The sequence below is a fragment of the Vibrio sp. 03-59-1 genome (genome assembly GCF_013114135.1).
Lineage (GTDB): Bacteria > Pseudomonadota > Gammaproteobacteria > Enterobacterales > Vibrionaceae > Vibrio > Vibrio cortegadensis.
In genome coordinates this window covers 1-115,343 of sequence record NZ_VTYA01000002.1, presented here as the reverse complement: position 1 = coordinate 115,343, position 115,343 = coordinate 1, and the positions used below count along the sequence as shown (strand labels likewise).

General features: G+C 42.2%; 91 protein-coding genes, 1 tRNA gene, 1 rRNA gene and 1 pseudogene. 45 read left to right on the top strand and 49 right to left on the bottom strand.

Features of this window, described 5'->3' with window-relative positions:
* Nucleotides 1–56: 56 nt before the first annotated feature.
* The 4 genes from F0249_RS02355 to F0249_RS02340 all read left to right on the top strand — a co-directional run bounded on the left by F0249_RS02355 (nucleotide 57) and on the right by F0249_RS02340 (nucleotide 5,512).
* Nucleotides 57–1,055: a membrane dipeptidase gene (locus F0249_RS02355; protein ID WP_171755735.1), complete on the top strand. Its 999-nt coding sequence runs from the start codon at nucleotides 57–59 to the stop codon at nucleotides 1,053–1,055.
* A 136-nt stretch (nucleotides 1,056–1,191) separates the two neighbouring features.
* A complete protein-coding gene (locus F0249_RS02350) occupies nucleotides 1,192–2,826 on the top strand; it encodes a BCCT family transporter (protein WP_113800071.1) in 1,635 nt (544 codons plus the stop codon).
* Between the two features lie 170 nt (nucleotides 2,827–2,996).
* The gene (locus F0249_RS02345; RefSeq protein WP_216599502.1) at nucleotides 2,997–4,784 is read left to right on the top strand and encodes a hypothetical protein; all 1,788 of its coding nucleotides are present in this window, start codon (nucleotides 2,997–2,999) and stop codon (nucleotides 4,782–4,784) included.
* Nucleotides 4,781–5,512, top strand: a complete 732-nt coding sequence (locus F0249_RS02340; RefSeq protein ID WP_171755733.1) for a DUF3726 domain-containing protein — start codon at nucleotides 4,781–4,783, stop codon at nucleotides 5,510–5,512. Before F0249_RS02345 ends, F0249_RS02340 begins: the two co-directional genes overlap by 4 nt.
* Before the next feature lie 178 nt (nucleotides 5,513–5,690).
* On the opposite strand, the gene F0249_RS20335 is transcribed toward F0249_RS02340, so the two are convergent.
* On the bottom strand, nucleotides 5,691–5,816 hold the full coding sequence (locus F0249_RS20335; RefSeq protein ID WP_301337535.1) for a hypothetical protein: 126 nt from the start codon (nucleotides 5,814–5,816) through the stop codon (nucleotides 5,691–5,693).
* A gap of 196 nt (nucleotides 5,817–6,012) precedes the next feature.
* Between F0249_RS20335 and F0249_RS02335 the strand changes: the two genes are divergently transcribed.
* Together F0249_RS02335 and F0249_RS02330 are read left to right on the top strand one after the other, a co-directional pair.
* Nucleotides 6,013–6,948 (top strand): DMT family transporter, encoded by a 936-nt coding sequence (locus F0249_RS02335; protein ID WP_113800065.1) that lies wholly within the window; start codon nucleotides 6,013–6,015, stop codon nucleotides 6,946–6,948.
* A gap of 12 nt (nucleotides 6,949–6,960) precedes the next feature.
* On the top strand, nucleotides 6,961–8,421 hold the full coding sequence (locus F0249_RS02330) for a sodium:solute symporter family protein (RefSeq protein WP_171755732.1): 1,461 nt from the start codon (nucleotides 6,961–6,963) through the stop codon (nucleotides 8,419–8,421).
* Nucleotides 8,422–8,558: 137 nt separating this feature from the next.
* Here F0249_RS02330 and F0249_RS02325 read toward each other — a convergent pair whose 3' ends face one another.
* Nucleotides 8,559–9,458, bottom strand: a complete 900-nt coding sequence (locus tag F0249_RS02325) for a helix-turn-helix transcriptional regulator (RefSeq protein WP_171755731.1) — start codon at nucleotides 9,456–9,458, stop codon at nucleotides 8,559–8,561.
* 375 nt (nucleotides 9,459–9,833) lie between these two features.
* On the opposite strand from F0249_RS02325, the gene F0249_RS02320 reads away from it, so the two are divergent.
* Nucleotides 9,834–11,066, top strand: a complete 1,233-nt coding sequence (locus tag F0249_RS02320; protein ID WP_113800059.1) for a serine/threonine protein kinase — start codon at nucleotides 9,834–9,836, stop codon at nucleotides 11,064–11,066.
* Nucleotides 11,067–11,177: 111 nt separating this feature from the next.
* Here the strand turns inward: F0249_RS02320 and F0249_RS02315 are convergent, their stop codons facing one another.
* Nucleotides 11,178–13,271: a methyl-accepting chemotaxis protein gene (locus F0249_RS02315; protein WP_171755730.1), complete on the bottom strand. Its 2,094-nt coding sequence runs from the start codon at nucleotides 13,269–13,271 to the stop codon at nucleotides 11,178–11,180.
* Between the two features lie 606 nt (nucleotides 13,272–13,877).
* Between F0249_RS02315 and F0249_RS02310 the strand changes: the two genes are divergently transcribed.
* The 3 genes from F0249_RS02310 to F0249_RS02300 all read left to right on the top strand — a co-directional run bounded on the left by F0249_RS02310 (nucleotide 13,878) and on the right by F0249_RS02300 (nucleotide 17,998).
* Nucleotides 13,878–15,764 (top strand): methyl-accepting chemotaxis protein, encoded by a 1,887-nt coding sequence (locus F0249_RS02310; RefSeq protein ID WP_113800055.1) that lies wholly within the window; start codon nucleotides 13,878–13,880, stop codon nucleotides 15,762–15,764.
* Nucleotides 15,765–15,977: 213 nt separating this feature from the next.
* Nucleotides 15,978–16,478 carry a hypothetical protein gene (locus F0249_RS02305; RefSeq protein ID WP_017051358.1) on the top strand — a complete coding sequence of 167 codons (501 nt, stop codon included), beginning with the start codon at nucleotides 15,978–15,980 and terminating at the stop codon, nucleotides 16,476–16,478.
* Nucleotides 16,479–16,492: 14 nt separating this feature from the next.
* On the top strand, nucleotides 16,493–17,998 hold the full coding sequence (locus F0249_RS02300) for a GGDEF domain-containing protein (protein WP_171755729.1): 1,506 nt from the start codon (nucleotides 16,493–16,495) through the stop codon (nucleotides 17,996–17,998).
* A gap of 9 nt (nucleotides 17,999–18,007) precedes the next feature.
* Here F0249_RS02300 and F0249_RS02295 read toward each other — a convergent pair whose 3' ends face one another.
* Complete coding sequence (locus F0249_RS02295; protein ID WP_216599510.1) at nucleotides 18,008–19,573, bottom strand: DHA2 family efflux MFS transporter permease subunit; 1,566 nt, start codon at nucleotides 19,571–19,573, stop codon at nucleotides 18,008–18,010.
* Nucleotides 19,574–19,585: 12 nt separating this feature from the next.
* A complete protein-coding gene (locus tag F0249_RS02290) occupies nucleotides 19,586–20,752 on the bottom strand; it encodes an HlyD family secretion protein (protein ID WP_171755728.1) in 1,167 nt (388 codons plus the stop codon).
* 171 nt (nucleotides 20,753–20,923) lie between these two features.
* Between F0249_RS02290 and F0249_RS02285 the strand changes: the two genes are divergently transcribed.
* From F0249_RS02285 to F0249_RS02270, 4 genes are all read left to right on the top strand, one after another.
* Nucleotides 20,924–21,829 (top strand): LysR family transcriptional regulator, encoded by a 906-nt coding sequence (locus F0249_RS02285; protein ID WP_017051362.1) that lies wholly within the window; start codon nucleotides 20,924–20,926, stop codon nucleotides 21,827–21,829.
* A 116-nt stretch (nucleotides 21,830–21,945) separates the two neighbouring features.
* Nucleotides 21,946–23,481 carry a nitric oxide reductase transcriptional regulator NorR gene (gene norR, locus F0249_RS02280; protein ID WP_113800045.1) on the top strand — a complete coding sequence of 512 codons (1,536 nt, stop codon included), beginning with the start codon at nucleotides 21,946–21,948 and terminating at the stop codon, nucleotides 23,479–23,481.
* 195 nt (nucleotides 23,482–23,676) lie between these two features.
* Entirely contained in the window at nucleotides 23,677–25,341 is a 1,665-nt protein-coding gene (gene hcp / locus F0249_RS02275; RefSeq protein ID WP_017051364.1) for a hydroxylamine reductase, read from the top strand.
* Between the two features lie 207 nt (nucleotides 25,342–25,548).
* Nucleotides 25,549–26,634, top strand: coding sequence for a hybrid-cluster NAD(P)-dependent oxidoreductase (locus F0249_RS02270; protein ID WP_113800040.1), 1,086 nt, complete (start codon nucleotides 25,549–25,551; stop codon nucleotides 26,632–26,634).
* 282 nt (nucleotides 26,635–26,916) lie between these two features.
* Here the strand turns inward: F0249_RS02270 and F0249_RS02265 are convergent, their stop codons facing one another.
* Nucleotides 26,917–27,885: a LysR family transcriptional regulator gene (locus F0249_RS02265; protein WP_113800038.1), complete on the bottom strand. Its 969-nt coding sequence runs from the start codon at nucleotides 27,883–27,885 to the stop codon at nucleotides 26,917–26,919.
* A gap of 171 nt (nucleotides 27,886–28,056) precedes the next feature.
* Between F0249_RS02265 and F0249_RS02260 the strand changes: the two genes are divergently transcribed.
* The 7 genes from F0249_RS02260 to F0249_RS02230 all read left to right on the top strand — a co-directional run bounded on the left by F0249_RS02260 (nucleotide 28,057) and on the right by F0249_RS02230 (nucleotide 34,129).
* On the top strand, nucleotides 28,057–29,007 hold the full coding sequence (locus F0249_RS02260; protein ID WP_171755727.1) for a universal stress protein: 951 nt from the start codon (nucleotides 28,057–28,059) through the stop codon (nucleotides 29,005–29,007).
* A gap of 14 nt (nucleotides 29,008–29,021) precedes the next feature.
* The gene (locus F0249_RS02255) at nucleotides 29,022–29,465 is read left to right on the top strand and encodes a phosphate-starvation-inducible PsiE family protein (protein ID WP_017051369.1); all 444 of its coding nucleotides are present in this window, start codon (nucleotides 29,022–29,024) and stop codon (nucleotides 29,463–29,465) included.
* A gap of 181 nt (nucleotides 29,466–29,646) precedes the next feature.
* Nucleotides 29,647–29,787: a hypothetical protein gene (locus F0249_RS02250; protein WP_157939757.1), complete on the top strand. Its 141-nt coding sequence runs from the start codon at nucleotides 29,647–29,649 to the stop codon at nucleotides 29,785–29,787.
* 477 nt (nucleotides 29,788–30,264) lie between these two features.
* Complete coding sequence (locus F0249_RS02245; protein ID WP_157939756.1) at nucleotides 30,265–30,858, top strand: hypothetical protein; 594 nt, start codon at nucleotides 30,265–30,267, stop codon at nucleotides 30,856–30,858.
* Nucleotides 30,858–31,919, top strand: a complete 1,062-nt coding sequence (locus F0249_RS02240; protein WP_171755726.1) for a hypothetical protein — start codon at nucleotides 30,858–30,860, stop codon at nucleotides 31,917–31,919. Before F0249_RS02245 ends, F0249_RS02240 begins: the two co-directional genes overlap by 1 nt.
* Nucleotides 31,916–32,284: a hypothetical protein gene (locus tag F0249_RS02235; protein WP_171755725.1), complete on the top strand. Its 369-nt coding sequence runs from the start codon at nucleotides 31,916–31,918 to the stop codon at nucleotides 32,282–32,284. The genes F0249_RS02240 and F0249_RS02235 overlap by 4 nt, the downstream gene beginning before the upstream one ends.
* Before the next feature lie 60 nt (nucleotides 32,285–32,344).
* The gene (locus F0249_RS02230) at nucleotides 32,345–34,129 is read left to right on the top strand and encodes a DUF4209 domain-containing protein (protein ID WP_171755724.1); all 1,785 of its coding nucleotides are present in this window, start codon (nucleotides 32,345–32,347) and stop codon (nucleotides 34,127–34,129) included.
* 523 nt (nucleotides 34,130–34,652) lie between these two features.
* Here the strand turns inward: F0249_RS02230 and F0249_RS02225 are convergent.
* The 3 genes from F0249_RS02225 to F0249_RS02215 all read right to left on the bottom strand — a co-directional run bounded on the left by F0249_RS02225 (nucleotide 34,653) and on the right by F0249_RS02215 (nucleotide 35,966).
* Nucleotides 34,653–35,018, bottom strand: coding sequence for a hypothetical protein (locus F0249_RS02225; RefSeq protein ID WP_171755723.1), 366 nt, complete (start codon nucleotides 35,016–35,018; stop codon nucleotides 34,653–34,655).
* A 176-nt stretch (nucleotides 35,019–35,194) separates the two neighbouring features.
* Entirely contained in the window at nucleotides 35,195–35,695 is a 501-nt protein-coding gene (locus F0249_RS02220; RefSeq protein WP_171755722.1) for an RDD family protein, read from the bottom strand.
* Between the two features lie 16 nt (nucleotides 35,696–35,711).
* Complete coding sequence (locus F0249_RS02215; protein WP_171755721.1) at nucleotides 35,712–35,966, bottom strand: hypothetical protein; 255 nt, start codon at nucleotides 35,964–35,966, stop codon at nucleotides 35,712–35,714.
* A gap of 215 nt (nucleotides 35,967–36,181) precedes the next feature.
* On the opposite strand from F0249_RS02215, the gene F0249_RS02210 reads away from it, so the two are divergent.
* The 3 genes from F0249_RS02210 (at nucleotide 36,182) to F0249_RS02200 (ending at nucleotide 39,918) form a co-directional block, all read left to right on the top strand.
* Nucleotides 36,182–37,369 (top strand): alpha/beta hydrolase, encoded by a 1,188-nt coding sequence (locus F0249_RS02210; RefSeq protein WP_171755720.1) that lies wholly within the window; start codon nucleotides 36,182–36,184, stop codon nucleotides 37,367–37,369.
* A gap of 212 nt (nucleotides 37,370–37,581) precedes the next feature.
* Nucleotides 37,582–38,931, top strand: coding sequence for an MFS transporter (locus F0249_RS02205; protein ID WP_171755719.1), 1,350 nt, complete (start codon nucleotides 37,582–37,584; stop codon nucleotides 38,929–38,931).
* Nucleotides 38,932–39,129: 198 nt separating this feature from the next.
* A complete protein-coding gene (locus F0249_RS02200) occupies nucleotides 39,130–39,918 on the top strand; it encodes a phytanoyl-CoA dioxygenase family protein (RefSeq protein WP_171755718.1) in 789 nt (262 codons plus the stop codon).
* A 125-nt stretch (nucleotides 39,919–40,043) separates the two neighbouring features.
* Here F0249_RS02200 and F0249_RS02195 read toward each other — a convergent pair whose 3' ends face one another.
* On the bottom strand, nucleotides 40,044–40,940 hold the full coding sequence (locus tag F0249_RS02195) for a LysR family transcriptional regulator (protein WP_136994808.1): 897 nt from the start codon (nucleotides 40,938–40,940) through the stop codon (nucleotides 40,044–40,046).
* A gap of 103 nt (nucleotides 40,941–41,043) precedes the next feature.
* Here F0249_RS02195 and F0249_RS02190 point away from each other — a divergent pair, with 103 nt between their 5' ends.
* The 3 genes from F0249_RS02190 (at nucleotide 41,044) to pepE (ending at nucleotide 44,593) form a co-directional block, all read left to right on the top strand.
* Nucleotides 41,044–41,412, top strand: coding sequence for a DoxX family protein (locus tag F0249_RS02190; RefSeq protein WP_171755717.1), 369 nt, complete (start codon nucleotides 41,044–41,046; stop codon nucleotides 41,410–41,412).
* Between the two features lie 235 nt (nucleotides 41,413–41,647).
* Nucleotides 41,648–43,447, top strand: coding sequence for a hypothetical protein (locus tag F0249_RS02185; protein WP_171755716.1), 1,800 nt, complete (start codon nucleotides 41,648–41,650; stop codon nucleotides 43,445–43,447).
* Nucleotides 43,448–43,861: 414 nt separating this feature from the next.
* Entirely contained in the window at nucleotides 43,862–44,593 is a 732-nt protein-coding gene (gene pepE, locus F0249_RS02180; protein WP_017054760.1) for a dipeptidase PepE, read from the top strand.
* 71 nt (nucleotides 44,594–44,664) lie between these two features.
* Here the strand turns inward: pepE and F0249_RS02175 are convergent, their stop codons facing one another.
* From F0249_RS02175 to F0249_RS02165, 3 genes are all read right to left on the bottom strand, one after another.
* Nucleotides 44,665–45,588, bottom strand: coding sequence for a LysR family transcriptional regulator (locus F0249_RS02175; RefSeq protein WP_171755715.1), 924 nt, complete (start codon nucleotides 45,586–45,588; stop codon nucleotides 44,665–44,667).
* Nucleotides 45,589–45,797: 209 nt separating this feature from the next.
* A complete protein-coding gene (locus F0249_RS02170; RefSeq protein WP_171755714.1) occupies nucleotides 45,798–47,720 on the bottom strand; it encodes a GGDEF domain-containing protein in 1,923 nt (640 codons plus the stop codon).
* Between the two features lie 129 nt (nucleotides 47,721–47,849).
* On the bottom strand, nucleotides 47,850–48,410 hold the full coding sequence (locus F0249_RS02165) for a DUF2301 domain-containing membrane protein (protein WP_171755713.1): 561 nt from the start codon (nucleotides 48,408–48,410) through the stop codon (nucleotides 47,850–47,852).
* A 454-nt stretch (nucleotides 48,411–48,864) separates the two neighbouring features.
* Between F0249_RS02165 and pdhA the strand changes: the two genes are divergently transcribed.
* From pdhA to F0249_RS02150, 3 genes are read left to right on the top strand one after another with little or no spacing between them, the layout of a single operon-like run.
* A complete protein-coding gene (pdhA, locus tag F0249_RS02160; protein WP_171755902.1) occupies nucleotides 48,865–49,974 on the top strand; it encodes a pyruvate dehydrogenase (acetyl-transferring) E1 component subunit alpha in 1,110 nt (369 codons plus the stop codon).
* On the top strand, nucleotides 49,967–50,950 hold the full coding sequence (locus F0249_RS02155; RefSeq protein WP_136994822.1) for an alpha-ketoacid dehydrogenase subunit beta: 984 nt from the start codon (nucleotides 49,967–49,969) through the stop codon (nucleotides 50,948–50,950). Before pdhA ends, F0249_RS02155 begins: the two co-directional genes overlap by 8 nt.
* Nucleotides 50,947–52,191 carry a dihydrolipoamide acetyltransferase family protein gene (locus tag F0249_RS02150; RefSeq protein ID WP_171755712.1) on the top strand — a complete coding sequence of 415 codons (1,245 nt, stop codon included), beginning with the start codon at nucleotides 50,947–50,949 and terminating at the stop codon, nucleotides 52,189–52,191. Before F0249_RS02155 ends, F0249_RS02150 begins: the two co-directional genes overlap by 4 nt.
* Nucleotides 52,192–52,338: 147 nt before the next feature.
* Here the strand turns inward: F0249_RS02150 and F0249_RS02145 are convergent, their stop codons facing one another.
* Nucleotides 52,339–53,325 (bottom strand): electron transfer flavoprotein subunit alpha/FixB family protein, encoded by a 987-nt coding sequence (locus F0249_RS02145; protein WP_171755711.1) that lies wholly within the window; start codon nucleotides 53,323–53,325, stop codon nucleotides 52,339–52,341.
* A 50-nt stretch (nucleotides 53,326–53,375) separates the two neighbouring features.
* Complete coding sequence (locus F0249_RS02140) at nucleotides 53,376–54,155, bottom strand: electron transfer flavoprotein subunit beta/FixA family protein (protein WP_171755710.1); 780 nt, start codon at nucleotides 54,153–54,155, stop codon at nucleotides 53,376–53,378.
* Nucleotides 54,156–54,293: 138 nt separating this feature from the next.
* Between F0249_RS02140 and F0249_RS02135 the strand changes: the two genes are divergently transcribed.
* The 7 genes from F0249_RS02135 to F0249_RS20330 all read left to right on the top strand — a co-directional run bounded on the left by F0249_RS02135 (nucleotide 54,294) and on the right by F0249_RS20330 (nucleotide 61,842).
* Nucleotides 54,294–55,961: an electron transfer flavoprotein-ubiquinone oxidoreductase gene (locus tag F0249_RS02135; RefSeq protein WP_171755901.1), complete on the top strand. Its 1,668-nt coding sequence runs from the start codon at nucleotides 54,294–54,296 to the stop codon at nucleotides 55,959–55,961.
* Between the two features lie 262 nt (nucleotides 55,962–56,223).
* A complete protein-coding gene (locus F0249_RS02130; protein WP_171755900.1) occupies nucleotides 56,224–57,009 on the top strand; it encodes a class I SAM-dependent methyltransferase in 786 nt (261 codons plus the stop codon).
* Nucleotides 57,010–57,715: 706 nt separating this feature from the next.
* Entirely contained in the window at nucleotides 57,716–58,438 is a 723-nt protein-coding gene (locus F0249_RS02125) for a response regulator (RefSeq protein WP_171755709.1), read from the top strand.
* Nucleotides 58,438–59,880 (top strand): two-component system sensor histidine kinase CreC, encoded by a 1,443-nt coding sequence (creC, locus tag F0249_RS02120; protein ID WP_171755899.1) that lies wholly within the window; start codon nucleotides 58,438–58,440, stop codon nucleotides 59,878–59,880. The genes F0249_RS02125 and creC overlap by 1 nt, the downstream gene beginning before the upstream one ends.
* Nucleotides 59,881–59,955: 75 nt before the next feature.
* The gene (gene creD / locus F0249_RS02115) at nucleotides 59,956–61,296 is read left to right on the top strand and encodes a cell envelope integrity protein CreD (protein WP_171755708.1); all 1,341 of its coding nucleotides are present in this window, start codon (nucleotides 59,956–59,958) and stop codon (nucleotides 61,294–61,296) included.
* Nucleotides 61,283–61,711, top strand: coding sequence for a DUF2809 domain-containing protein (locus tag F0249_RS02110; protein WP_171755707.1), 429 nt, complete (start codon nucleotides 61,283–61,285; stop codon nucleotides 61,709–61,711). Before creD ends, F0249_RS02110 begins: the two co-directional genes overlap by 14 nt.
* Nucleotides 61,708–61,842 (top strand): hypothetical protein, encoded by a 135-nt coding sequence (locus F0249_RS20330; protein WP_301337534.1) that lies wholly within the window; start codon nucleotides 61,708–61,710, stop codon nucleotides 61,840–61,842. The genes F0249_RS02110 and F0249_RS20330 overlap by 4 nt, the downstream gene beginning before the upstream one ends.
* 121 nt (nucleotides 61,843–61,963) lie before the next feature.
* Here F0249_RS20330 and F0249_RS02105 read toward each other — a convergent pair whose 3' ends face one another.
* Entirely contained in the window at nucleotides 61,964–62,629 is a 666-nt protein-coding gene (locus tag F0249_RS02105; protein WP_017054776.1) for a Crp/Fnr family transcriptional regulator, read from the bottom strand.
* 120 nt (nucleotides 62,630–62,749) lie between these two features.
* On the opposite strand from F0249_RS02105, the gene deoD reads away from it, so the two are divergent.
* Both deoD and F0249_RS02095 read left to right on the top strand, forming a co-directional pair.
* On the top strand, nucleotides 62,750–63,457 hold the full coding sequence (gene deoD, locus F0249_RS02100) for a purine-nucleoside phosphorylase (RefSeq protein ID WP_017054777.1): 708 nt from the start codon (nucleotides 62,750–62,752) through the stop codon (nucleotides 63,455–63,457).
* The gene (locus tag F0249_RS02095) at nucleotides 63,457–63,693 is read left to right on the top strand and encodes a YgjV family protein (RefSeq protein WP_171755706.1); all 237 of its coding nucleotides are present in this window, start codon (nucleotides 63,457–63,459) and stop codon (nucleotides 63,691–63,693) included. The genes deoD and F0249_RS02095 overlap by 1 nt, the downstream gene beginning before the upstream one ends.
* Nucleotides 63,694–63,924: 231 nt before the next feature.
* Here the strand turns inward: F0249_RS02095 and F0249_RS02090 are convergent, their stop codons facing one another.
* From F0249_RS02090 to F0249_RS02070, 5 genes are read right to left on the bottom strand one after another with little or no spacing between them, the layout of a single operon-like run.
* Nucleotides 63,925–64,497, bottom strand: a complete 573-nt coding sequence (locus tag F0249_RS02090) for a DUF1566 domain-containing protein (protein ID WP_171755705.1) — start codon at nucleotides 64,495–64,497, stop codon at nucleotides 63,925–63,927.
* A 1-nt stretch (nucleotide 64,498) separates the two neighbouring features.
* A complete protein-coding gene (locus tag F0249_RS02085) occupies nucleotides 64,499–65,932 on the bottom strand; it encodes a DUF1566 domain-containing protein (protein WP_171755704.1) in 1,434 nt (477 codons plus the stop codon).
* Nucleotides 65,933–65,965: 33 nt separating this feature from the next.
* Nucleotides 65,966–68,218, bottom strand: coding sequence for a proprotein convertase P-domain-containing protein (locus tag F0249_RS02080; RefSeq protein WP_171755703.1), 2,253 nt, complete (start codon nucleotides 68,216–68,218; stop codon nucleotides 65,966–65,968).
* Nucleotides 68,219–68,227: 9 nt separating this feature from the next.
* Nucleotides 68,228–70,369 (bottom strand): TonB-dependent hemoglobin/transferrin/lactoferrin family receptor, encoded by a 2,142-nt coding sequence (locus tag F0249_RS02075; RefSeq protein WP_171755702.1) that lies wholly within the window; start codon nucleotides 70,367–70,369, stop codon nucleotides 68,228–68,230.
* Complete coding sequence (locus F0249_RS02070) at nucleotides 70,370–72,382, bottom strand: prolyl oligopeptidase family serine peptidase (protein WP_171755701.1); 2,013 nt, start codon at nucleotides 72,380–72,382, stop codon at nucleotides 70,370–70,372.
* 306 nt (nucleotides 72,383–72,688) lie between these two features.
* On the opposite strand from F0249_RS02070, the pseudogene F0249_RS02065 reads away from it, so the two are divergent.
* Nucleotides 72,689–73,303: pseudogene (locus F0249_RS02065) on the top strand (hypothetical protein); the annotation flags it as partial.
* Here the strand turns inward: F0249_RS02065 and F0249_RS02060 are convergent.
* Nucleotides 73,296–74,174: a LysR family transcriptional regulator gene (locus F0249_RS02060; RefSeq protein WP_171755700.1), complete on the bottom strand. Its 879-nt coding sequence runs from the start codon at nucleotides 74,172–74,174 to the stop codon at nucleotides 73,296–73,298. The pseudogene F0249_RS02065 and the gene F0249_RS02060 overlap by 8 nt on opposite strands.
* Nucleotides 74,175–74,285: 111 nt before the next feature.
* Here F0249_RS02060 and F0249_RS02055 point away from each other — a divergent pair, with 111 nt between their 5' ends.
* Nucleotides 74,286–74,957 carry a type 1 glutamine amidotransferase domain-containing protein gene (locus tag F0249_RS02055; protein ID WP_171755699.1) on the top strand — a complete coding sequence of 224 codons (672 nt, stop codon included), beginning with the start codon at nucleotides 74,286–74,288 and terminating at the stop codon, nucleotides 74,955–74,957.
* Between the two features lie 96 nt (nucleotides 74,958–75,053).
* Here F0249_RS02055 and yghU read toward each other — a convergent pair whose 3' ends face one another.
* Nucleotides 75,054–75,911, bottom strand: a complete 858-nt coding sequence (yghU, locus tag F0249_RS02050) for a glutathione-dependent disulfide-bond oxidoreductase (RefSeq protein WP_171755698.1) — start codon at nucleotides 75,909–75,911, stop codon at nucleotides 75,054–75,056.
* A gap of 288 nt (nucleotides 75,912–76,199) precedes the next feature.
* Here yghU and F0249_RS02045 point away from each other — a divergent pair, with 288 nt between their 5' ends.
* Nucleotides 76,200–76,997, top strand: coding sequence for a Cof-type HAD-IIB family hydrolase (locus tag F0249_RS02045; RefSeq protein ID WP_171755697.1), 798 nt, complete (start codon nucleotides 76,200–76,202; stop codon nucleotides 76,995–76,997).
* 91 nt (nucleotides 76,998–77,088) lie between these two features.
* On the opposite strand, the gene F0249_RS02040 is transcribed toward F0249_RS02045, so the two are convergent.
* Both F0249_RS02040 and F0249_RS02035 read right to left on the bottom strand, forming a co-directional pair.
* Nucleotides 77,089–79,662, bottom strand: coding sequence for a glycoside hydrolase family 3 protein (locus tag F0249_RS02040; protein ID WP_171755696.1), 2,574 nt, complete (start codon nucleotides 79,660–79,662; stop codon nucleotides 77,089–77,091).
* A gap of 387 nt (nucleotides 79,663–80,049) precedes the next feature.
* Complete coding sequence (locus tag F0249_RS02035; protein ID WP_113797109.1) at nucleotides 80,050–81,345, bottom strand: carbohydrate porin; 1,296 nt, start codon at nucleotides 81,343–81,345, stop codon at nucleotides 80,050–80,052.
* A gap of 796 nt (nucleotides 81,346–82,141) precedes the next feature.
* Here F0249_RS02035 and F0249_RS02030 point away from each other — a divergent pair.
* Nucleotides 82,142–83,044 carry a MalM family protein gene (locus tag F0249_RS02030; RefSeq protein WP_171755695.1) on the top strand — a complete coding sequence of 301 codons (903 nt, stop codon included), beginning with the start codon at nucleotides 82,142–82,144 and terminating at the stop codon, nucleotides 83,042–83,044.
* Nucleotides 83,045–83,138: 94 nt separating this feature from the next.
* Here the strand turns inward: F0249_RS02030 and F0249_RS02025 are convergent, their stop codons facing one another.
* The 4 genes from F0249_RS02025 to F0249_RS20325 form a co-directional block, all read right to left on the bottom strand.
* Nucleotides 83,139–84,743, bottom strand: coding sequence for a glycoside hydrolase family 16 protein (locus tag F0249_RS02025; RefSeq protein WP_171755694.1), 1,605 nt, complete (start codon nucleotides 84,741–84,743; stop codon nucleotides 83,139–83,141).
* Nucleotides 84,744–85,035: 292 nt separating this feature from the next.
* Nucleotides 85,036–86,061: a family 16 glycosylhydrolase gene (locus F0249_RS02020; RefSeq protein WP_253825269.1), complete on the bottom strand. Its 1,026-nt coding sequence runs from the start codon at nucleotides 86,059–86,061 to the stop codon at nucleotides 85,036–85,038.
* Between the two features lie 82 nt (nucleotides 86,062–86,143).
* On the bottom strand, nucleotides 86,144–87,994 hold the full coding sequence (locus F0249_RS02015; protein ID WP_171755692.1) for a hypothetical protein: 1,851 nt from the start codon (nucleotides 87,992–87,994) through the stop codon (nucleotides 86,144–86,146).
* A gap of 115 nt (nucleotides 87,995–88,109) precedes the next feature.
* Nucleotides 88,110–88,238 carry a hypothetical protein gene (locus F0249_RS20325; protein ID WP_301337533.1) on the bottom strand — a complete coding sequence of 43 codons (129 nt, stop codon included), beginning with the start codon at nucleotides 88,236–88,238 and terminating at the stop codon, nucleotides 88,110–88,112.
* A gap of 412 nt (nucleotides 88,239–88,650) precedes the next feature.
* Here F0249_RS20325 and F0249_RS02010 point away from each other — a divergent pair, with 412 nt between their 5' ends.
* Nucleotides 88,651–89,646, top strand: coding sequence for a LacI family DNA-binding transcriptional regulator (locus F0249_RS02010; RefSeq protein WP_113797119.1), 996 nt, complete (start codon nucleotides 88,651–88,653; stop codon nucleotides 89,644–89,646).
* A 155-nt stretch (nucleotides 89,647–89,801) separates the two neighbouring features.
* On the opposite strand, the gene F0249_RS02005 is transcribed toward F0249_RS02010, so the two are convergent.
* From F0249_RS02005 to F0249_RS01980, 6 genes are all read right to left on the bottom strand, one after another.
* On the bottom strand, nucleotides 89,802–93,251 hold the full coding sequence (locus tag F0249_RS02005) for a hypothetical protein (protein ID WP_171755691.1): 3,450 nt from the start codon (nucleotides 93,249–93,251) through the stop codon (nucleotides 89,802–89,804).
* Between the two features lie 143 nt (nucleotides 93,252–93,394).
* Entirely contained in the window at nucleotides 93,395–94,393 is a 999-nt protein-coding gene (locus tag F0249_RS02000) for an ABC transporter ATP-binding protein (RefSeq protein ID WP_171755690.1), read from the bottom strand.
* Between the two features lie 10 nt (nucleotides 94,394–94,403).
* Nucleotides 94,404–95,357 (bottom strand): ABC transporter ATP-binding protein, encoded by a 954-nt coding sequence (locus F0249_RS01995; RefSeq protein WP_171755689.1) that lies wholly within the window; start codon nucleotides 95,355–95,357, stop codon nucleotides 94,404–94,406.
* Complete coding sequence (locus F0249_RS01990) at nucleotides 95,354–96,346, bottom strand: ABC transporter permease (RefSeq protein WP_171755688.1); 993 nt, start codon at nucleotides 96,344–96,346, stop codon at nucleotides 95,354–95,356. Before F0249_RS01990 ends, F0249_RS01995 begins: the two co-directional genes overlap by 4 nt.
* An 8-nt stretch (nucleotides 96,347–96,354) precedes the next feature.
* The gene (locus tag F0249_RS01985; RefSeq protein WP_017052031.1) at nucleotides 96,355–97,329 is read right to left on the bottom strand and encodes an ABC transporter permease; all 975 of its coding nucleotides are present in this window, start codon (nucleotides 97,327–97,329) and stop codon (nucleotides 96,355–96,357) included.
* 57 nt (nucleotides 97,330–97,386) lie between these two features.
* A complete protein-coding gene (locus tag F0249_RS01980) occupies nucleotides 97,387–99,021 on the bottom strand; it encodes an ABC transporter substrate-binding protein (protein WP_171755687.1) in 1,635 nt (544 codons plus the stop codon).
* Between the two features lie 430 nt (nucleotides 99,022–99,451).
* Here F0249_RS01980 and F0249_RS01975 point away from each other — a divergent pair, with 430 nt between their 5' ends.
* The gene (locus tag F0249_RS01975) at nucleotides 99,452–100,225 is read left to right on the top strand and encodes an ABC transporter substrate-binding protein (RefSeq protein ID WP_171755686.1); all 774 of its coding nucleotides are present in this window, start codon (nucleotides 99,452–99,454) and stop codon (nucleotides 100,223–100,225) included.
* Between the two features lie 81 nt (nucleotides 100,226–100,306).
* On the opposite strand, the gene F0249_RS01970 is transcribed toward F0249_RS01975, so the two are convergent.
* The 14 genes from F0249_RS01970 to rrf all read right to left on the bottom strand — a co-directional run.
* Nucleotides 100,307–101,497, bottom strand: a complete 1,191-nt coding sequence (locus tag F0249_RS01970; RefSeq protein ID WP_171755685.1) for an RICIN domain-containing protein — start codon at nucleotides 101,495–101,497, stop codon at nucleotides 100,307–100,309.
* Between the two features lie 400 nt (nucleotides 101,498–101,897).
* Nucleotides 101,898–102,296 (bottom strand): DUF1090 domain-containing protein, encoded by a 399-nt coding sequence (locus F0249_RS01965; RefSeq protein ID WP_171755684.1) that lies wholly within the window; start codon nucleotides 102,294–102,296, stop codon nucleotides 101,898–101,900.
* A 124-nt stretch (nucleotides 102,297–102,420) separates the two neighbouring features.
* Nucleotides 102,421–103,230, bottom strand: a complete 810-nt coding sequence (locus F0249_RS01960; RefSeq protein ID WP_171755683.1) for a helix-turn-helix transcriptional regulator — start codon at nucleotides 103,228–103,230, stop codon at nucleotides 102,421–102,423.
* Between the two features lie 2,547 nt (nucleotides 103,231–105,777).
* On the bottom strand, nucleotides 105,778–107,058 hold the full coding sequence (locus F0249_RS01955) for an HNH endonuclease (protein WP_171755682.1): 1,281 nt from the start codon (nucleotides 107,056–107,058) through the stop codon (nucleotides 105,778–105,780).
* Nucleotides 107,059–107,114: 56 nt separating this feature from the next.
* Nucleotides 107,115–108,068, bottom strand: coding sequence for a DNA cytosine methyltransferase (locus F0249_RS01950; protein WP_216599501.1), 954 nt, complete (start codon nucleotides 108,066–108,068; stop codon nucleotides 107,115–107,117).
* The gene (locus F0249_RS01945) at nucleotides 108,065–109,003 is read right to left on the bottom strand and encodes a DNA cytosine methyltransferase (RefSeq protein WP_171755681.1); all 939 of its coding nucleotides are present in this window, start codon (nucleotides 109,001–109,003) and stop codon (nucleotides 108,065–108,067) included. Before F0249_RS01945 ends, F0249_RS01950 begins: the two co-directional genes overlap by 4 nt.
* Nucleotides 109,000–109,164 (bottom strand): ribbon-helix-helix domain-containing protein, encoded by a 165-nt coding sequence (locus tag F0249_RS01940; RefSeq protein WP_123294997.1) that lies wholly within the window; start codon nucleotides 109,162–109,164, stop codon nucleotides 109,000–109,002. Before F0249_RS01940 ends, F0249_RS01945 begins: the two co-directional genes overlap by 4 nt.
* A gap of 199 nt (nucleotides 109,165–109,363) precedes the next feature.
* Entirely contained in the window at nucleotides 109,364–110,212 is an 849-nt protein-coding gene (locus tag F0249_RS01935; RefSeq protein WP_171755680.1) for a DNA-binding protein, read from the bottom strand.
* Between the two features lie 68 nt (nucleotides 110,213–110,280).
* Entirely contained in the window at nucleotides 110,281–111,786 is a 1,506-nt protein-coding gene (locus F0249_RS01930) for a hypothetical protein (protein WP_171755679.1), read from the bottom strand.
* Nucleotides 111,783–112,013: a hypothetical protein gene (locus F0249_RS01925; RefSeq protein WP_171755678.1), complete on the bottom strand. Its 231-nt coding sequence runs from the start codon at nucleotides 112,011–112,013 to the stop codon at nucleotides 111,783–111,785. Before F0249_RS01925 ends, F0249_RS01930 begins: the two co-directional genes overlap by 4 nt.
* A complete protein-coding gene (locus F0249_RS01920; protein WP_171755677.1) occupies nucleotides 112,010–113,164 on the bottom strand; it encodes a site-specific integrase in 1,155 nt (384 codons plus the stop codon). Before F0249_RS01920 ends, F0249_RS01925 begins: the two co-directional genes overlap by 4 nt.
* A 469-nt stretch (nucleotides 113,165–113,633) precedes the next feature.
* The gene (locus F0249_RS01915) at nucleotides 113,634–114,923 is read right to left on the bottom strand and encodes a tyrosine-type recombinase/integrase (RefSeq protein ID WP_171755676.1); all 1,290 of its coding nucleotides are present in this window, start codon (nucleotides 114,921–114,923) and stop codon (nucleotides 113,634–113,636) included.
* 88 nt (nucleotides 114,924–115,011) lie between these two features.
* Nucleotides 115,012–115,102 (bottom strand) — tRNA-Ser (locus F0249_RS01910).
* A 138-nt stretch (nucleotides 115,103–115,240) separates the two neighbouring features.
* Nucleotides 115,241–115,343: ribosomal RNA gene (gene rrf, locus F0249_RS01905) — 5S ribosomal RNA — on the bottom strand; the annotation flags it as partial.

Sequence of the window (115,343 nt, the reverse complement as noted above, 5' to 3'; positions counted from 1 at the left end):
ATCTCGGTATACCACCATCACCCAACGCAATTAAGACTGTTTATTGAGGAGTGGTTATGTACCAGCAACGGATTGTTATAGACGGATTACAGTACTGCAATTGGAATCGCGAGTACTTCCAAACCCTAAAAGCCAGTGGCATTACTGCGGTTCATGCCACCATGGTGTATCACGAAAATACCCGTGAAACACTCACCCGCTTCGCTGAGTGGAACTTAATGTTCGAGCAAAATTCCGATCTCATCCTGCCTATCCATTCAATGGCTGATGTAGAAACAGCAAAACAGCAAGGTAAAGTTGGCGTTTTTCTTGGTGCGCAAAACTGCTCTCCTATTGAAGACGAAATTGGCCTCATCGAAGTGATGCGTAAGCAAGGGTTGTTAATCATGCAGCTCACTTACAACAACCAAAGTTTATTAGCGACGGGTTGCTACGAACAGAATGACACTGGCATTACTCGCTTTGGGAAACAGGCTATACAAGAGATGAACCGAGTTGGGATGATTGTTGATATGTCTCACAGTGCTCAACGTTCAACTCTTGAGGCGATTGATCTCTCATCTCGCCCAATTTGTATCAGCCACGCCAACCCTACTTTTGCTCATGAAGCACTGCGTAACAAATCAAACGACGTAATTAAAGCACTGACAGCACGTGGCGGCCTTATTGGCTTCAGTTTATACCCATTCCATTTACCAAATGGCAGCCAGTGTACTTTAGAAGATTTTTGCCAAATGGTCGCGACAACCGCCGACATGGTTGGTGTTGAACATTTGGGTATCGGTAGCGACTTATGCCTGAACCAACCACAAGCAGTACTTGAGTGGATGCGCAATGGGCGTTGGTCGAAAACAATGGATTATGGAGAAGGTTCAGCAAGTAATTCAGGCTGGCCAGACTCACTACCTTGGTTCTGCGGTAGCGCAGGAATGGAGAATATTTATAACGGATTAATACGTCACGGATTCAGTGAAACCGAGGCGGGACAAGTACTGGGTGAGAATTGGTTTAACTTCCTCAAGCATGGGCTAGAGCCTATGTCACAAGGGAAATAGCCTATTTCGTCATAGCCGTAACCCAAACATGGAACAGCCTGTCTCACACAAAAATAATAGGACAGGTGTTAAGTAAACACACATCTTGTCGCCCTCAACTATAGGGTGGTGACAAAGAAACCTCTGGAGTCAGAGTATGTCTGATTTAACCAATAGCGTGAAAACTTCGAACTTAGAAGCGGCGACTCTTAATGCTTCGCTATCTGCAGGGAAAAAGAGCCAGTCAAATGCATCAGCTACATCAAGTATGGGTAATGAATCCACATCAGATAAGTTAGGCCTGAATAACCCAGCCTTTTGGTACAGCGGCGGTTTCATTGCCCTATTCGTTGCCATCGCTTTATTTGATGGGGAGTTACTATCAAGTCTGGTGAATTCCGGCTTTGCGTGGTCAGTGAAAGTCTTTGGCCCATATTGGCAAATATTGCTACTTCTAACCTTTTTAATTGGCATTGGCTTGGCAGCAGGACGAACGGGCAAGGTTGTTCTGGGCGGTATCGCGAAACCAGAAATGGACGCATTCCGCTGGATGGCAATCATCTTCTGTACCCTGCTTGCTGGCGGTGGCGTATTTTGGGCAGCCGCAGAGCCTATTGCGCATTACGTCAGTCCTCCTCCACTTTATGGCGCGCAAGAAGATGCACAACAAGGTGCCGTTAACGCGCTGTCGCAATCCTTCATGCACTGGGGATTTCTCGCTTGGGCAATTGTAGGCAGCTTAACGTCGATTGTGGTCATGCACCTACATTATGACAAAGGCTTACCGCTGAAACCTCGCATTTTACTTTATCCCGTTCTCGGTGAGCGAGCTCTAAAAGGTCAAACAGGCGCATTGATCGATGCATGTTGTATCGTCGCGGTAGCCGCAGGAACCATTGGTCCAATTGGGTTCTTAGGTTTGCAAGTGAGCTACGCATTAAACGCACTGTTTGATATTCCTGACGGATTCACAACTCAGCTGATCATCATTCTTTTCGCCATCGTTTTATACACTTTATCAGCACTGAGTGGTTTGAACCGAGGCATGCAAATGCTAAGTCGCTACAACGTGATCCTTGCGATGGCTCTGATGATCTACATTCTGATTTTTGGCCCGACGAACTTTATCTTTAACGGCTATATCCAGGGCGTTGGCAGTATGGTGGATAATTTCATTCCGATGGCGACTTACCGTGGAAACGAAGGTTGGTTGAGCTGGTGGACAGTCTTCTTCTGGGGTTGGTTCCTAGGTTATGGCCCGATGATGGCGATCTTCATTGCCCGTATTTCCCGTGGTCGCAGTATTCGCCAGTTGGTGACGACCATTAGCATCATTGCTCCACTTGTGACCTGCTTCTGGTTCACGATTGTGGGTGGCTCTGGCTTAGCATTTGAAATTGCTGAACCGGGGAGTGTGAGTAAAGCATTTGAAGGGTTTAACTTACCGGGCGCACTACTGGCGGTGACTCAGCAGCTCCCATTCCCAATGCTTATTTCCATTCTGTTTTTGATTTTGACCACCATTTTCATTGTGACAACAGGTGACTCAATGACCTACACCATCAGTGTTGTGATCAGTGGTGAAACAGAGCCCAACGCAATCATCCGAACCTTTTGGGGCGTAATGATGGGGGTAACTGCACTGATATTGATCTCCTTAGGATCTGGCGGAATATCGGCACTGCAATCCTTCATTGTTATCACCGCGGTACCAGTCTCATTGATCTTATTGCCCTCACTTTGGAATGCGCCGCAAATCGCTATCAAAATGGCAAAAGAGCAAGGCTTATAACTAAGAAGAAGCGAAGGTTGGGATGAAATACCGAAGGCGGGTTCACTCGCCTTCGCACTCAACTTCACAGCAATAGAAAACACGCTGAATAGTGAACAAATTAGTACCTCTAATCTTGTGACTAACACTCGTATAAATTGACATCTAATAACTAAAAAGTGGTGAGCAACATGGATGCACATCGTTCTACCTACACTGAAGCACAACTGCGAAATGCAGACATCGTTATGGCACCTGAAAGGCTAGGCGCTATGCACCAAACTCGAATCAGTTTTGTCAGAACTATGATTCGTAAAATGGCGAAACAGCAATGGCAAGTCACCAAACACCAATGGCAACTCTGCCCGCGAGGTTTTGGTCATGTAGTATACAAACTGGAGACCCCAAACCATGTCTATCACTTGGTTGTTTTCTGCGATGAAATTGCCGATGAAGAACGTAATGACCGAGTCATAGCAGAGAAATGGGATGTGACTTTTGCACTAGTCTATGGCGAAGTGGATGTCACTTTATTAGAGCAACTAAGAGCCAATGTTCCACTGCAAGAGGCGGGACGAAATCCTAATAATGTCCTTGTGTTAGCACGAGCAAACAAAAGTGTTCGAGTATTTGAACACATTGTCAGCCACCTAGCGAAAGGTGAACAGCCCACCTCACAAGAGTTGGCTGAAGTCGGTTACATTTTACGCACCACTGCAGTTTACGGTAATGGTAAGTTTGGTATTGCTGATTTCAAGATCTTAGAAAATAACCCTGATTTTAATCAATCGTTCAGCGCCCAAATGTGTGCGGTCTATATTCTGCGTGAATTCAGTCTAGATTGGGTTCATTACCTTGCGAAACAGCAAGGCGGCGAGCAAGCCGTTAACTTACATAGAGGCTTGCAGCGCTATCTTGGGGTCGGAAATGCCACGGGCTTAGGCATGGCTCCCTACTTGATTAACCACCCAAGCATTGTCGATCAGTGGATGACTACGCGAGAAACAGCACTCGCGTCGGTACTTGAAAGCAAAACGGATTCTAACAAATCGAGTGAGCTTCAAGCATTGATCCAAAAAGGGATCCTTCACCTTAAACAGGTCATCACCATCAACGAAACGCAGCAGAAATTAAATGCAACCGCCGTTGATGATTTAACGCATTTCAATGCTTCAGTCGACGCTTTAATTGCTCAATACCAAACGTGGAGCGAACTCGTTAACCACTCACAACAAATGAGCTTAGAAGCTCAAGAAGTACTCATTTCATGCTTGATGGAGATCTACCCTGATCTCGTCGATGACTATCAAGATCTAATGAACTGCAATGAAACCTTATCTTTGCCGAATGGAAAGAAAATACAGGATCTGTTGGCGGTATTAGAAAAGAACTATCGCTGGGCAATTACCACTGACTTTACCCAGCCAGAAAATAACTATTGGTTTTGGTATCGCTCTCAAGATAAAGAAGAGCCGAGGCTTGGAATTCGTGGACAAGAACCAGGTGAGGAGCGAGAACTACCATTAGATATTGGTCGTCAGGCTTACCGTCTTTATCATGCATTACTGCAACACGCACCTGAATTGTCTTTAGCAGAGTTTCTTGTTCGACAACCTCAATTTCGAGCGATCTCACGCAGGGTGTGGACTATGGGCCATAAAGCGATGGGTGATATTCAGATGAACGTCCTGCATCAGTCGTCCCTACCAATGCATTTGCTACGCTGTAAATTAGCGGTCTTCGGAGCGACGAAGTTTGATCCAAGATCAGACCGATGGGTACGAGTCACCTTTTTCCAAGGTGCGCCATTACTGGATGAAATTCACGATCAAACTCAACAAGACAACTGGATATTTCCGCTACTCCCAAGTGAGCCTCTCGTGAATGAGTCTCTAATAGAGGAAAAGATAGCGACTGACGATTTATCCAGCCCTAGCGCACAGTCTGCTGATCAACAGCATGGAGGAAAAAGCTTATGATCGTCTCTCACAATGAACTCGTCGCGGCGGTCAATAAAGCATTCCTAGGTATGCGTCGCACATGCGGCGAAGCGGACGTTATCGCCAACATGGTTGCTGATTTACAAATGGTCGGGTTACACGGCGTTCGCCATTTCAACAACGCTAGCGATTACATGAAGATGGAGAAAGACTGTCCGGTGGATATTCAAACCATCCCGGAAAGTATCATTAAGGTTGATCTGCATAACTGTAGCCTAGCTTGCCACTTACCCGTGATTATTGATTACGCGATTGAGCAAATGGTTGGCTCTAAAAAGATGACCATAGAGCTAACAAACTGCCATAACCGCTGGTTAGCTTATAGTGAATTAGTCAAACTGGCCGCAAAAGGCATTGCTTGTACTGCAAAATGGAACAATGGCACTAGCCCGAAACACACTCTGTATATTCTTAATCGAGGTTGTGTAACGCCCGAGTTATTTTTGTCCGACGTTATTGAAGGTTCTGAAGAGCAGTTCCACGATATGACGATCGAGCTTTCCATTCAGGATTTCGATGTGGCTTATCTTTCAAAGGATTACAGTATCCACATTGACTCCAATGAACTGGCTCAAACTCAAGAGAATGCATGGCAAACGGGTATTTTCGTTGATGACAGCGAGTGGAACACCTTAAAACAGACGGCCACAGCCATTCTTGTCGAAAATAGTGACCAATCAGTAAAAGGAGCCGGGGAAGTTATCTGAAGCAGAGTAATCTAAAACGGATCTATCGGGTCGATAAGCCAGTTTGCACTATGCAGGCTGGCTTTTTTAGTCAATGTTAACTCAATCATAATCTACAAAATCACACCTAAATGGGAAAAAGCTTAAAAAACGATCTATTTTCCCTACCGCATATTTCTCTGTATTCTAATTAACTGGCTCATATTGACTTACTCATTTCACGTTTTAGATCTAGTGAGCAGTAATCAGTAGGTAGACGGCAGGTTTTGGCTAGTTCTTCCATCATGACTCCATCAATATAATTATCAATTGCTACATACCACATTACATCAATCCATATGTTGCGATTTTCCCTTTATAAAAGGAATGAACATGCTAACAGGTTACTGGTCAATCGATGCTTTTATCGTTGCAAACATCGTTCTTTGTTTGGTGGTTGTCGTTGTATTTTTTTATTATCAAGCGACTGGACGTGGAACCCTTTGTGACCAACCTAACAGTAAACACAAAAGGAGTCAGTCATGAACACCAAAACGCTAGGCTATTCCACGATGATAATATCTGCAGCTTTAATGGGCTGTGTGGGATTGTTTGCTCGAAACATTAACACCAGCGGTGATGTCATCGCGTTTACTCGTATGACAGTCGGTGCAATTTGTATTTTCGGCTTAATGATGTATCAGGGTAAAACTGCCCTCATGAAAGCCACAAAAATCACGCCAACTGTCATTGCCAGCGGTGCTTGCTTAGGCTTATGTCTTGCCGCTTACGTCTCGTCAACTCAGTATACGACCTTGGCAAATGCAGTATTTCTTATTTATACCGGCCCCGTATTTTCAACCATCTTAGCCGCGATTTTTTTAAAAGAAAAAATATCTAAACTCACCGCAGCCTTATTAACCGCAGTATTCATAGGCTGCTTATTCATCATAGGCATTATTAATTACACGCCTGCTGATGGGCTTACTATGTCGTTGTCATTCTCTAAAGAGAACTTTATCGGAGACATGCTTGGTTTAGCTTCAGGTGTTGGTTATGGTCTTTACCTGTTCTTCAGCCGCTACCGTACCGATGTTGGCTCAGATTCACGCTCGTTCTTTAACTTCCTGTTCGGTGCCGTAGCCATTGGGGCCTGTTTTGTCGTCAAACCACCATCGCTTGCAGATATGGATACCAGTTCATGGATTTGGTTAATCTCTATGGGATTCTTCATCGGATTCGGCGCTCTAAGCTTGCTTACTATTGCAGCTAAACATTTAAAAGCCGCTGAGTTAGCGTGTGTGTCATACCTTGAAACGGTTGTAGGCGCAGGGATTGGGATTGCCATGTTTGGTGAATCGCTCACTATGTTACAAACCCTTGGTGGCATCTTGGTCATTGGTGGTGGTATGGGTGAGATTGTCATCAGTATGACCAAAAAGCACGCTGCAATTAAAAAAGAACAACCCGCGCAATAACCGGAGGCTATTATGAACACTTCATGGAACTGGATTCTCCTCTTGGTGACAGTGTTCATCATGATAGGGCTCGCGCTGTACAGCAACAAAATCATGAAAGCTCATGACGGTGAAGGCGGTTTTTTATTAGCCGCCAATTGCCTTGGCCCTTTTATTGGAGCCGCCACAATTGTCGCAACAGGATTTTCTGGTTGGGGATTTATGGGCTCCCCAGGTGTTGCCTACAAATACGGTTCAATCGAACTTCTTGGAAACTTCTTCTTTGCTCCGGGGATAATATTTGCGGTTTTGTTTTGTGCTCGATTTCTACATCAAAAAGCACAAGCAATTGGAAGCTTTACCATCCCAGAATATATAGCTCGTAGCCATGAAGGCCCTGAGATAATCAAACGTTGGACTCAAGCTTTTGCTGCAATCATCACTATCATTTTATTACTCGTATTTTTGGTCGGACAAATAAAGGCCCTCGGATTATTGGCAGGTCAGTGGCTAGGCATTGATAATAATACTGCGGCACTATTAATGATCGGCATTATCATTATTTATACCTCTATAGGAGGGTTAGCCGCGGTTGCTTTTACCGATGCGTTTATGGTGATGGGGATGTGTGTTTCCGCTCTGATTATTGTCGTCACTATTTTTTCAGATATGTCACCTAGTGAACTCATTTCTAATTTGAATGCTATTGATCCACAACTGCTATCTCCTGAGGATTCTGGCCCGTACGGTTCAACGATGTTGCATGTATTCCTTGTGCTTCCGTATGCGTTTATCTACACCACAACATTACCTTATATGTCGGTAAGATTTATGGCATTAGCGAAAACCACTAAGCTACATCATGTCGCAATTTATATGCTGCCCATTTCTTGTTTACTGAGTTTAGTTCCTTTGGCAGGCTTATATACCCGCATCAAAATACCAAATCTTGCCACCCCCGATGAAGCGATGCCCACTTTCCTTACCCATTTCATGACACCATCTATTTCAGCTGTGGTAACGCTGTTTATTTTGTTCGCGATGAAATCGACAGCCAATTCTGTTTTGCACGCCATTGCAGGTGCGGTATCACACGATTTACGTCAATCGATATGGCCTAGTTGTAAACTATCTGAATCTTCTCTGTTGGTATTAAATCGTGGGGCGGTATGGTTGTTAGGAATAACCGGATTCATTGTGATGCTATTTGCTCCCCCTTTCATGTTATCAATGCTAGCGATTCTTGGCTCAGGAACCTTAATGGCGGCACTAGTGGCTCCAACATTACTTGCTCACTTTATCCCCGCAAATATCTACGCTGCACTCTCTTCTATGATCATTGGTTTTGGCTCAGGTTGCCTTCTGTTTCTAAAATTTGACTTAGGTTGGGTCGAAGCCCCTATCTACTCATCGCTACTTGCCTGTGGTACGTATTGGGTTGTGGCCAAATTTTTCGATATGAAATCAACATCTATGGAAATATCACATCACTAAATATTATTTCCATAAATTATGCTCGCCATCAATTATTCTCTTCATACGTTATTTTTTCTCTATACATTAATTTCTCCATATATGAGAAAAAAGGACTGCTCGTAGCAGTCCTTTTCTTAATATATTAAAACAGTTCATCATCTCGTTAATTGACTTTGAATTTGCCCCTCAAGTGCACGGCTGCTAGATATATCCTTTCTCATATCTATGTGGTTAAGACGATATTCTCGTGGCGTTTTTCTTAATAATTGTTTGAATTTAGCATTAAAATTAGATAAGGAAGAAAATCCAACTTCAGACCCAATATGAGCAATCGTCCAATCGGTTAATACCAAGTATCTAGCCGCCTGTTTTACACGCTGTTCAATCACATACTGACGGAATGTAACGCCAAGGTTCGCATGGAAAAATCGAGAAAACGTACTATCAGCCATATATAGCTGCTCAGCAACTTTGGTCACCGATAACGATTCAGAAAGGTGTTCAGAAATGTACTCTAACACGACGTGCACACGATCTTCAGTGCGTTTAATGTTATTGACTTCAAACCGATAGTCAGCAAGGTAACGAGTCGGCTTTAACTTAGATAGTTCTTCAAGTAACCCAAGTAAATTTAAAACCTGACCAAACTCCAGCGTGTTCTCCATTTTATCCAAAATTTGAGTTATCTCATGGATTTCCTCGCCTTCAAACAAGGTTCCATAACTCGATTTTTCAAGCATCTGCTTGATCATATCAAATTGAATACTATCAACAAATGTCTGGCCTAGGGCAGTTAATCGAAAATGTAAAACGTCACAATCAGTCGGGTCTTTGTGCTTTTCTAACGAGAGTCGAAACGGATTAAAAGGTGCGAGTAACACTAACTGACCGACATGCAATTGGTAGTGAGTATTCGCCAAATGTAAGGTGCACCCGGATGTTTTCGGGCGTATCAATATATAATCGACACCAAAAATAAGATGCTCAGTTTCTTTCAACTTCTGTAGATCAAACATCAAAAATTTAGGCGTATTAGCAATAACACGTTGACACATAATCTACCTCCAATGTCTGGCTTAACTATATACATCAGCTACAAAACACCAACATCATGACTCTATAAATGTGATGTCACACACTTGCACCAAAGCCAATCGTGATGTTCATCATGCATGGGGCTAACATTTAAAGTTCTCCAGCATAAAACCGCCACTCCTCAGCATTAAATGACTATTATCAGCCATCATTTAGCGCGATATTAATGTCATTGAAAAGCAGTAATTAACTTTGCTAATCATAATAAACCACACATATTAATTTGAATATTTACACTACCAGAAATTATTAATAGCTTTATATTAAACATAAAGTAAACACTAATAATAAAGGGACTTACTACTAAGTACTTTATATTCTATTGGAGATTTATAATGAGTGTTTCTAATGACCTATATCCAAATGCATCTTTACCACTAGAAAGAAAAGATTCTGGTGCTCCGATTGTTAGACCCGGACTGCACGTTGAATCCTATAATGATTTTGACCCACTTCGCCACGTTATTGTCGGCATTGCTGATAACCAACATATTCCAGAAGCTTGCCCTGCTAGTAATGAAAAAATACCCGCAGACTCACCTATGCGTGGCAGTAAAGCAGGTCGACGGACTCAAGAATCTATCGATCGTGCCAATGAGTGCTTAAATGGGTTTGCTAAGATCTTAGAAGACCGCAATATCATTGTCGATCGCCCAGGAGCAGTAGATTGGAATGAGCGCATCACTACTCCTGATTTTAGTATCAGCTCTGGTTTCGGTGTAATGCCACCGCGTGATTGCTTACTGACCATGGGTAAAAGCATGCTGATGGCACCAATGAGCTTCCGTAGCCGCTACTTCGAATATTTGGCTTATGTCGATTTAATGCGTGAATATTTCGAATCAGACACAAGTTGTATGATTGAGCAAGCACCACGCCCACGCTTGTCTGATGATAGCTTCCGCATGGATTATGTTGCCGCTTACGAATACATGTCTGATGCTGAAACAATGGAGCGTTCGCTGCGTAAAGAGTACAGCACAAAAGAGACCGACATTCTATTCGATGCTGCCGATGTCATGCGTTTAGGGAAAGATATTTTTGTCCAACATGGTTTAACCACAAACCTTGCTGGCATCCGCTGGATCAAGCGTAAATATGAGCCTCAAGGATACCGAGTCCACACTCTAAGCTTTGAAGATAATCACCCGATTCATATTGATGCAACTTTCTGTCCATTGCGTCCGGGGTTAATGCTACTCAACCCGAATCGTCCGTTGTTTGCTGGGCAACGCGAGATCTTTGAGAAGAATGATTGGGAAATCGTTGAAGCGGTTAAACCTGCTTGGGATAACCCACCACCACTTTGCTACTCAAGTACTTGGTTATCAATGAACACCTTGATTCTAGATCATAAAACGGTGTGTGTTGAAGCGTCTGAAACAGGCCAAATGGAGCAATTCGACCAACTTGGGTTTGAGGTGGTTCCTGTTGATTTACGTGATGCCTATGCATTTGGTGGGGGCTTACACTGTGCGACTGCCGATGTATGGCGCGAAGGTACATGTGAAGATTATTTCCCTAACCAATTCGCAGGTGCTCACAACATCGAGCATTGGGAATATTAAACTGCATGGCTGATTTCAGTTAAATCGAAATCCGCCGCCGCTTTTTATGATAAAAAAACCGCATCAATTTCGATGCGGTTTTTTTTGTAACGATGAATTCAATATTCAGATTTAAATCTTAAATTTATTGAGCTCATCATGAAGATCCGTTGCCTTCTCGGTTAACTCACCACTAATTGATACTGATGAGGACATGCTATCCATCACATCGACCGCAGTATCGTTAATAACGACAACATTACGGTTAATCTCTTCTGCTACTAAGCTTTGCTCTTCCGCTGCTGAAGCAATTTGATTATTCATATCATTAATCACATCAATCGCTTGGTTAATTTCAGCCAAAGCTTGTTGTGCCGCTTGTGTCTCTTCTTTTGTATCGACCGCTTGTTGTTGGCTTTGCTGCATCAGCACTACGATTGACTGTGTTTCTTGCTCTAACCTCGCCAACATCGAACGAATTTCTTCTGTCGAAGACTGCGTGCGAGTCGCAAGATTACGCACTTCATCTGCCACAACCGCAAATCCACGTCCCGCTTCACCTGCTCGTGCCGCTTCAATTGCTGCATTCAAGGCTAATAAGTTAGTCTGCTCTGCAATGCCACCAATTTCAGTCAAAATACCTTGAATAGCCGCGCTTGATTCCGCCAAGCTTTGCGTTTGGTGCTGTGCATTATTAACCTGAAGCGCTAAGTCGTCTACCGCTGATGCTGCGTTGTCCATTCGACCCATGCCATTCAAACTGTTACTTTGAACCTGACTTGCTGCTGCCGCTGCTTGAACAGCAGAACTTGCGACTTCTTGTGCTGTTGCACTCATTTCATTAATAGCCGTCGCTAAAGAGTTCACTTCATTAACTTGGATATTCAGTTGATCTTTTGAAGTAGCTGCGCGTTCTTGACCTGCAGTTGCACTTCTGTCCACTTGCTCCGCGGTATCCATCACGGTTCTTAACATACCTTGCATTCGTTCTAGGAAAGTATTGAACCAGAAAGCCAGTTGCGCGGTTTCATCTTTACCTTTCACTTCAATACGGTAAGTTAAATCGCCATCACCTTGAGCCACATCTTTAAAACGCTCGACAAGATTGATCAAGATTTTACCTAGTGTGTTAGCAATCACACCCATCACGGTAATACCAACAATAGCTGCAATTAAACCCGCAATAACTCCTTGCTCAATCGCACCTGAATTCTGTTCACTGCTCCAATTCTCAAAAGTCGCAACACTTTGCGTCAGTTTGTTGGTCGGCACTGACACCATAACAATCCATGCAGCCCCAGAAGTATCTACTGAAGTAATCGCGTACTCTTGATCGCTAATGGTCAACATGCCAATGTCATTTTGAGTCGCAAGAGACTGGATTTTTGACCAGCGAGAATAGAGTTCGCTTGGCACTTTTTTACCGACGTTCACACTATCTCGGCTATTTGCGAGCATTGCCCCTTTCCAAGATGAGATGATAATGCTGCCTTCGCCATCAAATAGGTTTTCAGCCAGTGCTTCACTTTGACCTTGCAGCTCGATCAGCGAGAGATCAAATCCGAGTGAACCAATGATTTTATTGTCCAATTTTAAAGGTTGGCTAATGGTCGTGATCAACTCTTTTTTGCCACGAACCGGGTACATGTATGGTTCCATCACAAAAGTATTGCCCGTTTCATAAGGCATTAAGTGCCAATCATCGGTACGCTCGCCATTGCTATTCAGCGCGGTGTTGGAGAAGCTTTCCATTGCAACAGCATCAAAACTATTGTTTGAATTGGGAGAAAAGAATGGCGCTAAGTAACCTTTACTATTCATTGCATCGCTTGCGTCTACTTCGGTTTCTAGCGGCCACGTTTTCTCTTCCCACACCATGTAGCCTGCAAAAACTGCTTTATCTTGCGCTTCTAGTGCTGCGGTAAACTGTTTAACGATGGTATCAGCGCCCAATTGAGACTCTGCACTCAATTCAATAATTGAACGAACTTGAGATAGGTTAGCAAGTACAGGGAAAAGTTGGTTGGAAATGATTTTGCCTTGCTCTGATGCCGTTGCCTGCAAATTTGCGATAGTTGCTTCTGTTAGTTGAGTCTTAACCTTTTCAGTTATCTCTTGGTTTACTTTGGTGAATGCATTGGTTGTCATTCCCATCGCAATCAGCAATGTAAATGCCATCGCTAATCCCGCGCTTAGCGCAATACGTGTACGAATACTTTTAAACATGCCGATTGCTTACCCTCTTTTATTGAAACATAACATTGTATTAATGATGTAAAGCCTAAAAATCAGCAGTATATAGAAGATAGATGAACACAATATCTAGAAATATGAATAGAAGATTAACAAGATAGCATTCGTTATGAACAACGGATTCAACTAAGCGAATTCCATCAAAACCCGACACAAAACAGAACCAAATCAAACAATCAAAACAAGACAGTTAACCCTCTGAAACAAAACACTAAAAATTCAATTTACATTTACCCATTGATAGTAATCTTACCTACTAAATGTCATTCATAGCGGTACCATCTCTTCTGTTTTGTCTATCGACCTAACTAAAAAGTATTATGCTATCTGTCAATTACTTGAGTTCTATCAATTTTAAAAACCTGCAAACCACTTCAAAAATAACTGCCGTGTACCTCTTCAGCATTTGAGCTAATTCCTTTATAAATCGCACTTAATTACAGAAACTTAATTCGCATCTATTTAAATGTCGATTATAAGATCTTCATCATTATTTATTTTGAGCTGTGAAATTATAATAATTCAGATTCATGAGCCATAGCATGCTGCTAACTAATACAATTAAAAATAAGAATTATTATGTTTAAAAAACTATCTCTAAAAAACAAGCTAGCCATATCCGCAAGCGCCGCCATCATTTTAGGGGGCGTGTTGGTAGAAGCGTTATCATTTAATGCATCACTAGATCGACTAGATATCGAAGTTGAACAGCGACTAGAAAGTACAACCGCTTCGTACAATCAGTATGTTGCTGACTGGCTGGTGTCAAAAGAGCGAGCACTCAAGTCACTCACTTCAGAAGCAGACAAAGCCGCGATTGTGGTGCATTTAAAGCAAGTTCGAGATTCTGCTAAGTTTGATAATGTTTTCTTAGCTTACCCTGATGGCTCACAAGCAAACGCCAATGCGGTCGTATTACCACCTGGTAATGATGACCCACGTAAATGGGGCTGGTACACCAATGCCGTCGCAAACCCTTCAAAAGTGTTCATGGATAACCCAACGGTTGCCGCTGCGACAGGGGCTAATGTTGTTTCTCTTGGTAAAGCGCTTAATTTACACGGTCAACAAGTAGTACTTGGTGCAGATGTAGAGATCACCGATATCCTAAATAGCATGGAAAAGGTCATTCTTCCGGGTGAAGGCTACATGTTCATTGCCAATGATAAAGGCAATATTTTCACTCATCCCAATACTAAATTGCTAAACAAGCCCGTTTCTGAGCTAGGACTTAATTTCCCAACACTTCAACAAGCCGCAAACAGCAATTCAGATATGCAGGTTGAATTGAATGGCGAGCAGTATGTTATCTACGCAAAAAGTATCGAAGGCACGAGCTTGATGACCGTGAGTGTCATTAATTACAACTCTCTCGTTGCTCCACTATTTGATGCGGTATACGGTCAAATTTTGGTGACGGGTATTGTCGTGATCATCTGTACACTACTATTCAACTTGTTATGTAACATTCTATTCCGCCCACTGAACTATGTATCGGAAGCGCTCGCACAGATCGCAAATGGTAGTGGTGATTTGACTCAGCGCATCCATGTTGAAAACGAAGATGAAGTTGGCGAACTGGCACACAATTTCAATACTTTCGTCGCGAGTTTACAAAACCTGATTGGTCACATTCGTCAGCAATCTCACCAATTAACCGATCAGTCAGACCAAAGTGCTAAGCGTGCGAATAGCTCAGTGAATGAGCTTAACCTCCAGCAACAAGAGATCACTATGGTTGCAACCGCCGTTACCGAAATGGCATCTGCTACTCGTGAAATTGCCTCTCATGCTGAACAAACCGCTCAAGCTGCACAAAACTCATCAACGAGTACTAACGAAGGCCACACATTAGTGCTTCACACTAAAGGCTCAATCAATAACCTCGCTAATGAAGTCAGCGAAGCTAGTTCTGTGATCAGCGAGTTACAGCAACATGCACAAGAGATCAATACGGTTCTTTCAACGATTCAAGGCATTGCAGAGCAAACCAACTTACTTGCACTTAATGCTGCGATTGAAGCCGCTCGCGCTGGCGAACAAGGCCGTGGTTTTGCCGTTGTTGCTGATGAAGTTAGAGTGCTTTCTCAACGAACTCACACTTCAACGGAAGAGATCAAATCAACCATCGACACTCTTCAACACACCACAAATCGCGCAGTTTCGTTAATGGAAAGCAGCTCGACTTTAGCAACAAGCTCGGTTGAAGATGCCGATCGTGCGACCCTTGCTCTAGAGGAGATCAGCTCTGCGGTAACATTAATCAGTGACATGGCAACTCAGATCGCTACGGCGGCAGAAGAGCAGACTCATGTAACGGGAGAAATCACGCAGAATGTGACGTCGATTAAAGATGTGACCGATCAGCTTGTTATTGGCTCTGAGGACAGTTTATCGCAGTCAAATGAACTCAAACAACAAGCCATTGAATTGAGTGAAAAAGTAGCAACCTTTAAGCTCTCTTAACGGACGCTTTCATATACATTTATAATGGCGCTCAATGCGCCATTTTTTATGCCGTCATAACACTTTAATGCCCTCGTTCATGCCATATCATGCGTGAGCTCTAGTTGTGGCCGATAAACGTAAGTAAAAAGTGAATTTTTCCTCAAAATTCCCAGCTATTGTCTAGACTTAACTTTATAGCACCCGTTTAGATTGAAAAGCTAAGAGAGCATTATGGCGAGATTTTATCTAATTTTAGCGTTACTCATGTCTGGACATTCCAACGCTACCTCTATCGCTTCATTTCCCGATGATATTGATAGTATGATCTTAGTAAAACAGAGTGTGCTCCCTGGCAACGATGTCGTTCTGCCTCCAAACACTGCCCTTTTCGTTCAAGAAACCGTAAAAATGTATAACTGGATTAATAACGGTCAGGGCACCAAGCTCAATATTTTTGTTCCCAAGGAGAGAGTTAAAGCTTACAAGAATCATGGTCCATACCCTGATGGGATCACTGCGGTTGCCATATATGAAGATCAGGACATTGTCTTTGTCACTGAACATCTCGCTGGAGAGGCGATGTATGGGACCTATGATAGAAATGGCAATGACATCAGTTCGCAACATCCATCTTTTGCGACGGAGGTTTGCTACGCTTGCCACCTTGGTCATCAAGACATCTGTATCAATGGCACCTGTGCTGTTCCAATTATCGAAATATTCGATAAATAGCTCTGAGATACACTATGAAAATTGCCATATTTCACTCTATCCGCACCAAAATATTTGCTTCTCATCTGTTGTTGATACTAGTGATCATCGCGAGTTTGACCTATCAGCACCACAAGAATGAGATCAACAATACCGTTAGTATGACAACTGCATTTCATCAAGAGGCAGCCATTCCTCTGATTTCTGACATCAGTACCGCTATTTCCGGCGGCAACTATTCCAACCTACTATTGCCTAAGTTCAAAACACAATTAATGAATACGCCAGATCTGTTGTACCTCAAAATTGTTGGCCGTTCAGATAATAGGAGCATCCCTATCGAGGTACAATTCGATCGCGAAGTATGCCAAGTATGGCGTTCTCATTTTCCGCTGAATTTCCAACAAAACACTAAAGACAGAATTGAGAGGATTCAAGCACGCTTAGCCACTAATGACGGGGATAACGTTAAACTCAACTATCTGCTCAATAGAGCTAAAGAAGCGCTCAATACGTTCGAACTCTCCAACCAACTCGAAGCAAAATACCACTTCGATTTTGATAACAATAACGAGTTCAACACGTCCTATTTTGATAGAGAAAAGAACATTCTATTTCTCTCTCTACCCACAACAAATAGCGCTGGTGGACGAGTTGACATGGTCTACGATATAAGTTCGATTAAGAAAGTGGAGCATGTCATATTATTCGATGCTCTGTCCGAGTTATTCGTCGCTTTAGCCATTGCATTACCCGCTCTTGGTTTGCTCTCCTTTCACATCTCCGCACCATTGAAATCACTCTCAAAATGTATGAAGCGTGATATTAAAGATATCGATACAACAAAAATCCCAGAACAGAACCGACATGATGAAATAGGTGAACTCTCTACCGAATTCACGCACCTGATTAAGAAAATGGCCATTCACACCAAAGAGCTTGAATATCTGACTCGTAATGACCCATTAACAGGATTATTGAATCGACGTTCATTCAATTCACTACTGGCTGAGATTCAAGTTAAAAATCGATCAAAGTACGTCGCCATTATGTATGTCGATATCGATCACTTTAAAAAGTACAACGACACTTATGGGCACAACCTAGGCGATATTGCACTACAAAAAGTGGCCCAAGTATTAAGTGACAATACGGTCGATGAGAACGAAAAGGCATTTAGAGTCGGAGGCGAAGAGTTTGTGGTGACGCTCAATATTAGCAATCTTGAGCAAGCGATTACTCGAAGCGAAAAGATCCGCAAAATGGTGCACGAATTAGAGATTGAACATAAAACGAGCCCAACAGAAAAGGTCATCACCATTTCTGCTGGGGTTTGCATCTATACAAAACAAGATTTGCTCAACACAACAATAGAAGATGTGGTTGATTACGTTGACCATGTTCAATATCAAGCAAAACACAACGGTCGAAACCAGATCATCATTTGTGATAAATACATATCAAACCAAACTAGCCGTTCTAACTTCGCTCAATTAGAAAACAATTATCACGACGATGGATTGCCTCCAACACACCCATAATTTTTTGATTTAATTCTCTTTCCTGACAAGTAACATCACCGCGGCGAGGGACAAGAATGCCGTCATCACCACAAAAATATCGTTGTACGCCATGATCCGACCATTTTGATACATGGTCGACATCAGCATTGAGTTTGCTTGCAAGTTCGCCGTCACAGGGTCACTTCCTGAACCAATGAAAAATTGAGCTTGTTGTTGTAAGTAATACCATGCATCAGAACTAACACTCGGCAGGCTACTCTGAACGTGTGCTAAATGTTCTCTAGCCTTGTTATCAAGTAACGTTGCGATGATCGCAATACCAAACGCACCACCCAAATTACGCATGATATTGGTTAGCGTCGAAGCGTCCGGTACGCTAGGTTTTGGTACTCCTTGCATCGCCACCATTGACAAAGACACCATCATAAATGGGCTACCAACCGCTCTAATGAGCATTGATACGACCAATTGATCATGCCCAAAATCAGCCGTCATGTGGGTATTCATCCAACAGCTCAACGCAAACATGCCAAAACCGAACGCCGCTAAATATTTGGGTTTTATGAACTTCAACACTTTAGGCACAAAAGGGAAAATCATTAACTGAGGAAACCCCATCCACATCAGAACCTCGCCGATTTCAAGCGCGTTGTAATGCTGGATTTCCGTCAAATACAGTGGGATCACATAAATCGATCCCATCAATCCCATCCCCAAAATCAAATAGGTAAAGCATGCCATTGCAAAACGTTGATTCCCCAACAAACGCAGGTTCACTAATGGATCTTTTCGATACAATTCATTAATGATGAAATAGGTAATACAGACCACCGCAATAACTGAAAGCGCAGTGATGAAGGTTGAACTGAACCACTCTTCTCGGCTTCCCTCTTCTAGAACGACTTCGAGACAGCCAAGCCCTACTCCCATCAATAAAATACCAGCCCAATCAGCATTGCGAAGAAATTCGATATTAATTTTTTCATCATCTAGACCGAATCTCACCATCGCAATAACCGCAATAGCAGGAATCAAGTTGATATAGAAGATGAAGTGCCATGAGAAGTTTTCAGTTAGCCACCCACCAAGCGTCGGCCCAATGGAAGGCGCAAACGTCGCGGTAATACCGAACAAGGTCATACCAAGCGCACGTTTATGCAGTGGTAGTAATTGCACCACCAGCGAAAACGCGAGCGGTATTAATGCTCCACCACTGAACCCTTGTATAGCTCGAAATGCGATCATTGAGGGCATATTCCAAGCAAAGGAACAAAGCAATGAAGACAAACCAAAGATCACGGTTGTACCCGTAAGGTAGCGGCGTTTGCCTAAGGTTTTAGACAACCAACCACTAAGCGGAATCGCCACCATTTCGGCAACTAAATAAGAAGTCGCAATCCACGAACTTTCATCGAGTGTTGCAGACAGTGCGCCTTGAATATCTTTGAGCGATGAGTTGGTGATCTGGATATCCAAAATCGCCATGAATGAACCTAGCATACCGCCCATCAGTGCAATCCAGCTACGTAAAGAAACTTCAGAAGTTGTTTCCTTCGGCTTTACTGATTCGGCTTGTGTATTTGAAGCAACCATTTCAGCCATGATTTAGCCTCTTGGCTCTAATGCAATATCACTACTTTCTGCCGCCAACTCACTCTCATTTTCGTTGCGGATATCATGCGTATCGACCGTAACGACGGCTGATAAACCAGGAATGATTTGCTGCGCTGCCAGTGTTTGATCATCAAAGTGGATTTTCACAGGGACACGTTGAACGATTTTTGTAAAATTACCCGTCGCATTCTCAGGAGGTAGCAGTGCAAATTGAGCCCCAGTGGCAGGAGAAAAGCTTTCTAATGTGCCTGTTATCTCGCGATTTGGAAACGCATCTAGCTCGATATTCACTTTTTGTCCCGGCTGCATTTTAGCCAGCTGAGTCTCTTTGAAGTTCGCTTCCACCCAAACATCCGACGTTGGCACTAAACTTATTAGCGGCATACCGGGCTGAATGAATAACCCTTCCCTTACGCTACGTCTACCCACAATGCCATCGACTGGCGCTACGATTTTGGTATAGCTTAAATTCAGCTCCGCTTGATCCAATTCCGTTTGAGCTTCTGCCACTGATGCTTGTGCTTGCACAATTTGGCTATCAATGACATTCAGTTTTTCTTGTTCAGCAATATAGTGTGACTGCGCTTCTTCTAATTGTGCTTTGGAGACCTTCAAATGAGCGAAAGCATTATCCACTTCATCCTGCGATGAATACTGTTTCTTGAGCAAGCTTTGACTACGTTGAAGCAGTTGCTGTGAGCGTTCTAAATCTGCTTGAGCTGAATCAACTTCACTTTTAGTTTGAATAATGACTCGTTGCTGCAATCGATGCTGCGCTTGAGAATATTCAACCGATGCAAGTTGGACTTGTAAGTTGGCTATAGACTGAGATTTTTTAACCTGAAACTCACGATCATCAATCTTTGCCAGTAGCGTTCCCGATGTCACGAACTGATTGTCATCGACCAAAGTTTCGACGACGTAGCCTGAAACCTTGGCACTGATATTAGTGATATTGGCTTTTACGTAAGCATTATCTGTCGATTGGAAATATTGCCCATATCCGAACCAATAACCTGATGCAAGTAAACCTAAAGATACGAATATCATCGTCGCAATGATAGCCGCTTTAGGCTTCTTTCTAGGGGTAAGTTCAAGTGATGGTGCGGTTTGTAACGGTTGAGATGTTGCCTGATTAGTGGGATGTTCTGTGGCCAATGTTGTGTACCTTGTATTATAGAGCGATGAAATGTTGACTCAATAATGAAGCGGCTGATAGTGATGAGCAGCCATTTCTATGAGAAGCCCTATTTTATACAAAAAACATTATTTGATTAGATAGGATAAAAAGGAAATACTGTCCTAATAATCTTACTAATAGAGTGTGTTATGGACTTAAATGCCGTCGCTATTTTTGCGAAAGTCGTTGAATCTGGAAGTTTTACCCTTGCGTCAGAGAGCCTAAAACTCACCAAATCTACCGTAAGCCGCAAGGTTTTAGAGCTAGAGAATCAACTGGGGGTGAAATTATTAGTCCGTACCACTCGCCATTTAGCGACAACCGCAGAGGGGCAAACCTTTTACCAGTCTTGCTCTGAGATGTTGTCGATCATGGAAAGTGCAGAGCAAGAGATCTGCGAAAGCCAATCCACAATCCGTGGGCATATCAACATCGCCATGCCCATTGAACTCGGCCACCAAATGCTGATGCCTTATATAGACGCTTTCTTGTTACGCTACCCAGAAGTGACCATTAATCTTGATCTGACCAATCGCCATATTGATTTAATCGCAGATGGTGTAGACCTGCATTGTCAGATAGGTGAACCCAAGCTCTCCAATAATGTGGCTCGGCTTTTTTACTCTTCAAATCAACAACTGGTGGCTAGCCCGAATTACTTAAAACAACACCCTAAGATCCATCACCCACACGATTTACGCACCAACCACAAGCGGGTGAAACTATCACGCCCTCAGTTAGAATCATTGTGGATGTTTAGCAATGGTGAGCAGCAAATTACAGTAGAACTCCCTCATCAACTCAGTGTGAACACCATTACGTCATCGCTCACCGCAACCATTGATGGGCTCGGTGTGTCGGTTCTACCTGAATACCTCTGCCGACCGCATATTCAAAGTGGAAAATTGACGCGACTGCTTCCAGAGTGGTCTATCCCGACGGTTGGGATCAGCTTTGTCTATCCAGAAAGAAAACTCATGCCTAAGCGATTAAGAGTGCTGCTCGATTTCTTACTCAGTGAGTTATCACAGCGAGATATTCATCCTAAAGATTGATCCCGCAGTGGGCGTGTTTAGGTAAAAAGTACATCAAGCAAGCTAGATCAAATCAAAACGTTTGATGTGTTTTTTACAACAAACTGATATTGTGTGCGTTCAATACGGAGCGCACCATGAAACTTTCTACTGAAAACGTCTTACTTCAAATCGCTTTAGACCTAAGCTCAAATCTGGCGAGCGATAAACATTACCAACGCTTAATTGACTCACTTCATCAAGTATTTCCTTGCGATGCCAGTGCTCTTTTCGTTTTAGACCAAGAAGATTTTCTTAAGCCTGTGGCCGTAAAGGGGCTCTCTCAAACCGTGCTTGGTCGACGCTTCTTCCCCAAAGCGCACCCACGTTTAGCGGCGATTATTGACAGCCAACATCCAGTCCGATTTGCTGCCAATAGCGACCTACCCGATCCTTTCGACGGCTTGCTCCTCAATGAATCGACTCACATTGATGTGCATGACTGTTTAGGGTGCAGTTTATACGTCGAAAACAAGCTTGTCGGTGTGCTCACTCTCGATGCTTTGGAAGTGGGCGCGTTCGATAAAATTGACAATATTACCATTGAAACTTTCGCGGCTTTGGCTGCGGCAACGCTCAGAAATCGAGCTCAATTTGATGCGCTAAAAGCCAAGAATAAACAACAAAAATCAATCACGACAGCCTTGATTCAGCAAGCTCGTAGCATACAAGGTGAAATGGTTGGGATCAGCCCACAAATCCAAAAATTACGAAGCAATATTTCGATGGTCGCCCACTCCGATTACGCGGTGTTAATCAGTGGCGAAACAGGGGTGGGTAAAGAGCTCGTAGCCCATGCAGTCCATGAGCAGTCACAGCGAAATGACAAACCCATGATCTACGTAAACTGTGCAGCGCTACCCGAAACATTGGCTGAAAGCGAGCTATTTGGTCATGTAAAAGGCGCGTATACCGGGGCCAATTCACAGCGAGCGGGTAAGTTTGAGCTTGCTGATGGCGGCACGATTTTTCTTGATGAAATTGGAGAACTACCACTACTGATTCAAGCCAAATTACTGCGAGTGATCCAACAAGGTGAAGTACAGCGCGTAGGTAGCGATAAAAATGTTCTCGTCGACGTTCGTTTGATTGCTGCAACGAACAGAAATCTTGAATATGAAGTCGATCAAGGTAACTTCAGAGCCGACCTTTTCCATCGTCTGAATGTATTTCCTATTCATATCCCACCACTGCGTGAGCGCGACGGAGATATTCCCGTATTAGCGGGGCATTTACTGGATAAGGTTCGCAGTCAATTTAATGTTCCAAACCTACACATTCATCCTAAAACACTCATGCATTTAGAACAGGTTGCTTGGCCCGGAAATGTACGAGAGTTAGAGCATACTTTAATGCGAGCGGCGCTAAGAACCATTCAGCACAACGAACACATCATTACTTTGCAGCACTTTGTTGATGAACTAGAAATCAAGCCGAGTGTAGAAATGACATCAAACATATTCCCTGCCAAGAGCCAGCCAATGCGGGAATTAGTCGAATCGTACCAAAAACAATTGATTGAGCACGCTTTAGCCGAATCGAACGGGGTCTGGGCAAAAGCAGCAGAGTTCCTGCAAATGGATCGTGGAAATTTATATCGAATGGGTAAAAAGCTCGATATAACAAAAACATAGGAACAATTTAAATTGATGTGTTTTTTACAACAGCTGCGATGTAAAAAACACATCAACCCTCTTAAAATAAAAACACAAAACCCTTCAAAAACAACAGGTTAACTTCTGGCATAGTCTATGCAATAACGCTCGGTAATTATATTCGATTTCAGCAACGAACTGAGATCGCAACACTACTCAATGGAGCGACAATACATGTTCTGTATTCAATGTGAACAAACAATCCAAACGCCTGCTGTAAAAGGCTGTTCTTTCACACAAGGTATGTGTGGCAAAACTTCTGAAGTTTCTGACTTACAAGACGTACTCGTTTACTCTTTACAAGGTGTTTCATTTTGGGCTGAACAAGGTCGCAAATTTGACATCATCGTAGATGAAATTGATCAGTGGGCACCAAAAGCTTTCTTCGCAACATTGACTAACGTTAACTTCGACCCTGCTCGTATCGTTGAATTCGTACAACAAGCTAACCAATACAAGCAGCAACTAGAGCAAGCAGTTCGCGCAGCAGCAACACTTTCAAACGTAGAGCTTCCAGAGCTTTCGGCGGCAGCGAAATTCGAACTACCTACAGACGCAGAGCAGTTCCTTGCAATTGCACCTCAAGCAGCGGTTAACCGTGGCCATGATTCACAACACGAAGACGTTATCGGCCTTCGCTTACTTTGTCTTTACGGTCTAAAAGGTGCTGCTGCTTACCTAGAGCATGCACGCGTTCTTGGTCAAACTGACGAGAAAGTATTCGCTGAATACCACGAAATCATGGCTTGGCTAGGTACTGATCCAACAGACCTAGGTGAGCTACTAGATTGCTCAATGAAAATTGGCCTAGTGAACTACCGCATCATGGAAATGCTTGATACTGGCGAAACGGCGACATTCGGTCACCCAGAACCTACTCAAGTGAACGTAAAAACTATTGCGGGTAAATGTATCCTTGTTTCTGGTCACGATCTTCACGATCTTGAGAAGATTCTTCAGCAAACTGAAGGCAAAGGCATCAACGTTTACACTAACGGTGAAATGCTTCCAGCTCACTCTTACCCTGAGCTGAAAAAATACCCACACCTAGTAGGTAACTACGGTAGTGCATGGCAGAACCAACAGAAAGAATTCGCGAACTTCCCTGGTGCTGTTGTGATGACTTCTAACTGTCTGTTGAACCCAAATGTAGGTCAATACTCAGATCGTCTATTCACTCGTAGCATCGTAGGCTGGCCTGGTGTTGCTCACATTGAAGGTGATGATTTCAGCCAAGTAATCGACTGTGCACTTGCACAAGAAGGTTTCAAACAGAACGAAATCGAACAGATGATCACTATCGGTTTTGGTCGTAATGCTCTTATGGCAGCGGCTCCAGCAGTGGTTGAACAAGTTAAAGAAGGCAACATTAGCCACTTCTTCCTTGTTGGTGGTTGTGACGGTGACAAATCTGAGCGTAGCTACTACACAGACTTCACAGCTCAAGCGCCTGAAGACAGCGTGATCCTAACGCTTGCATGTGGTAAATATCGCTTCAACAAGAACCAATTCGGTGACATCAACGGTATCCCACGTCTATTAGATGTAGGCCAATGTAACGATGCTTACTCTGCAATTCAACTTGCGCTTGCTCTAGGTAAAGAGTTCGATTGCGACATCAACGATCTACCACTAACACTGGTTCTATCTTGGTTCGAGCAAAAAGCGATTGTTATCCTACTGACTCTATTCGCTCTTGGCGTTAAAGGCATCTACACTGGTCCAACTGCACCAGCATTCTTGACTGATAATCTACTTGCTATCATCCAAGACAAGTTCGACATGCGCAGCATTGGTAACGTTGAAGACGACCTTAAGACTATCTTAAAAGCGTCATAAGTCTCCGCTATCGCTAAGCAGTTAAGCAATTGAGCAGTTAAGCTTGATTAAAGCGCTAAACAGCGAATGACGTAGACCAAGTTCGATGCCTGATTACTTTTATATATGACTTTCATATTAAAGTGGCAGGCATCGAATTTTTCATAATGAAAGACACAAGATACACCTTCCATAATTTCTCATTTCTCGATTAAAAAAGTGACAATAATGATGACATTCGAATGGCCAAATACCACACCTGTAACTATGGTGTGTCTCAAAAAATGGTTTGAAACCGACGATACTGTTAGCCTACAAATCGCTCCAAAAAACAACGATGCTAGCTTTGATTTCAAACCCGGACAATTCATTTCCCTTGGGCTTCCAATCGAGAAAAGTAACCCTAGTAAAATTGATTACCGCGCATATTCAATCAGCTCAATCCCAGGGCAAGTGTACCTTCAACTGACCATTAAACGCGTTGAAAATGGTGCCGTATCTAACTACATCGTAGATTCTCTCAAAGAAGGCGACGAAGTTCAGGTTCTTAAACCTGCGGGCATATTTAACACTGTCGATCACGCGCCAAAGCGTAATACTGAACGCCAAAAAGTGGTATTGATCAGTGCAGGTTGTGGTATTACACCAGTGATGTCGATGGCTAAAACATGGTTATCAGATGAGCAGGCTTCAACTGTCGATATCGATTTTGTGCATATGGCGAAAAGCCCGCTGCAAACTATCTACTTTAGTGAGCTTGAACAGATGGATGGAGAGCACGCTAACTTCAACCTCAAGCTATTACTTAAAGACAATCAAACGACTCGTCACCCACAAGGTCGTCTTGATGCACAATGGTTGCAACAACTATGTAGCGATATTTTAGAGCGCACGGTTTACCTATGTGGTCCCGTAAGCTTTATGCAGGATATGGAAAACAACTTGAAAGAGATGGGCTTTGATATGGCACATTTCCATCAAGAGAGTTTTACGCCAACAGCAGAAGAATCAAACCAAGAGGAAGCGGTTGTTGAACAGCAGGCTTCTGGTGCGGTTAGTATTCATGTTCCAGATTTCGGTGCAAGCCTTGAAGCAGAGCACGGCGCTCCACTGATCGATGCATTAGAAGGTGCAGGTTTGCCAATCATAGCAGCATGTCGCAGCGGTATTTGTGGCTCTTGCAAATGTAAAGTAAACAAAGGCGAAGTACGCTCTACCAGCCAAGAGACTTTGACTCCGGAAGAGATTGAGCAAGGTTACGTATTAGCTTGTTCGAGCCAAGTACATTCCGATGTGGAAGTTAGCCTTAACTAAACACATATAGTATTTCAGTCATCTAGGTTGTCGGTATGCATGCCGACAACCTGAATATGTTCCAAGCCCCTCAATAAATCCCCCACCACCGTATCAAGCTGTCAATTGAATGCATACTGATTGGTGAGCACACCGCCGATGGCTTGTCTATTAATTCATTTTTGGACCATTCCGTTTTACCGCAATGGCTAATTTAGAAAAATATTAATTATTAATGTGCCTGTAGAATTATGCTCAATCAAGCTGCGGTTAAATAAATGGTACTCATTACGCATCTTTTGTTTAAGTTGAAATGTTATGCAATCTAAAAAATTGAGACATTTCTTTTTTGATCAAACTGTCTTTCAGTATTTTTTTATAGTCAATAAGATGCGCCATGAATGCTTGGCTGAGTGGACTTTGTTGCTTGGTACTCGGAAAGACAAGATTCCAGTGCGTTTCAATAGGGAACGTGTCGACTGACAATATAGCGATGTTATCTGGATTCTCTTGGGTTAAGGCATATTCAGAGAGGATAGAAAGCCCCATACCAGCCATAACACAATGTTTAATTGCTTCATTGCTCTCCATTACAAATTTGGGTTTTATATTTAAATCGTGCCGCTCAAGGTGCTTTTCTATTGCTTGGCGAGTGCCTGAGCCTTGTTCTCGTAAGATCCAAGAAAAACCTGCCAGTGACCGTAAAGTAACGCGTTCTTTAAGAGCAAGAGGATGACTTTTGTTCGCAATGGCATATAAATTATTGGGAAAAAGAGGGACAACATCGCCTTTCATATCACTATCAATATGACTGAATAAGTACAAGTCATCTCGACCATTTATATACCTTTCTTTTATGCTGTCTCGATTGTCTACTTTCAAAACGATGTCCACCATAGGATGTTTATCTAAGAAGCTTCCTATTAAATGTGGAACAAAATACTCACAAGATGTCACGGCTGCTACTTTTAACGTTCCCGATTTTAATTGTGTCAAATTGGCAATTTCAATCTCTAAATCGTCGACGTTTTGCACGATTTGCATGCAGTACCGAGCGGTAATATGGCCCGCTTCGGTGAACACCAGTTTTTTTCCTTGCAAGTAGTAAAGCTCGACAGAAAGAAGCTCCGAAAACTGCTTAAGCTGTATTGAAACCGTTGGTTGAGTCAGGTTTAAAACTTTAGCAGCCTTCGAAACTGAACCTTCTTCATAGACGGTAAGAAATACTCGAAAACTCCGAAAATTAGACAACCGATTTCTCAATAATTGCATATATCGTCCTCTGTGTTCTATGCCTAATTTCTAAGAGCTTAGCCAGTTAATCTGAATTTAAGTATAGATAAATATCTATGATCATCATTGTTATTATTAATTATTATTAATACATACGGTGACGTATTGTTTTTGTAAAGCACAACGAATCACAGTTAAATTGGAGGCAACATGTTATTTAAACAATTACTAGTCCCAGTAGCACCTGAACAAAAGATAACGTCATCTCTCAACAATATACTTAATATCGCAGATGAATGTGAATCAAAAATTACGTTATTAATGGTTATCGAGGATATGGATGAGCTAAAAGAAATTAGTCAATATTCTGTAAAAACGTTAGATATTCTCGATAAAGTCACCAAAATATACTATTCACAATTAAGAACACTTGTAAGTGAATTAAAAGGTAAATATAAAAATATCGATTTTAATGTTCAAGTAAGAATCGGTATCCCGTTCATAGAGATAATTCAGTGTGCCAGATCTGAAGGTTCTGATTTTATAGTGATTGATAGCCATCGAAAAAGTAAGTCTCATGCCTGTCAAAGAGGGAGCACAACACTTCATCTAATGCGTAAATCTGAGATTCCTATTTGGTCTACCACTCGCGAATTGCATTCGTCCAAAAAAATCTTAGCGGCAATAGACCTTGATGAACAAGTAAGTGCTGATCTGTGTAAGAGAATACTCAATTCTGCATACGATTTATGCAAAGCAACAAATTCTGAGTTAGTTCTGTGCCACATATGGGAGCTAGAGTCTGAAGGCTTCTTGCGAAAATGGAGTGGCTATAACGATACTGATATCGCGATTCTTAAAGAGAAAATGAAGATTGAACGTGCGAGAAAAATGAGAACTCTCATAGATAACCTTGTAGATAATAACAATTCCGTTAATGTTCATATCGAGCTAATACAAGGCCATGCCAAAGAGCTACTCCCAACATTTATTGAACAAAACTCAATTGATGTCACTTTCCTAGGATCCATGTCGCGAACCGGTATTGCCGGATATTTAATGGGGAACAAGGCTGAATATTGGCTAAATAAATTAAATGCAACCGTTGTTACCTTAAAACCAAGTGAGTTTATTTCTCCCATTGTGTCCACGACGCGGTAAATGGAGTTAACGATATGAAAATTGACAATAATGATAGATTCTCAAGTAGCCTACAAGTCGTTATTCACTGGTCGGTAAGAGTACTATCTATTCTTATGGTATTTGTAATTATTATGGGTGTCGTTGATGTGTCATGGATTCTATATAAGAAGCTGACATCGCCGCCATTCTTTATTTTGACCATATCAGACATGCTAGCCACTTTTGGTGCATTTATGGCAGTACTAATCGCGATAGAAATTTTCATCAATATCACCGTTTACCTTAGAGATAATGTCATTCATGTCAAAATAGTAATGGCTACAGCTTTAATGGCTATCGCTCGAAAGGTGATTATTATTGACATTGAATCAACGAGTGCAAATTATCTTTTTGCAATCGCATCCGTCGTGTTAGCTATGAGCGTAGGCTATTGGATGATACATAAACTACCTCGAAAAAGTCATATAGAGGATTAATTTTAAATTCAATAAGCCACTTTTTTCGGTGGCTTTGTAATACGCCGGTATTGCGCGTTCTGCTGCGCAAACTCGGAATCGCTCAGTGATCACAAATTTCAGACCGTTCGGTCTAGCACAAGTTTGGACAAAAACGTGTCAGCGACTCTGCTAATTTAACGAACCACGAATTAGTTGACGTATGGCAGACCTTAGTTGTGTAATGCCTAAGACTTCTGGTTCTGAAGATGCTGAAGGGGGCTTAGAAAACTCAGGCCTTACCACTGTTTTTACCTCTCTCCATACCAACAACGTTCAAAATGAAAGCTCAGTGCCACAGTAATAGACTTCTATCACAAATCAGATACCATTACTTGTTAAAACAAGAAGATAAGATCATGTAAACAATGGTAAGTACAGAATGCCATCATATAATTTAGTATGCTTATTGATGTACAATCACACGCAGAGGTAAGTTGCGTTGCAAAACAAGAAAATTTTAATGGTAACAAGTAGCTATGACAAAACTTGTTCATATCTTATAAAGAAATTCAGTCAACTCACATTTTTCCGTTTAGATCTAGATCGGTTCTCTGACTATCACATAACCTTTTCAGCTAATGGGTTCAAAATAAAGGACTCTAACCACTACATTGACTCTGGATCATGTGCATCTATTTACTTTCGAAAGCCTTCAATGGAAAAACTCGATGGCATATTCGAGAGTCACTATCACTCCTATATTCATAAGGAGACATACGTTTTTGTAGAGGGTATTGTTGAAAGCTTTAGTGGTACTGTGCTTACAAGGCCTTCAGTTATGCGCCGAGCTAATAATAAAGTGCTTCAAGCATCTCTAGCAGCTCAAACAGGCTTCCATTTGCCAGACTTTGCGATCACAAACGATGTCAGTTTGCTAAAGCATTTTTCTGATTGCACAGGCATCATCAAACCTGTTGCCATCGGTGAAATAACAAGCCGCTCTAGTAAGGAGTTTGTACAAACAAACCTGATAGACCCAACTTTCGAAACTAACAACTTTGAGTTCTCACCAGTCTACCTGCAAAATTTTATCGAGAAAGACTTCGAAGTTCGGGTCACCGTTGTGGATGGACAGTTTTTCCCTGTAAAAATTCATTCTGAGAACAATATTGACTGGAGAAAGCCTCATAATAAAGTGTCTTATGAAGCTTGTTCGATCCCATCAACGATTAGAAGTAACTGTCTTACTTTCATGAAGCTTTGCAACATGAAGTTTGGCTGTTTTGATTTTATTGTGAAGGGTGACGTCTGGTACTTCTTGGAGATGAACGCTAATGGACAGTGGGCATGGTTAGAGTTTGAGACTGGGTTAAACATCTCTGGAGCAATTGTTGGCTACTTGACGAAAAATAGAGCACAGGAGGAACAGTAATGGAACATCGCAACAACTCTATTTGGTATAAACTCGGGTTACTTGTTTGCTGGATATTTAACCTTTCCCCTTTTTTCCATATTTCACGAGATAAAGGGTTTGGCTCTATTACTCAGCTTGCGGAACTGCGCTTCTCTATATTAACGTTGCCTTGGGGTGATAAACATATATACCTTTTATCGTATAACAAAGAAAAGGGCTTTGAGCTATTTTCAGTTCTGAAACTTTCTGACTTACAGCCATCACGTAACCAGGAGGAACTAGAAGAATGCAAAAACAAATTCCTCGAATTAGACGATGATGCTGATGGGTTAAAGAGCCAATTGAGAATAGAGTTTTTAAAACATAAACATGCTGATTGTCAAAACAGCATGAATACCCTTAACAACAAGGTGAATAGCTATGTGGCAATTGCTTTGGTTTATGCTGGTTTATGTACATTTTTATTTAAGTCGATACATAATTTACCAGTTTCAACAACAAGTATTGTGATTTGGATAACTTTTACTCTTTCCGTTATCTTCCTTGTTAATGTTCTAGTTCTATTACGTCGTTACTTACAGGTAAAAGCCTCCATAAAAAGCATGTTTATGTCTTTCAAGGAGTCTCCTGATTGGCAGAAGTTAGCAGAAGGTATCTATATTGACTGGTTAAAATCACGAGAAGAGCAAGTAGCAGCTGCAACGCTGGTATTAAATATTGAAAAGTACTTTATTAGAAGCATTATTTTAAGCACATTGCTGTTGATTATCACCACTTTACAACCTTACAACTGGCTGGCAAAAGAACCACTACACGGTAGCAATAAATCAACAACTGAATTTATATTACTTAATGGTGAGGGAAACTTTTCCCCTCAAGAGCTATTAAGGTTATCAAAAGCCATTTCACCCGATAAAAAAGTAATCTTCATTTATTCATCATCAAACACTGTAGGTAAAACGACGACAGACTTTGCTATTACAGCACTTAAACTTACAGGACAAAACTCGACTATAGAGTTGAGTGACAGTTTTTTTGATACTAAGATGCTCATTGCAAGTATGGAGGAGCAAAAATGAAACCTTATATCATGAACTATAGTCAGAAAGTAGAGCTGTCCTCACCTTCTGTCGCTTGTACGAATACAGATACAACGACTCAAACGTTCACAATCGAAAACCAAGATGAAGATGCTATTAGGTTGGACTGGACGGTGCAAACGAATACCACTGAGCCAACAGATAATGATTGTATTTATTTTTTAGATGAAACGACTATAACGAAAACATTGGAAGCAACCGATCAAGATCAATTGCACTTCGACACTACATATGAGACACGAGTCCTCGGAACAAGTGATAATGACGAGATGTACCTCGATACTACACTTATGACTGAGTCGCTTGAGGGACTCGATCCAGATGAGATTCTATTGACTCACTAACCCAGCTTTCTCCAAAGTTGCATCTCAATAAAATACAACAAAAATCATATAGAGAAGCCTATGTCATTACATGAAACGGTTGTAACTCTAGAGGAGTTGCAGAGACTAGATCTAGCAGTGATCTTGTCTGAAGTTGAAGAACACTCATACCACTACATCGAATCTGCTTTAGCAGCGCAAGAAGAAAGTGTCCCAGCTCGTTTGTTAGCCGCTGCATGTTCAATGCACTTTACTCCAAGAGATGCCAAGGTACCTTTCAAGCCCAAATTTATCTTTGAAGATCGTAGAGGCTTAATAGCTAGTGACTTCAGCGAAGAGTCACTTACGGCACTTAAAGACTTCTGCCCAGAAGTTGAAAACCATGAATTACGAGCACGATTAGCCGATATTGCATGGATTACGAAGTCTGGGACTATCGAGCATGCTTATATGGCGATAGAAGCGTACTTAGAGTCAGCTAAGCAACTTGCTGATGAATCTGATTCGTGGGTTATGCCATGTGAACGTATTGAGCGTGCACTGCGCCTGAGCTGCATGTTCAGACGGGATAATCAACGTCCTGATTTATTCGAAAACGTATCTCAGCTCCTTCTTGAACAGTACGAAGCACATAAAGAATCTGAGAGGTGCTTTTACGCAAAACGCTTGTTAACTCTTTGCCTTGAGTTTTGTATCAAAGAGAATGATTGGATTTACGAACAAGCTCTAGAGCTAGCGAGGTTGCAGTTTGAACGAGGTGATTACGACTCATCCATTAATGCAAACGAAATAGCTTTAGATGCAGCAATGTCTATGCGAGACAAAGAGAAGCAGATTGCTACTTGGCAGGCTATTTCTGAATGTCATGTCAAAGCTGCTGAACAATATCAACAAGGTATGATTGCCGCTGGACGCCTGCTCAAAGCAATTGATGCTTTGGCTAAAGTACCAGGGACTAAAGAACAAAGACTGGCTCTATATGAAGAAATGAGAGAGCAGCAAATAGAATCTTTGCACGACCTTGGTCTTATCGTTACTGACGGGCAAGATATTAGTCAGCTTGTTAATACTGCTATTGCTAACGTGCAGAGTGTTGATTTGTCCGATGCTCTTTTCCGCTTGGGTACTATCACAAGACCATCGAACATGGAACAGTTAAGAGAGCATGCAGTTGAGCAGATGCAAACTAGTATCTCATGGATGTTCGGCACGACTCATCTAGATCATGAAGGTATGACAACTGCTGTAATTCCTGCTGACCTTGGTATTGAAGATGACGAGAATGGTCTGCGGTGCTGGAGCATTATGATGCGCAATATTGGTATTGAGCACCAGTTGGGTGTGCAAGGCCAGATTATGCCAGCTCTGAATGAAGTCACTACCAAATACGTTGTTACAGAAGAAGCTATTGAGCAAATCTGTTCAAATCATCCATTCATCCCAGATTGTCATGAAGAATATTTTGTGAAAGGTCTATTGGCTGGTTTCAATCGAGACTTCATGACCGCTTGTCATTTGCTAGTGCCGCAAATTGAGAACTCTCTACGCTATCTTGCTCGCCAGAAAGGAGAGGAGCCTTCTACGTTACATGGTGACGGGTCTCAAGAACGTAATGGTATTAAAGCTCTACTTGGACACCAAGCGATCATTGATACTTTGGGGTCTGATTTAACCACCAACTTACAAGTACTCCTACTTGATAAAGTTTATGGTGACTTGAGAAATCAGCTATCTCACGGGTATGTGCCAGCATCAACTTACAGGGGAACAGCCCCTAAGTTTCTTTGGTGGTTGGTGTTACACATAGTGATGATTCCATATGCTAGACAATGGAAAGAGCACTACAAACATCAAGTGCAGGAATAAATGATTCAGCGGGAGCCAAATAGCTCCCGTTTTTAGTTTAAGAAACGAAATACCATCCCAGCGTAATCTCGCGTTAAGGCGTATTCTCGAAGTGCATCGGTATCTTTGTTGGTAATGGTGCTGAAGCTCAAGATCTTGCTTATCGTGCCAGTACCAGATGAATTGAGGGTTAAACGTACTTAACGTAGCCTCAGTTCTCGCTACACACCCCCCCCCCTTCGGATAACTTTTCGTAGGGAAAATTAGCATTAACAAAATATGAATGACCTTTTACTCTAAGTTAAAAAGGGGCATAAATTTGTTAGCCCTAAGATTAGGGAAGTAAGTTAGTTTACAACCGAAAATAAAGACTGAGCAGCCTCACACAGGACCGAGCGCCTTACTGATTGTTTACTATTCCACATACACTTTCAGTCAAGAACGCCACGTCCTCTTCTGGTGTCGGTTTATACACCCACAACCTGAATATTTTACTAAACCTGCAATATCTATTTGGACAAGCATTTTATCTCATCAAAACAGATCAGAAGGCTGACTTCAGATAGACACCAACCTCTCTTAGTTGAGCTTTTAGATCCAAGATCTGAATATGAGCCAGTACAATATTAACTAAATTAAATATAGCTACCGAAAACATCATTCCAGCAACATAACCTGACCATATTTGTTGCTCTGGGTGGTACATGGTATTAAATGACATCACAAAAAATATAAGGCTAGATAAACCCAACATATATTCATTGCAGTTGTAACGGTATGAATTAGTTGCGTAGTCATACTTGATCGTCACCTTCCCACCAGCTCGACCCAGCTTTAGGTTGATAGCACTTCCAACTATTTCATAATCAATATCATTCTTAGCAATGACGTCTTCCACTCTCTCAAGCATAATTTTATTCCTTTAATATCCCGTCAAGGGTCTGCTTTTGTTTACCCAAATGATCTGACCGTAAACTTCTAATACACCATTAGCCTTTCACACCAATACCATCGCTTTAAGCTTTGCCGCAATCACTAAATTTGCTCACAACCAATAGCTGTTTACGATTGATACAGAAAGACTTACTACACTTTTACGATCACAGATTTCGCTATAAAATCATGAATAGCGCGTTGTTTTGCGTTGGAAAGCATCGATAGTATTTCTATAACTCCCCATGTGAGTGTTACAAGACCAACGAAGTGTCGTAATGGTTGAGTTCCTAGGCTCTCTGGGCTTTGCCCGTTAAAGGTTATTTGAGTATAAAAATAAAAAGAGAATGGCAACATTATGAGAGGTGCAATGTCTCTCATCAGTGATTGTCGAAAAGTTAATATTCTATCCTCTGAGAGATCGAGAACTTTTATTTTCAAAATCCACTTCCCAACCGTTTGTCCAAATAGAGCATGCAGTATGACGTAATAAGCGACCCCAAGAGTCGAATAAAATATCCCCCAAAATAGAACCCCAAATGGATTAGCGCCTGACGAGAGAATGTAATCACCAATCCATTCAAACAGTAGAAGTACAAGCCCATCGATAAAAAATGCAAATGTTCTTCGCCAAAAATTCGAATATCTGTCCATGATCTCAGCTTAACTTTTACTTTCGATTATTGAAGCTACTCTCAAGAGCTTCTGCTTTGGTTTTCTGCGAGTCTTGATACGCCTCAAATGCATCGCCGTTATTGCGGCCACTAAAATGAAGAAAGCCGTGGACTAACATCGTAAAAAAGGCAATCACAATGACAAAAATAGGGGCTAAACCTAATTGGTTAACATTGAGCGAAAGTAGCCCAAGAACAAAAATGACAGCGGAAACAATCGCAATGGATTTGCTACGTGATGAGGACCTCATAAGTAACCTGATGTATAAAAAATTAAGCTACCAAGGGTACTTACCATCACTTACGCATTCTATGAAATGGACCACAAAAAATAAAAGCAAGCGCAACATATAGATCTCACTTATATCTTGCTGCACTTACATTGACGTGGCTCGACATTTTTTCGACATCGATGGAAATACTCTATTTGTACTGAATTTATCTGTTTTCATGAGAAGAGTATTGTATGAATAAAAAAATGATATCCCTAAGTGTATTACTTGGCCTAACCTCATTTGGTGCAACAGCAAACAACATCGACGCACATGAAAAATTCCGTGGTGAACAATCACTAGAGGCAGATCAGTCTAAGTGGTTCCGCGAGCTAAGAATGGATAATTGGAACACAATCGTACCTGAACAAGAAATTCGGAGCATTCTCGATAAAATCGATTCTGGTGAAGCACTGCGCGATTTTAAAAACACCAACGAAGCTGGTCACTGGACTTATGAGTTCACTCAAGCAGCGGACGTTTTTGCAAAATCAGCAAACGACTATGACTCATACCGCAAAGCATCAATGATGTATTTGATTGCATCATACCCAAACCATCTAACTGACCACGAGCACAACGCAATTGAACGCTCTCTAGACATGTACCTTAAAGCAGAGTCATTGAGTAAAACTATTGATATCGAGCGTGTAGAAATGCCACTTGCTGACGGTGGTACTATCACAGGTCTTTTACATGTTCCAAAGGGTGCGAAAAAACCTGGCGTCATTCTTTACACTGGTGGCGTGGATAAAATCCTAACAGAACATCGCGAATCAATTGACGGCTTGCTAAAACAAGGCTTTGCTGTTCTAACTTTTGATATTCCTGGTGGCGGTTTAAATAACAACATCATTATTGAACTTGGTAAAGAAGATCAAGCTCACCAAGCCGCTCTAGCCTATGTGAAATCAAACTCAAAGCTAGACAGCAGTAATGTTGGTGCTCTAAGTTCATCTGGTGGCGGTGTTCCACTACTGACATTTGTTCTTAATACACCTGAGCTAAAAGCAGGCGTGGCACGTTGTGCAGTGGTAACGGACGTTCTTACTGATACACAAGTATTCCACCATGCTCCATTAATGTCATCGATGTCTTACGGTTACCGAGTTGGAGTTAAAGATGTCAGCAATCTTGACTCTTATGGCGAATGGACGATTCCGCTAGCTCTTAAGACGAAAGGCTTCAAAACCAATGAAACAGATGTTCCTGTATTGGCAATCAACACCAAAGATGACATGGTCAACCCGCCAGAAGAAATGAAATATACTGCGGGGCTTTCAACAAAAGGCGAAGTGGCATACTACGGTAACTCTGGACACTGCCCTGATGGCCCAGAAGCAGAGCAAGCTATCATTAGCTTCTTTGACAAATACATGTAATTAATTCACACGTATAACGCTAGCTAGCAAAAGCCCAAAGACTTAACTCTTTGGGCTTCTTTCTATGTCACATAAATAACAGGAAAACATCGATATATAAGCCAAGTTAATGTCGAACGGGTTTATGAGAGGTGATTTGTGAGGGTAAACCTTTACCTTCAAGGCTAAAAGGGTATATACCTAACATTATATTATTAAAAAATGGACATTTCATGACGGTCAAAGAAGTCCTTCAAATCGGCAATGTCCGCTACTTCCTCATGTTTCGATGCAGCTACTTTGCGCGTTTTTACTATCCTGTATTCACCTTACTCTATTTAGATTACGGGCTAACCCTATCTCAATTTGCGATGCTTAATGTAGTTTGGGCTGCCACCATCGTACTTGCTGAGGTGCCATCAGGGGCATTTGCCGATACTTTAGGGCGCAAAAAGCTCGTGGTTCTATCTTCGATTGTCATGTTTATCGAAATCGCGATGATTGCCTTTGTGCCGACTGGAAACCCCAACTTGGTATTCATTGTATTTTTAGTCAACCGAGTATTAAGTGGCTTAGCAATGGCGCTGGCAAGCGGTGCCGATGAAGCGCTAGCTTACGACACATTAAAAGAGCAAGGTAAAGAGGAGGCGTGGCCGCAAGTCTTACAGATCCAAATTCGCATCGCTTCGACTGTCGGTATTTTTGTTACCTTATTAGGGGCAGCAATGTATGACGTGAACTTTATGGCGACCGTCTACTCGTTTCTTGGATTAAACGAGCCAGAAAAGACTCAAGACATCATGCGTATACCTGTTTACGCCACCCTCTTTGTTGCAATGCTCGCCTTTTATGCTGCGATCAATATGAAAGAAGACAACAAAACACTGCCAATACATCACAGCAAATTAGCGACCACCATCGCCAGCCTTAAATTAACGCTAAATACGGGGAAATGGGTACTTTCCACACCGTATGTGCTGTTCATATTGCTCTACTACAGTTTATTCGAACACACATCGCGGATGTTTTTAACCATGAACAGCCAATACTATCGCGCCATTGATATACCCATTATCTATTTCGGTCTTATTGGAGCGGGGATCAGTGTGCTACAAATAGTACTAGCAGGACAAAGCCGTAAGTTAGCTGAGCGGATGGACCCAAAAACGTTTATCTTTGTCATGGGTTTAGCAACGATGGTAACCTATTATTGCATAAGTTTAGGGTGGTCGATTTACGGGGTAATACCTGCATTAGTGCTAATTTTTATCATCATGACAATGAACATTTTTATTAGTTACCATCTTAATAAAAAGACCGAGTCAAACAACAGAGCAACCGTTCTAAGCTTCAAAGGGTTAATGTTTAATCTTGGATACGGTTCTATAGGTATTTTGTACGCCTACTACTACAAATTGCTGTCTCAGAACTACACCGAACAAGAGATGGAACAAAACCTTGATTTCTTAGCTTCACTGTCTTCGTTCTTCTACTACTTCACCTTTTTGTTTGTTTCGATCAGCACTCTGTTCTATTTCAAAAACAAGAAAGAACCGATATTTCAAGAATCTAGCGATAACTAATCCGAATTTAAGGCGAGCATCTTTGACACTGAAAGATATAAACCGGAAAACGCATAGAACTAATAAACACATATTCTTATTACTCCACTACATCTATTAATTATCCCATTAGTGACTTGGTTGAACGACGGCAGTCTGGCATTATGCGCCCAAGAAATCTGTGGTTATTACACGGTACAAAATGAACGAAGGTAGTCAGTGGTAGAAAACAGCCAACAATTAAGTCACCGTTACGATGAACACGGTTACTTTGTTATCAGAAATTATTTCGATGAAGCTCAAATTGCATCACTTAGAGATGTTGTACTGAAATTTCATGAAGCATGGAAAGCAGACAACGAAGAGTTCTATCAAGAAGAAGCATTTAACTCCTCTTTAATTACGGGTAGCGAATACTTACCCACCGACGATAGAACCGTATTGTTTGACTTCATCAGCTCAAAAAAAGTGATGGACATAGTCGATGCGGTGCTACCAAACAACCCTGCTTTTATGAACACTCAACTGTTCTTCAACCCTATGAACCCACAACAAAAAGACTTCTGGCATCGTGACTGTCAGTACGACTACGACATTGATGACCAAATGAACGTCATCATGGAAACCCAAGTATTGCACCTTCGTGTGCCCTTATTTGATGAACTCGGTATGGAGCTTATCCCTGGTACGCACAAACGCTGGGACAACGAAGAAGAGTTCAATGTTCGCCAAGAAGTGAATGGTAAAGTGAGCAGCGACAGCATCTCTAGCGGTAAGCCGATACCGTTAGCCGCAGGAGACTTGCTGGTATTTTCAGCGGATATGATCCACCGAGGTCGATACGGGTTAGATCGATTGGCATTGGATATTTTAATCTTTGATTCGGCGGCAGACTATGTCGACTACGTTGATGATGATTGCTTACCAACTCCAGCAATCCTGAGCAATATTGCCGATCCAAGACTGTTTATGAACACCTTACACCTGAAGTCGACAAGCACGACCTGATGCTGACGGCAAACATGGGTAGCTCCATCATATTTCTCTGAATTTTTGATCGAATAAACTCAACCAAATATGAATGATCTCAAAAATGGAATACCCTTACGTTTTTCGATTCACTTGGTGCTGTTCTATCTTTTTTCATTTCGAAAGAAGTAATCGGATAGAAAATCTATAAAGGAACGAATACTTTGTGGTTGGTGATCTACATCTTTATAAAGTAGATACATAGGCAATTTAAAAGGCTGATACTGATCCAATATTATTTTTAGCTCATTTGATTTTAGTTCCTTTTCTATCATCCACTTAGGCATTCCTGTCACACCCTGGCCAAGTTTTGCCATCTTCACTAACATTTCGGGATTGTCACTTCTAATTCGCTCATGCACTTTTATTCTTAGCTCTTCTTTTCCATCATAAAATCGCCACAAGTTTGATGGGTTAGATAGGGCATAGGTAAGGCACTTATGCTGCTCCAAATCCCTTGCTTTCATAATTGGCGGATGGCTCGCTAAATAATCGACTGACGCAAAATAGACAAGCTCATTGTCCATCAGCCACTTGGCTTTTAACCCCGAATCTTTGAGATAACTAGCTCGAATTGCAATATCAATCTCATCTTCAACCAAATTAACTAACTTATCTGATACCGACACATCAACGGTTAAATTAGGGTTCAAATTCATAAACTCGTTGAGTGGTGAAGAAAGCAAACGCACGCTAAATGCACTAGGTACTGATAGTTTCAATTTACCCGATACAATAGTTTGTTCTTGCCTTAACTGAGATTCAAATGTACTCAACTCTTCAGTCAGCTTTATCGCTAACTTCAAATATTGTTTCCCACCGTTTGTAAGGCTGATTGCACGAGAATGACGGTGGAATAATGTGATACCAATCTCTTTCTCTAACCAAGCTATCTTCTTGCTCACAGCGCTTTGAGTGATATTTAGTTCATTTGCAGCAGCTGTAAATGTTCCATGAAAAGCAACGCGGGTAAAAACAGTTAAGCATTGAATTTTATCCATATGCATTCCTATTTAGAATCATAATAAGTCAAATAGTAGTCTACTTATGATGATTCAGGAATGCTTAAATAGCTATATCAAATTAATAAGGAGATAAACTTATATGTCGATTATTCAAGGGTTGCTGATTACATTTTTTTTGATTGCAAGTTCCATTAAAGTATTTGGATGGATCAAGCCCGTATTTGAACCTCAATTAGCCTTCTTTCATAAGTATGGCCTTAACCGAGCTTTAATGGTTGCCGTTGGGGTAATTGAAGCTATCGGTGCAATAGGAATGCTCGTAGGAATGATTACGGAAGAGTCGTTGCTAAGTGCTCTAGGTGCAGGGTTAATTGCGTTAACTTCTGTGGGAGCAACGTACTTCCATTTCAAATTTGATACTTGGAAAGAAGCCATTCCTTCAATGTTAACACTACTACTTTCTCTGCTGCTGCTTTCGTCGTTACTAGAAATGCTGATTAGCAGTTAGTGAAAAAAATTAATTAATTCTTGCTCTCTCAATTTAAGATTTTAATTCACCAATCGCTCCATTCTCGACTCATTACATTAGCACTTCCTTAAAAATCAACGAATTGATTATTTTTCATACCAGAATCACACATTCTTTCATTTTATAAAGTCAACAATATAAAACAGAGTAATATCCTCGTGACAATCAATCCAATAGGTTGATTTATATCTACTTTTAAACAAAAGGATATAACATGAGCAACATTTCTAGTTCCTTCCTCGGCTTAAGTTTATTGATGGCTTCCAGTTCAATATGCTATGCATCGAACCTTGATCAAACCGATCCAATTGCAGATTTAATTCAGTCATCGACACCATACTTTCAACCACAATGTCATTTATACGGCGTTGAAAAAAGTGTTCCCACTGGCTGTAATTACTACCTCTTAAACTTGAGTGACATTGTCAAGGAAGAGAGAAAAACATTCACGTCTGAGTTATTAGGGCTTGGTGTTGATAGCCAGTACGTATTGGTGACTAAACCAAGTGAGATTGAAAAAAGGGGTATATATCTTCTTGATGATCTTGATCCTGAATATCTCGCATCTAACTTAATGACTGAACTCAATAAGCGAAGCCGTAGTAAGAGGTCTGCATCCCAAGATAGTGGCAATGTGATGGAATTTATTGTTCACCGTCGCTTCAATGTTGAAAGAAAAGGCAAAGGGAATGTCACGTTAAAATACAAAGTTCGCTACTACAGCAAGTCCCCATTTTATGCTCGTTCTGGCGACAAAGATAAGTATGTAGAAATCGTATTGGCGGAAGGCTCTGGTGTTGATATGGGGATGGCAGATAGCTGGTCTGATATTTACCGTCGCTGGAATCATAATAGTAATACAAACTATGTCTACAACGAATATCTTGATGCTATTGATGTCAATATTAAGATTAATGACCCTACCAAGCTGTCATCAGGTCAGATTTATCTCAACGATCTCTACCCACGAATGCAAGATCAAGTGGAGTCAAAAATCGAGAAAGAAACAAGTACTAGCATTAAAGTTGGTTTAGGGTTCTCTCCTAAAATACCAATCAAAGATATTGAATATAAGTTTACGGATAAATACAGCATCACCAATAAAAAGCAGTTTGGCCTAGTGACTAAAACCAATAAAGACGGCTACAACATTAAATATGTAAATAATAAATATGGGTCGTCATTGGATCCTGAACATGGTTTCTGCAATTTAGGAACCGCAGATGGCTGGTGCTGGGACTACGATGAACGTCGAGGTAACCCTTGGAATTTTGATAAGCTAAGAGAAAATAACTCTTTGGCTATTAGCGGATTACGTCCTGATTTTGTAGCAAAAGTGGCAGCGAAAGAAGACACAAATGGCTCATCTGACATTGTTGTCAAAACCACTGTAGATAGCCTCGCTCTATTTGGTCATAACCGTTGGATTATTGGTCGTCGTTACGCATCGGGTAGCCAATTATGGAATAGTAATACCGGAAGTGACTCTGACTGGGGTACTGGTCGTGACTTTGAAAAGCTGACTTATTCAGATCAATTTTCTGTGACCGTTGATTGGAATAGTCCGTGGTTCTTAGGGGCTGACGCCGTAACCATTAAATCCACTTACTTAAGCCAAGAGAACGCGCAATGTTTGACGGTGGTAACCAATAAGTCGTTACAGTTTAAAGATTGTATCGATGGCTCTAAATCTCAATCCTTTATTTATGATCAAGAGAAAAGATACCGTAGCGTCGCCAATATCGACCAATGCTTAGAAACGGCAGATGGCCAATTAACGCTGAGTTCCGATTGTCAAGATGACTTTGCTCGAAATACTCAGATCTGGTACTGGCAAGAGCCTAACGGGTTTGCTAATGATGTTCTGTACACAGTGAATAATAACAGGACGATCAATTCAATCGATGCTTCAACAGAAGTACCTAGCGTTATTACGCTCGACGACACAGAGAATATGCCAGAAAGCGTACTTTACACCAGTCGTTTCACGGATTTTAGTTCTATTAAGCCATAATATTTTTTAGATTATTAAACCAAATAAAACCGCTCACTTATTATATGCGTGAGCGGTTTATAGTAGTTATCTAGGTAGCGTCTTAGGTTTAACAGTATTGCTTTCTAACATCAAATCGCCACACACATCGGTGTATTTGAAATAGGGTCACGGAACACTCGAGCTTTGTTCCTAAAGCGTCTCCCAATGCTAATCCCAGTAATGTCAGAAATAGGAAAAGTTGTTCAAATATCCTCACTGGCGCACATCATTTCTGCTCAATTTATGAATACTACCCCTATCAGCAAACTAGATAAAAAGTGCAAATTTCGCTCATTGTTTGTAAAAAAACCAATGACCGATTTGCTTATAGTTTGATACCGAGATTCTGGCAAAATTGCCGATAATTAACAGAAATGAACAGGAGCTTAACCAATGAACATGATGCTATTTAGCAACGGTAAAATTCCGGGCGACCAACAGATTTTACAATACGGCCTTGAATGGATTCGCGCTGCCGTCGAGCGCACGCAAGCTAAAAAGTTACTTTTCATTCCATACGCAATGATTCGCGGAAACTACGATGATCGTGTAACGGCACTACAAGACATTTTAGGCCCAATGGGATGCGAAGTGACTGGGATCCATCAAGCGGATGATCCTGTGAAAGCGATAGAAGAAGCCGATGGTATCGTCGTCAGTGGCGGCAATACTTGGGTACTAAACAAAATGCTTCATGACTTGGGGTTAGTTCGTCCAATTCGTCAAGCCGTTCTTAACCACAACAAGCTCTACATTGGCTGGAGTGCTGGTACTAACATTGCAACCCCTACCATTCGCACAACGAACGACATGCCAATCGTCAGCGCTGCCATTCTGCCTTCGTTAAACCTTGTTCCTTTCCAGATCAACCCGCATTACATTGAAGCGAATATTTCTGGTCACATGGGCGAAACTCGTGATGAACGTATTGAAGAGTTTTTAGCGATTAACCAGCATGAAATTGTGGTGGGTATTCCTGAAGGCACAATGCTACAAGTGATTGGCGATAAGCTGACATACCACAGCGCAACCGATGCGCCACTAAAACTGTTCAAGCATCAGCAAGAAGCAGAGTACTACCATGAACATGATGAATTTGAATTCTTAATGTCCCATGGTTGCTAACCTGCCTCTCTAGCATAAACATATACGTATTGGCATAGCGAAACACGCTATGCCTTTTTATATGGTGGTGCCTATTTACTCGCTTCTTCTTTCTCGCTTTCACGCTGTAAACTTTGCTTAAAAACCTCTTTAATCATCACGTATCGTTCAGGCAGTTGACGATTACGTTTTTGTACCAAATACAGAGTCTCCAATACGGTTTCAGGCGGGGTATGCACATGCAGGAAGTGTCTTTCTGCAAACATTTCAACCGCACTCTGTGGCAGTACAGTAAATCCAATCCCTTGAGAAATGGGCAGTAATATTTGGCCAATTTGGTTGATATAACTCACTACAGGAAAGCTATCACTATTAAGCGCAGCCAATTTCTTATCACCACAAAGATCAAAATAGAGGGATAAATAGTGCTCTGCATCAGGATGTTTCACTAGACCTAATTGAACCAAAAGCTCTGGGGTAATGGGCAAATCTTGATATTGACGAGGTAGGATTAAGCATAATGGCTCACTCGCGAATTTTTTAGATTGAAATAGGCTCGGAGTGGGAATATGCGTGACAACACCTAAATCAATACTGCCACTTTGAATGTCATCCAAGATCTTATGGTTGGGTGCCGCTTCGATATGTGCCGTCAACTCAGGGTACTGTTTTTGTAACGATATCAGCTGTGGGTACATCAATAGCGCCAAAGCACCAGAACAGGCCAAACGACACTCTCCTGATTGAGGGTCATCAAAGCTCAGACTTTCAAGAAGTTCCAGCTCGCGCAGAGACTGAGTCAGTGCGTAGTCATACACCTGTTGCCCTTGCTCGGTCAGCTCAAAACTCTTCCCTTCTCGCTTTAAAAGTTCATGTCCACATGCCAGCTCTAACTTTTTGATATGTTGGCTTACTCCGGGCTGAGTCATATACAATTTTTCAGCTGTCTGAGTAAAATGCCCCACTTCAACCAGAACCTTAAACGTTTCCAACCATTGTGGATTTAATGCTGCCATGCTTTTCTCTCCCAACCGTGATCTTTCGAACATTCAATATCAAGAGGATAATAACAAGGAATTATCATTAGGTGAAAGGTTGATAGTTTTAAATTATAAATAAGGATTTATGAATAGACATTATTCATATTAAAAAAGAGAAGAGATCAATTTTACATTAAAAATCCAAACGTGAAGATGACCCCTTTCTAATAACAACACCGATGGGTTTAGCGTAAATAACTCTTTTCAAATGAATCAGCAGTAACAGGCTTGCCGTAAAGGTAGCCTTGTCCATAATCGCACTCTTCAAATTTAATGAAATCATCTTGGGCTTGTGTTTCTACCCCTTCGGCGATGACGTGCATATCCAACTTTTTACCAATGGCGATGATCGCTTTAGAAAGCTCTCTATCTTGCTCATTTTTTTCTATATTAGTGATAAAGCAACGGTCAATTTTAAGGGTATTAAAAGAGTATTTTTGTAAGTAACTTAAGGATGAATACCCCGTCCCAAAATCATCCAAAGACACTCTAACACCCAGTTGCTGTAGCTTCTTGATCGTACGCTGCGCAATATGCTCATCTTGCAATAAAATGCCTTCAGTAATCTCAAGCTCCAACGCCGATGCGGGTAATTGGTACAAAGTTAAAAGATCGGCAATATGTTCAGCAAAGCTCGAGTATCTAAATTGAACCGGAGAGATATTAATCGCGATTCGAAAGTCGCCCGGTTGTAGGACATACCATTTTGCAGCTTGGGAAATCGCAGTATGTAAGACAAAGTTACCGATCTCATTGATCTGTCCATTGTGCTCGGCAAGGCTGATAAATTGATCCGGCGGTACATTTCCTAAAATTGGGCTATTCCAACGCAATAGGGCTTCCGCACCGATCACTTTGTTATCCTTGAGGCAGAAGAGAGGTTGGTAGTTAAGGCTCAACTCTCGATTCTTAAGTGCATCGACTAAATTAGATTCAAGGTGATATCGCTGCTCAATATTTAACTGAGTTTGCTTCGTAAAGAATGTGTATTGAGAACCATCAACCTTACTGATATCCATCGCCGCTCCCGCTTTCTGTATCAATTCAGCTGCGTTATCAGAATCTGACGGTGACTGCGCTATCCCCATACAGCAAGGAATCGTGATGGTAAATTCGTCGATCGTAAACGGGTGATTACTGCTAGTTATGATTTGATTAATCAACTGCATTTCATCTGTTGTATCACTCTTAGGTTGCGCGATAACAAATTCCGCTCCCGCGACTCTGGCAAATAGAGTATCGCTGCTTAGAAAGCGCTGTACACGTTGGCTAAAAAGCTGCAGTAATTTATCGCCAATCACATAACCGTAACTATTATTAATCGACTTAAAATTTCGTAATCCAAAATAGATAATGGTTGTATGTGGTGATATTGAAGCATTTAACTGTTGGGTCAATGAACTCATAAAGCTTAAGCGATTAGGTAAGCCAGTGAGAGCATCGTAGCTTTTATAGTAGTCTACGGAATCTTCAATGACTCTACGGCTCTCAATTTCTTGAATCAACTTTTCACTCAATTTTGCCAGTTCTGAGGTTCTCTGTTGAACATTATTTTCAAGGATTTGATTCAGATATTGCAACTCGGAATGTTGATATAAGCTCGCCAAGTTAGCGTTAATTCCATTTTGAAACCGTTCCAATAACTGTCGGTAAAGTGGGCTGTATTCTCGTTCTTGACTATCTAACATACAAATAGTGCCAAATGGTGTCTTATCTGGCCAAGTTAACGGCAACCCACAGTAAGCGATCATTCCTAGCTTGATGTCAGGGTTATGATCCCAATCCTTATCCTTAAGTGCGTTAGGTATATTCAATTCACTCTGATTCTGAATCACCGTTTCACAGTAAAGGCCATTACCTAGCACCTCCCTATCATGTCGGTGGTAAGGGTTACCTTGAGTTCGGCTCGCTGTAAATACTGAAATATCAGTCGCTGTGACTCTCATAATCAGCACCGCAGGACTATCGACAATCTCCGCTAAGAGATCGAGTGTTTGCTGCCAACCATTAAACATCTCATCAGGTACATCTATCTGAGAGGTATTAATATTCAGGTGACCAAATAGGTGCTCATATTGCAGTTTTTTAAGCTCGCTTTTATAGGGCATCGCATAGTGTCCTTGCTATGAGTTCGACTCATATTCAAATAATAATAGCTCTTGTTTGCAAACATCGTTATGTCTTCGAGATGAAATTAAAGAGAATAATCTCCTCAACAATCCCGGTTCATTTACCCTTTACACTTGGTAATTAGACTTATCACCAATATCGAAATGAAGCGGCATTCGCCATTTTTCATAGGATAAATAAGCCAGCACTAAACCTGAAACGAATAACATCACAGCGGCCAACATCCAACTTTCAAACATCATCAAAAATGTGCTTAAAGCCAGTAACAGTGGTACCAATCTTAAACCTAGCACTTTAAAACAGAAGGACTCTTTTAACGCAATTCCGGAGAAGGTAATAAAAATAAAACCAAGAGATAGCCATGAATAAAACAGATTGGGATCACTCAACATCAAAAGAATACCAACCCAACTCGACCATGAGATCACCGCTCTCACAAGCTTATCGTAAACGTGTATATTAGCCGCGCTCATAGCCGCTGAGATACTCATGATCAGCAAGCACACTCTCTCCATATCGGCAGGTATCACCATCCACTCTGCTTTTCCTGCCAGTATTGCGGAATACATAATCGCTACTACCGAAAACAAGCTAATACCACTCCGATACAAACACACGCTTAATTTATCAAAGCGATCTAACGTCTCTTTATGCTCTGGATTTGCCACGGTTTAACTCCCCAACTCTGACTTGTCATGCAGTATATACTGAAACTCAAACCACGTTCATAACCGCATTCACAGCTTCAAATTGATTGAAGTTTAAATTGTCATAACATCGCTCATCCTCCCGCACAATAATCTTATGACACTCTCTTTAATCGAAGTGAATGTTTTCAAATAACGTCGCTCTAGGTTTTTAATTTCTGGGCTTTTAAATTCCATATTTTCATCTGTTTTACTCACTGTACATCTCAATTTACTCCGTCTCGCTTTTAGATTTCAAGCACAATTTAACATTTTGGTTACACTTAATGTATTCGCAATACCAATGTTAATGACAATTAAAAGTGATGTTCCTAGAGTAATGCATCAACTTATTGGTATTGGTTACAAGCAGTTAGGCATAACTCGTCATCATCGACAGTGGATTTGTCGAACTGAGCTACCAAAGGAGCTTGAGATGAATGTTCAGGCGTTACCTATGCATCGGTTTATCGACCATCAAGGCAATCTTGTTTGCCCACTCCCATCATGGGCCGACAAAGCAACACTAAAAGGGTTTTACTGCGACATGGTATTAACCCGCACCTACGATAAAAAAGCCGTCGCGCTTCAGAGGACCGGGAAATTAGGCACTTACCCTTCACACCTTGGTGCAGAAGCCATTGGGATTGCCATCGGACGTGCGCTCAATTCTGATGATGTTTTCATTCCATATTATCGAGATTTTCCTGCGATGTGGGCTCGTGGAATACCAATGGAGAAAAACCTCCAATACTGGGGAGGTGATGAGCGAGGCAGCGACTTCAGTTCAAGCAGCACCTCGCCAAACCACCCACCTCAACAAAGTTATGATTTGCCCTTTTGCGTTCCTATCGCGACCCAATGTACCCATGCCGTTGGGGTTGCTTCTGCATTGAAAATCGAAGGAAAACATAAAGCCGCATTGGTCACATGTGGTGATGGCGCGACTTCTAAGGGGGATTTTCTAGAGTCTTTGAATTGTGCGGGCACATGGAACATCCCATTAATTTTTGTCGTCAATAACAACCAGTGGGCCATATCTGTTCCCCGCAGCCTGCAATGCGCAGCAGAGTTTCTTTCCGAAAAATCGGCAGGCGCTGGCATCTCTGGCATCACTGTTGATGGAAACGACATTGTCGCCATGTTTGATGCCATATTATCCGCGCTTGATCATGCACGAAAAGGGAAAGGGGCAACGCTCATAGAGGCAATCAGCTATCGCTTAAGCGACCACACCACGGCTGATGATGCCACTCGCTATCGAAGCGATGAAGAGCTTCATGAGGCATGGGAATTTGAACCGATCAGCCGACTAAAAACCTTCCTTATTCAACAAGGCTACTGGTCAGAAAAAGAAGATCAGCAGTGGTTAGAACATTGCCAAAAAGTGATAGAACAAGCCGTAGACAACTACCTAAATACTCCTGGTCAAGCCCCTGAAAGCGCCTTTGATTTTCTCTACGAATCTCTCAGCCCAGATTTGCACCACCAGCGAGATGAAATCATCAACAAAGCAATGCGGTTGCAAGGAGGCAAGCATGGCTGAAATAACATTGGTAGAAGCGGTCAACCTTGCTCTGCATTATGAGATGGCATCCGACTCTAACGTGGTACTTTTAGGGGAGGACGTGGGTGACAACGGAGGAGTATTTCGTGCCACTGTCGGTCTCAAAGAGAAATTCGGTTTAAAGCGCGTCATTGATTCCCCACTCGCTGAGGCGTTAATTGCAGGCGTGGCAATTGGCATGGCCTCGCAAGGGTTACGCCCCATTGCAGAGTTCCAATTTCAAGGTTTCATCTTTCCAGCCATGGAACATTTAATGTGCCATGCCGCTAGAATCCGTAATCGAACTCGTGGGCGTCTCACCTGCCCTGCGGTTTTTCGAGCGCCATTCGGTGGAGGCATCCATGCGCCCGAACATCACTCCGAGAGCATTGAAACCTTATTCGCCCATATTCCAGGTTTAAAAGTGGTCATCCCATCCTCGCCACAGCGCGCCTACGGTTTACTGCTGGCCTCCATTCGCAGTAACGACCCTGTGATGTTTTTCGAACCAAAACGGATTTATCGCACCGTCAAGTCCGATGTTGTCGATAACGGAAAAGCGTTACCTCTCGACAGTTGCTTCACGCTTCGCAAAGGGCGAGATTTAACTTTAGTCACTTGGGGAGCGTGTGTTGTCGAATCCCTACAAGCGGCGAATACGCTTTCTGCTCAAGGCATTGAAGTGGAAGTGATTGATCTCGCGAGTATCAAACCTATCGATATGGCGACGATTCTACACTCGCTAGAGAAAACAGGTCGCCTGTTAGTGGTTCACGAAGCGAGTAAAACCTGTGGCGTAGGCGCTGAAATTCTGGCTCGAACAGCAGAACAGGCGATGTGCTTATTAAAAGCCCCACCTAAGCGAGTAACAGGGATGGATACCATTATGCCTTATTACCGAAACGAAGATTTTTTCTTGATAAAAGAGCAGGATATTGTCCTAGCCGCACAAGAGTTAGTGGAGGGATGGAAATGAAATCTTTTATGCTACCAGACTTAGGCGAAGGCCTTGCCGAATCAGAAATCGTGCAATGGCACATCAACATTGGAGATCTCGTCAAGGTTGACCAGATTGTGGTGACGATTGAAACAGCAAAAGCGATCGTAGAAGTGCCCGCCCCCTACAGTGGTAAAATCGTCCGTCGATATGGTGAAGAGGGGGATGTCATTAACATCGGCTCCCTTTTACTTGAGATTGAAGAAGAGGGAGAACTGACGAAAGTAAACTCCGAGCCGTCTCTATCCGAATCCACGCTATCTGGTTCTGAACAATCCGGCTCTAAGCGATCTAGTTCTAAACAATCGAACTCCGCTCAAAATGATTCAACCATCAGCAAAAAGCAAGATGCCGCAACCGTAGTTGGCAATGTATCGCAGCAAAACCATCACGTTAATATCGATGATTTTTGGATCGGTGGTGATCCTAATACGAGCACCGAAAATTTCATTACCGCCATGCCTTCTGCTCGGCTATTAGCGCAGCAGTTAGGCGTAGACTTACACGAAATCGTAGGCAGTGGCGCTGATGGCTTGATCACCGATGATGATATTTACCAACAGTGTGACAAACAACTCCCTGGCACTGAAGTACTCAAAGGGTCTAGACGTGCGATGGCAAATGCGATGACGCACTCGCATCACAATGTCGCAGCAGTAACCATCACAGAAGAAGCCTTACTGATGAATTGGGCCGAAAATGAAGATATCTCCATTCGACTGATTCAAGCGGTACTCCAAGCCTGCCAACAGGAGCCAGCACTCAATGCATGGTTTGATGCTGAAACCATGACTCGATGCATTCATACCACGGTCAATGTAGGCGTGGCAGTAGACAGTTCGCACGGTCTGTATGTGCCAGTATTGCGTCACGCTGATGAGTACAGTGCCAAAGGGATTCGTCTGTGGCTTGATAAAACAGTGGATGGTATCCGAGAGCGCAAGATCGGCAGAGAACAGTTACAACATGCCACCATCACACTATCCAACTTTGGTGCCATCGCTGGGATTTATGCCACACCTGTCGTGTCTCCCCCACAGGTCGCTATCGTGGGAGCAGGACGAATCATCCGCAAAGTAATCGTAGAAAACGATAAAGCGGTAGAGGTCAAAGCGATGCCATTATCGATGACCTTTGATCATCGAGCGTGTACAGGAGGGGAAGCGGCGCGATTTATTAAAGCCTTAGTGACACATTTACAGCATGCTAAAGTGCAATAACGCTCATCTGCCATAGCACTTGTATACAATAGTACTTATCTACAATAGCATTCATCTGCAATAGCACTTACCTACAATAGCGCTCATCGATGCGAATACTCGTGGTAGAGCATCAGTTTAAAAGAGAATGATTCGCTCACAACCCATTTACACTGAGCGAATCAATTCAGGCATGATTTCAAAGAGATCGCCGACGATTCCATAATCGGCGACCTGAAAAATCGGCGCATCTGGGTCACTATTGATCGCGACGATCACCTTAGACTCTTTCATGCCTGCTAGATGCTGGATCGCCCCTGAAATGCCCACTGCGATATACAACTCTGGAGCCACTATCTTACCCGTCTGCCCAACTTGAAGATCGTTAGATACAAACCCTGCATCTACCGCCGCCCGAGATGCACCAATCGCACCACCGAGCTTATCGGCAAGTTGCTCAATTAAACCGAAATGCTCTTGGCTACCCAAGCCTCGTCCACCTGAAATAACGACCCGAGCTTCGGGTAACTCAGGACGCTCACTTTCAACTTTCAGCTGCGACACAAATTCTGTCGATTGTGCTTTGATGCTCTTGTCCCACCTCTCTATCTTTGCCTTTTTGTCTTCACTACAAACAAGTTCCTCACTCTCTATGGCATCAAAAGCTGAGCTTCGAATTGTGATCACTTTAATTGAGTCGAGAGATTTCACTTTTGCGAGCGCGTTGCCTGCATAAATCGGGCGAATCACGATATCTGGAGTTTGAATCTCAACCACATCTGAAAGCTGCCCCACTTCCAATAGAGCCGCAACACGAGGCATCAGATCTTTCCCAAACGTTGTCGCAGGGGCGAGTAGATGCGAATAATCTTGTCCGATTTCAGCAATCAACTCCGCCATATTTTCTGCCAGCCTATATTGATGATCACTTGAATCAGCGGCAATCACTTTATCAACGCCACTGATTGCCGTTATTGAGTCGACCACCGTTTCACAACTATGCCCTGCGACAAATACCGATACGTCGCCTTTATCGTGCTGCTCACTACTCATTATTAGCAAGCTTGCGGCTTTGATAGTTCGCAATGTTTCCATCGAGACTTGTGAGTTATCGTGCTGTGCAACAACTAAAACTCTTAACGGTTGATCGTCCATGTGTTTGCTCCTCATCCCTACCCGAACAATGCGTACCTCTTACCACTACGCTAAATGACTTTGGCTTCACTCTTCAGTTTATCCACCAGCTCTGTCACGTTTTGCACTATGACTCCGGCTTTTCGCTCTACTGGCGGCATCACTTCAAGTATCTCTTGGTGTTTCATCTCTTCAACCCCTAGCGCACTTGCCGTTAACACTTCTAATGGCTTTCGTTTGGCTTTCATTATATTTGGCAAGGAGGCATAACGAGGTTCATTAAGGCGCAAATCGGTACTGATAATCGCAGGAAGCGCCAACTTCAACGTTTCCAGACCACCATCAATTTCACGAGTGACTTCTACACTGCTCTTATTACCATTCTCATCAGCAACGATTTTCAACTGCGAAGCAAATGTTCCTTGCGGACGCTGAGTCAGAGCCGCCAACATTTGTGCCACTTGATTGTTGTCAGTATCAATCGATTGCTTACCAAGTAGCACCAGCCCTGCCTCGTCGAGCATTGATTCCTGCTGCATCACCGCTTTCAAAAGTTTGGCAACGGTAAGAGGCTCAGGAGGTGTGATGAAATCAATATGAATAGCGCGATCGGCCCCTAAAGCCAACGCCGTACGCAACTGCTCCTGACAACCATGATCACCCGCAGACACCACAATAACTTCATCCACATATCCCGTTTCTTTCAACCTCACAGCCTCTTCAACCGCGATTTCACAAAACGGATTCATCGTCATTTTTACGTTACTGTTTTCAACGGCTGAACCATCACTTTTAACCCTAATTTTGACATAGGGATCGATCACTCGTTTGATTGCGACTAATACTTTCACAATGCCATCCTTATCAATGAACGCTACTCATGTCTGCCTTACTTTTGAGCTTAGTAAAGTTTACGTTTACGTCAACTGGACTATATTTAATGGTAAGTCAGCGTAATACAGCAGGGCTATCGTATGGGCAGTGAGCGTATGGACAGAGAGTGCATGGAATTTGACGTAGTAATTGTCGGTGCAGGCCCATCAGGCTTAGCGGCCGCTTGCAAACTCGCGCAATTAACCCAATTGGAAAACCGCTCTCCAATATCCATCTGCGTAGTGGAAAAAGGGGCGGAAGTTGGTGCTCACATCCTCTCTGGAGCTCTGTTTGAAACGAGCGCGCTAGATGAGCTATTCCCTGAATGGCAGAGCATGGATACTCCTATCTCAACCCCCGTAAATAACGATAAGTTTGTCTACCTCACCACTCAACATAACCACCTAACAGTACCTCGGGTGCTGACCCCAAACCCCATGCACAACAATGACGAAAACTACGTGATCAGTTTATCGAACTTATGCCGTTGGTTAGCACAACAAGCTGAAACACTCGGTGTCGAAATCTTCCCCGGCTTCGCGGCCACTTCCATAAATTACGATAACAATGGCACAGTGACAGGCATCAATACCTCAGACATGGGACGAGACAGACATGGTGAACCTAAAGCTAATTTTGAAGCGGGAATTGAGCTAAAAGCCAAATACACTATTTTTGCTGAAGGGGCGCGTGGTCACTTGGGCAAACAGCTCATGAGTAAGTATCGACTTGATGCAGATAAACAACCGCAGCATTATGCGCTTGGGCTCAAAGAGATATGGGAAGTGCCTAGTTCCGAAACTAAAGCAGGAGATGTCATCCATAGTATTGGTTGGCCATTAAACGAATCAGACAGCTCTGGTGGCGGATTTCTTTACCATTTAGAAAACAACAAAGTCGCGGTGGGGTTGATTGTCGACCTCAATTACAGCAATCCATACTTAGACCCTTTCGAGGAGTTTCAAAGACTTAAACACCACCCTGTTTTTAGTCAGCATCTCAGAGGCGGTAGTCGTATTTCTTATGGCGCGAGAGCGATTGCAAAAGGTGGGTTTTCTTCCCTCCCGAAACAGCAATTTCCTGGTGGTTTATTGATTGGATGCGATGCTGGCACACTCAATGTGGCCAAAATCAAAGGGTGCCATACCGCCATGAAATCTGGAATGTTGGCGGCAGAAGCGATTTTTAACGCTTTAGAAAATGTGAATGATCAACCACTTGAGCCTGATTACGATACTCAGTTTAAAGCTTCTTGGCTCTATCAAGAACTCGAAGATACTCGCAGCTTCAGCGCCGCGATTCACAAGTACGGCAACCTACTCGGTGGAGCGCTGATTACTCTTGAGCACAATGTATGGATCCCTCTATTTAACCAACCTGAACCTTGGGTGATTCATGACAGAAAGGCGGATCACCTTCACCTAAAAGAACTTAGCCAGTGCCCGCAAATCACTTACCCGAAACCTGACGGAGTATTAAGCTTTGATCGAGCGTCGTCTGTCTACCTCTCCTCGACTCAACATGAAGAAAATCAACCTTGCCACCTCTTGTTGAATGACTCGACCATTCCTATTCAAAACAATTTATCTCGATTTGATGAACCTAGCCAACGCTACTGCCCTGCCGGGGTATATGAAGTGGTCATTACAGATAATGAAAAGCGATTTCAAATCAACCCTGCCAACTGTTTACACTGTAAAACTTGCGATATAAAAGACCCATCGCAAAACATTAGCTGGCAACCACCAGAAGGCGGAGGCGGGCCTAATTATCGGGATATGTAGAGAATAGGATAACTCCCAATCACGATGCTATCTATCGCGGCCGCTTTGTTTTATGTACTCCCCCGCATCTTAGACCGTTTGTTCAAGTCTTAGCTAATTTCTGACACAGTAACTCCATGTTAAAGTGGTTGCGTAGCCCCGCTAACCTGTTAACTTATTATTTTCCAAGAAATTAGCATTCAAACTAGGTACGTTCTTAGTAAACGGAACTCTTCGCAATACACTTCAAACTGCATGGGAGATAACAGTGCAAGAGGAATATATGGATTACTATGCGAATTTTGATGAAGAGCAGCGTCTCGTTTGTCAAAACATTACTCGCATTGAATTTGATACAACCATCAACCAACTAGAATTATTTACTCATTCAGCCGATACGCTTACCGAGTTTGGTGCTGCAACGGGTCGCTATTCCATTTTTTATGCCCAAAAAGGCTTAGATGTAACCGCAGTCGAGCTCGTTCCGGAACTGGTTGCTCAACTAAAACAAAATGCCGTTGTTCAAAATGTTGAGCTGAACGTATATGAAGCAAATGCAACGGATGTTCCTTTTGTTCCAGACAGCTCTCAAGATATGGTGTTAATTCTTGGGCCCTTGTACCACATACAAAAAGAAAGCGAACGACAAGCTGTAATAAGAGAAGCTCATAGAATTCTTAAGCCAAATGGTGTTGTCGCAGTCGCTTATATCAGTCGTTTCTTTGTGGCTGGACTGCTTGCTAAAATGTCTAGTACTTTGATTTCACCACAAATACTTAGTGAATTGAACGAAACGGGCTTAGTTACATCGAAAGATATCGATGTATTCTTTAGAACTGGATATTTTGCAAAACCTTCTGAAATCGAAAACTTAACTAAATCCGAAGGGTTCTGTATAGAAAAGCATGTGGCGACAGATGGCTTTGGACGTTACATCGGTTCTGAAATCAATTCATTATCAGAACAACAATACCAAGCTTGGTTGCAGCATCATCTATTGGTGTGTTCTGAACCATCACTTCTAGGTTCGAGTAACCACGGTTTGGTTATCGCACGTAAGTACAGTTAACAAATAACGATAAGTGTCGTTTAGTATTAAAAGTAATGGAAACTTGTCGTATGAATAATCTTTTTACGTATATTGCCGCGATAAAAGGTGAAATGACGGGATTAAAACTGGTAAGTCATGAATCAATCGACAAATCTTATAAAGATCAGGACATAGCCGTTGATTGTGTAGAGTCGCTATTTCATTTTTCAAACGGAGTCATAATAAAGCATTGCACTGAATCAGAGCTCTTTGAAACGACGGAACAAACATGTCCGGAGTGTTGGATTTCATATGAGGTAATTTCAGACTCAAAAAGCACTAAGGTACGCCCCATAAGAAAGACCTTCACAAACCATTGCCAAGAGATTTTTTGGCTAAAAATCAATAAGCAACAGGTAAATCCATAACAAGAGGCCGTTGCTAGCCTCTTGTTGTTGCATACTCTGGTGTTGTTCAACGAGAACTTGAACTTGTATTGGGATTATTACCAGATCCAAATACAGTTAATAACTGAGTTGGCAAATGTTTCCAATTGAATGCATTATCGATCATTGAGCTAGTCGATTAATATAAGAACCGCAGCTCTGGTTCTGAGTTGATTTTTACAACAACCACCTAAGATCACTCTCGAACTTTGTCTTTTCAGTATCAATCCGATAGCCTTTGCGCCAAAGTAGTGGGTAACCACAGCATCGGAATAAACATCGTCAACGAGGTTCAAACATTGAACGACCAATCGCCAGTCATCATTATTGAAGATGAATCTGCCATTGCAGACAACTTGATTCATGTTTTAGAGATGGATGGCTACCACGTGGAGTGGTTTACAACGGCAGGAGAAGGCTTGGCATTTTTGCAAAAACACTCAGCACTTCTGCTCGTGTTAGATGTCGGATTACCTGATGGTAACGGCTTTGAACTGTGCAAAACCATCCGAGAATTTTCTGACATTCCGATTATCTTTCTAACCGCTAGGAGTGATGAAATTGACCGTGTCGTTGGCTTGGAAATTGGAGCTGACGACTACGTGACTAAGCCATTTAGCCCTCGCGAAATGCTAGCTCGCATCAAACTTCGAATCAAAGCTAAAGCGCCTATGGCTGAATTAAGCCCAGAGCCAAAACCAGAACGAAGTCCAGCCTTTGTGAAACTTCAACCAACCCATGATTTAGTCGCACACAACTTTGATTACGGTGTTGGAGGCAAAATGCTTGGTCTTACTGCCGTTGAGTTTAAGATCCTTGATAAGCTTATTTCCATATCTTCTAATGTATTGAGCCGAGAGCAGTTAATGATTGCCGCAGATATGACGCCAGAGGCAGCTTACGAACGAAATATCGATACTCACATCAAAGCCATTCGCCATAAGCTGAAGCCGTTTGAGATGTCTGAACGAATTTGTACCAGACGTGGCTTTGGTTACTTCTACAGTATTAAGGGAGAATGATGAATCGCTGGCCAAGGATCCCGCTTGGGTTAAGGCTGTTTTTGCTCTACTTTATCTTAGTCGGAATGACGGCTTATATGGTGAGTAAAACCGTCGTTCAAGAGCTTAAACCGACAGTGCGTCAAACCACCGAAGAAACACTAGTCGATATGGCGAACTTGCTTGCAGTATTGGCAGAAGAGGACGTTGCCAATAGCAAGTTATCAGAGAGTCGTTTTTCCCAACTTTTAGCGGCTTATGGCCAACGAAAACCACATGCACGCATTTGGGAAATTGGAAAAAAAACGATTAACCATCGAATTTATATTACGGATAAACAAGGCACTGTAATTGCGGATTCTTGGCAGCAAGACATCGGCAAAGACTACTCACAATGGAACGATGTATATCTCACGCTTCGCGGTCAATATGGTGCGCGTAGTACCATTGAAGATCCGAATGACCCGATCTCAACCGTGATGCATGTCGCTGCGCCGATTTACCACAACGGCGAAATCATTGGCAGTGTGACAGTGGCAAAGTCCAATCGCTCAGTGCAACCATTTATCGACCTCTCTAAACGTAACGTGCTGTTTTGGATGGTGTGGATGAGCGGCTTAGTGCTACTCGCAGGTGCCTTGTTTGCTTGGCGAATTCACTCAGCATTGAATAAATTGGAAGTTTACGCGACCAAAATGGGCGAAGGCGAAAAAGTATCTAAACCAAAATTTCGCATTTTTTACGAATATGGAACGCTCAGTGATGCGCTAGAAAAAATGCGCAATCAACTTGACGGAAAACAGTATGTCGAAGAGTACGTCCAGACCCTGACTCATGAGTTAAAAAGCCCGCTATCTGCAATCAAAGGGGCAAGCGAAATATTGCAGATGCCGTTACCTGAAGAAAAGATCGCTCGGTTCGCTGGCAACATCGAACGAGAAAGTGATCGCATGCAATCACTGATTGATAAGTTACTTGAACTGGCTCGCCTTGAGAAACGTCCAGAGCTTGAACAAGTCGAACAGATTCTAGTACACCAAATTGTGAGCGAAGTGGTTGACTCTGCGGATGCGCGTTTGAGTGGTAAGACGGTCACTGCGGACATCAAGATTGATGAAAGCCTCGTGGTGCTTGGCGACACCTTTTTACTTAAGCAAGCTACTTTTAACTTGATGGATAATGCGCTGGATTTCGCTTACTCCGGAGGACATATTGAGTGGAAAGCAGAGATGGCTAAGGGCAATATACGACTCTCTATTTTCAACTCAGGCCCTCACATTCCAGACTATGCAATGCCCCGATTAACTGAGCGTTTTTATTCTCTCGCTCGTGAAAATGGCGTTAAGAGCACTGGATTGGGACTCAACTTTGTAGAGCAAGTAGCTAAGCTGCATAAAGGTGAACTACGAGTAGAAAACATTGAATCCGGCGTGAAAGTGACTCTGATTTTACCAACTCCATAGAAACTCCACATTAGCTCCATTCGTTCTCCAAACTGCTGATTTAGATTATCTACATCAGCAAATGGAGAATAAAACATGAAAAAAATCCTCAATAATCAGCTCGGCATGAAGTTCGCCTTCGTGCTGTTTTTGTTTGTCTTACTGCAAATCCCCCTTTCAATGGTCACTGGGCTGATCTCAGAACGTTCGTATCGCCAAGATGAAGTAAGGAATGACATAGCACGCAGCAGCAGTGGCGAACAACGCATCATTGGTCCTTTCATCATGGTGAACTACACCGAGACCAGCTATCGAGATGAAAAAGTCCAGATTAAAGAACGCCGTAAATTCCTCTTACCTAATACCTTCGATATGAGCGCTGATCTGGACAGTTTTGAAAAATATCGCGGTATTTACCGTGCGCGTTTATACAAAGCGCAAGTGGCGCTTAACGGTGTTTTTGATGCAGACGACTTAGCGGCACTGCATGATCTTGATATTAAAAACATCAGCCTTGTGGTTGGCATTGAAGACAGTCGCGGACTGATTCGCCTTGATGACATGACGCTCGCAAGCTCAGATATTGAAGTGATACCAGGAACCGGATTAGATCAGCTACCACAAGGTTTCCATAGTGAACTAAAACTGGATGACCTGAAAACAGAACAACCTTTGGCATTCGGCCTTAACTTCTTACTCCAAGGGATGGGACAGCTGCAAATAACGCCAATTGGCAGCGAAACTACGGTGGAATTGTCTTCTCCTTGGGCACACCCTAGCTTTATCGGTGACTACTTACCAGTAGCGTCAGATATATCTGAAGATGGATTTAAAGCGCAGTGGGTAAGTAATAACTTCTCTACCAATATCGCGCAATTATTCCAAAGCTGCCTGTCATCAAACAGCGCTTGCTATGAGCTTGAGCAACGACAAATGGGCGTGGATTTGATTGATCCCGTTGATCACTATTTGAAATCTCATCGCGCTGTGAATTACTCACTATTAGTGATAACGCTAGTATTCGCGAGCTTCTTTCTGTTGGAACTGTTTCAAGCGCGTCCAGTCCACCCTGTGCAATATGGGTTTATTGGCTTGGCTCTGGCGCTTTTCTATTTGCTGCTGATTTCGATGAGTGAGCACCTAGGTTTCAACTGGGCATATGTCGTGTCAGCGGTGGCATCGACGGGTCTATTGAGCGTGTACGTCAGTGGTATGTTGAATAACCTAAAGCATGGCACGGTATTTGGTGTGTTATTGCTCACGATCTACGGCTTATTGTTTGGGTTGCTTCAAGCAGAAAGTTACGCGTTAGTCATGGGCGCATTGCTGTGCTTCGCGATTTTGAGCTTCACTATGGTGATCACACGCAACGTTGACTGGTATGCCCGCAATATAAAAGTGGAAGACGAAGTAAAGGCTACAAATGAAGATGCTTAAACAGAATATTTTTGCCCGTCAGCAAAGCGAAATGAATGACAATAATACCGGTATTTACTTTCGTTTATCTACAATAAATGGGCTTAAAAGCTTCATCTGTTTCATCGCTCTGGTGGTCATCGCGCTTTACGTTCGAGACAGCTTTATTCGCCCGACATTCGGTGATGTGTTGGTTGTTGTTTGGCTTTACTACTTGTTGGCGAGCATCCTCTCAATGCCCGTCAAATGGCTCGCTGCGTTGGTGGTATTAATAGCGTTTGTTGTCGAATTTGGACAGCTATTACAGGTGGCGACTTGGCTTGGTATCGAATCACCCTCACTTCTTGCCATGATTTTAGGCGCGACATTTGATTGGAAAGATCTGTTTGCTTACGGCGTAGGAGGTGCATTGTGCTGCTGGATGGAGGCGAAATGAAATCAACATTAAAATTGAAAGTAGGTTCATCAAACACTCATTGTGTTCAGCCAAAGCGACGCTTTCGTAAAAGAATCAGCTTGCTCAAGCAGGTCTATCTTTGGTCATTAACCAACAAAGAGCAGCCTTAGAGTAAATTGGATGAGTTTTTCTTTTAGGCTCTCGCATTCTTCAATAACCCAAATGAATCTTAAGCTCACTGTTACTCATGGTGAGCTTAGATTAATTTTATAGATCTTCGTTAATGATCATTTAAGCCAGATTTTGGGTCTCAATAAAAGCTGACAATTTTTCAATATTCTTAACTTTTAATTGGTTACCAATCTTTTCGACAAACCCCAAGTCAAGCAATTGATGAACCACACGGCTATAGGTTCGCTCTGAACAACCAAAACGTTCAGCTTCTTTATATGCCTGAGCAAAATTAATTTTAGGTTTAGCTTCGAGGTAGCGTTGCTCAATATCCCAAGCGACGTTGTAAATTAAAGGATATAAAATTCGGTTCATGGCCACCGACATAGTATCCTGGTATTTCTCTGACAATGACTGGCTTAGCCAAATAGCCAGCATGGGCTCTTGCTGCATAAATTCAGAAATAAGGCTTACAGGTACAACTTTAGCCTCAAGTATATCACTGGCACGGATATCAAACTGGCACTTGGTATCTGTAAGAAATTCGACTTCTCCAAACAAGCGATTGTCGGCAAAAAAGAGACCTAAACTCAAGCCACGTCCATTCTTAGCGGTATGATCAATACTGTACTCGCCCATTCCAACCCAATACAGCTCGCAGATCTCTTGTCCTTGTTTTAGTAAATAGTCACCAGGCTGAAAATGTTTGGTTTTTAGTTCTTGTTTTTCCAAAAGCTGACAGAATAACGCATGACCATGCTTCGATAATTCTTTGATTTTATTCACTTCGATGACCTGCGATTATTTTTGTGAACAGAACAACTCCGATCCAGACAAGTGTCCTGATGCTTTTAAGTAAGTAGGAATAACATAGCAATAAATCTGTTAACTGTTAAGGGTATCAATATGACTCCACATATTAACGCACCTCAAGGTGCATTTGCTGAAACTGTATTATTTCCAGGTGATCCACTGCGAGCAAAGTACATTGCCGAACATTATCTAGAGAGTGCTAAGCAAGTTTGTGATGTACGAAATATGTTTGGTTATACCGGCTATTACAAAGGTAAAAAAATATCAGTAATGGGGCATGGTATGGGTATTCCATCTGTCTCTATTTATGCCCATGAGCTAATCAACGAATACAATGTAAAAAAGTTGATCCGTGTAGGTAGTTGTGGCGGTGTTTCCGACGATATTTTTGTTCGGGATATTATTGTCGCAACAGGTGCAAGTACGGCTTCTACAACAAATAGAACACGCCTTGCCGGTTACGATTATGCAGCGGTACCAGATTTTGAATTACTGAAAGCTTGTTGGGAAACTGCTGATAGCCATAAAATTCCTGCTCGTTTCGGTAGTATTTTCACGAACGATCTATTCTATGGAAAAGACCCAAATCTAATGCCAGCTCTGCTGAAAATGAACATTCTTGCTTGTGAAATGGAAACTTCGGCATTATTTGCTATTGCTGCAGAAAGCCATGTTCAAGCTCTGAGTATTCTGACTGTTTCTGACCATATCATTAGTGGAGAAGAGACAACTGCAGAAGAGCGTGAAACCACCTTTAACCAAATGATGGAGCTGGCTTTAGAGACAGCTCTTAAGGATTAATGATGTTAACTCCGGATATGCTGGGTTACCTGTCTTCATTATTCGTCGGCATATCGCTTTTAATGAGCGATATAAAAAAGCTTCGTTATATTAACTTTGTTGGCTGTATCGGGTTTGTGGTGTATGGCTTAGCTATCGGAGCCTGGCCGGTAGTCTTTATGAATGGCTTTTGTGCTTTAATTAATGTTTATCACATCGTAAGGATATATAAATCCAGCCAAAAAATAGCCGTTTAATTCCCGCGATTTATTATCAAAGGGGGATAACATACATCTAATAGTGCTTTTTAATATTCTTGAATGAATATAGAAAGAGAGTGTGTGTTTTTCTATTAACGATAAAATATAGAGCGCCTCAAAGCCCAATTCACTTGAGGCACTCTATTGTTAATTCTCTAATACGTGAAACATTCTATAGGATAACTTGACTCGAAAAATGGCATCCTTTGAACAAAGGTATGATGGCAGTTACTCTTCGCCTGTCACCAGTAGCAGAGAAAAAGTGTTCGTCGGTTCTAGTGGATTCCAGTTGTAAACTTCGCCATTCCCTGAGTCAAACACCATTACGTTTGAACCATCACCGTTCGGAGTGTTACTCCAGATATAGCCTGCATAGTCACCCACTTCTAGCGTGTAACCACTTGCGAATGCAGTGCCGTTCATCGCAGGGCTATGGCAAGCACGTTCAGTCAACGCGACCAACTCTTTAATGTTGGGTAAACGCCAGTTCTTTTTGTCAGCGAAGTCATGCAAAGCATGGTTGCCTGATTCATTTCGAATTTGCTCTGCGGCTGATAGAGCTAACTGCCATGACATCTTAGTCGCGGCGCCAGAACATGCCTTATTCGCTGTATCCCATGATTGTCCTACAGGACAACGCATCCACGTCAGGCTCGTTTTTAAGTCAGTTATCGTCCCAGCATCAGAGTAAGTGTAACGAGAATTTGGTGCTGTCTTGCCAAAATCTGTGGAACATTCTTGTGCAGCCATGGCAACTTGAGAAGCCAGAACAAGAGATAGCGCGGTCATTATTTTCTTCATTTTATTGGCCCTTAACTGCTACTAGACGGATTGGGAATTGGTATGATGTACCAGTATCACGCTCCACTTTGTCAGAATAAATCTCAACAAAGCTAACGTAACCTCGGTCTGCACCTTTCGCAGCCACTACTGCAAATTGAAGTGCACCTTCATAGTTATAAGTAGAGTAGTTGTTAAATGTGAAATCACTTAACCAAATTGCACCCGATTCAATATCTGGACTGCCCTTACCCTGCTGGGGGAAATAATCCATCGTCATACCATAAACATTACCGTCGGTATCTTTCTCTGTTTCACCTAAGTCCAGAGCATCATAGAACTCTTGGTATGTTGGTAGACGCCAGTCCGTGATGCCACATAGCGACTGCTTGTTTATGTGTTCAACATATTGACTTGTTGAACAGATGCCATCAGCGGCATCCACACAACCAACCACTTCGAGATCTTCGTAATACGGTTTGAATGTTGCTGATTCAAAAACGAATGTACGATCTTTAAATTGAACAGAACTCGCGTCCGCACTCTTGTTTTCCCACACTAGACCAGTGCGCTCATCCATTGTACAAACCCACTCGGTTGCGTCCGCAGCCAATGTTGCGCCTTGTGAATCTAGCTTAACGAACTTAAAGCCAGCACCTGTTGATACCTGCTTGTCATCTTTATCAAAACCGTATTCCGCATCTTGACCAGGGTAAGAAGTTTGAACTTCTGCTACGTCTGCTGCGCCATCAGCAAAGTGAAGAACTACGCCAGTATCGTTACTGCCAACGGTCTGCTCTGCCACCGCTGAAATTTCCTCTGCAAACACTTTGGCCTCTGCTTGAGTCAGTAATTCTGAAGCTAACGATTTACTTTGATAACTCAGGCTTTGAGCAAGCAGGGCAACGCCTTTCGTCATTTGATCAGGCTGCATTTCTGCCAACAGTGCTACCGCGTTTTGCTCTAGGTGATCGAACTCACTAGCACTTGCATTAGACATGACCGAACCAGACAGTGAAACGCCTGCATCGGTGAGTTGAGCTTTTACAATTTCTTCAGCTTGAGCGACGGTTTTACCATCCACAACCAAACCTGCCATCAGCGTCGTAACACCGTTAATTGTATTTCCAGTCGCTAGGTTTTGGCCCGGAGTAGCGAGGCTAAGTGTCTGACTTGAACCTTGGTCAACTTGAGCCAGAATCGTGCTAGTCAAAATGTTTTTGTTGCCCGAGTTCAGCGCAAATTTACCTGAATTATCACTCTTTGTATTTGGCTCAGTCGAGTCACAAGCAAAGTTTTGGTTTAAGTCGACACATACTGGTGTATCAAGAAGTGTGCCTTGTGAAACAATGGTGCCCGCTACATCATAAGTCGGCGCTGTCGTGTCACCACCAGAACCGCCGCCACAGCCAACTAGGGCTAATGATGCAGCAATGAAAGAATATTGAAACTTCATAGATTTATCTTCTTTTGATTAATAGTATGTGGTTTATCGAGAGCGAATAACTCTCACCATTGAAAGCAATAACAGTCCAAATAAGGCAAAAGGCGAACCACTACCACCCGCGCCACCGCTATCACTTTCATTAGTGGTATCAGCACTGCACTGATACTGAGCAAAGTGACTCACACCCCACTCTTTCAACACCCCAGAGTTTCCTGACACACGGTCAGATACTTCGAGACGCCAAGTACCCCAACTCGGTTGACCGACAAGCGCTTGTAGCTCCTCGTCATACTGAGCTGTGAAGTAACCTTTAAATCCATTGGTATTGCTTGATTGATGGCTGAGTAACACAACCGATTTACCTTGAGGTGACACTAGCGTCACTTGTAGATCTTGTAGTGAGTCATGCTCGATATTCAGGTAAACAGCGAAGGAATCGTCAATCGTGCGAGATTTGTCTGATAGCGTTTGAGAGAATAGTCTGTCGCCCTGTTCAGGCAACGAAGAGTTCACTGCTTGAGGTTGTATTTCTAATTTTGGTGTCCCATTCACTAATGCAACGCTCTCTGCCCATTGATGTGTCTTCAAGCTGTCGCCAAATTGGTAGTCCAATGACACTGTAGAATCAAACTGCATACCACAGGTTAGATTGCTTGGAAGCGCCACTTTCATTGCGCTTGCATCTGACAACGTTTCATCAATATCAAACACCGATGCATTGTTCAGCTGCCATTGACCTTTGATGTTGGCTTCTCGGCCCATTTGACTAAGGTTTAGCCCAACATTCTGACTTTGCGCGATGTATCGAGCATCATAACGAACGCGAAATGGTGCTTTAAGTAGGTCATGTTTATTAAAGCTGTCCGTTAGTAACTGGGCATACTCTTTGTCCGGGAACAAACCGCTTGCGGCAAATACCGTCGATTCCGCAAGATCATGCATTTTTACTCCACGCCCAATTCCGAACATGCCCTCTAGAATGATGGTATCAAACTCGCGAAAAACGCCGTCAGATCCATCACCATAACGCTCAACCGAAGCTTTTAACGCTTGGAACAACGGCGTAGACCATAACTCGTCACCCAATTCGCCACCGACACTGACGTGCGCGGGGTATTCTGAGTTTTCAAAGTAACGAGCGTGCTGGTTCCATAAACTGCGAGTCGTTTTACGTGTACCGAACACGCCATCCCAGTTGAAGACCGTATCCAGATCGAACTCTTGACCACGACGTGACGTATCAAGGTATTGAATCTTGTAGCTTGCGCTGCCTGCCCAGTAATCGGCAAAACCTTCTGCAATAGCGCCGGTATGACCATAAGCCCAGTCCGGTACGATTTGATAATGAATACCATGACCAAACTCATGCAGAACCACATCCCCATCGACCGCATCAGGAGAAACGCCACCCACACCAAGCATCAATGCTTTCGGTCCGTAATAGTAAGTAGAGTTGTCTTTTGATAACCCTCGTGCGTCAAAACGCAGCGGCTCATCAAACAAATCGTAGGCTAAGCTCGTCAAATATTGCATCGAGCTATCAAGGTGGTAAAACGCCATTAATTGTGGAAACGCATTGTCTCCAAACTCCGTGTTTTGCATCTCTGCCAGGCTATCAAACGTTTGAACGCCTTCTGTGGTGAGGAAATTAGACGTATCGAGTACAGGCGCTTCACCAGGTGCTGGCACCGCAAACAATCCGGTTGCATCTACTTGCTTCAATCGCGGATTAGACAGATAGAACTTACCGCCCGACTGTAAAACCTCAATAGATTTGGTCACGTACTCAATCGGCTGAGGGTAACCCGCTAAGGATGCCCAAGTAGAATCAGGTGCGGCTTGCTGCTGCATCGTACGTAAGTCAGGGTTGAATAGAGAAACCTCAATATCAATCAGATTACCCGAGCTAAGTGCTGGAGGCTCTTGCGCCTGTAGCTCACGCGGCGATTCTAACTCTGCTGCGATCATCGGTTCACCATTACGGATGATCGTATCTTCAAAGCTTTTAAACACACGAACGACATGATGTTCTTTGTCCGTTGTTACAACCACAGTGCGCTGCGCTTGATACTCCCCCTTCACCCAAACGTCAAAATTGTAATGTGCACCAAGTTGGGATTGTGTTTTGTAGCGATACTTAAACTCTCCTGCATTGGCATAATTCGTGTCGAGGTACGTTTTCGCTTCTGCTTCATTATTCACACTGGCACTGGCTGCTGGATAATCCCACTCAGCGGCCTGTACCGTCGTGGCACAGGCAATAAGGAGTGAAAGCGCTAATGGTTTTAACTTCATGATTTCATCCTAGAATTCGTATTTAGCATTCACTGTAATGTAACGGCCTGGCTCAGTTGAGTAGCGTTTGCTCTCTTCTGCGATCCCTGCAACGTCTTGGTAGCGGATGTACTCTTTATCGAACAAGTTCACGACGGTCGCACTCACACGAAGGTCTTTGGACACGTGGTAAGTTGCACCAATATCAACCGTGTTCCAAGCACTGGTTTGTGCACATTCGGTTGCTAAGCCGAGGGAAGTTTGACACGTTGGAACGCGATCCATCGCAGCGGCCCAATTCCATAATGCGTAAGCACTAAAGTCTTGATTGGTGTAGTTCACTTCTACATTACCTTCGAAAGGAGTGATGCTTCGAATGTAGTCACTGTCGGCTTCTTTTCCGTCCACATAGCCAAACTTGGTACCTACATTCCACTCTTTGGTTAATGCATAAGCGGCAGAAAGCTCAGCACCGTATGTCTCTACGCCATCGAGGTTTTGGTACTGTTTGATGTAATTACCGGTGCTTGAATCAAAGCCTGTCGTCACAACATCGATGAAGTTTTCAAACTTGTTGTAAAAAGCAGAGACGTAAAGATGTGCGCGACCGTTATCGAACTTATGACCAATTTCGAATGAGTCTGACGTTTCGGCTTCTAGATCTAAGTTAGGTGCGATAACAAAAGGCGTTAACGGAACAAAATCATGGTTTACGAAACCATACGCTTTGTCGTATTCCGGAGCGCGATAACCATGGTTGTAAGAAACATAAACAATGTTATTGGTGAACACTTCTCGAGAAACCGACAAACTTGGAGAGACTTCCGAGCTATCAATGTCTTTCAGTGGGAAGCCACCAACGTCACCTTTTCCATCAGGCGTAAGACGGTGTGCATCAAAGCGTAAGCCGCCAGTAATAGTCCACTTATCCAGTTCCACCATGTCTCTTACATATAAGCCGATGTTGTAGGCACGAGCAGGAGCAAAAGGTTGCTTGGTAGAAGGCGTAACGCCATTCCAGTCAATTTTAGAGTCGCTATCAGTACGTTCGTAGTAATCGGTAGCCAGCTCAACACCGTAAGCTAATTGATGATCAGTGTTTGCGGCATAGAGGGTATGAGTAAAGTCGCCTCGAAAGCCAATCGTTTCATCAATGAACGTCTTATGCTCTAGCTCGCGACGCTTGGTCAGCAAGCCGTTATGATCGACTTGTCGCATTAGACGGTTCGTGTCTTCAACCACTTCGGTATAACGCCAGTAAATCTTAGTGTCTAACTCTTCGAACCAAGTCGGTTCCAGCGGCGTGATTTCGGCGCCGATATACGCACTGTACTCTTCTGATTTTTCATCTTCGGCAAAGTTTTCAATATGCCAAATGCCGTCTGGCTGAACGGAAGGCGACCCTTCTAAGCGCTCTTGATTCTGAGTATAAAGCTCAGCGTGTGCTGTCAGCATCAATTCATCACTGTAAAAATGGTTGATGGTGTAAGCACCACTGTAACCATCGAGATCACGGTTGTATAAATCTTCATCAAAGTTACGCGTCTCTTGCCCTTGCCAATAAGAAACATTGAACAGACTCTCTGTATCACCAGAGCGGAACGCTAGATTACTCGTCGCTTTGTATTTGTTGCTGATGTCGGTGTAGGTACCAGAAACGTCTGTATAGAAATCCTTATCTTTAAGAAAATCGCCCGGTTGTTTAGATTTCAAAATCACGACACCACCAATGGCACCAGAACCATGCACAGAAGAACTCGCACCTTTGATGATTTGAAGAGATTGAAAATTGGATAAATCGAAAGTATCTCGACCAACCGCATCGTTAATATCATTCGCACCAAAGCCGTCTGCTGAACGGATACCGTCACGGACAATCATGATTCGGTTGCCCGTCATACCACGGATGGTGATGTTTTGAGGACGCCCAGCACCACCTGTAACGCTTACACCCGGCTCATTACGTAGTGCATCGTAAAGCTCCGTCTCACCTCTCGCTTCAATTTCTTCTTCCGTAATCACCGCAACACTGCCAGCCACTTTTGATAGGGGCTGATCAATTTTGTTAGCGGTAACGACCACCTCTTCCATAAAGTAAACGTCAGATTCTGCGTGCACTTGACTGGCAGCAAGTACCGAAAGTACTGCTACTGACACTGGGGTAAGCTTCATTTACTGCTCCGCTTTAGATGTTTTAATTAGTGATAATAGAAATGCATATTCCTTTGCTTGTTGCTCTCTTGCCTGTCTTGGATCCATGCTATGGCCAGAGTTAAAATCCGTTTGCAACAAATAAGGTCCTGTCGATTCACTGACCGACGAAATGGTGGCGAGATACTTCGCGCCTTCCCAGTAAGGCACACGTTGGTCGTTCAACCCGACTTGAACCAACATGGGCGGGTAAGCGTCTTTGCGGATATTAAGAATAGGATCATAGGCCTGCATAATACTGCGTTGCTCTGTGAGGGTCGGATTCCCCCACTCACCATATTGCTGCGCCGTCAAAGGCAAAGAAGTGTCAGACATGCTTGCAACAACATCGACGAACGGCACTTTTAATACCGCTCCAGCAAACAAGTCAGGAGCTTGGTTAATGGCACCCGCAACTAAGGTGCCACCCGCACTTGAGCCCAATGCGTAAACATCACGTTCACTATGCTTAAAGTGCTTCAGTGCTTGTGCTACCGCTGTAAAGTCATTGATGGAATTGGCTTTTAGAATCCCACGCCCTTGTTCATGCCAATCGTTACCAAAGTAACCACCGCCACGAACGTGTGCAATCGCATAGATCACGCCTTGGTCAAGTAAACTCACCGTCTGAGGCATGAAGTAAGGTTTCATGGTAAAGCCGTATGCGCCATAGCCATAGAGTATTACTGGGGCGTTTTCATTCAGCTTGTCTTTACGATAAGCGAGAGATACGGGTACCTCAACACCGTTCGCTTTCACCGTAATACGTTGGGAAACATAATCTTGGCTTGAGAAGTCACGATAATCATCTTGGGAGAAGTCCGATTTTTCCAGAGCCTTAACATCAAACTCTTCCCACAATGGCGGTGTCGTCATAGACATACTACGAATGTGGAGCTTGTTGGAAGCATAGTCACCGAGCCTACTCAACCACGCGACACGACCTTCTGTTTCCAGTGATAACGATTTCTTAACGTTGCCAGCGTATGAATACACGGTGAGTATGGTTGCGCTCTTTTGCTTGGTTAATGCCACAAGTCCAGCATCATACAGATAGAACTGTTCAACATTGTTCTTAGAAGATGCAAAAGGTGTCCATTTGATGTTCTTACCATGCCCAATAACATCGGCAAGCTTCACCTCAAACAATCCAAAATATCCACCCAAATTGCTGTTAATGAATACCCTTCCTTGAGCAACATCTGCGTAATATTCAATACTTGCTTCTGGTTTGCGCAGTGACGAAGTCAACGATCCAGAATCTAATTCAAGTAGCTTTTGCTCGGTAGTTGACTCATTGTTACTTTGGACTAGAGCGTAATGTGAATCTGCCGCGGGATAGAAGGACATCAACCAATCGGTTTTGTCCTCTTGCCAAATCACTCGTTTCTCAAGTGTTTGAATATCGATTCGTAAAATTTGATGTGGACGCTGCGTATGTGATTCTTTCGCAACGACGTAAGCAGATTTGCCGTTAGCGGATAACAAAACACCGTTATCAACATTGTCCGTTAGCTCTACTGCCTTTCCTTTTTCAAGATCGACGAAAACGGCACGGTATTGTTCGCTACCATTGGTGTCTTCAGTAAACAACAAAGCATTATTCTGAATGCGCCACTGACCGATTTGAAAGTATTGATACTCAGCTTGGCGAGACGAGAAATCGTAAACAATGTTCTCTTCAGCATTGCTACCCGAGCGAGACAGCAAAACGTAACGCCCCTTTCGTCGAGTGAGATTCCATTCCTCACCATTTTGAATAACCCACGGTGCCTTACCTTTCTCCGCGGCCATCGAATCCCATTGAGTTAGCAAACTCTGTGTGATGTTGTCGTATCCATTCTGAAACTGTGCTGTTTTTTGGTTTTGTCTTTCGAGGTAAGAAAGCACACGCTGGTCTTGTCGAGAATCATCTCTCAACCAATCAAAATCTTCCGCAGCAAAACTGGGCAAAGAGGTGACTAAAAGCCCCAAAAAAACATAAGTAAATTTCATATAAATGGCACAACTATTTATAGGTTTGATATTATTTTGCGCATCATACACCTCAAATGATAATGAGATCAATTATCATTTGTATTTTATATGGCGTTTTTACCTATTTTTCTTATGCCAAACGTTTAAATGACCAATAAATGTAAATTGGGAACCTGTTGATAATTGATCTACTTTGTCATGCGACAACAAATGAAGTGATTACCCATATCAACAGTTATGCATAAGGTGATAGATGCCTTTTTAGCGACGGTATTCATTAAAAATAAGGTTTGGTATTCTAATTTCTACTGGTAGGCCAGAGAACTGTTTACTTTGATTGCTGAGCAAAACAGCGCAGTGGTCGGTTCCATTAAAGGTGCATTTGTGAGTACCGCCGAACCTCACTATTTATCGCTTTGCTTAGATAACTCATCTTCATTTAAAGTAAATGCGCTAATGTATCAGCAAGTTGCGCCATTGGTTTCTGAAGGATCAACAGGTTTAGAGTTAACTCTTGCAAGTCAGGATCAACTATCTGAGTTCGATGAATTTGCCGTTAGTAATATTGGTGCTCCTGCGCAATGGTTGTCTGAGTACTTCAGTAATCTAATCACACGAGAAGAGCTTTGGGGGTATTGGAAGGATGGTTGGTTATTAGCAACGGGTGAATGTCGTCTATTTGATGAACACCAGACTCAATATGCTGACTTGGGGATGATTGTAGCTGAGTTAGAACGAGGTCAGGGGATTGCCACTCGCGTGCTTTACCAACACGATTCTGATGACATCGATTGGGTCGAAATTGCATTTCGGTTTGGTTTCAGCGACCAACCTCACCTCATCCGCTACTTAAAGAAACAAATTGGCTTAACGCCTAAAACCTACGAAAAAGAGCGTAGTTTAACTATTGATGTTTATGGCGGTGTTAGCTCTACGTAATCTGTCGGAAATGATTAATCAAGTAATCTATTGCCAAGCGAGCACGCACAGGAAGAAAACGTTGATTTTGATATACGATCCAACTGCTGCTTCCTTTGCCCCAAAAGTCTTGAAGTATTGGAACAAGCGAACCTGACTCTAACCCTTTCGCTAGGCTGCTTTTCGGCATATACGCAACCCCTAGCCCTCGCTCACAAGCAGAGACCACTGCGTTAGAGTTATTACTTTTCCAACGACCATGGACACGCATGTTAATAGTGTTGCCATCGTTTTCAAAAAGCCAGTGATCGTTATTGGCAATAATGCAGCTATGTTGTTTCAGTTGGCTAGGGTGAGTGGGTTCACCATAATGAGTGAGATATTCTTGACTCGCGACCGCGGCCATCGGGCGATCCACCAGCTTTCTAGCAACTAAACCTGAATCTTTTAGGACACCATAACGAATAGCGAAATCAATACCATCTTCAATGAAGTTAACCATGCGAGAATTAAAATCCATTTCGATGGTAAGCTCTGGATACGACTTAGCAAACTCCATTAAAGCAGGGGCGACATGATCTTCTGCAAATGCACCCGCAGCGCTGACACGCAAAGTACCACTTAACGTCACTTGCTGTGAGTTTAAGCCTTCATTCGCTTGTTGTAGCCCGGTGACCAGTTCTCTGCATTGTTGGTAATACAATTGACCTGCTTCGGTTAAATTCACTAACCGAGTTGAACGAGCAAGTAAAACGGTTCCGAGCCTTTCTTCTAACCGAGACACTTGTCGGCTAACGTGACTGGTACTGCAACCTAACTGTTTCGCAGCCGCTGAGAAGCCATGACTTTCAGCCACCGCGACGAATTCAATAATCCCATCAAAATTGTTCATTCCACTCATCTTTGCTATATAGCAATAATATTTTGCCAATTATCGGTATTATCAGCCAGATGGTTTTGAATTAATATCTTTTTCGAACTCAAAGCATTCAAGGAAGCCATAATGAAAAAGATTCTAATTCCAGTGACGAACCATGCCACTCTAGGCGAAACAGACCAAGCTAACGGTACTTATTCACCGGAGATCACTCACGTCATTCACGAGCTGACGGCTGCTGGCTTTGAATACGATATCGCGTCAATTGAAGGTGGAAAAGCGCCACTCTACGGTACTGATATCAAAGGCGATCAGATAAACAGTGCGGTATTATCGGATGATGATTTCCAGAATCGTATCAATAACAGCATTCCTGTATCGCAAATCAATATTGATGACTACGACGCTGTTTTCTACCCTGGTGGTTTTGGGTTGTTGTCAGACCTTGCAACGAATGTGAGTTTTGCTCAACTGGCAGCGAAACATTACGAGAGTGATGGCATCATCGCTGCTGTATGTCATGGCCCAGCAGCATTACTTCCAATTACATTGAGTAATGGTGACAGCCTACTTGCCTCTAAATCGGTAACGGGATTCACACGTGAAGAAGAGATCGATTTTGGTACGATTGATGACATCCCATTCCTGCTTGAAGAGTCACTTTCTCGTAAAGCGGTTCGCTTCAGTAAAGTGCAACCTTGGCATGAACTAGTGATCGTAGATGACCGAATAATTACGGGCCAAAACCCAACTAGTGCTCATGGTGTTGGTAAAGCGTTAGTCACTGCACTGTCGTAAACATATTGTCGATGAGATTTTAATAGCATTTTAAAGTGAAGATGTGCTTCCAATTCGGTAGCACATCTTTTCATTACTCTTTTACCAGCCGTCAGTTTAAGAGCGCAGGGCTAGTACTTTATCTATATCTTCAGCACTATGACGCTCTGGCACTTGCTCCCACTCTTCGCCCCAAGAGCGATTAATGGTGCGTCCGCGCTGTACGCCTTCTCTCTTCTCAAGCATTTTCGCCCAACGAACAACGTTAGTATAAGAGTCTACTTGTAAGAACTCAGCCGCATCATAAATATTGCCCAATACCAAGTTGCCATACCACGGCCAAATCCCCATATCAGCAATACTGTACTCTTCACCCGCAACATAAGTAGTTTTAGCCAGTTGCTTGTCTAGCACATCTAATTGACGCTTCACTTCCATTGAAAAGCGATTGATTGGGTACTCTAACTTTTCATCGGCGTAAGAATAAAAATGACCAAAACCACCACCTAATAGCGGAGCTGAACCTTGAACCCAAAACAACCAATTAAACACTTGGGTTCTCGCACTGCCCTCTTTTGGCAAGAAATGGCCAAACTTCTCAGCCAGATGAACAAGGATAGATGCAGATTCGAATACATTAACGTCTTCATCGCCTGATTTATCCAGTAGTGCTGGAATTTTTGAGTTTGGATTAACATCCACAAAGCCAGATGAAAACTGATCACCTTCGCCAATATTGATCAGATAGGCATCGTATTCCACCTCAGTAATTCCGAGTGCTAACAACTCTTCTAATAGAATCGTAACTTTTTGACCATTAGGTGTACCAAGAGAGTAAAGCTGCAAAGCATGCTTCCCTACAGGTAAATCTTGATCATGCCTTGCACCTGATACTGGGCTGTTTATGTTCGCCCATTTATTACCGCCACTTGAATCATTTACCCAGATTTTAGGTGGTATGTATTCATTAGCCATTCTATTTTCCTTTTCTATTTTGAAGCTGACATACCAAGATATTGGGTCAGGTTTTTAAGTTAAAAGGTTAGCTCTTGTTTTTAGTTAGAATCTTTGGTTATTAAATGGACTCACGAGATATAAGTGAGCTATTTATGGTGAAAATTACAGCGACAAACGCTAAGATACGCGCACTTTAGCAATATGCTCGCCTATATCATTAGTTCAACTATAGACGAGAGATCGAATGTTTTTAAATTCCTCCATCGACATCAATTGCCAACCAAATTTAGCTTTATGAGAATCTCAATGCCACAGACTACGATTAAATTCATTGCTGCCGATATGGACGGCACTTTACTTGATGAAAATAGCCAATTAAATCCGGACTTTTTCCCGCTTTATCAGCAATTAGAGCAAAATAATATTATCTTTGCGGCGGCATCTGGTCGTCAGTATTACAGCCTAATGGAAACGTTCGCACCACTGAAAGATCGCATGATGTTTATTGCTGAAAATGGCACATTAGTGATGCATCAGGGTAAGGAACTTTATAGCTGCACCATCGAGAAAGAGATCATTCACGAGATCCTCAAACAAGCTCGACTCGTTGAAGGTGCCCACATTGTACTTTGTGGTAAGAAGTCCGCTTATATTGAAACACAAGACTCAAAAGCGCGCGCTGAAATCTGTAAGTATTACCATCGCTGTGAAATCGTTGATGACCTTCTATCTATCGAAGATGAATTTGTTAAAGTGGCAATTTGTCATTTTGATGGTTCTGCTGAACACGTCCATCCTCTGATCAATGAGAAGTTTGGTGACAGCCAACAAGTCGTGATCAGTGCAAAAATTTGGCTGGATGTGATGAATTCAGCAGCATCAAAAGGCGCTGCAATTAAACACCTACAAAACGAGTTAGGTTTTAGTTATGAAGAGACGATGAGCTTTGGCGACTACTTCAACGATGTTCAAATGCTGCAAGCAAGTTACCACTCTTATGCGATGGAAAATGCACATGAAGGCGTAAAAAAACACGCCCGATTCAGCGCGCCAAGTAACCGTGAAGCAGGTGTGTTTCAAGTTCTCAGCGCATTGTTGAAATAACAGAAAATCTGAATTTAAAAGTCGCTAGATCGGCAATCTAGCGGCTCTTACTATTCACTATATGGTGAACGTCTAATCTCATCTACCGCTCTTAACTAGGGTTCCAACAGATATTAGCGAGAACAATAGAGAGTGCCCCTTCAGAGAAAAGAACAAATGGCGTATCTAAATGCGCTATCGGAACACCATTCTTATGGAAAAATTCACAAGGAATTGAAACGGTTACAAACTCATCTCGAATCTCAGAGCAGAAATGGCTGATATCAAACTTGGTATGATCATGTAATTGGCTGGCAAACGCTGGTTTTTGGACGCCAATGTAAACGGGCTTTGTCGCTTTACCGCTCACTTTTAATTCAAACTGAAGTGTCCCCGCTTGGTATTGGCTGTAATCCATCACCTGTCCATCGCTTGTTTGAACATAAACAACGCTTAACCCTTCCCCACAACACTGCAATTCTACCGCGTCCTGTTGCTGCTGGTAATTGTAAGGTTTTGTTCTGATCTCGCAGAGTGACAAGCTGTTATTTCTCGACACATCAACCCCTGTCCAGTGAGCCGAATCCGCGACCTTCAACTGATAATCACCAATGGTCGCATTCACCCCGTAGAGATGAATAGGCAGTGTCGCATACTGCTGGCGCTGATCAGACTCCTCTTCTATATCAAGGTTATCAAGATCTCGTACTTGCGGTGTATCACGATAGTTTAGTCCGTAGCCATATTCGAAAAGGGGGGCATGCTCTCCTTGTGGATCTTGTTCAAACTCTGGTAATTGGTAATTAGGGATATGAGTAGGAAAACGATGCACCGACGTGCTTCGCTTCTTGTTCGGCCAACTAAATGATAGTCGTCCAGTAAAATCAAATTGCGGTTCACCTTGCTTGTTTTCAACCAAAACATCGGTGATACCTTTACCTTCACTTCCTGGTAAGAAGGCGGCAATGAAAGACTCAGAGAGGGCAATTTCTTGATTCACATAAAGCGGGCGACCACTAAAGAATAACGAGATAACCTTTACGCCTTGCTGATGAAGTTGCTTTATTTTTTCACAATCTGCCGCGTAACTGCGCTTTAAGGTTCGAAACTCTAAGGTTTGCCACGCTTTAATGTCACCCATCATTTCAGCATAAGGATCTTCACCGAAAGCCACTATAGCGATATCACCCTCCTGCCACTGTGTGTTGAGATCTGGGTCATAACAAATCTGTTCTGCACCTAACTCCGCCTCCAATGCCATTTTTACTGTCGTAGCACCTGGAAAATCATCTAAGCCGTTTTCATCTCCTTGCCAGGTTAAGTTCCAACCACCAGACTGCTTTTGTAAATCATTCGCGGCACTGCCTGTTAGAATAATCTGTTGATCACGCTTTAATGGCAAAATGCGATTATTATTTTTAAGTAATACTAATGATTTTCGGACAGCTTCTCGCGCCACTTCACGGTGTTGCGGAGCACCTAAAATATGCTGTTCCCCAGCCAACTTTCTTGCTGAAGGACACGGTTTACCCCATAATCCAGCACGCATTTTCACTCTTAAAATACGCGTCACCGCATCGTTGATTCGACTAATATCGATGGTTCCGTTAAGCACATCTTTTCGGGTTCTGTGATACACGGCTTGCCAGTGTTTACGCGTTGGGATCATCAAAACATCGTTACCCGCATTAATCGCGTAACTCGCATTACCATCTGAGCATTTGCTCACTTCTGCGTGGCCATGCCAATCTGTAACGATTAACCCATCAAATCCCATTGCCTGTTTAAGCACACCCGTTAGTAAATACTTACTACCGTGAATTTTATTATTGTAATTGCCCTCAGTGTCTGGAGAGTGATCATAATTACTCGGATCAGCCCAACTATTAAACGATGACATCACCACCTGAGCCCCTGCGTCTAATCCGCTAAAGTAGCCCATAGCATGGATATTACGCATCAAATCTTCACTGTAATTATTCACTCCACGATCTACGCCAGTTGCCGTTCCACCATCACCAAGCCAATGCTTCACATTCGATATAACGTGATATTCATCTTTCAACTCGTCGGCATTTCCTTGTAACCCTTTTACCATTTCACCAGCATAGGCAAAAACAACTTCCGGATCTTCCGAATACCCCTCGTATACCCTCCCCCAACGTAAATCTCTTGGCGTCGCCACAGTAGGAGCAAAGGTCCAGTCCAATCCTGTTGCGGCAATTTCTAACGCAGTAACTCGTCCAATCCTATAAATTAGCTCTGTATCTCTCGCGCAGCCTAAGCCAATGTTATGCGGGAAGACGGTTGAGCAAAAAGCGTTATTGTGGCCATGGACAGCATCCGTTGCCCACATAAATGGAATGCGAAATGGTCTATTCTCAAATGCAGTTTCCGCTGCATGCCAATAGCCATCAGCTGAACTGATCCACTCTTTCGCCATGGCTCGCTTATTACCATTTGGCCAAGATCCACCACCATTCAGAATGGATCCAATTTTGTATAGCTCTACCTCTTGAGGGGTAATATCACGCAGCTCCGGTTGGATCATTTGACCTATTTTTTCTTCCAGAGTCATCTGTTCAACAATATTGCGTACAGCTTGCTCGATTGTGTTGTCGACTTTAATCGCTGATTGTATTTTAGGCCACTGAGCATAATAGGGAGTGCAAAACGTTGTCGTCATAAAAAACCTCAGATTCAATGCTCTTCAAATACCGAAACAGGTTAGACAAAGAGTATTAATAAAACAGAAATTCATAATGTAGCAATACCAAATGTAACGGTACAAAATGCGAACAAAAAAGCCGCTTCAACTGAAGCGGCTTATGAGTATCTCAAGAGACTTTGTCGACTTTAACCTGAAGCTAGACAGGCTAAATAAATTGTATCTCTTTAAATCTCACTGCAATATAAATAAGCCTTATGCCACGGCACTGTTAAGTGCTTACCTATTGCGAATTAGAATACCAAACTTATAAGTCGTCCGATTTACATGTTTGGCTAAGCATGCCATCGCCCCCGACAGGCATGCTTAAAGGCAATCTCTCCCATTACCTGACTAAAATGGTGATTACCACCACATATCTGTTTGAATACCAACCAGTAGGTCAGCCTTATCACGATCCGAACCGTCTAGGTAAGTGGCTAAGAAACGAATCTCTGGAGCAGGTCCCATCCCTGTAGGAACGATAACCGTTGGTGCAATCGTTAACTTGTAGTTAGTTTGATCATCACCAACACCGTTTGAATCTTCCCACTTGTTGTATTGGTAACCCGCTTCAGTCGCAATAAAGAAGTTCTTAGCGACAGGGAATGAAGGACGGATCATCGCTGATGCCCAACTATCTTTGCCGCCATTATCCATGTCGTTATATTGACCTTGAATCGAGTGGAAGATACTCACACCATTTTCGAAGAAGTAGCCACCCCATACAAGTGCACGGGCTGATACATCACCACTTTCAACTTTCTTCATGTTGCTCGGGCTTTCTAATGCGCCATTGCCTGGTTTGTAGGCGTTGTACGTTGTTAACGTACCACCAAGCAGTTGACCTGAACCTAAACCTTGACCAGCTTGCGCAATATATTTAGTGAAACCCTTATCTGATAAGCCAAAGAATGATTCTTGATGCACGATAGCCGTCATTTCAAAACCGTTACTCGCGTATTTTGTTGCGGTGCCACCATTATCAACGTAGTTATCTGGTAAATATTTACCCATGGCATGTAATTCTACGCCGTCAAAATCTACGCCGACATGAACAGAGTGCATGATATTGTTTGAATCACCCCAGAATGACGTATCATCGGCGTTATCACTTGCGATATAAGCGAAATCCCACTTATTGCCGCCAAGTTCAATACCTTCAATACCTACACCTGTACCAGACATATCAGTATAGAAAAAGTCAGTCATAAAGATGTAGTTGTCTTTACCGTAAAAACGTTTACCACCCCATAAAGTGCCAGTGTCTGTCACACCATCGAATTCTGCAAAGGTCTCTACCATACCAATGCTGCTGTTTGCCGCATCAGCATTTGCACCCAATTGGTTGTTGCCACCCGATTGCGTATTATCAGCACCTACACGAGTTTTAATGCGAATTTTTTGTCCATCATCATTTTCAAAGTTTTTTTGTAACGCAAGCTCAAAGTGACTATCTGATTCAAGACCTAAGCGACCTAGACGCTCTTTTGATGCAGGGAATTTTGCACGTTTGTAATCATCATTTTTGCTGTAAAGAACACCGGCACGGAAATAACCGTGAAATTCAAATCCATCTGATTTTTCAGCATAAACAGCAGGGGCAGCAGATAAACCGGCTGTTGCGACCAAACAAGCAAGGGTAAGCTTAGAAAGTTTCATATTAACTCCATGTCCAAATTTTGCCTTCAAAAGAAAGCGCTTTCTTTTATATTTATAAAAAAACCAATCTCTCTGATTAGCTAAAAGTGAGGAAAGAAGTTTTCACTGCCCTGCACTTACTAAAATTGTTGGTATTGGCTGTTTAATTAGTACAAACGAAGTATAAATCGATCAAAGGATAGAAAACTGTGATCCTTCACACCAAAGAAAGCGCTTTCATGGTTATGAGTCACATTTTAAACTTTAACTATAAAATCAAGTCGGTATTTACCTTGTTATTCACTTGGGTTGTGAAACTTAAAAGGACATATTCTCTATAAAAATGCTTTAAACTCGCTTACCTCGAATTTAAAGACTCACTGAATAAGTGGAAGGCTGACCATAAGAACCACTGACTATCTTTTACTATCTAACTCCTTAACTATCGACTTTTATACACAGGAAAATTTAATTCTATCAACGATAAATAAATTAAATTACTGTTATAAAAGGTAATTATTTAATATTCTTTTTTACCCACCCAATATACAACGCCACACCAACATTAACATTACAATACAAAAAGCTGAGTAAACAACTCTAAAACACAGGAGAACCACTCATAATCCGTAAAAATGATGGACACGACTAGGCTACGTTTAGATTTTACATCAACTCCTAATCACTGGAGAAGAGCAAACCAGAGCCACTATAGATAAGTTAATCATAATTAGCCTTTCGTCACTTAAATTGAAAGCGCTTTCTTATATTATCTATTAATAACGACATACAGTTGCGACAATAAACGTGAGGACTCATGAAAAATGTAATCATAGTACCAGCAATACTTGCGCTTTCAGCTTGTACAACAACCACAAATTCACCTGCGCGCTTTTACGTCACCGCTCCCGGTGTAGAAGAACTAAAAAGTGATGATCATTGCTGCTCTCAATTAAATACCATTCATTACCAACCCGTCACGCGAAATGGTGAACATCGACTCAGCATCGCACTCACGAGTCCTAAAGTGGTGTTCAAATCTGGTCGTTCATTTGTCGAAGGTATTCAGTTGCCTGCATCGCTTACCCCTATCTCTTTTTCTGTTCATTCCAATATAACGACCTCAGCTTTTGTGCCTTCAATACTCGTTCTTGACGATCAATACCAACCTTTAGATGTCATTGACGAACAATCAATTCACTATCAAGCGCAAGGTCTATTAAACAGTGCTCGATACACAGGAGACATTGAATTAAATCAGCGTTACAAAAATGGAAAATCACCCGCTTACTTAGTGGTGTTTACAACAAAAGAAGCAATAGAGACTGAGTCTCCAGTTGGTGAACCAAGTGATATGGCTATGCGTTCAGGAGATATACAAGCCAATATCGCGCACAACACCGATTACTCAATTCCGCACTCAGCCATTGGCAATGTTTCTTTTACTTTCAACTTCGAAGCGCTTGCTACCCCTGCGTCTGAAGAGTTAAGAGAAGAACGAATAAATGACACCGTCACGAAGAAAGACGCCTTAGCGACACCCCATCAAACCGCAGAAAGTGAGGAGAATGTTTATACTGAACTCGTGGAAAACGCGGTGAAATCAGGAAACTTCTCAACGGCCCTTGCTTATGTTGAAGAGTCTGAACGACTAGCCATTTCGGGTGTGAGAGCAACTTTCATTCAAGCAATGAAGCAGTATGAAGAGGCCGATAACTAAGAAACCAGACAAAATTCAGTCCATTAATAATCATAAAAAATGCCGCTTTTCGCGGCATTTTTTATTCGTTAATCTAAACGTTTCAACCTATGCTTTACGGTTTTTCAAAACGAATATTATCCAGCTTAAACGTCATCGCACCTTGTGGCTCTAGCACCAATAAGTTGCTAATAGCAGCAGGATCGGCTTGATTACCACCAGCAAAACGATTGTCACTATCTAGAATATCGGCTATAGCAATACGCACTTCACCCCATTGGCCAACAGCGGGTAATGGCACGGTGACATCACTCGTTTTCGGCCAGCCACTGTCCATTTTAACCAGTAGCTCAGTACCTTCACCCATGTTTTCGACTTTCAAATCAAAAACTAAAACGCCTGTTGTTTTCCAGTGTGTAACATCCGTTACTGGCGAGCGGAAATAGACATTACCACCACCATTTTTCTTAGTGATCTCAAGTACAGTCCCTCTATCGGCCTCTTCTACTTCTTGGTGCTCGACAATATCAAGAGGATCATAACTTGCGTAAGCTAAGCTGCTATTTAAACTATCTGTAAAAATATTTAGCACAGGACCATCAGCGTAACTATCATCCATTGCTAAAATTTCAGGAGCTTGATGGCCTTTCACGAGTGCAGCTTGATCAGAACGTCCTGCACAGCCTTTCCCTTTCCAACGGTCATTTTTACAACGATATACTTTTACGGAATCAACAAGCATGGTTTTTGGAAATGAATCCGGATCAATACCTTTGCTGTTTGCATTAGCTGACCACGAGCCACCTACTGCTAGGTTAAGTAATAAATGGAATTTCTCATCGAACGGAGCGGCACCTTTTGCATTGGAGAGTACGCCCTCTTCTGCCTCATATTGACTGTACCAACCTTCTTGGGTTTGAGTGGCGTAATGAATATTATCGACATACCACCGAATCTCTCCCTCTTCCCACTCTATAGCATAAGTATGGAAATCATCGGCAGGGTTAATCCCATTAGGTAACGATGCTCCTTGACCGCTATACACATTGTCTGGCCATTTTTTTCCATAGTGCAAACTGCCATAAACGCGGTTTTCTAAATCACCCGATTTTGCTCCTGGTGCATCAGACTGCGTTTTTAAATTCACCGCTTCCATGATATCGATTTCACCAGATGCGGCCCAAGTGCCATATTTATTTTCTGTGGGTAGCATCCAAATCGCAGGCCAGGTTCCTTGACCAGATGGCAGCTTCGCTCTTATTTCAAAACGACCATATTTACTGTCTCGTTTATTCAGTGTGCGTAACCTTGCCGAGGTATAAGGGAGGGTTTTGGTCGCCCCACCCGCTTTACCTTCCGGGTTATCAGGCCCAGTAAAACTCTGTTTCTTAGCGACAATATGAAGGAATCCATCTTGTACGAATGCGTTATCAGCTCTTTTGGTGTAACACTGCTGCTCGTTGTTGCCCCCACCCCAACAATTTTCTTCTAATGACCAGTTTCGTTTATTAATCGTGTCACCTTCAAACTCATCCTGCCAAACTAATTGCCAATCACTGCTTGGTACAACAGGCATTTCAACTAGACTGACGGGCTTTTGAGTTTGGACAAGATCGGTATTTCCATCCACAGCATCGTCGGTACTAGCACAACCTGAAAGCAACACTAATGTGGCAATGGAACTTAGAACAGCGGTGGATTGATTGGGTAAATATCGCATTACAACTCCTTGTTATTATTCTCTTTAGCGCTCTTTTATCTATAAACCACAAAAGAAAGCGCTATCTTATATTTCAGAAAATCTAATTGTGAAAATCCATGTAAGGGCAAGATATGAACCTACAGCCCTTGAGTAAAGGTAGTTAAGCTTATATAAACATGTTCAATGAAAAAGCGATGGCGATCATAAAAAGAAAGCGCTTTCTTTTTGGGGTTCACATATTCAAATAAATAATACGCACTCACATGAATTGGAAAATGCGCTACAGAAAGTAACACTCATCGATTCATGTCTAACCTTTACGTCCAGAAAAGCCGTCTCGTCTGCGCCAAGTATTCATCAATAACAAGCTGATAATCATCCATATCGAACTGCTCCCAGCCGAACTTCCTGCATTACTCGGTGTTGACGTATCGCCTCCGGTGTCATCACTGCTACCATCGGCAACACTCGTAGATTCATTGCAGTATTGTTCGTCATTTATGGACGTCACTTTGCAGTGCGCAATATAATCCACTTCCATAGTAACCTGTTGCAAATTGGGATCAATCACTCCTCCTAACATCCCGCCCATTGCGACATTAAGCAGTGCAAACATCGGCTCTTGATACTGAGTACAACTCCTTAAATCTTGGCTAACAACCAAATGCTCATCGATAAAGAAATCGATCTTGTTAACACTCCACTCCATGGCGTAGCTATGCCAATCAAGCACATCCTGAGCACCATTTGGGTATGTGTAGCGATATTCACTGCCACAACCGGATGTATTAAAAAAGTTGGTGATGTAAGAACTAGGCTGATTCGAAAACCACTCCCATACATCAATCTCTCCCGATCCTGCGCTTGGCCAATGAGAAAAATCGTTATCACCTTTGTTTGGCTGCTGCGCAATTCGATTTTCCAGCAACCAAAATGCAGGCCAAGATCCCGCTTCTAAATTATGAAAACGGATCCTTGATTCAATTCGACCATATTGAAATTCTTGCTTATCTTTTGAATTTAAACGACCAGACGTCCACGCTTTTTGTTGCCCACCAAGCGTGGCGCAATTCTGAGTTTTCTTACGAGCAATAATTTTTAGTGTGCCATCCGATACATCGTAATTCCGAGCATCTGAAAAATCATCATCGGTATAACATTGTACTTCATTGTTATAATTGGCTTTTGTTTGTGCGGTCCAGTTGTCCCAGTTCACCCCGTCGCCATCAAATTTATCGATCCATTGCACTTCCCAACCAGCAAAGGCTGGAGCGGTAAATAAAAAGGAAGCACTGACTATAAGCCAAATTTTTTTTGAACATAAAATAGAGAGCATTGACATCATCCACTGATTCAGTTTTTTATGCAGATATAGATAATGGCAGTGAGAGCCACTGCCATTGATTTAGTCACATTGATTACTTTTGATAAACCACATTACGAACGTCTACGATACCGCCATCAATATCTGTAGTTCCGCTGAAATACAGTAAAGAGGTCACATCGGTAAAGTCCGGGCTTCCATTCATCAGCTCTGACACCGGAATAGAATGACTTACCCACTCGTTAGTGATTAAGCGGTCATCTTGATTAAACGTTACGCCATTATTGGTTTGTGGACGCGCATCGTTTCCATATAAACCGGTTTGGAATCCAATCACAACCTTTGAAGATGTGGTTCCTCTGATATCAAAATTGAGAGTTCCATTTTCGAAACCAACGAGGTTATCACCCGCTTGACCTGATAAGACTAAGCCAGCCCCCCAGCCCCAACCTTTAGCTACACCTGCCGTAGGTGGTGTCGTTAATGTCAATACACCCTCCACTTCTTCAAGGAAAGCTGTATCTTCCCAAGCAACGGCTTCTAAGCCAGCTCGTAAGTTCCCATCGACGAATACATTAAAGTCATTACCAACAGGTGGCTCACCAGTAACGGGTTTAGGGTTCGGAGCGTGAACACTGTCTAGCACCGTTTGCTCTAAACCGCCTTGGCTTTTCACAATTTCTAGCCCAGCACGAGTTAACCCATGAAATGCTCCCGCATCCACTTGATCCCAGATCGCAAATTTTGCATTGCCGTTAATATCAATTAAGCCGAAGTGTTTTTCAGAATCACCCGTGTTGTCAGCATCGCCTTTCCACGGCTCATCAAACGCTTGGAAGAAGAATAACGATGCGCCAAATTCATCAGACCATGCTCGCATTAAATCATTAAACGCTTTTTGCTTATATTCGTCTGCGGCCTTAGAACCCTCATCACCATACATAACGTTAGTTTCTGACGCCCAACCAGTTTCACCAATGTGAATTTGTTTTACTACGCCTTGGCTGGCTAGATAATCTTGAGCGGGTTTTATTTGTGACAACAGGTTCTCTTTGGCACGTAACATCGCGGCATCAACTTGCTCAAGAAGACTTAAGCCTTGCTCACTTTCAGGCACTAACCAAAAGGCGTTGGCGTAATGAGTATCGTGGAAAGGGTAAGAGTGGAGAGACACGTAATCAACAGCTTGAACTAAAGCAGCAAGATCGGGATGATCATAATCCCCTAGTCCTGACCATGACGCGAAATTATCTGAACTTGTTACCCATACATCTGCTGGAATTTCACCCTGAGCTTTTTTCTCTTGCAGTGTGTTCACATGTTCGAGAATGATTGTTGGTGTAACGTGATAACCCGCCCAATGCACCATCGCTTCATTACCGACGGCAAGCACTTTAATAATCTCTGGGTAATCATTTACCATCTCCACGGCTTTAGCCACTTCAAGGTAGTTCGCCGGATTATTCTGGGTTGGATCTGGTGTTTGATCAGTCCATGAATTCAATGCATCAATCCAAATACCAAGCATCACGTACATTTCAAACGTTTCGTCTTCATCCATTAACTCATCAATCGCAATAAGTAAATTGGCGGTATCACTAAAACCTTGAGTGTTATACGTGCGTAGTAATTTGAAGCCCATCGCTTCCATAAGTCGTAGATCTTCTTTTATTTCAGCGACAGTTGGAACATTCGCTTCAGTACGCTCTGTTGTTCTAAATGCACCGTATGAAATGGCTGGGTAGTCTGGATTTCCTAGTAATACCTGACCATTTTTCGTTGTAGGGAAATCCCCTACTGGTGCAGGCTGTGCGGAAAGTACTGTGTTTCCATCAGAATCATTTTGTCCATCACTATCATTACTATTGCTATCACTTCCGCACGCAACAAGTAACATCGAAAGTCCAGCTAGAAAGAAAACTTTTAAAGATAATTTATTCATCATAATTTCATCATCGTTTTTTTAATGAATTGTTACATCAACCGAATTAGGTCGACGTTCAAGCGAGATACGTGAGCACTGGCCATTTACGCCAGCGCTACTTTCTATGTACTCGGGATTACTTGCCGTTAAAGGGGATGTTTGGCGATGAGCCATCTTCAAGGCTGTCATCACTACAACCTGAAAGTGCAATAGTTAACGCCGTCATGGCTAAAGTTTTGTTAAACTTCCATTTTTTTTCTCTCATGTAGATATGTCCTTCATCATATTTTTATATATTTTGTTGAACCCAACAAAAGAAAGCGCTTTCTTTAATTTGTTAGATATACATTTATAAACAATGAAAAAACTGATAAAAAATAAGCACCACATATTAAACTAGTGTTTAAATACCAGTAAGTTATCATTAGCAATTATTCTATAGCTACGATTTAGAGCAAAATGTGACCAAACACACCAAGCAAGCGCTTTCTTTATGTGTGGATCACATTTCGCTCAGTCAAATAGGTTTACTTTATGTTACTGAAGCGCACAATCATCGTTAAGCGTTACCCAGTTCAGAATTTTTGTAGAATGATCATCAGATCACTATGCTCTTTCTAGTCTCGAAGGTAACATAGGCTTAGTTTCACTCCTTGCAGGATATAAGGGCATTCCCATTGATCACCATTAAAGAAGTCTCTGAACTGGCTCAAGTTTCTCAATCCACTGTCTCCAGAGCGTTAAATGAGCATCCAACAGTAAAAGAAGCCAATCGAAAAAAAGTATTCGATGCGATCGAACAGCTTGGCTATAAACCTAATGCGTTTGCACAAGCGTTGGCTTCGAGTCGCTCAAATAGCGTTGGTATGCTTGTGGGCTCTTTGGATGGCCCTTTCTATGGCCCTTTAATGCACATGGCTGAAGATACGGTTCGAAAAAGCAATATTCATTTGATAGTGACAAGTGGACAAGAATCAAAAACGAAAGAGTTAGATTCAATTCGATTCCTACAGTCAAAACAAGTGGATGGATTGATCATTCACTCCGACCAACTCACCGATGATGAACTGATCCAAATTGCTCAAAAAAGTGAAAGTACGATTATCCTCAACCGCTATATACCTGAAATTTCAGATCGCTGTATTTACATTGATAATGAACTGGGTGGATATTTGGCAACGAAACATCTACTTGAACATGGCCACACCAAAGTTGCCTGTATTACTGGTCAAATGAGTAAAGTAGATAGCCGAGATCGCCTACAGGGTTATAGAAATGCCTTGTCTGAATTTTCTATCCGTTATGATGCAAGCTTAATTGTTGAAGGTCGTTTTGATCATCAAGGGAACCATGAAGCTGCTCGTCGCTTATTAGATAGAGATCCGGAGATCAGCGCCATCTTTTGCCAGAACGATAATATTGCATTAGCTGTGTATGACGTTGCGTCCGAGCGCCACTTGAAAATTGGAGAGGACATTGCGGTGGTTGGGTTTGATAACGACACTCATAGTCAACATATTCGACCACGCCTAACAACGGTTAACTTCCCTGTTCATGAAATGGGAGTAGAAGCGGCTAAAGGTGTTCTTTCTCTTATCAATAAGCAGACTTACCCACTGAAGCACAAACTAACACCTGAACTGGTCATTCGAGATTCCGTTAATCAAAAATAATTCACAACTCGATCATTGCCATCAACATCATATTAGTGGATTGAAAAAATAAGACGAAAGCAAAGACAAAAATGAACAAATAAAAAGGGTCCTAAGTATTATCTTAGGACCCTTTTTTAACTCAAAGTGTTAAGTAAGGATAAGTTTACCTCACTCTATTTTTGACGGAGCATCGTATTTGGAATAGACACAACTACTTTACTGATTTTATCTGAACGCTCAAATAACTCAGAACTCAGTTCAGCAGGAATCAATAAAGAGTCCAGTTTTTGCTGAGATCCATCTGCAAAATGCACCTCTATCTCTTCGGCATTTTGTTCATTCACTTGGTAGATAAATGGCACTTGGCAATAAGTGAAGGCTAATTCATTCGCTTTCACAACAAAACTTTGTGCATCACCAGCCAGTGTCTGACAATTAAATGTAAACGGCTTGTCCAAAAACTCACGACGAGCGAGAAGCGATGGTTTAATCGCGATTGAGCCATTTATCACTTCAATACCCAACTCACCAAAACGAGTCATCACTTCTTCTTTCACTTGTCCTGTCATACCTGGCTGCTGAGCGCCAGAATGTTTTGGAGTATGTGAATACGGGTCTGTTGGGAATGCGCCATAATTTTGTGGTGTTTTGTTAAAACCAATACCAGCTCGTACTTTATAGTAATAATCAGCAAGCTTAGCAGTAACCATGCTATTCGGATCTAGCTCCCACGCTTGTTGGTAGTTCTCTTGTACTGCAAGCAGAAGTTTTGACACCATATGCCAGTAAATACATCCTAATCCTTCATAGCCAAACATGGTTCCAGAGCGACCTGTAAATGCCTTGTGGTTGAAGACTTGTTCATACAACTCTTCAATGTTCGTCCACTCATCAGCATTTATGGTAGGGAAATCGAGTTTGACTTCATTTAGCGCGGCTTTCAAATAACTGCTATTTTCGAAACTCGCATTGAAGTGATAATTACCTTGGCTATCTTGAGCTAAGATGCGCTTATCACTTGTGCGAGTCATCATGCGAAGAAGTTTACTTTGCTCAATCGCCTCTTTCGGCACTCTATTTTTCTGCATGAATGAAGATAGGTCACGATCTGGATAGAGCATGAAACTATTCTGATCCGAGCGGTACATATCGCTAGCAAACAGTTTGTCTAACAGATCAACCGCTTGATTTGGAGATAATACGCCCGAACTTAGAACAGCAACCTGTCCTTCAAGCATCGGGTACAACTCTTCAACGGTCAGACTTTCAGCCGAGCAGCTTAAAATGTTATAAGCATTGTACAGACCATCTTGGCGTAAGTTATTTTGAGTACTTGAATCAAGCACCTGCAAACTCACTGTCATTAGTTTCTCAATCGCAGATCGTTCTACTTTTGTTTTTCCTGAGAACCCGTTCATTCGGTAGACTTTTTGACGATATTCATCCGCCGATTTTTCTAGCAGAGTAAGCATCGCTTTACGCGTTTGGCGAGTGACCGTGTCTTGGCGGATCTCTTTCGCGGCATCAGACAAAGTATTCGTTACTGCTAGCATCCACTCAAACACTTCTTTTGAGATAGAGAATGATTTAGGTGCCTGCTCAAGTAGTTTTTGCATAAATGCCACGTAACGACGCATGTAATATAGTGTCACCATCGATAAACCGTTACCGACAATTGCGTTGTTCGCATCATTCCATTCTGGGCGCTGAGTATTGAGCCAAATACCGCCATCAAGCACCAAATTGCTCAATTTTGCCAGCAGTGGAACCAGCACTTTTTCCATCAAGTTGACCATGTAGACTTCGTTATCGCCACTCATGATCAAGCGACCATCGCTACCAATCTCTTCTACTCGCTTCTCGGTCAGTTCTTGTCTCTCTTGATTGAAATCAACGGTATCTTTTGGATTTTCAAACAACGCCTGTACACCACACAATTCATACGGCACGTTAGCGTAGCTGAAAATATCACTATCAAGTAATTCCAGAAGATCCTTTTGTTCGAACTTGTCTGCCAATTCTAAGAACTTGAGTAAGTAGATGATCTGGTGATCGCCCCAATACCCGATATTGCTCCATGGGTCATCGGCTTCTAGTAATTCCCAATCCACGCCATCTTTAGTAATACGATATGGGTTATAACCATCCAGTGTCGAAGCATTTACGAACTTAGAAATAAACGATTTAATAAACCCAGGATAACTTAGGGCCATCGCTTCCCAGTTTTGGAATATGTCGCGCCAGTTACCTTGGTAAGAGAGTAAACGCTCACCAAATTCATCTTTAAGTTTAATTTCGTAATGGTTCCAAGGGCGGCTTGGATCACCATGACGACGACCAAAAGTAAGAGGTAAATATTCGTAGCTCAAACGGACTAGCTGTTCATCTCCAATTGCTTTTGCATGGGACACTAATTCGGCATGAGTAAACGTTTCAGATAACTGTGCGAAGAAGTCTTGATGACGACTGAACACTTGCTGATTTGCACGACGCATTGTTTTGATTACATCGGCTTTTTCAAGCATGTAACCATTTTCAAACACGCCACCACGCATATTATTAAAGAGTACATTTGCGTAATGATGAACACTGGTATTTTCATCTGCGGTTAACTGCCACGCATCAGCACCAGACATCAGGTTAACTAACTCTTGTTGGTTCCCTGCGATACTCTGTTCTAGCTCGATTGCTAACGTTGCCGGTGCTAATAGCACTTTTTGTAAATCACAAACATCTGCGTGACTTTTATCAATATCCGCGACAATCGACCACGTGTTGTTTTGATTGGCTTTTAGGTTGATTGATTTATGGATAAGGTAGCTGCCACGAATTCCTTTCGTTAGCGGTTCGTTACGGATCTCCCCACCTCTACGGAATGTATTTAACTGCGTACTGGTCAAAAGAATTTGGCTACAATCATGATCTAAGCTAAAGACCGTTGTTGCTAGCAGTGACTCAGCAGGGTCGGCACGATCACTTAATTTCGCGTACATACTGAACAGCGCTAATGAGCTACCTTCTACCTGCTCATTCCATTTGTATGCATCCACTAATGCGCTACGAGTTTGTAATGCACTAAGCGGAGCTCCCGATGGTAAAAGGTTCTGTAGACCATCAAGAACATCCACTTTTCGTGACGCCCCAGACAAATCTGTCAGCTCAGAGCGACGAACAAAACCAAACTTCTCACTGGTGTTCCAGCTGTATTGAAACTTCAACTGTAAGCTATGATTGAGTTCTTCAAATACAAGCTTATCGCCAATCGCATTTTTATACAGGTGGCGCTCTACCTCATATAATCCATCATGATGAACATTAAACGGTTCCCACAGTGCAACTTTGTTTTCATCTTGAATGCGGAAGATGGTTTTTGAGCCCGTGTTTTCAGCACTCTCATGAATGTGATCGACTGACTTATATGGAAAGAGTGCATTCTCCGGACGAATACGTCCCGCAGACAAGCTGCCAGTTGAAGAGATGAATAACCAGTGATCGCTCGAAGAAACAACGCTAATAAAAAACGGTGCCATTTGATCAACATTAGATATTTTGTAGTAACGTTCGCCTAGCAGATCAACAAACTGACCTTCCACTTCAGGCTGTAAAGGGTAATCGTGTTTCATTATTCAGATTCCGATATCTGAATATTCAAATTACCACGGATTAACGTGTTTTTATAAACCGACTGATAATTCAAATATTCTAAAAGTTTAAATTTATTATGAAAGCGCTTTCTTTTGTGCTTTTTTAAATAAGACCACCAGCGTTATAGGTGATGACAACGCGCGTAGTGATCATCTGCAATTTTTGTTGGCTCTGGAATAGTTTGGGTACACTGCTCCGTCGCTTTAGGACAACGCGTTGCAAAAGGACAACCAATACTGCTTGGCTTCCACATCGGTATATCACCTTTTTTCACATTCAATTCGCGCTTACCAGCATTCCCAACTTCAGGAACAGCGGCTAACAATAGTTGCGAATAAGGGTGTTGCGGATTTTGCGTCACATTGTCGCTGCTTCCCCACTCCACCATATGTCCGACATACATAACGGCCGTTTTTTCAGCAAAATATCGTGCCGTTGCAATATCGTGAGTGATATACATAAAAGAGATGCCATGCTTATCTTTCAAATCTGACATCAGATTCAAAATACCTAAGCGCACTGACACATCAAGCATCGAAATAGGCTCATCCGCTAGAATGACTTCAGGGCTCACCGCGATCGCACGGGCAATTGCGACGCGTTGACGTTGACCCCCACTGAGCTCAAATGGATATTTTTCGGCCGTCTCTTTTACTGGTGAAAGCCCAACCATATCGAGTAGCTCATACACTAATTGCGGAATCGCCTCTTTCTTTGCTCGCTTATGAATCAACAGTGGGCGAGCAATATGATGATAAATCGTGTGTACAGGATTAAGAGAGCCGAACGGGTCTTGGAAGATCATCTGTACCTGACGTGCGTACTCAAGCTCACCATTCTCGTCAATGTAATCAGCAAGAGGTTGGCCTTTAAAGTGGATATCGCCAGCGGTCTTATCGTAGATTCGCGTTAAAATCCGTGCGCCAGTACTTTTTCCTGAGCCTGACTCCCCTACGATAGCCAGTGCTTCACCTTTACGTAGATCAAATGACACATCATTGACCGCTCGCATCAGGTTACTTTTCACTGATTGACCAAGAGGAAAATCTTTAACCAAGTTTTTTACCGACAAAATCACATCTTTATTGCTGGTATTGTCTACTGTTTTGGTGGTGTCCATTTTCATTCCCTCACACTAAATGACAAGATACGTGGTGACCGCTTGCAATCTCACCCAAGCTTGGTTCGCTCTTGCTACACAGTTGAACACATTCCGTGCAGCGCTCTTGGAAGTTACACCCTTCCGGTATATTAAGTAGATTCACAGGGTTTCCAGGAATACCAAATAACCGCTCTTTTGGACCATGAATGGTTGGGAATGAAGAGATCAACCCTTTGGTGTAAGGATGTTTGGGTTCGCTGAACACTGTTTTTGCATCACCTAACTCAATTAAGTTACCTGCATACATCACTCCAATTCGATCGGCAATTTCACCCATCAAACTTAAGTCATGGCTAATGAACAGAATAGAGAAGCCAAATTTTTCTTTAAGCTCATATAGCTCATTCAAAATTTCACGCTCAACAACCACATCTAAAGCCGTTGTAGGTTCATCCATAATGATCAGCTTTGGCTCTAATGCGAGTGCAATAGCAATCACCACACGTTGGCGCATACCACCACTCAATTGGTGCGGAAAGCTCGACATACGGTCGCCATGAATACCGACAACATTGAGTAACTCAACACCACGATCATGCGCTTCTTTGTATGGGATCTTACGGTGGGCTAAAATCACATCCGTTAGCTGTTCACCAATCGAAATCACTGGGTTAAGTGAGTTCATGGCACTTTGAAATACCACTGAGACATCATTCCAACGGAAGTCGCGTAACTGTTTGTCACTCATCTTTAAGATGTCTATCCCTTTATAAAGGATTTCACCCTCAGAGATTAAAGCTGGTGCTTTGTGTAAACGTGCAATCGCAAATGCTAGGGTACTTTTTCCACAGCCAGACTCCCCTGCAATACCCAGAGTTTCACCGGGAGCAATAGAAATACTGACGTTGTTTACCGCTCGCGCAACACCATTAGGCGATACATAATCAACGCAAAGGTTGTTAATTTCTAATACGTTACTCATCTTAAACCTCGACGAATGTCAGCTTCTTTTTTCAGTTTGTGCCACAGTTTGATGTGTGGGCCTGTACGTAGTTTAGGGTTACTGACTTGGTCGATTGACATATTAATCAATGCCAAAGCACCGCCTGTAATCGCAAGTGCGAGTGCAGGAACCAGCATTTCCCACCATGCGCCAGTGTAAAGAGATGACGACGTTTGCGCCCAATACAGCATCGAGCCCCAACTTACTTCTGTTGCGTCGCCTAAGCCTAAAATACCTAAACCTGCTTCTGAGCCCATGGCATAAATCACGGTACCTAAGAAGCCACCAAATACGATTGACACAAGGTTTGGTAAAATTTCGACCAAGATAATACGAATCTTTGATTCACCCATTACTTCCGCAGAGATGATGAACTCTTTACTACGAATCGCCATGGTTTGTGAACGTATTACCCTTGCCCCCCAAGGCCAGGAGGTTATCCCGAGCAACACGGTTATCACCAGCGACCCGACTTGCCCTAAGAAAGCAGCAAGGACTATCAATAATGGCAATTGAGGAAACACTAAGAATACGTTTGTAATGAAGTTCAAACGATCATCAATTTTCCCACCTAAATAGCCTGATGTAACGCCAACCAGCACGGCGATAGTCATTGCGATCACACCCGCCGATATTGCGACAGTAAGTGACTTTCTTGCTCCATATAACACTTGGCTATAAACATCACGTCCGCTACGGGTACTTCCTAGAAAGTGCTCCGAACTTGGCGCGATATGAGGTCTTGCCACACGCTTTTCCGGGTTATGTGTCGCTAAAACAGGTGCAAATACGGCTCCCATTAGGACAATGGTGAGTAACAATCCACCAATAATCGCGGGTGGGTTACCGTAGAAAAATGCGTACGCTTTACCAAATATTTGCTTAATATTTTTCCATGAGAACTTAGGTTCACGAACAGGCATATGAGGCTGATTCGAACATTTTTGAGCGTCAATTAAATTATCCATGATGCACCTTAGTTAGAAATTCGTGGATCGAGCCAAACGTACAATAGGTCGGCGATGAAGTTAGCAGTCAAAACCGCAGAAACTAAAATGAGAAGAATAGCTTGAATCAGTGGATAATCTCGGGCCACGATGCCTTTCAGCAAGATGTTCCCCAACCCCTGATAGTTAAATACGACTTCGGTCATAATGGAGCCAGCGAATGAGAAACCAATCGCCATCGCAATAGCGGTTGCAACAGGCAATATGGCATTGCGACCTGCATAACGGTACATGACTCGGAAACTACTCAGGCCCTTTGCTTCAGCCATGGTGACGTAATCTTCTCCCAATACGTTAATCATGGCATTTCGCATATTGAAAACCCAAGTCGAAATACCCACCACCACCATTGAACCCACAGGAAGGATGGCATGCTTGGCGACACTGGCAATAAATTCGAAAGTAAACCCTGGCTCTAGCGCTGGGTCATACGTATATGCCAACGGTAGTAGTTCAAGTTTTAAACCAAAGAAATAGAACAGTAAAAGAGCCGTTACTATGTAAGGGAAGTTACTGATAAAGGCCAACACTGGCGGTACCACTTGGCCAAAAAAACCTTCACGTCTATACGATGCGTAAGTACCAATACTTACCCCAATAATCAATGCCACAATTAATGAGCCTAACGCGAGAAACATTGTCCAAGGCAGTGCCATGGCTAATACATCGGTAACGCTTACAGGAAACATTAAAATTGAAGGGCCAAGATCAAGAGTAAACACACTTTTGATATAAGCGATGTACTGTTCAAAAACATTCCCATCGACGAATCCGTACATTTCTCGCACTGCATCCATTTGAGCTGGATCCATACGACCTTGTGCAGCAGCGAAAAGAGCATCCACAGGATCGCCAGGCATTAAACGTGGCAACATAAAGTTGAAAGAGATAGCGATAAGGAAAGCTGTAAAATAAAAACCAAAACGGCGAACTAAAAACGACATAATAAATCTTTTAACCTAGGAGCTATAATTCATGATTATAGCTCCACTACATATTATTTACTTAAGGTGCAAGTTATTAAGAATAATGACTCGCTTACCACCGTCATACCATACTGGTTGAACATATGGATTTTTTTCACTTGGCCAGCCAACGATCTTCTGTGTGCTGTATTGGAACCACGTTGGGTTAGAGAACAATGGAATAAACGGTAAGTTTTCTGCCGTAAATTCTTGTAGTTCACTTAGGATCTCTTCTTGTTTCTGAACATCACCTGTTTTACCAAAGCTTTCAATCAGCGCATCGATTTTTGGTGAGTTTACACCGTGACCAGCGTGCCAAGTTTTACCAATACGAGATGTTGTGAAGTACTCTTGATATGCAAGAATCGGGTTAGTCGCAACCATTGACCAGTTGATCGACATTTTGTATTTACTGTCTTTCAAGTTGCTGTCATACACAGACCAATCTACGGTTTTAATGTTCGCTTTCACGCCCACTTCTTCATAGTACTCTGTCACCATTTGAACCACTTGGATCCAATCAGTCCAGCCACTTACTACTTCGATATCAAACTCTAGCGCTGAACCATCTTTTTGATCTCGGAAACCATCTCCATCTTTATCAACAAGACCTGCGGCATCTAATAGTGACTTCGCTTTCTTTGCATCATATTGAGTTAAGTACGCGTACTTATTGCTTATTTTTTTATCAATATGAGTCTCATATAACTCACCAATACCACCCGCATTGAAGTTTGGTGTTGGGTAACCATAAGCGGCAATATCAACGATCGCTTCACGATCTAGTGCCATTGAAAGGGCTTGGCGAACACGTAGGTCATCAAATGGTGCTTCTTTAGTATTCACATAAAGGTGAATTGCATCATTCGCTGGGTACCAGAAGTGGTTATTGGCTTTATCTTTTTCAACAAATGTTGATTCAACATCGGCGATAAAGTTTGAACCCCAATCGATCTCACCTTTGATCAAGGCTGGTTGGATTTGTGAGTTATCGTTATAAGAACGGAAGTTAACACAATCCAAGTATGGACGACCTTCAAGGTAGTAATTAGGGTTTCGACACAGTTCCATCTGTTGCGGCTTGATGTATTTAACTGCCGTCATAGGGCCGCTGCCAACAGGGTTAAGGTTCATGAACGTTGTTACGTCAGACACTTTCGACCAAACATGCTTAGGTACGATATGGTAGCGCTCAAGGTTCCATACAAAGGTAGAATCCGCTTCATTCAGGTTAAAGACGACAGTGCGATCATCTGCGGCTTCAATTGTCTGAAGGTTCTTCGCTGACCAAATACCTTTTTGGTCAAATGCAGGAGCATCCTTTGTTAGCATGAAACTAAATGCCACATCTTCAGCCGTTAACTTAGTTCCGTCAGACCATTTAAGATCAGGACGTAAAGTAAGTGTCAGCGTTTTTAGATCATCAGAATACACGGCAGACTCAGCCAAACGGTAATCTGTTTTACCTGTCATGTTGTTAAACACAAGTAACGGCTCAAACATTACACCGTGTAACAAATCCTTAGTCGTATACGGGTTAAAGTTCTCTACAAAGCCTGTATTAATGATTGGAACTGTTAACGTTCCTCCCTGCTTAATATCGGCAGCTTGTACTGAAATTGCGAATAGAGCCCCAGCAGCGAGTGAAGCGAGTAAAGTTTTCTTGTGCATCACGTAGTCCTTAGAATGATAATTGGTTTCAAGAAAGCGCTTTCTTTTGAGTTCATAATATAAGGTTTTTACTATTCAGCAATGTTCAAAAGTAGGAAATGAATTATGGATCACAGATTATATATCGCTACGAAACTTTCATTCAGTTATATCCGATACCGATGATACTGATTAATTCACCATTTAACTCAATAAAAACAATAATATAAATATTAATTGTCGTGCTATTTATACTCAAAAAAAAGATACTGCTTAAGCTCATATCTTTAATATCAATTTCCCTGCTATTACTCTCAATAAAGCCTCACAGTCACAGCAAAGACAATTAACCAGTATCAATCACCGAACTCAAAAAGAAAGCGCTTTCTTTTCTTGTTTTGTGAAGTAACATATCAGTGAGTGGTTAGTTAATGATAAAAAGAGGTTTTCCATGATCAAATTCTGGAACGGTAACAAGTCGAAATCTCGACAGCTATACGAGTTAGATATAATAGAAATGTTGTTCAATAACAATAAGATAAATTGTGACAATACCAATTATCCTAGCGCAGAAGATGAAGGTAATATATTCAATACAGGGACAGATGTATTAGTCACCGTAGCAGGAAACCAAAAGTTTATGCCAAACACGTTTCTAGAGTTAGCTGAGCCTCTGTGCAAAGGACTGCTTGGCTGCCGAATCCTTATCATTCGCGATCAAGATAGAGCAAAATTCCATGATATTGACGAGGAAACTCTCAAGGGTTTAATCGCGGGAATACCTAATACTTGGGCTGATGCTGATCTCTTCCGAGCCAATCACTATCAAGTTTTAGAAAAGGGAGAACTAGAAGATGTCTTTCGCTATTTAAAACAGGGGTTGTGTGACTATGTCTCATTAGGGGCAAATGAAGTAGAGCATGTTTTCGATCAGCACGCTCAACACTTAGGAGGGTTAACTATCGATAAAAAGGTGGCACTCTACTACCCAATGCCACTGGTTTTTTATATACACCCTCAACGTACTGACTTACTTGAAGCATTAACCGACAGGATAAAAATTACACAAAACAATGGCCAGTTTGATGCTATTTTTGATAAACACTACGGGAAGGTAATCGAGAATATGAATCTATCTAAACGAAGGTTCTTTCAGCTATCAAATCCATCCTTACCAGCGCACTTTCTTCCGCACATTACACCCATACTCGATACTTTTAGATAATCAGTTTTCACTTAATCAAAGCTGCTAAGGAACACCGTATTGAAAGTATCGAATATGAGTAACGTATTTATATAAAAGGCTCTACTTGGCTCTTAAAGAGAACTTCTCTGTCTCAGAGCCATCTGGAATCGCCATCTGCTGAAGTATTAAATTATCAATTACTCCTGGGTAGCTAGAAAGTTCAATAGTGGAATAACCCCAATTTTTTGGTGAGTATATCCTACCAAACTTATACGTCATTGCGTATGGAACCTTTGTATCATGCGCATAACCAATGACATGCGTGTATTCATGTGCAAGAGTTCCTACGGCTGTCTTTACATTCTCGTAATTGCTTTCAGCACCATCAATCAAAATTTGGTAACGGCCTAAAGATAGGGAAATATACGTACTGTTTGCAGCACCTGTCGAACCATTTCGCACTACCCCTTTGATATACATAGGCTCACTCTGTCCCTGAATATCGCGCCATACCTCTATTGGTTTCACGATCCCCTTATCGATGATCTGTTGATTAGAAAGCAAAAGTGTCTTAAATTCTGGCGTTCTCATGATTCGTTGAATGCGCGGTAATACCACTTCTAACGCATCTAATCGGTCTTGGTTCATTCCGCTATATGCTTGTAATGCAAAGTTGAAAGCATTAAACGCATAAATATCAGTTTGCCAATAAGGAACGGCCTCTGAAACACCATCCAGATCGGTATCAATATCAAAAGTGAACTCGATAGGCAGCGTTGAAAAGTCTATTTTGGAAAGCAATTTCTCATCTTTTTGACTTAGCCACACTTGATCTTCACTACCATCACATCGCCATAGTTCGGCTCTTTCTGTCGGATGATTTTGTCGCCCTGAAGATAAGCAAAAATCTGGTTTACCATTGATTTGAACTTGGTGCTGAGTCGTATAGACAAAACTTTGCATAGGTTGGTTACTCTCGCACAGTTGCAGCATTAAATCTGCCCCCTGAGCAGTCGCATTAACACCTAAGCAAATATTGGCATCTTGTTGCAGTCTGATATTGCCAGTATCCGTATCAAACATGAAAACTTGGTCAGCCCCAGAGGTTTGATCTTCAGTATCACAGCTATTCAGTGATAATCTGGAAGCAACATTAAGTGATGAACGTGGCTGTAAACACAGACCATTTTGGTTTTCCTGCTGTAAGTAAAAGTGACTAGGAAGTGCAACTTCGCTAAATTCACTCGCATAAGCTATTGAACTTATAGAAGAAAACACCATAATCGATAATAGAGAATAATTTGAACGCATCATTACACCTTTGCTTATTACTTGTTAAGGTTCATCGTACGCTATATAAACTACAAAACTATCACTGGCTATAAATTGTTTGAGACTGTACCCAATAAAATGATGTTTGATCAATGCGTTACAACCACTGAATCGCTTGTCCATAGCTCCGAGAGTACACTCGCGACGTTAGAGGCGTGTCGGAATCAATCATGCTCACTCAAGCATTGAATGCTTACCGAGGAGGTTTCATTCTCATCACACATGATCAGGATTTTTCTGCCGATTCGGGGTGTATCGTCTGGTTAAAGTAAGACAATAATGTTCACATGAGAAACAAAGCGGAACATCACCGTTGTTCCGCTTCACTGGAGTGCAAATTGCGTAATAACATGGAGCTTTTGTCTTGCCTGAAGAAACTCTATTTCAAAAACGATAGCTCTCTTTCAATTACTTTGACTTCACGTTGCTCTTCTTCGATTTTTCTTTGGTACTTTAGGATCTTATCTTCTTCTTCATAAGAATGGGCTTCTTCAAGTTCAGAGCGATACTCTCTGAGATCGCTTTCAGAATCCTGAAGCTTTTCAAGTAATTCATCCTTCAAATCATCATTAGTACAGTAATCATTGACGTGATCTAAAGCATTCTTCAATCCGGCAAGTTTATTGTCATGTCCATTTAATTTGGCAATGTCCATTTTAGCTTGAATGATACATGCCTTTTTATCGCAGCCTATTTTTTCTGAACAATCAGAAGCAAATGCAGATATAGGAAGAAAAAAGAAGATAGATAACAATAATTTGATGTTATTGCGTAACATAGTAATAGCCTATTTCAGATTGAGTAAGATTCAGAGCCGGAATTTACAGGTACTGAGTTTAGGTGGCTATATTGTTTTGTAGTTAAAAATATACAGATGATATATGGTCGAGTTCGTGAATTATTTATAGTATGAATTCGATACTTTTCTTTTTTATCTTTTGACTAAAATATCGGAAATACCTGAATGATTGATCGCCCACTTCCGATACGTTTTGATAAAAGGGGTTGCTGACAAGAGAGGCAAAATCTACTGTAAAAAGGAACAAACCAAACATTGATCGTTTAGGTTCCAAGTATAAATCATAAAGGAATTGTGCCATTGCAGGATCATGAACGGGAATAATGAGCGACTTCTTAGCCATAGATTCAGCCATATACTGAAGCACCTGCTGCCTGATCGATAAGCTAATAGAGCCAACACTCAAAAGCATACTGGTCTTTTTATCATAAACAATATGACCTACCATCAACCCTTTACAGTAAAAGATGTGAATCACAAGGTTGTCAACTGATAGGTGCTCTGCCTTGTAAAATTTCAAAAAATCTACTGCATACAACTTTGAGTGAATCGATAATATGTCATTCCAAGAGTCACTAGGAATGGTTTTTATCGTATGGGAGTCAACACTATCTATTACGTAACTGTATGATATATCTTGATTAACAGGAATTTCGCTAAGTTTCACGGAAGGTGAAATTACTTCTGTTTCTTTTGGATCATATTCATAGTGTTGAGAGAGAAAATTAGAGATACCTAAACGCCTGAGTAAGCTCGTTTTGGTTTCACCTCTTTCCCATTTGCTAATCATAACTTGGTTTACACCATCAAAAACCCTATGTGAACACGCAAGCAAGCTTGCCAAATCTTCTTGGGATAAGTCCCGTTCTTCACGCAACCTTTTTAGTTCATTTGGAAAGTCATTTCGATTCATTTAGTGCCTATTATCAACTAATTATTAGTGCAGTGTCTTAAATATAAGTTAGCTTATTTTGAGACTAAGGCAAATCAGAAGATCATCGCATTGTGCTTATGCCCGACAAGCTGGGCAACCGCATGCTCTTCAATGTTAGCCTCTTGTATTTCATTGACTTTGGTATGGCGGAATGAGTAAGCACTGGGTTTCTTTCCCACTTAAAGTGACAGACGTCTAGAACATCACCAAAACGTCACAATAACAATCTTCTGACCAAGCCGTATCATAACGCAGGAGATCTGTATAAAAACAGATTTGAACTCGACAAAGCTTAATGTCGCACCTTGGCTCTGCGAAAAGAGTATGGAGTAATTGAACCTGTTCGATATTTCTCAGGCAAGCGATTTCGTTCACGGGTTGGAGAGAATTGAAACGCTTTGGGATTATCACAGTGCGATCTTGCGAAACAGGACAAGTTTCGAAGCTCTAGATACGAAAAAACCGCTGTAAAAACAGCGGTTTTTTCTTTAAAAGTGGTGGAGGGATAGGGATTTGAAAGCTATACCTACCGCAAAAAACAAAAATTAACCGTTATATATCAGCAATATATATGAAGAACACAAAGTGTTAATTGTCAATTCTTTTAGTCAGTTGACATTACACTCTTTTCTACTAAGGTTCAACCAAAACGATACAATCTTCACCGCTCATAAAACCATTCTAGATAGTCAGACTCGACGGTCATATCAGCTATATGGGTGCAGCATTAAATGATTTTATGATCGATTCCCAATCTCACCTTACCAAGCTACTCAGTTATAGTAATATATGCCTTGTGTGGTTATGGAGAAACCTAATGTTATTGTGGACACCTGACATCCCCTGTGAGCTAAACAACTGGCTAAACTCAGCCACTGATCGAACCCTGTGTTGTGAGGTGAACCCATGGAATTGTACAGGGTCTTCAGAGTTTGAGACTAGAATCGCAGAGAGCGCACAATGTCTATGCATCCCCATAACTATTAGGGGTGATCAGGTCGAGGGTATCATTCATACAATTTGGCAGTATATATCCTCCAATAAAAGCGGCACCGAAAGTTTTATCAATAAAAATCATACACTTCGACGTGATGAACTGCGTCAACAGATACGCACCAAGGAGTTGCCAGACCTGAGTATCTATGACTGTGCCGATTTACTTTCTAAATTCAACACAGCTACAGTGCTGTGCATTAGAATTGGTAACTCAATACCAGATTACTTAATGGGCTGGGTCGATTATATGAGTCGATATACCTGTATAAAAGTTATCATTCTATATCCAAAAACCTTACGTAAGAGAAAGCAGTTTATACACCTGCGCAACCTCACAGCTCCAGTTCTAAAAAATAGTTGCATAGTAGATGCATGTAACAACGCGGTATATCAATTGACGGGAAAGTATATGCAACAAAATGAACTATTTACTGCTCTCTCAATTAGTCATTCACTAAATGATTTCTTATCGATTGTACAAACAGCAATTCTATCTCAATGTACCATCAAGGCACTGTTATCCCCCACTGGCAAACTAATATTAGCGAGTTATCGACAGCATTCTTGACTAAATTAGTGTGCGGAAACTGTCAGCCTACCAAGGCTTCTGAGATTAAGGATTGAGCACATATTTTTAATTATAAGTTATTGTTTTATCTTATAGTAACAAACATCATCTTCCAGTTTTAACGAGGTGCATGAACGATCATGATATCTATAATATGGGTGGAATCATCGTGATTTCTACGGTCGCTCTCTAGTTATGCCTTTCTACTACATCCAATCACCTATATTAACCGCTCTCAAATGCTGCCTGAATAGTCAGGCGAAACAGTCATAGCATGCTGATTGAACGACTGGACTACAAAGCACCTAGGGTGTAGGAGCGTTCAAGATACGCAATTAAACCAAAATAGTCTTTACTTTTAGTATTTTACAAACAAAATCACTCAATCATAACGAGGTGTGGGAACGATCGGGCTACCAATAAACTCGGCGATATGGCTGTAAATGGTTGCTTTTATGATCGATCCCTAGTTATGCCATTCTACTACTTGAAGACACCAGCATTTACCGCTCACTAATACTGCCTGAATAGTCAGGTGAAACAGTCATCGCATGCTGATTGAACGACTGGGCTATAAAGCACCTAGGGTGTAGGAGTGATCAAAATACACATTAGAACAAAAATAGTCTTTACTTTTAGTACCTTACAAACAAAGTCACTCAATCATAACGAGGTGTGGGAGCGATCGGGCTGCCAATAAACTCGGCGATATGGCTGTAAACCTGGTGGCTTTTATGATCGATCCCTAGTTATGCCATTCTACTACTTGCAAACAACAAGGCAGCACGCCTTATGCCGAATTTTGCAGCATAAGAGGTTGTAAGTATGGAAAGTTTTTTAGGCTGTTCTAGATGTAATGGGTTGACGAAAGTGATACGTTTTAGCATACCTTGTAAATAATGTATGGCAAAACGTATCTTATTTCTATAGTGCTTTTGAGAGCAACATAAGAGATGTTGCCGCTAAGCCCCGTAATTGATGCGTATTCTTAAAGCCTCCGTGCTTATGTATGGAGGCAAATGAATTTTGTCAGGGATTGACTCTCTATAAATCGGATCTGCCAAGATGGTGTCAGATTTCGTAATGCTTCCATCAGGGTGTATCACGAAGTGTCCCTTATCGTACAGCGTGTGGAGATCGGTTCGAAGCAATATTCCATTCCAGACCTCATCTGAACCGTTATCTTTGACTTGAATGATGTGGCATGCCTGCAATACATCTTTTACACTTGTCCCAGATAGTAGGCATATAGCATTTCCTGCTTCTAACACTGCTTTTCTGAATTTTGCTTGTGACGGGCGAGCAGTAACAGTTACGTTAACTTTATTTCGGATTTGTTCAGAGATTTGGACTCGTTCTTCAAAATCATTGGCTTGTTCAAATGGTTCACCTAAAGACGAATCAACTGAGTTTCCTAGTAAAGATGCTATGAGAACGATGTCTGTCGAGTTGATAAAAAACTGTTGTTTTTCATTTGATAGTCTTTTGCCCAATAACGTTGACTCTCTTAAGGATAAAAAACCGTAATAGTGCAAAAACAGTAGGTACTCTCTAATAATTCTATGATCATTATCTTTCTCTTTGGCTTTCCAGGTTGTTGCAAACTCTTCTGGTCGGTCTCTAAAAATCTGAATTCCATCGACAATGTTTGTGGTCGAAGTTAATACACCTGCTAAGGGAATAACTACCGTATATAGCTCTTCAGTTGTTAAATAACCAAAATCAGGATTACGTAAATATAACTTGTATGTAACCTCAAGTATAAGTTCTAAGGGCTTCAAACATACGCCATGACGGTTCCAGTCATCAATCTCAGCCTGTGAGTGAACGTGACTGTTAGGTAATTCAAGAGTTTTAACTATGTATGTAGCAAACTCTCCTCTAGATAATTTTCTCTCAACGTATTTTCGAGCCAAGTTGGAGATTTCGATACCTCGAGAGGTCGAAATTAAGAGACCAAGATTTTTCCAGTATTGTTGGGAGTTTCGAAATAGGTTTCTCTTACCTGTTCTGGCCAGTCGCAAAGACTTTCCCTTAGACTCGAGTTCTTTCGATAGGTCAACCTCAATTTTTTTCAATCCGTCAAATACTGAATCTGCATTTGCTGGTTGGCCTTGGTTCTCATACAAAACCCTAAGGCACCCAAAAAAAACATTTGGCTTGTTTAAAGATTCACTAGGTGTATTACTAGCCCACTGCCAGCGATAACCAGAAAATGGTTTTATTATTTTGTTGTAATTCATAGCATCACCTCTGTTATGAGATGATGCTAACACTTAACTTTTTAAATAACAGCTAATTAGGCGCATTCTTTGTGACGTAAGGTCTCTTGTTCTGCTGCCAATAACATTTTACCTAATGCATAACCAAGTTTTGGGGGAACCGCATTGGCGATTTGTCTATAGCCTGAGGTTTTACTACCACAAAACTCAAAGTCATCAGGGAAGGATTGTATGCAAGCTGCTTCTCTAACTGTAATTCTCCGATGATTGCCTGGATGATGTAGTACGACGACACCTCCTTTTTCATCACCACGACCAGTAATGGTAGGTGATGGTTTATTAGGATCTATCGTTCTATGTCCCAAGTGACCATTAAATTTTAGTTTGAATGCAGAGCATACATGATTAAGTATGTGAGTCCCTCGTTCTGGCTCGGGAAAGTGAGCTAAAGCCTCGCCGATAGTGATCCACTTAGGAAGTAACACTCCATCTTTAGTATGTGTAGGTTCAGGTGGAAAACTTACTACTGAGCTATTGTCTTGTCTTACACCAAGGATAATCACCCGCATCCGAGTTTGAGGTACTCCATAGTCCGCGCAATTAAGCAGTTTATACTCAACCTTGTATCCCAACTCAGCAAAATCGTCTCTTATTTTTTCGATTACTTTGCCCTTGTCTAAGGACAAAATGCCCTTTACGTTTTCGGCGATAAAGAATTTGGGCTTCTTATCCCTAATAACTCGAACCATTTCTAGGTAAAGCTTGTTGCGCGGGTCGTCGGCTTTTCTACTCATATTAGCCACAGAGAAACCCTGACAAGGGAACCCACCAACTACCACATCGCAATCGGGGATTGAGCTAGAATCAACTTCAGCAATATCGGCTAAAACAGCGTGGCGACCAATATTCTTTGAATAAGTATCAACCGCATCGGCATAAAGATCATTAGCCCAGATAATATCTAATCCAGCTTGTTTTAGCCCTAAATCAAGGCCACCAGCACCACAAAATAACGATACAACTCTCATCATTCACACCCGAAGTAATCTTTAAAGCCATTTGCAATCAATTGTGCAAAATGCACTGGAACGGCATTTCCAACCTGTCTATAGCAAGAAGTCATGCTGCCAAAAAACTCGAAATCTATTGGAAAAGTCTGAATCAAAGCCGACTCTCTTATAGACATTCTTCGGTGGTTATTTGGATGCTGAATAGCGCAAACCCCACCTTTACCATTACCTCTTGCTAGAATCGTAGGAGATGGTTTCTCAGGATCGGTTTTTCGATGTCCTGTAAAGTTACGGTTAGTTACTTTATATTGAGAGTAAACATGGTTTAATAGCTCATGATTACTTTCTGGCTCAGGGATCAGAGATAAAGCTTCGCCAATCGATACCCATGGCTTATAACCCTCTTTTTGTGCCTTTTTAGGCGCAGCATGAGTTTGCGCTGGATATTTATACTCCCATTGAATGTCTTTACGTACCCCTATGATAAATACACGCATTCTAGACTGTGGAACACCATGGTTAGCAACATTAAACAATTCTTTGGAGACCACATAACCTGCTTCTTGAAAATCACTTTCAATTTTCTTGATCGCTTCACCGCCAGCTAAACTTAGAATTCCTCGTACATTTTCCGCTACAAAAAACTTTGGTTGCTTATCCCTAACAACACGAAGGAACTCTAAATAAAGTTTATTCCTGTCATCATCTTCAAAACGCAACAGATTGGCTTGAGAAAAGCCTTGGCATGGAAACCCACCAATAACTAAATCACAATCAGGAATGTTTGTGGTTAATATGTCGGTAATGCTACCGTGAATGATATGATCACCGATGTTGTGTCTATAAGTTTCTACGGCATCTTTATCAAAATCATTGGCCCAAACTATATCAAAGCCTGCATTTTTAAATCCTAAATCAAGACCGCCAGCTCCTGAGAATAGAGAAACTACTTTCATTTGGTTTCACTCTCTTTTTGTAATTCTTTCAGGTAATTATCAACGGCCTTTCTGACTAACCAAGCAATAGAGACATCTTCTTTCTCTGACAATTTGATTAACTCTTGATAATCTTCATAGGCCAAAGAGACAGATAACCTAGCATCACACTTTTTCTTCATTTTCACTTAACTCAGGTAATTGAGGAGAGAACTGTACACCACTTTGCACCACTTTGCACCAGTAAGGGTTGAAGTAATGGCAACCTTTCCTATTGCATCAAAGGTTCGGTTTACTCCTTCTTGTCAAAAACATTTTATTACCCAGATGTGCTCATTAAGTCCATAAGGTATGAACGCTATCTTCCGAATAAAAAATAACTCAGCTTCCACTCTGTTCTTGTGTTGTTACCTCTAACTTACGTAGCTCACTCTGTGAGACATTTAGTTTTGCATGAGCTTCCGCTAGGTAACCCCTCGTTTTGTCATACTCACCAGTCAACTCTGCAGTGCTAGTATGAAGTTTTTTGTTTTCACTTAGTGCGAACTCCAGTTTCACTGTTACAGCAGTATGATCGTTTTGTAGTGCTGAAAGCTGCTCATTCAGGCATAGGTGTGTACCTTGAAGCGTCTCGTATTTCTCTGCCGCTGCGTTCAAGTTATTCGTAAGGTGAAGGTTGTGCTGTAGTAACTCAAAATTATTTTGTTTTGACTCAGCCAAATCACACTCTAGTTCTTCAATCTTGTCTTCAAGCTGCTCTTTTTCTTCAACTTGTTTTTGTAGTCGCTCTTCGATATCAATAGCTTCTGTTTCAGCTCGTTCCTTCGCTCGAACCGTTAAGTTGTATTTTGCATCGAGATCCCTAATGCGGACAGTCATCATCGACTCATAATGTTCATGCGCTTTATTGTTTAACTCTATGGTCATATCACGCAACACTTTGCGAAGCTCTTCCTCACGCCTAGCTAGGAGATTTTGCAACTCGGCAGGTAAGTCATAATTCAGGAAAGTGGATTCTGCTTTAGACTCTTTAGTATCCGCTGCTATTTGGGTCGCAACAGCAATACGCCCCTCGTCTATAAGCCGCTCTAAGTCGGACTGAATAGCAGAAATCTTCCCTCGACCAAGGGCTTCTTTAATGTGCCAACCAGTGGGGTTCTTTCCTTTATTTATTAATTGAGTCGCAGTTTTGATGATATCTTCATCCGTGTATGATTTCGGCCTAGCCATTGTTTCACCGTTCTTTTAATTATTATTTTTAGGTTTGTTAGTTAGTACAGTAAGTTAGTCACGAGGACTTACTTATCCACTGAAAGCTCGGCTTCAGTAGGGGTAGCAGCCTTCTTAACAGTCGCTAACTCTCTAGAAAGCCCTCTTGCTACAGAAGGAGGGAGCTCAAGTGCTGTATTAAACGCCGACTCAAGGTACTCAGATTGTTTTTTTGCCATATTTTTGTCTTTAGCATTGATAGCAAGAAGCACTTTTTTAAAGATATCGACTAACTTAGGCACAAGAGTTTGTGTTAACTCCTGCGTGAGTGTTGCAAGTCGACTCGTTTCTACTTTTAGGTCTGACACCTCGATTTTCATAGTGTCTCGCTCTACCTCTAGTTGGCTCAGACGTGTCTGCGCCTGCGCGGCATCATCAATGGTTTTAGTCAGATGTAGTTCAACTTTTTCTTGCTCCTTCAACAAGCGAGCGTGCCTTTTCTCTGTCAGCGCTATTTTGTCTTGAATATGCTGCAATTGATGGCTGTGGTGGTTATAACTGCGTTCAGATTTGGGCAGACTGGCTTCTCGATTCATTTCCGCTCGATGTTCCGATTGCTGCTCAGTGAGTGGGGCGAATACTACATTTATTCCCTTAGCGTGAAACAAGTGTTCATTTGCGAAATCCTTGACCATTCTTTGAAAGAACATGCCGAAATCCTGAGCTTCATCTCTGGTCAGGTTTCCATTACTGGGAAAAAAGCCCTCAACTGAGTAAATTTGATGGACGTACTGGTTTACTACTTGAATTTGCCTTTTGTGCAAATCGTACTCACCTGTTTCACTGTTACGCCCTGACAAAAAGTAATGGGGATGACAGCCTGTCGTTTGGTCAATACCACGCTCGTCATCATGCCCGATAATCGCTTCGATGGGATACTGCGGGAAGTAATGTGTCAAAAATTGACGAGTGAACTCGATATATTCTTTGAGGCTAAGAGCATCCGAGCCCACATTCCATTTATGCGGTACTTTGAGGATACCCTCTTGCAAATAAACAGCATTCGTTGGCGCACGGCTCTGAACTTGGTTGTGCGCGTTTAAGTACGTCTCCAGCATTTTTAGTCGCTGGTTTTTACGTTGCATAGTGAGCTTCTCAAACTTCTCTATCCGAGAATACGACACATACCCCTTGGTATTTAGTATCACTTGAAGAAATTCAGCCGCTTCGTTATTGCCTTTTTTTAGCTCACTCGCAATCGCGGTTTTCACTTTTTTTCGGTACTGACGATGCTGGGTTTGCAGCCCTTTCTGATTGCGAATACGCGGAGTGGGAGCAATTCGATATAGCAAATCTGTACGCGCTTCTTCCGACCAATTGTCTAGTGGCGACAACCTGCCATTGCACCAGATTAGATTCTGAGATGATAACTCGTCGTTCCATTCGAGCTTTTTCGTTGGTTTAGACTTCGCTTTTGAATCAGATAAAGCGACTATTAGCCTGAGTGAGTGTTTAAGCGAGGCTTCGCATTTCACCCGACTTACCGACCGAGAAGTGTAATTCACTCGTCGATGGAAGTGATGGATATCCTTCATTCTGCCCTCCTAAGAGGCCAGGTATTTAGAGAGTCAAGAGAGACTTCTCTTGCCCGCAGCTCGCGTGCATCTTTTGCGTAGCAAAAGTGTGACGGGAGCGTAGCGGGTTGCTGTAGCATCCCACTTTTTAAGTGGACGGCTTTGGCACTGAAAGTGCCATTGATGGCAGTCTTACTGCCATCGTTGACATCGAAAGTGTCAGTCACAATATGGAGCTGATTTCTCATGACGCACTCCCCATATTTCCTTGCAAAAGTGCGGCTTTGAGCTCGGGTTTATCATGAATAAGCGTTTGCAATAAAGCGATCATCTCGGGAGAGGTATCACTGCGTTTGACTGTTGTCTTAGTAGGAGTTGTATTAACACAACCCAATACATCAGCTAGATGATTGGCTGCCGCATTGGCGTAATCAGGTGCATCTTTACGCATCCAACGACCATAATGCTTATCAATCATATGAGTATTCGTGTGCCCCATTTGACTAGCTAGCCAATCTTTACTGATACCCGCAGTCAGGTTTTGACTCGCGTAAGTGTGTCGTAACTGACTCGAACCACGGTGCTTAACTCCAGCTTTTTTGAGAAACGGAGTGAAGAACGTCTTATTAAACTGCTTAGCATTCAAAAACGGCTGGCTAGTCTGGCTGTTGTAGAAGATAAAATGGACACGCTCTTTGATTAGAGTCTTATTATCCATTTGCAAGACTGAGATGGTGCGAGCTCGCTTTTTCTCAGTCAATGGCAACTGGTCTCTCAATACGTTGAGTGCCAATTCATTGAGCTCAACTTCTCTAACAGAGCCTGGTGTTTTTGGAACTTTGTAGTCATTGAGCACCTTTGAACGTCGAACATATAAAACCCGACGGCTCCAATCAATATCTTCCCACGACAACGCCAGTAGCTCACCGATGCGAACGCCCGTCAGAATATTGAATAAAAGTGCGTGTTTACCACTTTGACACTCAGTGGGTGTGTTAAAGAGCTTTTGGATTTCTTCTTTTTCAAAAGGCATTGGCTCTGCATTGACTACTTTCAGGTTTTCAATGCCATCCATGGGATTAAGCGTTATTAAGCCGTCGCGTTGAGCTCGACTGAACACTGCTCGAAGAATGGTCAGGAACTCATTGATGGTTTTGTTCTTATAGCGTTTATGCAGCTTACCAATGGCATCATGGATGTCACTGTGGTTGATGTCTTGAATCGCGCGTCGACGAAAGAGTTTCTTCAGCTTAGACGCTTTGCTTTTCTCTGCAATGTGAGTAGAAGGAGCACAGATAGATTTACGTTGCTCTTCATATTTTTCAATGAATAGGTTAAGGGTGTCCTGATTGTTTAATTTCAACTGTTTTCGCTTAGGCAGCTTACTGCTGCTCTTCATTTTGCATACAGCTTACAAGCAGAAAAAGCAGAAGTCACACCTGAAAGTACTAATAATATCAGCTAGTTATTATAATTTTTTCAGCATTTCCCTAGTTATCAACCAGTTATTAATTTTGAGCTTTCGATAGTAGCCTACGGGTAATGAAAAGCGACAACTTGCATAACTTGAAGTAATGTAACCACTTTTTTGTCAATTGAAAAACTACACTTTTTGCCATGAATAATTTGTTACCCCTACACTTTTTCCCATGAATAAGTGACAGCCTCACACACTTTTTCCTATGAAAAAGTGTGTATTTATAACTCAAATAACGATTAAGTAACTGTTATTAAATAGATTTTCATCACTTCTTATTTATAGCAAACTTTTTCGATTAACCAACCAAAATCGACATTAGAAAAAGTAATTCATTTATCTCTGTGAAGGCGAGCAACGCCCCTTGGAGTTACTCGCTTTGTGCGAACTACTATTTCCAGTGTAAGGGCATATAGTCTATTTGGTTTACTACCTCGGCTAACGTTTCAATTGGTAGCCGTTTACCATAACGACCATAAGTCATGCTGTGGTTGGCATGCCCAACGATTTGGGCTGTTACGTGCTCAGGAACATTTTGCTGTTTAAGCTCATCAATAAAGGTATGGCGAAAACCATACGCCGTCGGCCTTTGACCCGCTTTCATGCCTATAGCAGTTTGATACTTGCCAATTTTGCTACAGTAAGACTTTGACCAATCATCAAATTGATTTTGTGGCTTGTAACTGAATAACTGTTTGCGCCCCATAGCTCTAACTTTCTCGACATAATCAAGAAAGCCTTTGTCTATCAATACATGATGAATTGGAACCTCACGGATACTGTTGGCATTTTTCACATACTTGCCTTCTTCATCGACTGAAATCGAAAAGTAATCAATACCATTCTTTTGTCTGATATCTGTAATTTGAAGCTGACAAGCCTCCGCAGGACGCAGTCCCGATAAGGGTAAGATTTTCGAAATCCACTGAAACTCTTCATCTTTTTCCACGAAATGGGGTGATTGAAAAAAACGCTTCATATCGGTTAGTGACCATCTGGCTCTTTGTTCATCAATACGTTTAGTTGCTTTCTTTTGAATTTTTACGTCTTCGAAGGGATTGATTTGCGTGTGATTCATCAACTTTAAGTATTTGAAGAACTGAGAGCATGCCGCAAGGTACTCTTTATTTGTTTTTACGCTTCGCCCAGCTTTCAGAAGTTCATCACGATAAGTCAAAGCGTGTGCTGTAGTGACTTCAGCAACACCATTAACGGGAGTACTTTCAATGAAACATTTAATACGAGCTTCTAGCTGTTGGATGGTTAACGGTCTTACTTCTTGCAACTGTTTAGACTCAACAAAAGATGCCAGAGCATCTTTTAATGGGACGATAGGGCATCGTTTAAACACTGTAGGCTCAGGTGAGCATTCTGAACTTGTAGGGCGGACTGGTATCACGACAGCAGATGTGGCATCAAGCCCATCGACAAACGTGCTTCTGAGAGTATTGATAAGCTCATTGGCCGCTAATTTGAAGTCTGCGGGGTGTGTTTGTGGGGTAACGCTATCGATAAGCTGTTTGAGCTCAATGGCAACAGTAAGATTACGAAAAGAAGCAAGTTGTCGATTTTTGGTAAGTAAGGAAATTTTCAGATCAAATGGAAAACCAAGATCTCGAAATTTTTTTGGTAAGCAGATACGCGTGTAATAGTTGTGATTAGCGGTCTTGAATAGGTACATTGTCTCAGTCAATCCTATGGTTTGACTTTGCACCCTTCAGATATGAAAAAAGCCGTTGATAAACAACGGCTTTTTTCATATCTGAAAGTGGCGGAGAGATAGGGATTTGAACCCTAGAACCGCTATTAACGGTTGCCGGTTTTCAAGACCGGTGCTTTCGACCACTCAGCCATCCCTCCACAAATTTTTACTAAATATAAGCCTTATCTAAGATGCTTATTATCTAGTTTTTGTTTTTAGGCTTCCTTAAATGTAAAGGTAAATCTAAAAACTTTTTTGCTTTTATCTTTTTTATAAAGAGATAAAAACGAATAGGAGCCTGGCGATGTCCTACTCTCACATGGGGAAGCCCCACACTACCATCGGCGCTACTGCGTTTCACTTCTGAGTTCGGCATGGAGTCAGGTGGGTCCGCAACGC

Excerpts from the sequence above, each read along its gene's own strand:
- F0249_RS01945 (WP_171755681.1), bottom strand. The coding sequence starts at position 109,003 with ATGAAAGTAGTTTCTCTATTCTCAGGAGCTGGCGGTCTTGATTTAGGA.
- F0249_RS20325 (WP_301337533.1), bottom strand. The coding sequence starts at position 88,238 with ATGAGAGAAAAAAAATGGAAGTTTAACAAAACTTTAGCCATGACGGCG.
- F0249_RS02235 (WP_171755725.1), top strand. The coding sequence starts at position 31,916 with ATGAAACCTTATATCATGAACTATAGTCAGAAAGTAGAGCTGTCCTCA.
- F0249_RS02045 (WP_171755697.1), top strand. The coding sequence starts at position 76,200 with ATGCCACAGACTACGATTAAATTCATTGCTGCCGATATGGACGGCACT.
- F0249_RS02205 (WP_171755719.1), top strand. The coding sequence starts at position 37,582 with ATGACGGTCAAAGAAGTCCTTCAAATCGGCAATGTCCGCTACTTCCTC.
- F0249_RS02305 (WP_017051358.1), top strand. The coding sequence starts at position 15,978 with ATGGCGAGATTTTATCTAATTTTAGCGTTACTCATGTCTGGACATTCC.
- F0249_RS02175 (WP_171755715.1), bottom strand. The coding sequence starts at position 45,588 with ATGGCAGCATTAAATCCACAATGGTTGGAAACGTTTAAGGTTCTGGTT.
- creD (WP_171755708.1), top strand. The coding sequence starts at position 59,956 with ATGAAAAAAATCCTCAATAATCAGCTCGGCATGAAGTTCGCCTTCGTG.
- F0249_RS02040 (WP_171755696.1), bottom strand. The coding sequence starts at position 79,662 with ATGACGACAACGTTTTGCACTCCCTATTATGCTCAGTGGCCTAAAATA.
- F0249_RS02215 (WP_171755721.1), bottom strand. The coding sequence starts at position 35,966 with ATGAGGTCCTCATCACGTAGCAAATCCATTGCGATTGTTTCCGCTGTC.
- F0249_RS02095 (WP_171755706.1), top strand. The coding sequence starts at position 63,457 with ATGATGTTAACTCCGGATATGCTGGGTTACCTGTCTTCATTATTCGTC.
- F0249_RS02345 (WP_216599502.1), top strand. The coding sequence starts at position 2,997 with ATGGATGCACATCGTTCTACCTACACTGAAGCACAACTGCGAAATGCA.
- F0249_RS02130 (WP_171755900.1), top strand. The coding sequence starts at position 56,224 with ATGGATTACTATGCGAATTTTGATGAAGAGCAGCGTCTCGTTTGTCAA.
- F0249_RS02320 (WP_113800059.1), top strand. The coding sequence starts at position 9,834 with ATGAGTGTTTCTAATGACCTATATCCAAATGCATCTTTACCACTAGAA.
- F0249_RS01925 (WP_171755678.1), bottom strand. The coding sequence starts at position 112,013 with ATGAGAAATCAGCTCCATATTGTGACTGACACTTTCGATGTCAACGAT.
- F0249_RS02060 (WP_171755700.1), bottom strand. The coding sequence starts at position 74,174 with ATGAACAATTTTGATGGGATTATTGAATTCGTCGCGGTGGCTGAAAGT.
- F0249_RS02070 (WP_171755701.1), bottom strand. The coding sequence starts at position 72,382 with ATGAAATTTACTTATGTTTTTTTGGGGCTTTTAGTCACCTCTTTGCCC.
- F0249_RS02170 (WP_171755714.1), bottom strand. The coding sequence starts at position 47,720 with ATGCCCTATAAAAGCGAGCTTAAAAAACTGCAATATGAGCACCTATTT.
- F0249_RS02260 (WP_171755727.1), top strand. The coding sequence starts at position 28,057 with ATGTTATTTAAACAATTACTAGTCCCAGTAGCACCTGAACAAAAGATA.
- F0249_RS02030 (WP_171755695.1), top strand. The coding sequence starts at position 82,142 with ATGAAAAATGTAATCATAGTACCAGCAATACTTGCGCTTTCAGCTTGT.
- F0249_RS02250 (WP_157939757.1), top strand. The coding sequence starts at position 29,647 with ATGGCAGACCTTAGTTGTGTAATGCCTAAGACTTCTGGTTCTGAAGAT.
- pepE (WP_017054760.1), top strand. The coding sequence starts at position 43,862 with ATGAACATGATGCTATTTAGCAACGGTAAAATTCCGGGCGACCAACAG.
- F0249_RS01975 (WP_171755686.1), top strand. The coding sequence starts at position 99,452 with ATGATCAAATTCTGGAACGGTAACAAGTCGAAATCTCGACAGCTATAC.
- F0249_RS02285 (WP_017051362.1), top strand. The coding sequence starts at position 20,924 with ATGGACTTAAATGCCGTCGCTATTTTTGCGAAAGTCGTTGAATCTGGA.
- F0249_RS02330 (WP_171755732.1), top strand. The coding sequence starts at position 6,961 with ATGAACACTTCATGGAACTGGATTCTCCTCTTGGTGACAGTGTTCATC.
- F0249_RS01970 (WP_171755685.1), bottom strand. The coding sequence starts at position 101,497 with ATGCGTTCAAATTATTCTCTATTATCGATTATGGTGTTTTCTTCTATA.
- F0249_RS01980 (WP_171755687.1), bottom strand. The coding sequence starts at position 99,021 with ATGCACAAGAAAACTTTACTCGCTTCACTCGCTGCTGGGGCTCTATTC.
- F0249_RS02350 (WP_113800071.1), top strand. The coding sequence starts at position 1,192 with ATGTCTGATTTAACCAATAGCGTGAAAACTTCGAACTTAGAAGCGGCG.
- F0249_RS02035 (WP_113797109.1), bottom strand. The coding sequence starts at position 81,345 with ATGAAACTTTCTAAGCTTACCCTTGCTTGTTTGGTCGCAACAGCCGGT.
- F0249_RS02300 (WP_171755729.1), top strand. The coding sequence starts at position 16,493 with ATGAAAATTGCCATATTTCACTCTATCCGCACCAAAATATTTGCTTCT.
- F0249_RS02015 (WP_171755692.1), bottom strand. The coding sequence starts at position 87,994 with ATGATGAATAAATTATCTTTAAAAGTTTTCTTTCTAGCTGGACTTTCG.
- F0249_RS01960 (WP_171755683.1), bottom strand. The coding sequence starts at position 103,230 with ATGAATCGAAATGACTTTCCAAATGAACTAAAAAGGTTGCGTGAAGAA.
- F0249_RS02190 (WP_171755717.1), top strand. The coding sequence starts at position 41,044 with ATGTCGATTATTCAAGGGTTGCTGATTACATTTTTTTTGATTGCAAGT.
- F0249_RS02315 (WP_171755730.1), bottom strand. The coding sequence starts at position 13,271 with ATGTTTAAAAGTATTCGTACACGTATTGCGCTAAGCGCGGGATTAGCG.
- F0249_RS01955 (WP_171755682.1), bottom strand. The coding sequence starts at position 107,058 with ATGAATTACAACAAAATAATAAAACCATTTTCTGGTTATCGCTGGCAG.
- norR (WP_113800045.1), top strand. The coding sequence starts at position 21,946 with ATGAAACTTTCTACTGAAAACGTCTTACTTCAAATCGCTTTAGACCTA.
- F0249_RS01985 (WP_017052031.1), bottom strand. The coding sequence starts at position 97,329 with ATGTCGTTTTTAGTTCGCCGTTTTGGTTTTTATTTTACAGCTTTCCTT.
- F0249_RS02020 (WP_253825269.1), bottom strand. The coding sequence starts at position 86,061 with ATGCTCTCTATTTTATGTTCAAAAAAAATTTGGCTTATAGTCAGTGCT.
- F0249_RS01930 (WP_171755679.1), bottom strand. The coding sequence starts at position 111,786 with ATGAAGGATATCCATCACTTCCATCGACGAGTGAATTACACTTCTCGG.
- F0249_RS02145 (WP_171755711.1), bottom strand. The coding sequence starts at position 53,325 with ATGGACGATCAACCGTTAAGAGTTTTAGTTGTTGCACAGCACGATAAC.
- hcp (WP_017051364.1), top strand. The coding sequence starts at position 23,677 with ATGTTCTGTATTCAATGTGAACAAACAATCCAAACGCCTGCTGTAAAA.
- deoD (WP_017054777.1), top strand. The coding sequence starts at position 62,750 with ATGACTCCACATATTAACGCACCTCAAGGTGCATTTGCTGAAACTGTA.
- F0249_RS02255 (WP_017051369.1), top strand. The coding sequence starts at position 29,022 with ATGAAAATTGACAATAATGATAGATTCTCAAGTAGCCTACAAGTCGTT.
- pdhA (WP_171755902.1), top strand. The coding sequence starts at position 48,865 with ATGAATGTTCAGGCGTTACCTATGCATCGGTTTATCGACCATCAAGGC.
- F0249_RS02295 (WP_216599510.1), bottom strand. The coding sequence starts at position 19,573 with ATGGTTGCTTCAAATACACAAGCCGAATCAGTAAAGCCGAAGGAAACA.
- F0249_RS02210 (WP_171755720.1), top strand. The coding sequence starts at position 36,182 with ATGAATAAAAAAATGATATCCCTAAGTGTATTACTTGGCCTAACCTCA.
- F0249_RS02355 (WP_171755735.1), top strand. The coding sequence starts at position 57 with ATGTACCAGCAACGGATTGTTATAGACGGATTACAGTACTGCAATTGG.
- F0249_RS02270 (WP_113800040.1), top strand. The coding sequence starts at position 25,549 with ATGATGACATTCGAATGGCCAAATACCACACCTGTAACTATGGTGTGT.
- F0249_RS02325 (WP_171755731.1), bottom strand. The coding sequence starts at position 9,458 with ATGTGTCAACGTGTTATTGCTAATACGCCTAAATTTTTGATGTTTGAT.
- F0249_RS02225 (WP_171755723.1), bottom strand. The coding sequence starts at position 35,018 with ATGCTTGAGAGAGTGGAAGACGTCATTGCTAAGAATGATATTGATTAT.
- F0249_RS02085 (WP_171755704.1), bottom strand. The coding sequence starts at position 65,932 with ATGAAGTTTCAATATTCTTTCATTGCTGCATCATTAGCCCTAGTTGGC.
- yghU (WP_171755698.1), bottom strand. The coding sequence starts at position 75,911 with ATGGCTAATGAATACATACCACCTAAAATCTGGGTAAATGATTCAAGT.
- F0249_RS02245 (WP_157939756.1), top strand. The coding sequence starts at position 30,265 with ATGCGCCGAGCTAATAATAAAGTGCTTCAAGCATCTCTAGCAGCTCAA.
- F0249_RS02080 (WP_171755703.1), bottom strand. The coding sequence starts at position 68,218 with ATGAAGTTAAAACCATTAGCGCTTTCACTCCTTATTGCCTGTGCCACG.
- F0249_RS01990 (WP_171755688.1), bottom strand. The coding sequence starts at position 96,346 with ATGGATAATTTAATTGACGCTCAAAAATGTTCGAATCAGCCTCATATG.
- F0249_RS01940 (WP_123294997.1), bottom strand. The coding sequence starts at position 109,164 with ATGAAGAAAAAGTGTGATGCTAGGTTATCTGTCTCTTTGGCCTATGAA.
- F0249_RS01965 (WP_171755684.1), bottom strand. The coding sequence starts at position 102,296 with ATGTTACGCAATAACATCAAATTATTGTTATCTATCTTCTTTTTTCTT.
- F0249_RS01995 (WP_171755689.1), bottom strand. The coding sequence starts at position 95,357 with ATGAGTAACGTATTAGAAATTAACAACCTTTGCGTTGATTATGTATCG.
- F0249_RS02090 (WP_171755705.1), bottom strand. The coding sequence starts at position 64,497 with ATGAAGAAAATAATGACCGCGCTATCTCTTGTTCTGGCTTCTCAAGTT.
- F0249_RS02185 (WP_171755716.1), top strand. The coding sequence starts at position 41,648 with ATGAGCAACATTTCTAGTTCCTTCCTCGGCTTAAGTTTATTGATGGCT.
- F0249_RS02195 (WP_136994808.1), bottom strand. The coding sequence starts at position 40,940 with ATGGATAAAATTCAATGCTTAACTGTTTTTACCCGCGTTGCTTTTCAT.
- F0249_RS01915 (WP_171755676.1), bottom strand. The coding sequence starts at position 114,923 with ATGTACCTATTCAAGACCGCTAATCACAACTATTACACGCGTATCTGC.
- F0249_RS02240 (WP_171755726.1), top strand. The coding sequence starts at position 30,858 with ATGGAACATCGCAACAACTCTATTTGGTATAAACTCGGGTTACTTGTT.
- F0249_RS02155 (WP_136994822.1), top strand. The coding sequence starts at position 49,967 with ATGGCTGAAATAACATTGGTAGAAGCGGTCAACCTTGCTCTGCATTAT.
- F0249_RS02110 (WP_171755707.1), top strand. The coding sequence starts at position 61,283 with ATGAAGATGCTTAAACAGAATATTTTTGCCCGTCAGCAAAGCGAAATG.
- F0249_RS20335 (WP_301337535.1), bottom strand. The coding sequence starts at position 5,816 with ATGTGGTATGTAGCAATTGATAATTATATTGATGGAGTCATGATGGAA.
- F0249_RS02000 (WP_171755690.1), bottom strand. The coding sequence starts at position 94,393 with ATGGACACCACCAAAACAGTAGACAATACCAGCAATAAAGATGTGATT.
- F0249_RS02220 (WP_171755722.1), bottom strand. The coding sequence starts at position 35,695 with ATGGACAGATATTCGAATTTTTGGCGAAGAACATTTGCATTTTTTATC.
- F0249_RS01935 (WP_171755680.1), bottom strand. The coding sequence starts at position 110,212 with ATGGCTAGGCCGAAATCATACACGGATGAAGATATCATCAAAACTGCG.
- F0249_RS20330 (WP_301337534.1), top strand. The coding sequence starts at position 61,708 with ATGAAATCAACATTAAAATTGAAAGTAGGTTCATCAAACACTCATTGT.
- F0249_RS01920 (WP_171755677.1), bottom strand. The coding sequence starts at position 113,164 with ATGAAGAGCAGCAGTAAGCTGCCTAAGCGAAAACAGTTGAAATTAAAC.
- F0249_RS01950 (WP_216599501.1), bottom strand. The coding sequence starts at position 108,068 with ATGATGAGAGTTGTATCGTTATTTTGTGGTGCTGGTGGCCTTGATTTA.
- F0249_RS02055 (WP_171755699.1), top strand. The coding sequence starts at position 74,286 with ATGAAAAAGATTCTAATTCCAGTGACGAACCATGCCACTCTAGGCGAA.
- F0249_RS02150 (WP_171755712.1), top strand. The coding sequence starts at position 50,947 with ATGAAATCTTTTATGCTACCAGACTTAGGCGAAGGCCTTGCCGAATCA.
- F0249_RS02340 (WP_171755733.1), top strand. The coding sequence starts at position 4,781 with ATGATCGTCTCTCACAATGAACTCGTCGCGGCGGTCAATAAAGCATTC.
- F0249_RS02230 (WP_171755724.1), top strand. The coding sequence starts at position 32,345 with ATGTCATTACATGAAACGGTTGTAACTCTAGAGGAGTTGCAGAGACTA.
- F0249_RS02075 (WP_171755702.1), bottom strand. The coding sequence starts at position 70,369 with ATGAAGCTTACCCCAGTGTCAGTAGCAGTACTTTCGGTACTTGCTGCC.
- F0249_RS02005 (WP_171755691.1), bottom strand. The coding sequence starts at position 93,251 with ATGAAACACGATTACCCTTTACAGCCTGAAGTGGAAGGTCAGTTTGTT.
- creC (WP_171755899.1), top strand. The coding sequence starts at position 58,438 with ATGAATCGCTGGCCAAGGATCCCGCTTGGGTTAAGGCTGTTTTTGCTC.
- F0249_RS02335 (WP_113800065.1), top strand. The coding sequence starts at position 6,013 with ATGAACACCAAAACGCTAGGCTATTCCACGATGATAATATCTGCAGCT.
- F0249_RS02265 (WP_113800038.1), bottom strand. The coding sequence starts at position 27,885 with ATGCAATTATTGAGAAATCGGTTGTCTAATTTTCGGAGTTTTCGAGTA.
- F0249_RS02310 (WP_113800055.1), top strand. The coding sequence starts at position 13,878 with ATGTTTAAAAAACTATCTCTAAAAAACAAGCTAGCCATATCCGCAAGC.
- F0249_RS02025 (WP_171755694.1), bottom strand. The coding sequence starts at position 84,743 with ATGCGATATTTACCCAATCAATCCACCGCTGTTCTAAGTTCCATTGCC.
- F0249_RS02135 (WP_171755901.1), top strand. The coding sequence starts at position 54,294 with ATGGACAGAGAGTGCATGGAATTTGACGTAGTAATTGTCGGTGCAGGC.